Source organism: Pseudomonas sp. IT-P176, from assembly GCF_949767245.1.
GTDB lineage: Bacteria > Pseudomonadota > Gammaproteobacteria > Pseudomonadales > Pseudomonadaceae > Aquipseudomonas.
This window is the reverse complement of the sequence record NZ_CATKPN010000046.1, coordinates 224,866-334,141: the sequence shown is the minus strand read 5'-3', so window position 1 is coordinate 334,141 and position 109,276 is coordinate 224,866. Positions and strand designations below refer to the sequence as shown.

Annotated in this window: 110 protein-coding genes, 4 tRNA genes and 1 pseudogene (1 of these 115 cut by a window edge); 91 read left to right on the top strand and 24 right to left on the bottom strand. The window is 57.5% G+C overall.

The window, feature by feature from the left end; all coding sequences use genetic code 11:
- The first annotated feature begins 73 nt into the window (after positions 1-73).
- From birA to bfr, 50 genes are all read left to right on the top strand, one after another.
- On the top strand, positions 74-1,033 hold the full coding sequence (gene birA / locus ACM6IP_RS14230) for a bifunctional biotin--[acetyl-CoA-carboxylase] ligase/biotin operon repressor BirA (protein ID WP_095166153.1): 960 nt from the start codon (positions 74-76) through the stop codon (positions 1,031-1,033).
- A complete protein-coding gene (locus tag ACM6IP_RS14225; protein ID WP_159998191.1) occupies positions 1,023-1,772 on the top strand; it encodes a pantothenate kinase in 750 nt (249 codons plus the stop codon). Before birA ends, ACM6IP_RS14225 begins: the two co-directional genes overlap by 11 nt.
- 7 nt (positions 1,773-1,779) lie before the next feature.
- A complete protein-coding gene (locus ACM6IP_RS14220) occupies positions 1,780-2,226 on the top strand; it encodes a hypothetical protein (protein WP_095166156.1) in 447 nt (148 codons plus the stop codon).
- 142 nt (positions 2,227-2,368) lie between these two features.
- Positions 2,369-2,453 (top strand) — tRNA-Tyr (locus ACM6IP_RS14215).
- 25 nt (positions 2,454-2,478) lie between these two features.
- Positions 2,479-2,552, top strand: a tRNA-Gly gene (locus ACM6IP_RS14210).
- Between the two features lie 26 nt (positions 2,553-2,578).
- A tRNA-Thr gene (locus ACM6IP_RS14205) sits at positions 2,579-2,654 on the top strand.
- Between the two features lie 85 nt (positions 2,655-2,739).
- Positions 2,740-3,933 (top strand): elongation factor Tu, encoded by a 1,194-nt coding sequence (gene tuf, locus ACM6IP_RS14200; RefSeq protein WP_010467251.1) that lies wholly within the window; start codon positions 2,740-2,742, stop codon positions 3,931-3,933.
- A 53-nt stretch (positions 3,934-3,986) separates the two neighbouring features.
- Positions 3,987-4,062 (top strand) — tRNA-Trp (locus ACM6IP_RS14195).
- 45 nt (positions 4,063-4,107) lie between these two features.
- Positions 4,108-4,476, top strand: a complete 369-nt coding sequence (gene secE / locus ACM6IP_RS14190; RefSeq protein ID WP_095166158.1) for a preprotein translocase subunit SecE — start codon at positions 4,108-4,110, stop codon at positions 4,474-4,476.
- A gap of 9 nt (positions 4,477-4,485) precedes the next feature.
- The gene (gene nusG / locus ACM6IP_RS14185; protein ID WP_003186097.1) at positions 4,486-5,019 is read left to right on the top strand and encodes a transcription termination/antitermination protein NusG; all 534 of its coding nucleotides are present in this window, start codon (positions 4,486-4,488) and stop codon (positions 5,017-5,019) included.
- 117 nt (positions 5,020-5,136) lie between these two features.
- The gene (gene rplK / locus ACM6IP_RS14180; RefSeq protein WP_007933726.1) at positions 5,137-5,568 is read left to right on the top strand and encodes a 50S ribosomal protein L11; all 432 of its coding nucleotides are present in this window, start codon (positions 5,137-5,139) and stop codon (positions 5,566-5,568) included.
- Positions 5,568-6,263 carry a 50S ribosomal protein L1 gene (rplA, locus tag ACM6IP_RS14175; RefSeq protein WP_003176434.1) on the top strand — a complete coding sequence of 232 codons (696 nt, stop codon included), beginning with the start codon at positions 5,568-5,570 and terminating at the stop codon, positions 6,261-6,263. Before rplK ends, rplA begins: the two co-directional genes overlap by 1 nt.
- Positions 6,264-6,462: 199 nt before the next feature.
- On the top strand, positions 6,463-6,963 hold the full coding sequence (gene rplJ / locus ACM6IP_RS14170; protein WP_003176433.1) for a 50S ribosomal protein L10: 501 nt from the start codon (positions 6,463-6,465) through the stop codon (positions 6,961-6,963).
- A 78-nt stretch (positions 6,964-7,041) separates the two neighbouring features.
- Positions 7,042-7,407, top strand: coding sequence for a 50S ribosomal protein L7/L12 (gene rplL, locus ACM6IP_RS14165; RefSeq protein WP_025215758.1), 366 nt, complete (start codon positions 7,042-7,044; stop codon positions 7,405-7,407).
- Between the two features lie 220 nt (positions 7,408-7,627).
- On the top strand, positions 7,628-11,701 hold the full coding sequence (rpoB, locus tag ACM6IP_RS14160) for a DNA-directed RNA polymerase subunit beta (RefSeq protein ID WP_095166162.1): 4,074 nt from the start codon (positions 7,628-7,630) through the stop codon (positions 11,699-11,701).
- A 64-nt stretch (positions 11,702-11,765) separates the two neighbouring features.
- Positions 11,766-15,965, top strand: coding sequence for a DNA-directed RNA polymerase subunit beta' (gene rpoC / locus ACM6IP_RS14155; protein WP_095166164.1), 4,200 nt, complete (start codon positions 11,766-11,768; stop codon positions 15,963-15,965).
- Positions 15,966-16,181: 216 nt separating this feature from the next.
- On the top strand, positions 16,182-16,553 hold the full coding sequence (gene rpsL, locus ACM6IP_RS14150; protein ID WP_002555494.1) for a 30S ribosomal protein S12: 372 nt from the start codon (positions 16,182-16,184) through the stop codon (positions 16,551-16,553).
- Positions 16,554-16,672: 119 nt separating this feature from the next.
- Positions 16,673-17,143, top strand: a complete 471-nt coding sequence (rpsG, locus tag ACM6IP_RS14145; RefSeq protein WP_002555493.1) for a 30S ribosomal protein S7 — start codon at positions 16,673-16,675, stop codon at positions 17,141-17,143.
- 30 nt (positions 17,144-17,173) lie between these two features.
- A complete protein-coding gene (gene fusA / locus ACM6IP_RS14140; RefSeq protein ID WP_095166166.1) occupies positions 17,174-19,279 on the top strand; it encodes an elongation factor G in 2,106 nt (701 codons plus the stop codon).
- Positions 19,280-19,309: 30 nt separating this feature from the next.
- On the top strand, positions 19,310-20,503 hold the full coding sequence (tuf, locus tag ACM6IP_RS14135; protein WP_008145495.1) for an elongation factor Tu: 1,194 nt from the start codon (positions 19,310-19,312) through the stop codon (positions 20,501-20,503).
- 144 nt (positions 20,504-20,647) lie between these two features.
- Positions 20,648-20,959 (top strand): 30S ribosomal protein S10, encoded by a 312-nt coding sequence (gene rpsJ, locus ACM6IP_RS14130; protein ID WP_003186070.1) that lies wholly within the window; start codon positions 20,648-20,650, stop codon positions 20,957-20,959.
- Positions 20,960-21,039: 80 nt separating this feature from the next.
- A complete protein-coding gene (gene rplC / locus ACM6IP_RS14125; RefSeq protein ID WP_003186059.1) occupies positions 21,040-21,675 on the top strand; it encodes a 50S ribosomal protein L3 in 636 nt (211 codons plus the stop codon).
- Between the two features lie 12 nt (positions 21,676-21,687).
- Entirely contained in the window at positions 21,688-22,290 is a 603-nt protein-coding gene (rplD, locus tag ACM6IP_RS14120; RefSeq protein ID WP_003228735.1) for a 50S ribosomal protein L4, read from the top strand.
- Positions 22,287-22,586 (top strand): 50S ribosomal protein L23, encoded by a 300-nt coding sequence (rplW, locus tag ACM6IP_RS14115; protein ID WP_002555488.1) that lies wholly within the window; start codon positions 22,287-22,289, stop codon positions 22,584-22,586. The genes rplD and rplW overlap by 4 nt, the downstream gene beginning before the upstream one ends.
- Before the next feature lie 14 nt (positions 22,587-22,600).
- Positions 22,601-23,425 (top strand): 50S ribosomal protein L2, encoded by an 825-nt coding sequence (gene rplB, locus ACM6IP_RS14110; RefSeq protein WP_003228734.1) that lies wholly within the window; start codon positions 22,601-22,603, stop codon positions 23,423-23,425.
- A gap of 16 nt (positions 23,426-23,441) precedes the next feature.
- Positions 23,442-23,717: a 30S ribosomal protein S19 gene (gene rpsS, locus ACM6IP_RS14105; protein ID WP_002555486.1), complete on the top strand. Its 276-nt coding sequence runs from the start codon at positions 23,442-23,444 to the stop codon at positions 23,715-23,717.
- Between the two features lie 11 nt (positions 23,718-23,728).
- On the top strand, positions 23,729-24,061 hold the full coding sequence (gene rplV / locus ACM6IP_RS14100; RefSeq protein ID WP_003103908.1) for a 50S ribosomal protein L22: 333 nt from the start codon (positions 23,729-23,731) through the stop codon (positions 24,059-24,061).
- 13 nt (positions 24,062-24,074) lie between these two features.
- On the top strand, positions 24,075-24,761 hold the full coding sequence (gene rpsC, locus ACM6IP_RS14095) for a 30S ribosomal protein S3 (protein ID WP_003176422.1): 687 nt from the start codon (positions 24,075-24,077) through the stop codon (positions 24,759-24,761).
- Between the two features lie 12 nt (positions 24,762-24,773).
- Complete coding sequence (gene rplP / locus ACM6IP_RS14090; RefSeq protein ID WP_027898303.1) at positions 24,774-25,187, top strand: 50S ribosomal protein L16; 414 nt, start codon at positions 24,774-24,776, stop codon at positions 25,185-25,187.
- The gene (gene rpmC, locus ACM6IP_RS14085) at positions 25,187-25,378 is read left to right on the top strand and encodes a 50S ribosomal protein L29 (RefSeq protein WP_002555481.1); all 192 of its coding nucleotides are present in this window, start codon (positions 25,187-25,189) and stop codon (positions 25,376-25,378) included. The genes rplP and rpmC overlap by 1 nt, the downstream gene beginning before the upstream one ends.
- Positions 25,379-25,380: 2 nt before the next feature.
- Positions 25,381-25,647, top strand: a complete 267-nt coding sequence (rpsQ, locus tag ACM6IP_RS14080; RefSeq protein ID WP_003176419.1) for a 30S ribosomal protein S17 — start codon at positions 25,381-25,383, stop codon at positions 25,645-25,647.
- Positions 25,648-25,670: 23 nt separating this feature from the next.
- Positions 25,671-26,039: a 50S ribosomal protein L14 gene (gene rplN / locus ACM6IP_RS14075; RefSeq protein WP_002555479.1), complete on the top strand. Its 369-nt coding sequence runs from the start codon at positions 25,671-25,673 to the stop codon at positions 26,037-26,039.
- Between the two features lie 11 nt (positions 26,040-26,050).
- A complete protein-coding gene (gene rplX, locus ACM6IP_RS14070; protein ID WP_003176416.1) occupies positions 26,051-26,365 on the top strand; it encodes a 50S ribosomal protein L24 in 315 nt (104 codons plus the stop codon).
- 22 nt (positions 26,366-26,387) lie between these two features.
- Positions 26,388-26,927 carry a 50S ribosomal protein L5 gene (gene rplE, locus ACM6IP_RS14065; protein ID WP_003210069.1) on the top strand — a complete coding sequence of 180 codons (540 nt, stop codon included), beginning with the start codon at positions 26,388-26,390 and terminating at the stop codon, positions 26,925-26,927.
- 13 nt (positions 26,928-26,940) lie between these two features.
- Positions 26,941-27,246: a 30S ribosomal protein S14 gene (gene rpsN, locus ACM6IP_RS14060; RefSeq protein ID WP_007918460.1), complete on the top strand. Its 306-nt coding sequence runs from the start codon at positions 26,941-26,943 to the stop codon at positions 27,244-27,246.
- A 209-nt stretch (positions 27,247-27,455) separates the two neighbouring features.
- Positions 27,456-27,848 (top strand): 30S ribosomal protein S8, encoded by a 393-nt coding sequence (gene rpsH, locus ACM6IP_RS14055; RefSeq protein ID WP_003186040.1) that lies wholly within the window; start codon positions 27,456-27,458, stop codon positions 27,846-27,848.
- Positions 27,849-27,860: 12 nt separating this feature from the next.
- Positions 27,861-28,394 (top strand): 50S ribosomal protein L6, encoded by a 534-nt coding sequence (gene rplF / locus ACM6IP_RS14050; RefSeq protein ID WP_003176412.1) that lies wholly within the window; start codon positions 27,861-27,863, stop codon positions 28,392-28,394.
- Positions 28,395-28,404: 10 nt separating this feature from the next.
- Positions 28,405-28,755: a 50S ribosomal protein L18 gene (gene rplR, locus ACM6IP_RS14045; RefSeq protein WP_003186037.1), complete on the top strand. Its 351-nt coding sequence runs from the start codon at positions 28,405-28,407 to the stop codon at positions 28,753-28,755.
- A gap of 3 nt (positions 28,756-28,758) precedes the next feature.
- On the top strand, positions 28,759-29,259 hold the full coding sequence (gene rpsE / locus ACM6IP_RS14040; RefSeq protein ID WP_003186035.1) for a 30S ribosomal protein S5: 501 nt from the start codon (positions 28,759-28,761) through the stop codon (positions 29,257-29,259).
- A gap of 2 nt (positions 29,260-29,261) precedes the next feature.
- Complete coding sequence (rpmD, locus tag ACM6IP_RS14035) at positions 29,262-29,438, top strand: 50S ribosomal protein L30 (RefSeq protein WP_003186033.1); 177 nt, start codon at positions 29,262-29,264, stop codon at positions 29,436-29,438.
- 3 nt (positions 29,439-29,441) lie between these two features.
- Positions 29,442-29,879, top strand: a complete 438-nt coding sequence (gene rplO / locus ACM6IP_RS14030; protein ID WP_003228720.1) for a 50S ribosomal protein L15 — start codon at positions 29,442-29,444, stop codon at positions 29,877-29,879.
- A complete protein-coding gene (gene secY, locus ACM6IP_RS14025; RefSeq protein WP_095166168.1) occupies positions 29,880-31,208 on the top strand; it encodes a preprotein translocase subunit SecY in 1,329 nt (442 codons plus the stop codon).
- A 24-nt stretch (positions 31,209-31,232) separates the two neighbouring features.
- Positions 31,233-31,349, top strand: coding sequence for a 50S ribosomal protein L36 (rpmJ, locus tag ACM6IP_RS14020; RefSeq protein ID WP_002555468.1), 117 nt, complete (start codon positions 31,233-31,235; stop codon positions 31,347-31,349).
- Between the two features lie 130 nt (positions 31,350-31,479).
- A complete protein-coding gene (gene rpsM / locus ACM6IP_RS14015; RefSeq protein WP_003186020.1) occupies positions 31,480-31,836 on the top strand; it encodes a 30S ribosomal protein S13 in 357 nt (118 codons plus the stop codon).
- Positions 31,837-31,866: 30 nt separating this feature from the next.
- A complete protein-coding gene (rpsK, locus tag ACM6IP_RS14010) occupies positions 31,867-32,256 on the top strand; it encodes a 30S ribosomal protein S11 (RefSeq protein ID WP_002555466.1) in 390 nt (129 codons plus the stop codon).
- An 18-nt stretch (positions 32,257-32,274) separates the two neighbouring features.
- Entirely contained in the window at positions 32,275-32,895 is a 621-nt protein-coding gene (gene rpsD, locus ACM6IP_RS14005) for a 30S ribosomal protein S4 (RefSeq protein ID WP_003210056.1), read from the top strand.
- A gap of 22 nt (positions 32,896-32,917) precedes the next feature.
- Complete coding sequence (locus ACM6IP_RS14000) at positions 32,918-33,919, top strand: DNA-directed RNA polymerase subunit alpha (RefSeq protein WP_007924176.1); 1,002 nt, start codon at positions 32,918-32,920, stop codon at positions 33,917-33,919.
- A 42-nt stretch (positions 33,920-33,961) separates the two neighbouring features.
- Complete coding sequence (gene rplQ, locus ACM6IP_RS13995; RefSeq protein ID WP_017135967.1) at positions 33,962-34,348, top strand: 50S ribosomal protein L17; 387 nt, start codon at positions 33,962-33,964, stop codon at positions 34,346-34,348.
- Positions 34,349-34,577: 229 nt separating this feature from the next.
- Entirely contained in the window at positions 34,578-36,032 is a 1,455-nt protein-coding gene (locus tag ACM6IP_RS13990) for a catalase (protein WP_414861698.1), read from the top strand.
- Between the two features lie 149 nt (positions 36,033-36,181).
- The gene (bfr, locus tag ACM6IP_RS13985; protein WP_095166171.1) at positions 36,182-36,646 is read left to right on the top strand and encodes a bacterioferritin; all 465 of its coding nucleotides are present in this window, start codon (positions 36,182-36,184) and stop codon (positions 36,644-36,646) included.
- 140 nt (positions 36,647-36,786) lie between these two features.
- Here the strand turns inward: bfr and uvrA are convergent, their stop codons facing one another.
- A complete protein-coding gene (gene uvrA / locus ACM6IP_RS13980; RefSeq protein WP_095166173.1) occupies positions 36,787-39,621 on the bottom strand; it encodes an excinuclease ABC subunit UvrA in 2,835 nt (944 codons plus the stop codon).
- Between the two features lie 188 nt (positions 39,622-39,809).
- Between uvrA and ACM6IP_RS13975 the strand changes: the two genes are divergently transcribed.
- The 8 genes from ACM6IP_RS13975 (at position 39,810) to ACM6IP_RS13940 (ending at position 48,416) form a co-directional block, all read left to right on the top strand.
- Complete coding sequence (locus ACM6IP_RS13975) at positions 39,810-41,207, top strand: MFS transporter (protein ID WP_095166174.1); 1,398 nt, start codon at positions 39,810-39,812, stop codon at positions 41,205-41,207.
- A 9-nt stretch (positions 41,208-41,216) separates the two neighbouring features.
- On the top strand, positions 41,217-41,747 hold the full coding sequence (locus tag ACM6IP_RS13970; protein ID WP_095166176.1) for a single-stranded DNA-binding protein: 531 nt from the start codon (positions 41,217-41,219) through the stop codon (positions 41,745-41,747).
- A 159-nt stretch (positions 41,748-41,906) separates the two neighbouring features.
- Positions 41,907-43,151, top strand: coding sequence for a tyrosine-type recombinase/integrase (locus ACM6IP_RS13965; RefSeq protein WP_414861697.1), 1,245 nt, complete (start codon positions 41,907-41,909; stop codon positions 43,149-43,151).
- Positions 43,152-43,161: 10 nt separating this feature from the next.
- The gene (locus ACM6IP_RS13960; RefSeq protein WP_414861696.1) at positions 43,162-44,688 is read left to right on the top strand and encodes a site-specific integrase; all 1,527 of its coding nucleotides are present in this window, start codon (positions 43,162-43,164) and stop codon (positions 44,686-44,688) included.
- Entirely contained in the window at positions 44,681-46,732 is a 2,052-nt protein-coding gene (locus tag ACM6IP_RS13955) for an integrase (RefSeq protein WP_414861695.1), read from the top strand. Before ACM6IP_RS13960 ends, ACM6IP_RS13955 begins: the two co-directional genes overlap by 8 nt.
- Positions 46,713-47,120, top strand: a complete 408-nt coding sequence (locus ACM6IP_RS13950) for a hypothetical protein (protein ID WP_414861694.1) — start codon at positions 46,713-46,715, stop codon at positions 47,118-47,120. Before ACM6IP_RS13955 ends, ACM6IP_RS13950 begins: the two co-directional genes overlap by 20 nt.
- 306 nt (positions 47,121-47,426) lie before the next feature.
- On the top strand, positions 47,427-47,930 hold the full coding sequence (locus ACM6IP_RS13945; protein WP_414861693.1) for a hypothetical protein: 504 nt from the start codon (positions 47,427-47,429) through the stop codon (positions 47,928-47,930).
- 192 nt (positions 47,931-48,122) lie between these two features.
- Positions 48,123-48,416 carry a helix-turn-helix domain-containing protein gene (locus ACM6IP_RS13940; RefSeq protein WP_414861692.1) on the top strand — a complete coding sequence of 98 codons (294 nt, stop codon included), beginning with the start codon at positions 48,123-48,125 and terminating at the stop codon, positions 48,414-48,416.
- Between the two features lie 214 nt (positions 48,417-48,630).
- Here ACM6IP_RS13940 and ACM6IP_RS13935 read toward each other — a convergent pair whose 3' ends face one another.
- Positions 48,631-49,413: an SIR2 family NAD-dependent protein deacylase gene (locus tag ACM6IP_RS13935; RefSeq protein WP_414861701.1), complete on the bottom strand. Its 783-nt coding sequence runs from the start codon at positions 49,411-49,413 to the stop codon at positions 48,631-48,633.
- Positions 49,414-50,094: 681 nt separating this feature from the next.
- On the opposite strand from ACM6IP_RS13935, the pseudogene ACM6IP_RS13930 reads away from it, so the two are divergent.
- The 4 genes and pseudogenes from ACM6IP_RS13930 to ACM6IP_RS13915 form a co-directional block, all read left to right on the top strand.
- A pseudogene (locus ACM6IP_RS13930) lies at positions 50,095-50,337 on the top strand (transposase); the annotation flags it as partial.
- Between the two features lie 155 nt (positions 50,338-50,492).
- Complete coding sequence (locus ACM6IP_RS13925; protein ID WP_414861691.1) at positions 50,493-51,458, top strand: ABC-three component system protein; 966 nt, start codon at positions 50,493-50,495, stop codon at positions 51,456-51,458.
- The gene (locus ACM6IP_RS13920) at positions 51,445-51,672 is read left to right on the top strand and encodes an ABC-three component system middle component 6 (protein WP_414861690.1); all 228 of its coding nucleotides are present in this window, start codon (positions 51,445-51,447) and stop codon (positions 51,670-51,672) included. The genes ACM6IP_RS13925 and ACM6IP_RS13920 overlap by 14 nt, the downstream gene beginning before the upstream one ends.
- Complete coding sequence (locus ACM6IP_RS13915; protein ID WP_414861689.1) at positions 51,663-53,384, top strand: DUF2326 domain-containing protein; 1,722 nt, start codon at positions 51,663-51,665, stop codon at positions 53,382-53,384. Before ACM6IP_RS13920 ends, ACM6IP_RS13915 begins: the two co-directional genes overlap by 10 nt.
- Positions 53,385-53,715: 331 nt before the next feature.
- Here ACM6IP_RS13915 and ACM6IP_RS13910 read toward each other — a convergent pair whose 3' ends face one another.
- The 5 genes from ACM6IP_RS13910 to ACM6IP_RS13890 form a co-directional block, all read right to left on the bottom strand.
- Positions 53,716-54,648 (bottom strand): hypothetical protein, encoded by a 933-nt coding sequence (locus tag ACM6IP_RS13910; RefSeq protein WP_414861688.1) that lies wholly within the window; start codon positions 54,646-54,648, stop codon positions 53,716-53,718.
- A 370-nt stretch (positions 54,649-55,018) separates the two neighbouring features.
- Positions 55,019-55,195, bottom strand: a complete 177-nt coding sequence (locus ACM6IP_RS13905) for a hypothetical protein (RefSeq protein ID WP_223588973.1) — start codon at positions 55,193-55,195, stop codon at positions 55,019-55,021.
- 16 nt (positions 55,196-55,211) lie between these two features.
- Positions 55,212-56,810, bottom strand: a complete 1,599-nt coding sequence (locus tag ACM6IP_RS13900; RefSeq protein ID WP_414861687.1) for an anti-phage dCTP deaminase — start codon at positions 56,808-56,810, stop codon at positions 55,212-55,214.
- A gap of 385 nt (positions 56,811-57,195) precedes the next feature.
- Entirely contained in the window at positions 57,196-60,819 is a 3,624-nt protein-coding gene (locus ACM6IP_RS13895) for a response regulator (protein ID WP_414861686.1), read from the bottom strand.
- Between the two features lie 103 nt (positions 60,820-60,922).
- On the bottom strand, positions 60,923-62,149 hold the full coding sequence (locus ACM6IP_RS13890) for an EAL domain-containing protein (protein WP_414861685.1): 1,227 nt from the start codon (positions 62,147-62,149) through the stop codon (positions 60,923-60,925).
- Positions 62,150-62,354: 205 nt separating this feature from the next.
- On the opposite strand from ACM6IP_RS13890, the gene ACM6IP_RS13885 reads away from it, so the two are divergent.
- The 10 genes from ACM6IP_RS13885 to ACM6IP_RS13840 all read left to right on the top strand — a co-directional run bounded on the left by ACM6IP_RS13885 (position 62,355) and on the right by ACM6IP_RS13840 (position 70,999).
- Positions 62,355-62,981 carry a response regulator gene (locus ACM6IP_RS13885; protein ID WP_414861684.1) on the top strand — a complete coding sequence of 209 codons (627 nt, stop codon included), beginning with the start codon at positions 62,355-62,357 and terminating at the stop codon, positions 62,979-62,981.
- Positions 62,982-63,151: 170 nt separating this feature from the next.
- Positions 63,152-63,703, top strand: coding sequence for a fimbrial protein (locus ACM6IP_RS13880; RefSeq protein ID WP_414861683.1), 552 nt, complete (start codon positions 63,152-63,154; stop codon positions 63,701-63,703).
- A gap of 548 nt (positions 63,704-64,251) precedes the next feature.
- Positions 64,252-66,807 carry an outer membrane usher protein gene (locus ACM6IP_RS13875; protein ID WP_414861682.1) on the top strand — a complete coding sequence of 852 codons (2,556 nt, stop codon included), beginning with the start codon at positions 64,252-64,254 and terminating at the stop codon, positions 66,805-66,807.
- A gap of 110 nt (positions 66,808-66,917) precedes the next feature.
- Positions 66,918-67,670, top strand: coding sequence for a fimbria/pilus periplasmic chaperone (locus ACM6IP_RS13870; protein ID WP_414861700.1), 753 nt, complete (start codon positions 66,918-66,920; stop codon positions 67,668-67,670).
- 42 nt (positions 67,671-67,712) lie between these two features.
- Positions 67,713-68,006, top strand: coding sequence for a hypothetical protein (locus ACM6IP_RS13865; RefSeq protein ID WP_414861681.1), 294 nt, complete (start codon positions 67,713-67,715; stop codon positions 68,004-68,006).
- Positions 67,999-68,526 (top strand): fimbrial protein, encoded by a 528-nt coding sequence (locus ACM6IP_RS13860; RefSeq protein WP_414861680.1) that lies wholly within the window; start codon positions 67,999-68,001, stop codon positions 68,524-68,526. Before ACM6IP_RS13865 ends, ACM6IP_RS13860 begins: the two co-directional genes overlap by 8 nt.
- Before the next feature lie 26 nt (positions 68,527-68,552).
- Positions 68,553-69,023 (top strand): fimbrial protein, encoded by a 471-nt coding sequence (locus ACM6IP_RS13855; protein WP_414861679.1) that lies wholly within the window; start codon positions 68,553-68,555, stop codon positions 69,021-69,023.
- A 32-nt stretch (positions 69,024-69,055) separates the two neighbouring features.
- Positions 69,056-69,523, top strand: a complete 468-nt coding sequence (locus ACM6IP_RS13850) for a fimbrial protein (protein ID WP_414861678.1) — start codon at positions 69,056-69,058, stop codon at positions 69,521-69,523.
- Positions 69,520-70,047, top strand: coding sequence for a fimbrial protein (locus tag ACM6IP_RS13845; protein ID WP_414861677.1), 528 nt, complete (start codon positions 69,520-69,522; stop codon positions 70,045-70,047). Before ACM6IP_RS13850 ends, ACM6IP_RS13845 begins: the two co-directional genes overlap by 4 nt.
- Positions 70,040-70,999, top strand: coding sequence for a reverse transcriptase domain-containing protein (locus ACM6IP_RS13840; protein ID WP_414861676.1), 960 nt, complete (start codon positions 70,040-70,042; stop codon positions 70,997-70,999). The genes ACM6IP_RS13845 and ACM6IP_RS13840 overlap by 8 nt, the downstream gene beginning before the upstream one ends.
- A gap of 1,639 nt (positions 71,000-72,638) precedes the next feature.
- Here the strand turns inward: ACM6IP_RS13840 and ACM6IP_RS13835 are convergent.
- Both ACM6IP_RS13835 and ACM6IP_RS13830 read right to left on the bottom strand, forming a co-directional pair.
- Positions 72,639-73,463 (bottom strand): alpha/beta fold hydrolase, encoded by an 825-nt coding sequence (locus ACM6IP_RS13835; protein ID WP_414861675.1) that lies wholly within the window; start codon positions 73,461-73,463, stop codon positions 72,639-72,641.
- Positions 73,464-73,499: 36 nt separating this feature from the next.
- Entirely contained in the window at positions 73,500-74,054 is a 555-nt protein-coding gene (locus ACM6IP_RS13830) for a cysteine hydrolase family protein (protein ID WP_414861674.1), read from the bottom strand.
- Positions 74,055-74,150: 96 nt separating this feature from the next.
- Between ACM6IP_RS13830 and ACM6IP_RS13825 the strand changes: the two genes are divergently transcribed.
- The 3 genes from ACM6IP_RS13825 (at position 74,151) to ACM6IP_RS13815 (ending at position 77,189) form a co-directional block, all read left to right on the top strand.
- On the top strand, positions 74,151-75,146 hold the full coding sequence (locus ACM6IP_RS13825; RefSeq protein WP_414861673.1) for a GlxA family transcriptional regulator: 996 nt from the start codon (positions 74,151-74,153) through the stop codon (positions 75,144-75,146).
- Positions 75,147-75,331: 185 nt separating this feature from the next.
- Positions 75,332-76,441, top strand: coding sequence for a DUF3182 family protein (locus ACM6IP_RS13820; RefSeq protein ID WP_414861672.1), 1,110 nt, complete (start codon positions 75,332-75,334; stop codon positions 76,439-76,441).
- Entirely contained in the window at positions 76,431-77,189 is a 759-nt protein-coding gene (locus ACM6IP_RS13815; protein WP_320333117.1) for an alpha/beta hydrolase family protein, read from the top strand. Before ACM6IP_RS13820 ends, ACM6IP_RS13815 begins: the two co-directional genes overlap by 11 nt.
- A gap of 140 nt (positions 77,190-77,329) precedes the next feature.
- Here ACM6IP_RS13815 and ACM6IP_RS13810 read toward each other — a convergent pair whose 3' ends face one another.
- From ACM6IP_RS13810 to ACM6IP_RS13800, 3 genes are read right to left on the bottom strand one after another with little or no spacing between them, the layout of a single operon-like run.
- The gene (locus tag ACM6IP_RS13810; protein WP_414861671.1) at positions 77,330-78,316 is read right to left on the bottom strand and encodes a lysylphosphatidylglycerol synthase domain-containing protein; all 987 of its coding nucleotides are present in this window, start codon (positions 78,314-78,316) and stop codon (positions 77,330-77,332) included.
- Positions 78,303-79,610: a cardiolipin synthase ClsB gene (gene clsB / locus ACM6IP_RS13805; RefSeq protein WP_414861670.1), complete on the bottom strand. Its 1,308-nt coding sequence runs from the start codon at positions 79,608-79,610 to the stop codon at positions 78,303-78,305. Before clsB ends, ACM6IP_RS13810 begins: the two co-directional genes overlap by 14 nt.
- Positions 79,607-80,416, bottom strand: a complete 810-nt coding sequence (locus ACM6IP_RS13800) for an endonuclease/exonuclease/phosphatase family protein (protein ID WP_095166195.1) — start codon at positions 80,414-80,416, stop codon at positions 79,607-79,609. The genes clsB and ACM6IP_RS13800 overlap by 4 nt, the downstream gene beginning before the upstream one ends.
- 203 nt (positions 80,417-80,619) lie before the next feature.
- Between ACM6IP_RS13800 and ACM6IP_RS13795 the strand changes: the two genes are divergently transcribed.
- The gene (locus ACM6IP_RS13795; RefSeq protein ID WP_159998173.1) at positions 80,620-82,764 is read left to right on the top strand and encodes a mechanosensitive ion channel family protein; all 2,145 of its coding nucleotides are present in this window, start codon (positions 80,620-80,622) and stop codon (positions 82,762-82,764) included.
- On the opposite strand, the gene ACM6IP_RS13790 is transcribed toward ACM6IP_RS13795, so the two are convergent.
- Complete coding sequence (locus tag ACM6IP_RS13790; protein ID WP_414861669.1) at positions 82,761-87,107, bottom strand: DEAD/DEAH box helicase; 4,347 nt, start codon at positions 87,105-87,107, stop codon at positions 82,761-82,763. The genes ACM6IP_RS13795 and ACM6IP_RS13790 overlap by 4 nt on opposite strands.
- A 221-nt stretch (positions 87,108-87,328) precedes the next feature.
- Here ACM6IP_RS13790 and ACM6IP_RS13785 point away from each other — a divergent pair, with 221 nt between their 5' ends.
- Both ACM6IP_RS13785 and ACM6IP_RS13780 read left to right on the top strand, forming a co-directional pair.
- The gene (locus tag ACM6IP_RS13785) at positions 87,329-88,213 is read left to right on the top strand and encodes a sugar nucleotide-binding protein (RefSeq protein ID WP_095166201.1); all 885 of its coding nucleotides are present in this window, start codon (positions 87,329-87,331) and stop codon (positions 88,211-88,213) included.
- Positions 88,206-89,135, top strand: a complete 930-nt coding sequence (locus ACM6IP_RS13780) for an NAD-dependent epimerase/dehydratase family protein (protein ID WP_414861668.1) — start codon at positions 88,206-88,208, stop codon at positions 89,133-89,135. The genes ACM6IP_RS13785 and ACM6IP_RS13780 overlap by 8 nt, the downstream gene beginning before the upstream one ends.
- A 60-nt stretch (positions 89,136-89,195) precedes the next feature.
- On the opposite strand, the gene ACM6IP_RS13775 is transcribed toward ACM6IP_RS13780, so the two are convergent.
- From ACM6IP_RS13775 to ACM6IP_RS13755, 5 genes are all read right to left on the bottom strand, one after another.
- Positions 89,196-89,894: an OmpW/AlkL family protein gene (locus tag ACM6IP_RS13775; RefSeq protein ID WP_095166205.1), complete on the bottom strand. Its 699-nt coding sequence runs from the start codon at positions 89,892-89,894 to the stop codon at positions 89,196-89,198.
- A gap of 184 nt (positions 89,895-90,078) precedes the next feature.
- Positions 90,079-90,597: a DUF3299 domain-containing protein gene (locus tag ACM6IP_RS13770; RefSeq protein ID WP_095166207.1), complete on the bottom strand. Its 519-nt coding sequence runs from the start codon at positions 90,595-90,597 to the stop codon at positions 90,079-90,081.
- 9 nt (positions 90,598-90,606) lie between these two features.
- The gene (locus tag ACM6IP_RS13765) at positions 90,607-91,872 is read right to left on the bottom strand and encodes an ABC transporter permease (protein ID WP_095166209.1); all 1,266 of its coding nucleotides are present in this window, start codon (positions 91,870-91,872) and stop codon (positions 90,607-90,609) included.
- A 1-nt stretch (position 91,873) separates the two neighbouring features.
- Positions 91,874-92,584, bottom strand: coding sequence for an ABC transporter ATP-binding protein (locus tag ACM6IP_RS13760; protein ID WP_414861667.1), 711 nt, complete (start codon positions 92,582-92,584; stop codon positions 91,874-91,876).
- Between the two features lie 130 nt (positions 92,585-92,714).
- The gene (locus ACM6IP_RS13755; RefSeq protein WP_414861666.1) at positions 92,715-93,314 is read right to left on the bottom strand and encodes a DUF2796 domain-containing protein; all 600 of its coding nucleotides are present in this window, start codon (positions 93,312-93,314) and stop codon (positions 92,715-92,717) included.
- A 133-nt stretch (positions 93,315-93,447) separates the two neighbouring features.
- On the opposite strand from ACM6IP_RS13755, the gene ACM6IP_RS13750 reads away from it, so the two are divergent.
- Positions 93,448-93,807, top strand: coding sequence for a hypothetical protein (locus ACM6IP_RS13750; protein WP_414861665.1), 360 nt, complete (start codon positions 93,448-93,450; stop codon positions 93,805-93,807).
- 55 nt (positions 93,808-93,862) lie between these two features.
- Here ACM6IP_RS13750 and trxA read toward each other — a convergent pair whose 3' ends face one another.
- The 3 genes from trxA to ACM6IP_RS13735 form a co-directional block, all read right to left on the bottom strand.
- Positions 93,863-94,735: a thioredoxin gene (trxA, locus tag ACM6IP_RS13745; RefSeq protein ID WP_414861664.1), complete on the bottom strand. Its 873-nt coding sequence runs from the start codon at positions 94,733-94,735 to the stop codon at positions 93,863-93,865.
- A gap of 74 nt (positions 94,736-94,809) precedes the next feature.
- A complete protein-coding gene (locus ACM6IP_RS13740; RefSeq protein WP_159998157.1) occupies positions 94,810-95,475 on the bottom strand; it encodes a class I SAM-dependent methyltransferase in 666 nt (221 codons plus the stop codon).
- Complete coding sequence (locus tag ACM6IP_RS13735) at positions 95,472-95,936, bottom strand: YbaY family lipoprotein (RefSeq protein WP_095166615.1); 465 nt, start codon at positions 95,934-95,936, stop codon at positions 95,472-95,474. The genes ACM6IP_RS13740 and ACM6IP_RS13735 overlap by 4 nt, the downstream gene beginning before the upstream one ends.
- Positions 95,937-96,064: 128 nt before the next feature.
- Between ACM6IP_RS13735 and nrdR the strand changes: the two genes are divergently transcribed.
- From nrdR to ACM6IP_RS13675, 12 genes are all read left to right on the top strand, one after another.
- Positions 96,065-96,529 (top strand): transcriptional regulator NrdR, encoded by a 465-nt coding sequence (gene nrdR / locus ACM6IP_RS13730; RefSeq protein WP_162530215.1) that lies wholly within the window; start codon positions 96,065-96,067, stop codon positions 96,527-96,529.
- A complete protein-coding gene (gene ribD / locus ACM6IP_RS13725; protein ID WP_159998155.1) occupies positions 96,526-97,659 on the top strand; it encodes a bifunctional diaminohydroxyphosphoribosylaminopyrimidine deaminase/5-amino-6-(5-phosphoribosylamino)uracil reductase RibD in 1,134 nt (377 codons plus the stop codon). Before nrdR ends, ribD begins: the two co-directional genes overlap by 4 nt.
- A gap of 44 nt (positions 97,660-97,703) precedes the next feature.
- A complete protein-coding gene (locus ACM6IP_RS13720; protein ID WP_414861663.1) occupies positions 97,704-98,369 on the top strand; it encodes a riboflavin synthase in 666 nt (221 codons plus the stop codon).
- A gap of 31 nt (positions 98,370-98,400) precedes the next feature.
- Entirely contained in the window at positions 98,401-99,492 is a 1,092-nt protein-coding gene (ribBA, locus tag ACM6IP_RS13715) for a bifunctional 3,4-dihydroxy-2-butanone-4-phosphate synthase/GTP cyclohydrolase II (RefSeq protein WP_095166224.1), read from the top strand.
- A 91-nt stretch (positions 99,493-99,583) separates the two neighbouring features.
- Positions 99,584-100,060, top strand: a complete 477-nt coding sequence (ribE, locus tag ACM6IP_RS13710; protein WP_003228649.1) for a 6,7-dimethyl-8-ribityllumazine synthase — start codon at positions 99,584-99,586, stop codon at positions 100,058-100,060.
- Positions 100,057-100,557: a transcription antitermination factor NusB gene (gene nusB, locus ACM6IP_RS13705; protein ID WP_056728930.1), complete on the top strand. Its 501-nt coding sequence runs from the start codon at positions 100,057-100,059 to the stop codon at positions 100,555-100,557. The genes ribE and nusB overlap by 4 nt, the downstream gene beginning before the upstream one ends.
- Positions 100,558-100,581: 24 nt before the next feature.
- Positions 100,582-101,547 carry a thiamine-phosphate kinase gene (gene thiL / locus ACM6IP_RS13700; RefSeq protein ID WP_095166226.1) on the top strand — a complete coding sequence of 322 codons (966 nt, stop codon included), beginning with the start codon at positions 100,582-100,584 and terminating at the stop codon, positions 101,545-101,547.
- Positions 101,544-102,047: a phosphatidylglycerophosphatase A gene (locus ACM6IP_RS13695; protein ID WP_095166229.1), complete on the top strand. Its 504-nt coding sequence runs from the start codon at positions 101,544-101,546 to the stop codon at positions 102,045-102,047. Before thiL ends, ACM6IP_RS13695 begins: the two co-directional genes overlap by 4 nt.
- A 23-nt stretch (positions 102,048-102,070) precedes the next feature.
- Positions 102,071-102,826: a substrate-binding periplasmic protein gene (locus ACM6IP_RS13690; RefSeq protein ID WP_095166231.1), complete on the top strand. Its 756-nt coding sequence runs from the start codon at positions 102,071-102,073 to the stop codon at positions 102,824-102,826.
- 109 nt (positions 102,827-102,935) lie between these two features.
- Complete coding sequence (gene ribA, locus ACM6IP_RS13685) at positions 102,936-103,553, top strand: GTP cyclohydrolase II (protein WP_027617724.1); 618 nt, start codon at positions 102,936-102,938, stop codon at positions 103,551-103,553.
- A complete protein-coding gene (locus ACM6IP_RS13680; protein WP_159998151.1) occupies positions 103,550-103,969 on the top strand; it encodes an MFS transporter in 420 nt (139 codons plus the stop codon). The genes ribA and ACM6IP_RS13680 overlap by 4 nt, the downstream gene beginning before the upstream one ends.
- The gene (locus ACM6IP_RS13675) at positions 103,969-104,763 is read left to right on the top strand and encodes a cobalamin-binding protein (RefSeq protein ID WP_414861662.1); all 795 of its coding nucleotides are present in this window, start codon (positions 103,969-103,971) and stop codon (positions 104,761-104,763) included. The genes ACM6IP_RS13680 and ACM6IP_RS13675 overlap by 1 nt, the downstream gene beginning before the upstream one ends.
- A gap of 51 nt (positions 104,764-104,814) precedes the next feature.
- Here ACM6IP_RS13675 and ACM6IP_RS13670 read toward each other — a convergent pair whose 3' ends face one another.
- From ACM6IP_RS13670 to ispA, 3 genes are all read right to left on the bottom strand, one after another.
- Positions 104,815-106,713 carry a TonB-dependent receptor domain-containing protein gene (locus tag ACM6IP_RS13670; RefSeq protein ID WP_414861661.1) on the bottom strand — a complete coding sequence of 633 codons (1,899 nt, stop codon included), beginning with the start codon at positions 106,711-106,713 and terminating at the stop codon, positions 104,815-104,817.
- A 159-nt stretch (positions 106,714-106,872) separates the two neighbouring features.
- Positions 106,873-108,771 (bottom strand): 1-deoxy-D-xylulose-5-phosphate synthase, encoded by a 1,899-nt coding sequence (gene dxs / locus ACM6IP_RS13665; RefSeq protein ID WP_414861660.1) that lies wholly within the window; start codon positions 108,769-108,771, stop codon positions 106,873-106,875.
- Between the two features lie 99 nt (positions 108,772-108,870).
- Positions 108,871-109,276: the 3' end of a (2E,6E)-farnesyl diphosphate synthase gene (ispA, locus tag ACM6IP_RS13660; protein ID WP_414861659.1), read on the bottom strand. Its footprint extends 482 nt past the window's final position; 406 of the gene's 888 nt are visible here — the last part of the coding sequence; the start codon falls outside the window, past its right edge; it ends in the stop codon at positions 108,871-108,873.

Genomic DNA, 109,276 nt, shown 5'->3' with positions numbered 1-109,276 from the left:
TGGCGTATAGGGTTTCTATGCAACAGCGCGGGGCATGGCTATCATGCGGGCCTCATTGTGAGGCGATACTTGCATGCTGACGTTGTTAAAACTCTTGAAAGATGGTCGTTTCCATTCCGGGCAAGCGCTTGGCGTTGCTCTGGGGATCAGCCGGAGTGCTGTTTGGAAGCAACTCCAGCATCTCGAGGCGGAGTTGGGTCTCACTATTCATAAGGTGCGTGGTCGCGGCTATCAGTTGCGCGCGCCCCTGACGCTGCTCGATCCGGCCGGGATCGCTGAGCATTCGCCGTCCAGTCAATGGCCGGTGCTGGTCTTTGACTCGCTTGATTCAACCAATGCCGAAGCCCTGCGTTCAATCGAGCGGGGGATGGCGGCGCCGTTCCTGGTGCTTGCGGAGCGGCAAACGGCCGGTCGTGGTCGCCGGGGTCGCAAGTGGGTCAGTCCCTTTGCCGAAAACCTTTACTACAGCCTAGTGCTGCGTATCGATGGTGGTATGCGCCAGTTGGAGGGCTTGAGCCTGGTGGTAGGCCTTGCCGTGATGCAGACTTTGAGAGACCTGGGCATTGCTGGGGCGGGGTTGAAGTGGCCCAATGATGTACTGGTTGGCGAGAAAAAGATCGCCGGCATATTGTTGGAGTTGGTCGGAGATCCTGCTGATGTGTGCCACGTTGTCCTGGGTGTGGGGATCAACGTGAATATGCAGGAGGCTGATGAGGTCGATCAGCAGTGGACCTCCATGTACTTGGAGGCGGGCAAGGGGTTTGATCGTAATCTGCTGGTGGCACACCTCGGTGGTGTGCTCCAGGAACACCTTAATCGTCACCAGTCTGCAGGTTTTTCGGTGCTGCAGGCGCAGTGGGAGCAAGGTCACCTCTGGCAAGGGCGTGCGGTATCGCTGATTGCCGGGGTGAACCGGATTGATGGTGTGGTGATGGGTATCGACGGGCAAGGTGCGCTGCGCTTGAAAGTCGACGGCGTGGAAAAGGTTTTTAGTGGTGGCGAGCTAAGTTTGAGGCTGCGCGATGATTCTTGAGCTCGACTGTGGGAATAGCTTTATCAAGTGGCGCGTGCTGCATGCAGACGCCACGCATCTGTTTGCCGAGGGTGTGGTGGACTCGGACCTGGCCCTGCTGGAAGGTCTGCGCGGCTGTGTGGGGCTGGATCTCAAGTACTGTCGCCTGGTCAGTGTGCGCACCAATGATGAAACGGCAGCGTTGGTGACGGCATTGGCCGATGCATTTGGTGTTTTCGCGCTGTGTGCGGCGCCGTCCAGGTCGATGTCCGGGGTTGAGAATGGTTACGAGGATTTTCAGCGACTCGGCCTCGATCGCTGGTTGGCCATGCTCGGCGCCTATCACCTGGCCGCAGGGGCCTGTCTGGTACTGGATTTCGGTACGGCACTGACAGCCGACTTCATTGCTGCTGATGGCAAACACCTGGGGGGCTTCATTTGCCCGGGTATGCCGCTGATGCGTCATCAATTACGCACGCACACCCGGCGCATTCGTTATGACGACATCGCGGCCTCTCGGGCGCTGGAAAGTTTCGCGCCGGGTCGTAATACGGTTGAGGCGGTCGAGCGTGGCTGTTCATTGATGCTGCGTGGGTTTGTCCTGACTCAGCTGGAACTGGCGCGTGAGTACTGGGGCGAAGATTTCAGCGTGTTTCTCACCGGCGGCGACGCGGACCTGGTGTCCGGCGTCGTCCCGCAAGCGCGGGTAGTGCCGGATCTTGTATTCGTGGGTCTGGCCATGGCCTGTCCATTGTCCTGAGGTTCTTATGCGTTGGTTGTTTCTGCTGTTGTTGGTTCTTAACGTCTTCTATTACGTCTGGCATCAGCAGGAGGTGCCCTTGCGTGCCAAGGACGTTACTCCGCTAAGTTTGTATAAGGGGTCGCAGCAGGATATCCGGCTGTTGAGTGAAACCAGGAGCTCCGCAGTGGCGCGCGACACGTCCAGGGCTGAGTCGGCGGATGAGAGCTGCCTGTACCTGGGCGGATTTGCTCGCCAGGAGACGGCCAGGGCATTCGAGGGGCGGCTGGCTGCGCTCGATATCAAGGTGCAACAGCTGGCAACTTCGCTGCCAGATTCAGCCGGCTTCTGGATGCGCGTATCCCCGCAAACCCGGCATTTGGCCGATGACGCTGCCTTGCAGAAGCTTGTTAATGAATTCAATGAGTTAAAACATAAAATAATGCGGTGCGAGGGGGTTGCAACTGCTCAATAGGTTGCATAGAATGGCGCCCGCTACGCAGTGAAGGCCTTTAACGGCAAACATCGCGAAGCACGGTCAACGCAGCTAACCTCAGGTTTTTAATGAGAAAATGCTTGACAGAAGGCTGGCATGATGTAGAATGCCGGCTCGCTTAGGAGGGGTTCCCGAGCGGCCAAAGGGATCAGACTGTAAATCTGACGTCTACGACTTCGAAGGTTCGAATCCTTCCCCCTCCACCATTTTTAGCGTGAGCTGCAAGCTTACGCGGGTATAGTTTAGTGGTAGAACCTCAGCCTTCCAAGCTGATGATGCGGGTTCGATTCCCGCTACCCGCTCCAAGTTTGCAGGTTGTGCAAAGTGTTTCGCTCTTGTAGCTCAGTTGGTAGAGCACACCCTTGGTAAGGGTGAGGTCAGCGGTTCAAATCCGCTCAAGAGCTCCATATAACAAGGCAGATATGAAAATATCTGCCTTTGTTTTAATGGCTAGTGTGACTTGTTTAATTCTTCTCTGTAGGGGTGAATTCGATGGCTAAGGAAAAGTTCGAACGTAATAAGCCGCACGTCAACGTAGGCACTATTGGTCACGTCGACCACGGCAAAACTACTCTGACTGCTGCTCTGACTCGCGTCTGCTCCGAAGTGTTCGGTTCGGCGAAGGTCGACTTCGACAAGATCGATAGCGCCCCTGAAGAAAAAGCTCGTGGCATTACCATTAACACCGCTCACGTTGAGTACGATTCGGCCGTGCGTCACTACGCACACGTTGACTGCCCAGGTCACGCCGACTACGTAAAAAACATGATTACCGGTGCTGCTCAGATGGATGGCGCAATTCTGGTTTGCTCGGCCGCTGATGGTCCGATGCCGCAAACCCGTGAGCACATCCTGTTGTCCCGCCAGGTAGGCGTTCCGTACATCGTGGTCTTCCTGAACAAGGCTGACATGGTTGACGACGCTGAGCTGCTGGAGCTGGTTGAGATGGAGGTGCGTGACTTGCTCAGCACCTACGATTTCCCGGGTGACGACACTCCGATCATCATTGGTTCGGCGCTGATGGCGCTGAATGGTCAAGACGACAACGAGATGGGCACTACTGCCGTCAAGAAGTTGGTCGAGACTCTGGATACTTATATTCCGCAGCCTGAGCGTGCTATCGACAAGCCGTTCCTGATGCCAATTGAAGACGTATTCTCGATCTCTGGTCGTGGTACGGTTGTGACTGGTCGTGTAGAGCGTGGCATTGTTCGCATCCAGGAAGAAGTTGAGATCGTTGGTCTTCGTGACACGGTCAAGACAACTTGCACGGGTGTTGAGATGTTCCGCAAGTTGCTGGACGAAGGTCGTGCTGGTGAGAACTGTGGCGTATTGCTGCGTGGCACCAAGCGTGATGACGTTGAGCGTGGTCAGGTCCTGGTCAAGCCGGGTACTGTCAAGCCGCACACCAAGTTTACTGCAGAGGTTTACGTTCTGAGCAAGGAAGAGGGTGGTCGTCATACGCCATTCTTCAAAGGCTACCGTCCACAGTTCTACTTCCGGACCACTGATGTGACCGGTAACTGCGAACTGCCGGAAGGCGTCGAAATGGTAATGCCAGGTGACAACATCCAGATGACTGTCACTCTGATCAAAACCATCGCGATGGAAGATGGTCTGCGTTTCGCTATCCGTGAAGGCGGTCGTACCGTCGGCGCTGGCGTCGTAGCCAAAGTAATCGAGTAAGTTGTTGTAATGTCTTTTTCAGGCCGGCATAATGGTCGGCCTGATTTTGTTTTAGGTCAGTAGCTCAATTGGCAGAGCGACGGTCTCCAAAACCGTAGGTTGGGGGTTCGATTCCCTCCTGACCTGCCAGATTCACTCAGTGTGTCTGGCTTTCTTTTCACAGGATCTTCATAGATGACTCCTAAGGCTGAAGCTCAAGGCTCTCGCTTCGATCTGCTTAAGTGGCTAGTAGTAGCTGCTTTGGTGGTTGTTGGCGTTGTTGGCAATCAGTATTACTCTGCTTCGCCGATCCTGTACCGTGTACTCGCTTTGCTTGCTATTGCTGCTGCAGCTGCCTTTGTAGGCCTGCAAACAGCGAAGGGCAAGTCTTTCTTTGTACTGGTTAAGGAAGCTCGCACCGAGATTCGTAAAGTCGTGTGGCCAACTCGCCAAGAAACCACGCAGACCACCCTGATTGTGGTGGCTGTTGTTCTGGTTATGGCGTTGCTGTTGTGGGGGCTTGATTCCCTGCTCGGTTGGCTTGTTTCCTTGATTGTTGGCTAAGGGTGTCCCGTGGCTAAGCGTTGGTACGTTGTGCATGCTTACTCGGGTTACGAGAAGCATGTCATGCGCTCGTTGGTAGAGCGCGTAAAGCTGGCTGGCATGGAAGATGGCTTCGGCGAAATTCTGGTTCCCACTGAAGAAGTGGTTGAAATGCGTAATGGCCAGAAACGCAAAAGCGAGCGCAAATTCTTCCCTGGTTATGTGCTGGTCCAGATGGATATGAACGAGGGTACTTGGCACTTGGTCAAGGACACTCCTCGGGTGATGGGTTTCATCGGCGGTACCGCTGATAAACCTGCACCGATCACTGATAAAGAGGCAGAAGCGATTCTGCGTCGTGTTGCTGATGGTAGCGACAAGCCGAAGCCGAAGACGTTGTTCGAGCCGGGCGAAGTGGTTCGTGTCACCGACGGTCCGTTTGCCGATTTCAATGGCACGGTCGAAGAAGTTAACTACGAAAAGAGCCGGATCCAAGTGGCAGTGCTCATTTTCGGTCGCTCTACTCCGGTAGAGCTAGAGTTCAGCCAGGTCGAAAAGGTCTAGCCGAACAAGCATCCCAACCCCGCAGCCCTAGGCTGTGGGGTTTTGTCGTCACTGGGATAAACGCGCAAGTAACCGGGGAGCCTTTCGAGGCGTTTGAACCCGTAATTGGAGTGCCTCATGGCCAAGAAGATTACCGCTTACATCAAGCTGCAAGTGAAGGCCGCTCAGGCTAACCCAAGCCCACCTGTTGGTCCGGCCCTGGGTCAGCACGGCGTGAACATCATGGAATTCTGCAAGGCTTTCAACGCCCGTACTCAGGGTCTTGAGCCAGGTCTGCCGACTCCAGTGATCATCACTGTCTACAGCGACCGTAGCTTCACGTTCGAAACCAAGTCGACCCCTGCTTCGGTTCTGCTGAAGAAGGCTGCTGGTCTGACTAGCGGTTCCGCTCGTCCTAACACCGTTAAGGTTGGCACCGTAACTCGTGCTCAGCTGGAAGAAATCGCGAAAACCAAAAACGCGGATCTGACTGCAGCTGATATGGAAGCAGCCGTGCGTACTATCGCCGGTTCTGCTCGTAGCATGGGCCTTAACGTGGAGGGTGTGTAATGGCTAAGCTGACCAAGCGCCAAAAGGCTATCGCCGGCAAAATCGAAGCGGGCAAGTCCTACAACTTTGTAGACGCTGCTGCCCTGCTGACCGAGCTGTCGACTGTCAAGTTCAGCGAGTCCGTTGACGTTGCTGTAAACCTGGGCGTTGACCCACGTAAATCCGACCAGGTCGTTCGTAGCGCTACTGTGCTGCCACACGGTACTGGCAAGACTGTACGTGTTGCTGTCTTCACCCAAGGCCCGGCAGCTGAAGCTGCTCTGGCCGCTGGCGCCGATCGCGTTGGCATGGACGACCTGGCTGCCGAAATGAAAGGCGGCGACCTGAACTATGACGTCGTTATTGCTTCCCCGGATGCAATGCGCGTTGTAGGTCAGTTGGGTCAGATCCTCGGTCCACGTGGTCTGATGCCTAACCCTAAAGTCGGCACCGTAACTCCAGACGTAGCTACCGCGGTTAAAAACGCCAAGGCTGGTCAGGTTCGTTATCGCACCGACAAAAACGGCATCATCCACACTTCCGTTGGCAAAGTCGGTTTCGACGCCGTCAAGCTGAAGGAAAACGTTGAAGCCCTGATCGCTGATCTGAAGCGTATCAAGCCAGCTTCCTCGAAAGGTATCTACGTCAAGCGCGTTACCCTGAGCACCACTATGGGCCCAGGTCTGGTCATCGACCAAGGCTCGCTGGACGTATAAGCAATACATTGGCGTGAGAAATCACGCCAATTGAAAAAATTGGGGTCCCTGCCTGGCGGGGGCTATCCAAGACCGTAGGCGACGTAAGTCTTAAACCACAAGCCTACGCAGATGGTGCTCCCGGTTCCTTACCGAATCAGACACCAAAACGACATCCGGCTCCGGCCAGATGAAACGGTAACAAGCAGGAGTTAAACCCGTGGCAATTAATCTCGAAGACAAGAAGGCCATCGTCGCTGAAGTCAACGAGGCTGCCAAAGCTGCTCTGTCCGCTGTCGTGGCTGATGCCCGTGGTGTGACAGTAGGCGCTATGACCGGACTCCGTAAAGAGGCTCGTGAAGCTGGCGTATACGTACGTGTTGTACGTAACACCCTGCTCAAGCGCGCTGTTGCTGACACTGAATACAGTGTCCTCAACGACGTGTTCACCGGCCCGACTCTGATCGCGTTCTCCAAAGATCACCCAGGCGCTGCTGCCCGTTTGTTCAAGGAATTCGCCAAGAGTCAGGATAAGTTCGAGATCAAGGCAGCTGCGTTCGAGGGCAAGTTCCTCGCAGCTAACCAAATCGACGTACTGGCAACACTGCCGACCCGTAACGAAGCTATTTCTCAGCTGATGAGCGTGATTCAAGGCGCTACCAGCAAGTTGGCTCGTACTCTGGCTGCAGTTCGCGAGCAAAAAGAAGCTGCCGCAGCCTAAGGCTGAGCACTTTCTCTCGCGTATTTTTGTTTATTTCGATGGCCGCGTAGGCCGTCCCCCAATTCAGGAAATACAGCAATGTCTATCTCCCAAGACGATATCCTCAACGCCGTAGCTGAAATGTCGGTTCTGCAGGTTGTTGAGCTGATCAAAGCTTTCGAAGAAAAATTCGGCGTTTCCGCTGCTGCTGCATCGGCTGGTCCAGCTGCTGCTGCCGCCGTTGTTGAAGAGCAAACCGAATTCAACGTCATGCTGACCGAAGCTGGCGAGAAGAAAGTAAACGTGATCAAGGCAGTACGTGAACTGACCGGTCTGGGCCTGAAAGAAGCCAAGGCTGTAGTTGACGGCGCTCCTGCCATGGTTCTGGAAGCTGTTTCGAAAGACGCAGCTGACAAAGCCAAAGCAACTCTGGAAGAAGCAGGCGCTAAAGTCGAGCTGAAGTAAGCTTCGACTTTGCGTCTCCAGCCCGAGCGTTAAGCGAAAGGCTGATGGCTGGTGGCTCTTGCCACCGGCCTTTTTCCGTTATTGGCAGCCGATTGGGTCGGTGTCGATAACGTGCTGTAACCACCCGATGCGGTGGCGCAAACCATGGGGTTTGCACGATTTTCTGGCTGCTCCCGTCGGGAGGGGCCAAACAAGCAGGTGACCAAGCTGGGGAACGCTGATGGCTTACTCATATACTGAGAAAAAACGTATCCGCAAGGACTTTAGCAAGTTGCCGGACGTCATGGATGTGCCTTACCTCCTGGCCATCCAGCTGGATTCGTATCGTGAATTCTTGCAAGCGGGAGCGACTAAAGATCAGTTCCGCGACGTGGGCCTGCATGCGGCCTTCAAATCCGTTTTCCCGATCATCAGCTACTCCGGCAATGCTGCGCTGGAGTACGTCGGTTATCGCCTGGGCGAACCGGCATTTGATGTCAAAGAATGCGTATTGCGCGGTGTAACTTACGCCGTACCTTTGCGGGTAAAAGTGCGCCTGATCATTTTCGACAAAGAATCGTCGAACAAAGCGATCAAGGACATCAAAGAGCAAGAAGTCTACATGGGTGAAATCCCCCTGATGACTGAGAACGGTACCTTCGTAATCAACGGTACCGAGCGTGTAATCGTTTCCCAGCTGCACCGTTCCCCGGGCGTGTTCTTCGACCACGACCGTGGCAAGACGCACAGCTCTGGCAAACTGCTGTACTCGGCGCGGATCATTCCTTACCGCGGTTCGTGGCTGGACTTCGAGTTCGACCCGAAAGACTGCGTATTCGTGCGTATCGACCGTCGTCGCAAGCTGCCTGCATCGGTACTGCTGCGCGCGCTGGGCTATACCACTGAAGAAGTGCTGGACGCGTTCTACACCACCAACGTTTTCCACCTGAGCGGCGAAACCCTCAGTCTGGAACTGATTGCTTCGCGTCTGCGTGGTGAAATCGCTGTTCTTGATATTCAGGACGAGAAGGGCAAGGTCATCGTTGAGGCTGGTCGCCGTATTACTGCGCGCCACATCAACCAGATCGAAAAAGCCGGCCTCAAGACCCTGGAAGTGCCTCTGGACTACGTCCTGGGCCGCACTACCGCCAAGGCCATCGTGCACCCGGCAACCGGCGAAATCCTGGCAGAGTGCAACACCGAGCTGAACACCGAAATCCTGGCGAAAATCGCCAAGGCCCAGGTTGTTCGCGTCGAGACTCTGTACACCAACGATATCGACTGCGGTCCGTTCGTCTCCGACACCCTGAAGATCGACTCCACCAGCAACCAATTGGAAGCGCTGGTCGAGATCTATCGCATGATGCGTCCAGGCGAGCCGCCAACCAAAGACGCTGCCGAGACCCTGTTCAACAACCTGTTCTTCAGCCCTGAGCGCTATGACCTGTCTGCGGTCGGCCGGATGAAGTTCAACCGTCGTATCGGTCGTACCGAGATCGAAGGTTCGGGCGTGCTGTGCAAGGAAGACATCGTCGCGGTACTGAAGACCCTGGTCGACATCCGTAACGGTAAAGGCATCGTCGATGACATCGACCACCTGGGTAACCGTCGTGTTCGCTGCGTAGGCGAAATGGCCGAGAACCAGTTCCGCGTTGGCCTGGTACGTGTTGAGCGTGCGGTCAAAGAGCGTCTGTCGATGGCTGAAAGCGAAGGCCTGATGCCGCAAGACCTGATCAACGCCAAGCCAGTTGCTGCGGCGGTGAAAGAGTTCTTCGGTTCCAGCCAGCTGTCCCAGTTCATGGACCAGAACAACCCGCTGTCCGAGATCACCCACAAGCGTCGTGTCTCTGCACTCGGCCCGGGCGGTTTGACTCGTGAGCGTGCTGGCTTTGAAGTCCGTGACGTACACCCGACTCACTACGGTCGTGTCTGCCCGATTGAAACGCCGGAAGGTCCGAACATCGGTCTGATCAACTCCCTGGCGGCCTATGCGCGCACCAACCAGTACGGCTTCCTCGAGAGCCCGTACCGTGTGGTGAAAGACGCCCTGGTTACCGACGAGATCGTGTTCCTGTCCGCCATCGAAGAAGCTGATCACGTGATCGCTCAGGCTTCGGCCACGATGAACGACAAGAAAGTCCTGATCGACGAGCTGGTAGCTGTTCGTCACCTGAACGAGTTCACCGTCAAGGCGCCGGAAGACGTCACCCTGATGGACGTATCACCGAAGCAGGTAGTTTCGGTTGCAGCGTCGCTGATCCCGTTCCTCGAGCACGATGACGCCAACCGTGCGTTGATGGGTTCGAACATGCAGCGTCAAGCTGTACCCACCCTGCGCGCTGACAAGCCGCTGGTCGGTACCGGCATGGAGCGTAACGTAGCTCGTGACTCCGGCGTTTGCGTCGTGGCTCGTCGTGGCGGCGTTATCGATTCCGTGGACGCCAGCCGTATCGTGGTTCGTGTTGCTGATGACGAAGTTGAAACCGGCGAAGCTGGTGTCGACATCTACAACCTGACCAAGTACACCCGCTCCAACCAGAACACCTGCATCAACCAGCGTCCGCTGGTGCGTAAAGGTGATCGGGTTCAGCGTAGCGATATCATGGCCGACGGCCCGTCCACCGACATGGGTGAACTGGCGCTGGGTCAGAACATGCGCATCGCCTTCATGGCATGGAACGGCTTCAACTTCGAAGACTCCATCTGCCTGTCGGAACGTGTAGTTCAGGAAGATCGCTTCACCACGATCCACATCCAGGAACTGACCTGTGTGGCACGTGACACCAAGCTTGGGCCAGAGGAAATCACTGCCGACATCCCGAACGTGGGTGAAGCGGCACTGAACAAGCTGGACGAAGCCGGTATCGTTTACGTAGGTGCTGAAGTAGGCGCAGGCGACATCCTGGTGGGTAAGGTCACTCCGAAAGGCGAGACCCAGCTGACTCCGGAAGAAAAACTGCTGCGTGCGATCTTCGGTGAAAAAGCCAGCGACGTTAAAGACACATCCCTGCGTGTACCAACCGGTACCAAGGGCACTGTCATCGACGTACAGGTCTTCACCCGTGACGGCGTTGAGCGTGATGCTCGTGCTCTGTCCATCGAGAAGACTCAGCTCGACGAGATCCGCAAGGATCTGAACGAAGAGTTCCGTATCGTTGAAGGCGCGACTTTCGAACGTCTGCGTTCCGCTCTGGTCGGCCACAAAGCCGAAGGCGGCGCCGGCCTGAAGAAAGGTCAGGAGATCACCGACGAAGTACTCGACGGTCTTGAGCACGGCCAGTGGTTCAAACTGCGCATGGCTGAAGATGCTCTGAACGAGCAGCTCGAGAAGGCCCAGGCCTACATCGTTGATCGCCGCCGTCTGCTGGACGACAAGTTCGAAGACAAGAAGCGCAAACTGCAGCAGGGCGATGACCTGGCTCCAGGCGTGCTGAAAATCGTCAAGGTTTACCTGGCAATCCGTCGCCGCATCCAGCCGGGCGACAAGATGGCCGGTCGTCACGGTAACAAAGGTGTGGTCTCCGTGATCATGCCGGTTGAAGACATGCCGCACGATGCCAATGGCACTCCGGTCGACGTGGTCCTCAACCCACTGGGCGTACCTTCGCGTATGAACGTTGGTCAGATTCTTGAAACCCACCTGGGCCTCGCGGCCAAGGGTCTGGGCGAGAAGATCAACCGCATGATCGAAGAGCAGCGTAAAGTTGCCGAGCTGCGCAAGTTCCTGCACGAGATCTACAACGAGATCGGCGGGCGCCAGGAAAGTCTCGATGACTTCTCCGACCAGGAAATCCTGGATCTGGCGAAAAACCTGCGTGGCGGCGTACCAATGGCCACTCCAGTGTTCGACGGTGCCAAGGAAAGCGAAATCAAGGCCATGCTGAAACTGGCAGACCTGCCAGAAAGCGGCCAGATGCAGCTGACCGACGGCCGTACCGGCAACAAGTTCGAGCGCCCGGTTACCGTTGGCTACATGTACATGCTGAAGCTGAACCACTTGGTAGACGACAAGATGCACGCTCGTTCTACCGGTTCGTACAGCCTGGTTACCCAGCAGCCGCTGGGTGGTAAGGCGCAGTTCGGTGGTCAGCGTTTCGGGGAGATGGAGGTCTGGGCACTGGAAGCATACGGTGCTGCATACACTCTGCAAGAAATGCTCACAGTGAAGTCGGACGATGTGAACGGCCGGACCAAGATGTACAAAAACATCGTGGACGGCGATCACCGTATGGAGCCGGGCATGCCCGAGTCCTTCAACGTGTTGATCAAAGAAATTCGTTCCCTCGGCATCGATATCGATCTGGAAACCGAATAACACGTGACGTGAATCGAGAGCGGGGCGCGATTGCCCGCTCTCTGCTCCGCCAGGAGGAAAGGCCTTGAAAGACCTACTGAATTTGCTGAAAAACCAGGGTCAAGTCGAAGAGTTCGACGCCATCCGTATCGGATTGGCATCGCCTGAGATGATCCGTTCGTGGTCGTTCGGTGAAGTTAAAAAGCCGGAAACCATCAACTACCGTACGTTCAAACCTGAGCGTGACGGCCTGTTCTGCGCCAAGATCTTTGGCCCGGTAAAGGATTACGAGTGCCTGTGCGGTAAGTACAAGCGCTTGAAGCACCGTGGTGTGATCTGCGAGAAGTGCGGCGTTGAAGTTGCACTGGCAAAAGTTCGTCGTGAGCGCATGGCGCACATCGAACTGGCCTCGCCAGTTGCCCACATCTGGTTCCTGAAATCGCTGCCGTCGCGTATCGGCTTGCTGATGGACATGACCCTGCGTGATATCGAACGCGTTCTCTACTTCGAGAGCTACGTCGTTATCGATCCAGGCATGACCACCCTTGAAAAAGGTCAGCTGCTCAACGACGAGCAGTACTTCGAAGCGCTGGAAGAGTTCGGCGACGACTTTGATGCCCGCATGGGTGCCGAAGCTGTCCGCGAACTGCTGCACGCTATCGACCTGGAGCACGAGATTGGCCGCCTGCGTGAAGAAATTCCGCAAACCAACTCGGAAACCAAGATCAAGAAGCTGTCCAAGCGTCTGAAGTTGATGGAAGCCTTCCAGGGTTCCGGCAACCTTCCAGAATGGATGGTGCTGACCGTTCTGCCGGTTCTGCCGCCAGACCTGCGTCCACTGGTCCCGCTGGATGGCGGTCGCTTCGCGACTTCCGACCTCAACGATCTGTATCGTCGAGTGATCAACCGTAACAACCGTTTGAAGCGCCTGCTTGATCTGTCCGCTCCGGACATCATCGTGCGCAACGAAAAGCGTATGTTGCAGGAAGCTGTCGATGCACTGCTCGACAACGGTCGTCGTGGCCGCGCTATCACCGGTTCCAACAAGCGTCCTCTGAAATCCCTGGCTGACATGATCAAGGGTAAGCAGGGTCGTTTCCGTCAGAACTTGCTCGGTAAGCGTGTTGACTACTCCGGTCGTTCGGTAATTACCGTAGGCCCGACCCTGCGTCTGCACCAGTGCGGTCTGCCGAAGAAAATGGCTCTCGAGCTGTTCAAGCCGTTCATTTTCGGCAAGCTGGAAATGCGTGGTCTCGCAACCACCATCAAAGCGGCCAAGAAAATGGTCGAGCGCGAGCTGCCAGAGGTTTGGGACGTTCTCGCTGAAGTGATCCGTGAACACCCGGTTCTCCTCAACCGTGCACCGACCCTTCACCGTCTGGGTATCCAGGCGTTTGAACCGGTACTGATCGAAGGTAAGGCTATCCAGCTGCACCCTCTGGTCTGTGCTGCGTACAACGCCGACTTCGACGGCGACCAAATGGCCGTGCACGTACCGCTGACACTGGAAGCCCAGTTGGAAGCGCGTGCGTTGATGATGTCGACCAACAACATCCTGTCGCCAGCCAACGGTGAGCCAATCATCGTTCCGTCGCAGGACGTTGTATTGGGTCTGTACTACATGACTCGTGAAGCGATCAACGCCAAGGGCGAAGGTCGTGTGTTCGCGGATCTGCAAGAAGTTGACCGTGTGTTCCGTGCCGGCGAAGCCGCACTGCACGCCAAGGTCAAAGTGCGCATCCACGAAACCGTCAACGACCGTGATGGCGGCAGCGTGAGCAACGTTCGTATCGTCGACACCACTGTCGGCCGTGCCTTGTTGTACCAGGTTGTGCCGAAAGGTCTGTCGTACGATGTCGTCAACCTGCCGATGAAGAAAAAGGCGATCTCCAAGCTGATCAACCAGTGCTACCGCGTGGTTGGTTTGAAAGAGACCGTGATCTTCGCTGACCAGCTGATGTACACCGGTTTTGCCTATTCGACCATTTCCGGCGTTTCCATCGGTGTTAACGACTTCGTTATCCCGGATGAAAAAGCCCGCATCATCAGTGCAGCCACCGATGAAGTGAAAGAGATCGAAAGTCAGTACGCCTCCGGCCTGGTAACCCAGGGCGAGAAGTACAACAAAGTGATCGACCTTTGGTCCAAGGCGAACGACGAAGTTTCCAAGGCGATGATGGCCAACCTCTCGAAAGAGAAAGTCATCGACCGTCATGGCGTCGAAGTCGAGCAAGAGTCCTTCAACTCGATGTACATGATGGCCGACTCGGGCGCACGGGGTTCTGCTGCGCAGATCCGTCAGCTCGCCGGTATGCGTGGCCTGATGGCCAAGCCGGACGGTTCCATCATTGAAACGCCGATCACTGCGAACTTCCGTGAAGGTTTGAGCGTACTCCAGTACTTCATCTCCACTCACGGTGCTCGTAAAGGTCTGGCGGATACCGCGTTGAAAACCGCTAACTCCGGTTACCTGACTCGTCGTCTGGTAGACGTGGCACAAGATCTGGTTGTAACCGAGATCGACTGCGGTACCGAGCACGGCCTGCTGATGACTCCGCACATTGAAGGCGGTGACGTTGTAGAGCCGCTGGGTGAGCGCGTATTGGGTCGTGTTATTGCCCGTGACGTGTTCAAACCAGGTACCGAGGACGTCATCGTTCCTGCTGGCACCCTGGTTGACGAGAAGTGGGTCGAGTTCATCGAGCTGAACAGCATCGACGAAGTGATCGTGCGTTCGCCGATCAGCTGCGAAACCCGCTACGGCATCTGCGCCAAGTGCTACGGCCGTGATCTGGCTCGTGGTCACCAGGTGAACATCGGTGAAGCGGTCGGCGTAATCGCTGCCCAGTCCATCGGTGAGCCGGGTACCCAGCTGACCATGCGTACGTTCCACATCGGTGGTGCGGCAAGCCGGACCTCCGCAGCCGACAGCGTTCAGGTGAAGAATGGCGGTACCGTCCGTCTGCATAACCTGAAGCACGTTGAGCGAGTGGATGGTTGCCTGGTTGCTGTGTCCCGTTCCGGTGAGCTGGCGATCGCTGATGACTACGGTCGTGAGCGTGAGCGCTACAAGCTGCCGTACGGTGCTGTGATTTCGGTTAAAGAGGGTGACAAGGTCGACGCTGGCGCAATCGTGGCCAAGTGGGATCCGCACACTCACCCAATCGTTACCGAAATGAAAGGTACCGTGACCTACGTGGGCATGGAAGAAGGCATCACGATCAAGCGTCAGACTGACGAATTGACCGGTATGACCAACATTGAAGTACTCGACGCCAAAGATCGTCCAGCTGCCGGTAAAGACATCCGTCCTGCCGTGAAGATGGTCGACGACAACGGCAAGGATCTGTTGCTGCCAGGCACTGACGTAATTGCTCAGTACTTCCTGCCAGCCAACGCCCTGGTCGGTGTAGCGGATGGTGCGAAAATCGCGATCGGTGATGTTATCGCGCGTATTCCACAAGAGACTTCGAAGACCCGTGACATCACCGGTGGTCTGCCGCGTGTTGCCGACTTGTTCGAAGCTCGTCGTCCGAAAGAAGCCTCGATTCTGGCTGAAGTCAGCGGCACCATCGCGTTCGGTAAAGAGACCAAAGGCAAGCGCCGTCTGGTTATCACTCCGAACGACGGTACCGATCCGTACGAAGAGCTGATTCCGAAGTGGCGTCACCTGAACGTCTTCGAAGGCGAACAGGTAAACCGCGGCGAAGTTATCTCCGACGGCCCGAGCGATCCACACGACATCCTGCGTCTGCTGGGTGTAAGTGCGCTGGCCAAGTACATCGTCAACGAGATCCAGGACGTTTACCGTCTGCAAGGCGTGAAGATCAACGATAAGCACATCGAGACCATCCTGCGTCAGATGCTGCGTAAAGTTGAAATCGCTGAATCCGGCGATTCCACTTTCATCAAGGGCGACCAGATGGAATTGACTCACGTGCTGGTCGAGAACGAGCGTTTGGCTGGCGACGACAAGTTCGTCTCCAAGTTCACTCGCGTTCTGCTGGGTATCACCAAGGCGTCGTTGTCCACCGAATCGTTCATCTCGGCGGCCTCTTTCCAAGAGACCACTCGTGTACTGACCGAAGCGGCGGTAACCGGCAAGCGCGACTACCTGCGCGGCCTGAAAGAAAACGTGGTCGTGGGTCGTCTGATCCCGGCTGGTACCGGTCTGGCTTATCACAGCGAGCGCAAGCGTCGCCGTGATGCTGACAAACCGTTGCGCGTAAGCGCCAGTGAAGTGGAAGCTGCACTGACCGAAGCGCTGAACTCGAGCGGTAACTGAGTTCTGCGATAAATGAGCGTAAGGCCCTGACCGCTCCGTTCGTCGAATCCTGACAATTTGTCGAGGTTCGATGGGTGGGGAGGTTGGGGCCTTGCCTTGACTGGGGGCAAGATCCTCTTTAGACTCTTGTACCCCTAAATTTGGCGGGAATTCGTTCCTGCCATTTTGCTTTTCTTGCAAGACAATAGCGTCGCAAGACAACAGTGGAGCTAGTAGATGGCAACTATCAACCAGCTGGTACGTCAGCCGCGTAAGCGTATCGTCGAGAAATCCGACGTGCCTGCGCTGCAGAACTGCCCGCAACGTCGTGGCGTATGCACCCGTGTGTATACCACCACGCCGAAAAAACCTAACTCGGCACTGCGTAAAGTATGCCGTGTGCGTCTGACCAACGGTTTCGAGGTTTCCTCGTACATCGGCGGTGAAGGCCACAACCTGCAAGAGCACAGCGTGGTACTGATCCGCGGCGGTCGTGTAAAAGACTTGCCAGGTGTTCGTTACCACACCGTACGCGGCTCCTTGGATACTTCCGGCGTTAAAGGTCGTAACCAGGGTCGTTCGAAGTACGGTACCAAGAAGCCTAAGTAGTAGCGGCTTTTTGTAAAAACTGAATCATCTTATTTTCTGAGTCGATAAGAGTAAGGTCGGAGGCGTCCCGCAAGGGCACCGATTCCGAGCGAACCTGAAGACCGTTTGAGGGCTTATCCATGCCAAGAAGACGCGTAGCAGCCAAGCGCGAAGTGCTTGACGATCCAAAATACGGAAGCCAAATCCTGGCCAAGTTCATGAACCACGTGATGGAAAGCGGCAAGAAAGCCGTTGCCGAGCGTATCGTTTATGGCGCGCTGGAAAAGGTTAAAGAACGCAAGAACAGCGATCCCCTGGAAATCTTCGAGAAAGCTCTCGACGCCATCGCTCCGCTGGTCGAAGTGAAGTCGCGCCGTGTAGGCGGTGCTACTTACCAGGTTCCGGTCGAAGTTCGCCCGTCCCGTCGTAACGCCCTGGCAATGCGCTGGTTGGTAGACTTCGCCCGTAAGCGCGGCGAGAAGTCTATGGCTCTGCGTTTGGCCGGCGAACTGTTGGACGCTGCTGAAGGTAAAGGTGCTGCTGTTAAGAAGCGTGAAGACGTGCACCGTATGGCCGAAGCTAACAAAGCTTTCTCGCACTACCGCTTCTAATTTTAGCTTCACTAATTTTGCGAGGGCTTTATGGCTCGTACTACTCCGATTAGTCGCTACCGTAACATCGGTATCGTCGCTCACGTGGATGCTGGTAAAACCACCACCACCGAGCGCGTCCTTTTTTACACTGGCAAAAGTCACAAGATGGGCGAGGTGCATGACGGCGCCGCGACCACAGACTGGATGGTGCAGGAGCAGGAGCGTGGTATTACCATTACTTCTGCTGCGATCACCGCCTTCTGGAAAGGTTCTGCCAAGCAGTACAAAGACGAGCATCGCTTCAACGTAATCGATACCCCGGGCCACGTAGACTTCACTATTGAAGTTGAACGTTCCCTGCGCGTACTCGACGGCGCTGTCGTTGTGTTCTGCGGTACTTCGGGTGTTGAGCCACAGTCGGAAACCGTATGGCGTCAAGCCAACAAATACGGCGTTCCACGTCTTGTTTACGTCAACAAGATGGACCGTGCTGGTGCGAACTTCCTGCGCGTGATCGCTCAGATCAAGCAGCGTCTGGGTCACACTCCGGTGCCAATCCAGTTGGCCATTGGTTCGGAAGACAACTTCCAGGGGCAGATCGATCTGCTCAACATGGAAGCCGTCTACTGGAACGATGCTGACAAAGGCATGACTCCACGTCGTGAAGCTATCCCTGCTGAACTGCAGGAACTGGCTGACGAATGGCGCAACAACATGGTTGAGGCTGCTGCCGAAGCCAACGAAGAGCTGATGAACAAGTACCTCGAAGGTGAAGAACTCACCAACGAGGAAATCAAGGCCGCTCTGCGTCAGCGTACTATCGCTGGTGAGATCGTCTTGGCTGTTTGCGGTTCTTCCTTCAAGAACAAGGGTGTTCCCCTGGTTCTCGACGCCGTTATCGACTACCTGCCTGCACCTACCGATATTCCTGCCATCAAGGGTACTGACCCGGATGACGAGACTATCGAGCTGGAGCGTCATGCAGACGATGCGGAGCCGTTCTCGGCTCTGGCGTTCAAGATCGCTACCGACCCATTCGTGGGTACTTTGACCTTCGTCCGCGTTTACTCGGGCGTGTTGAGCTCCGGCGACGGCGTGATCAACTCGGTTAAAGGCAAGAAAGAGCGCGTGGGTCGTATGGTGCAAATGCACGCAAACGCCCGTGAAGAGATCAAGGAAGTACGCGCTGGTGACATCGCGGCCCTGATCGGCATGAAGGACGTCACCACTGGTGAAACCCTCTGCAACGCTGACAAGCCAATCATCCTGGTTCGCATGGACTTCCCGGAGCCGGTTATTTCGGTTGCCGTAGAGCCTAAGACCAAGGATGACCAGGAAAAAATGGGTATCGCTCTGGGCAAACTTGCTCAGGAAGATCCATCTTTCCGCGTTAAAACCGATGAAGAGACTGGTCAAACGATCATCTCCGGCATGGGCGAGCTGCACTTGGACATCCTGGTTGACCGGATGCGCCGTGAGTTCAACGTCGAAGCCAACATCGGCAAGCCTCAGGTTTCCTATCGTGAGCGCATCACGAAGAACTGCGAAATCGAAGGCAAGTTCGTTCGTCAGTCCGGCGGTCGTGGCCAGTTCGGTCACTGCTGGATTCGTTTTGCTCCTGCTGACGAAGGTCAGGAAGGTCTGCAATTCCTGAACGAAGTAGTGGGTGGTGTGGTTCCTAAGGAATACATCCCGGCTATCCAGAAGGGTATCGAAGAGCAGATGAAGAACGGCGTTGTTGCCGGCTATCCGCTGATCGGCCTGAAGGCTACCGTGTTCGATGGTTCTTACCACGACGTCGACTCCAACGAGATGGCGTTCAAGGTGGCTGCTTCCATGGCGACCAAGCAACTGGCCCAGAAGGGCGGTGGTGAGTTGCTCGAGCCGATCATGGCAGTAGAAGTTGTTACGCCTGAAGACTACATGGGTGACGTGATGGGCGACCTTAACCGTCGTCGCGGCATGATCCTGGGTATGGAAGACACGGTTTCCGGCAAGGTAATTCGTGCTGAAGTGCCGTTGGGTGAAATGTTCGGTTATGCAACCGACGTTCGTTCCATGTCCCAAGGTCGCGCAAGCTACTCCATGGAATTCAAAAAATACAATCCAGCTCCGACGCACATCGTCGAAACTGTAACCAAAAAACAAGGCTGATTCAGCCCTTTAGGCAAGGAGTTAATTGTCGTGGCTAAAGAAAAATTTGACCGTACCCTCCCGCACGTCAACGTTGGCACCATCGGTCACGTCGACCACGGTAAAACCACGCTGACCGCTGCTCTGACTCGCGTCTGCTCCGAAGTTTTCGGTTCGGCTGTTGTTGCTTTCGATAAAATCGACAGCGCTCCAGAAGAAAAGGCTCGTGGTATCACCATCAACACCGCGCACGTTGAATACAACTCGCTGATCCGTCACTACGCTCACGTCGACTGCCCAGGTCACGCTGACTACGTGAAGAACATGATCACCGGTGCTGCTCAGATGGACGGCGCTATCCTGGTTTGCTCGGCCGCTGATGGTCCGATGCCACAAACCCGTGAGCACATCCTGCTGTCCCGTCAGGTTGGCGTTCCGTACATCGTTGTCTTCCTGAACAAGGCTGACATGGTAGACGACGCTGAGCTGCTGGAACTGGTTGAGATGGAAGTGCGCGATCTGCTGAGCACTTACGACTTCCCAGGTGACGACACTCCGATCATCATCGGTTCGGCTCTGATGGCTCTGAACGGCCAAGATGACAACGAAATGGGCACCACTGCCGTTCGTAAACTGGTTGAGACTCTGGACAGCTACATTCCAGATCCAGTCCGTGTTATCGACAAGCCGTTCCTGATGCCAATCGAAGACGTATTCTCGATCTCGGGTCGCGGTACTGTTGTAACTGGTCGTATCGAGCGCGGTATCGTCAAGGTTCAGGATCCACTGGAAATCGTTGGTCTGCGTGACACTACCGTCACCACCTGCACCGGTGTTGAAATGTTCCGTAAGCTGCTCGACGAAGGTCGTGCTGGCGAGAACTGCGGCGTGCTGCTGCGCGGCACCAAGCGTGACGACGTTGAGCGTGGCCAGGTTCTGGTCAAGCCAGGTTCGGTTAAGCCGCACACTACCTTCGAAGCTGAAGTGTACGTGTTGAGCAAAGAAGAAGGCGGTCGTCACACTCCGTTCTTCAAAGGCTACCGTCCACAGTTCTACTTCCGGACCACTGACGTGACCGGTAACTGCGAACTGCCGGAAGGCGTTGAAATGGTAATGCCAGGCGACAACATCAAAATGGTTGTCACCCTGATCAAAACCATCGCAATGGAAGATGGTCTGCGTTTCGCTATCCGTGAAGGCGGTCGTACCGTCGGCGCTGGCGTCGTAGCCAAAATCATCGCTTAAGTAAGTGATGACTTGAAAAAAGCCCCCGCTCAGCGGGGGCTTTTTTTATTGAGTTGACACTGCGATAGCCCGTCTATAGAATTGCGCCTCCTTTTAACGGGCGTATTGCGCTCGCTGGGAATAGCAGCCGGAGTCTGAAATCCAATGCAAAATCAGCAAATCCGTATCAGGTTGAAGGCTTTTGACCATCGCCTGATCGACCAATCCACCCAGGAAATCGTGGAAACCGCGAAACGTACTGGTGCTCAAGTGCGTGGTCCAATTCCACTGCCTACCCGTAAAGAGCGGTTCACCGTTCTGGTCTCCCCGCACGTCAACAAAGACGCGCGTGACCAGTACGAGATCCGTACTCATAAGCGCGTTCTGGACATCGTCCAGCCAACGGATAAAACCGTTGATGCACTTATGAAGCTTGATCTTGCGGCCGGTGTGGAAGTGCAGATCAGCCTCGGCTAAGACTCGGTCTTAGTCGTGTAACGCTCTGAAATGGGCGGCCATAGCGGGTGAAAGCCCCGTACACTCATGAGGTTTACAACATGACTATTGGTGTAGTCGGTCGTAAATGCGGTATGACCCGTATTTTCACCGAAGAAGGTGTCTCCATTCCGGTCACGGTCATTGAGATCGAGCCGAATCGCGTCACCCAGTTCAAAACTGAAGAAACCGATGGCTATCGTGCAGTGCAAGTCACTGTCGGCGAGCGTCGTGCTTCGCGTGTTACAGCAGCTCAAGCTGGCCACTTCGCTAAAGCGAACGTTGCCGCTGGTCGTACCGTAATGGAATTCCGCCTTGAAGAAGGCGAGTACCAGGCCGGCGATCTGATCAACGCTGAAATCTTCGCCGCTGGTCAACTGGTTGATGTAACCGGTCAGTCCAAGGGTAAAGGCTTCCAGGGTACGATCAAGCGTTGGAACTTCCGCGGGCAAGATAATACCCACGGTAACTCCGTGTCCCACCGCGTTCCAGGCTCTATCGGCCAGTGCCAGACTCCTGGTCGTGTATTCAAGGGCAAAAAAATGTCCGGTCATATGGGCGCTGAGCGCGTGACCGTGCAGTCCCTCGAAGTAGTGCGCGTGGACGCTGAACGCAATCTGTTGTTGGTCAAGGGCGCTGTTCCTGGCGCTACTGGCGGCAACTTGGTTGTACGTCCAGCAGCCAAGGCTCGCGGTTAAGGGGAAGCTGACATGCAATTAAATGTAAATGACGCTCAAGCGATCGAAGTTTCCGAACTGACATTTGGCGGCGAGTTCAACGAGACGCTGGTTCACCAAGCAGTCGTGGCCTACATGGCCGGCGGCCGTCAAGGTAGCAAGCAGCAAAAGACCCGTTCCGACGTTCGTGGTGGCGGTAAGCGCCCATGGCGTCAGAAAGGTACTGGCCGTGCTCGTGCCGGTACTATCCGTAGCCCAATCTGGCGCGGCGGCGGTACCACTTTCGCAGCTCGTCCACAGGATCACTCCCAGAAGCTGAACAAGAAGATGTATCGCGCAGCAATGCGTTCCATCCTTGCTGAGCTGGTGCGTACTGATCGTCTGGTCGTGGTTCAGGATTTCGCCGTTGAAACGCCGAAAACCAAAGACCTGCTGGGCAAACTGAACAACATGAGCCTGACCGACGTTCTGATCGTGTCCGACGCTGTTGATCAGAACCTGTACCTGGCTGCTCGTAACCTGCCACACGTTGATGTACGTGACGTGCAAGGTTCCGATCCAGTTAGTCTGATCGCATACGACAAGGTGTTGATCACCGTGTCGGCCGTGAAGAAATTCGAGGAGCTGCTGGGATGAACCAGGAACGCGTATTTAAAGTTCTGCTTGGCCCGCACGTTTCCGAGAAGGCTACGGTTCTGGCAGACAAGAAAGGCCAGTTCGTTTTCAAGGTTGCTACTGATGCAACCAAGCTGGAAATCAAGAAGGCCGTCGAAAGCCTGTTCAGCGTGAAAGTAGAGCGTGTTACTACCCTGAATGTTCTGGGTAAGAGCAAGCGCACTGCTCGCGGTCTGGGCAAGCGTAATGACTGGAAGAAGGCAGTTATCTCCCTTCAGCCAGGCCAAGATCTCGATTTCAGCAGCAGTGCTGAGTAAGGAAGGGGTGCATCATGGCAATCGTTAAATGCAAACCGACTTCCCCTGGCCGCCGTTTTGTGGTCAAGGTGGTCAACCAGGAGCTGCATAAAGGCGCTCCTCACGCACCGCTGCTCGAGAAAAAATCGAAGACTGGTGGTCGTAACAACAATGGCCGTATTACTACCCGTCATATCGGTGGTGGTCATAAGCAGCATTACCGTATGGTCGATTTCCGTCGCAACGACAAAGATGGCATCGTCGCCACTGTCGAGCGTATCGAATACGATCCAAACCGTACTGCTCACATCGCACTGCTGTGCTACGCAGACGGCGAGCGCCGCTACATCATCGCCCCTAAAGGCGTGAGTGCTGGCGACCAGCTGATCGCAGGCGCACTGGCTCCAATCAAGCCAGGCAACGCTCTGCAACTGCGCAACATTCCAGTCGGTTCCACCGTACACGGCATCGAACTGAAGCCGGGTAAAGGCGCTCAGATCGCTCGTTCCGCTGGTGCTTCGGCTCAGCTGATCGCTCGTGAAGGCGTATACGTGACCCTGCGTCTGCGTTCCGGTGAAATGCGTAAAGTCCTGGCTGAATGCCGTGCGACCCTGGGCGAAGTCTCGAACTCCGAGCACAGCCTGCGTTCGCTGGGTAAAGCTGGTGCCAAACGCTGGCGTGGCGTTCGCCCAACCGTTCGTGGTGTTGCCATGAACCCGGTTGACCACCCACACGGTGGTGGTGAAGGTCGTACCTCTGGTGGTCGTCATCCGGTATCGCCATGGGGCTTCCCGACTAAGGGCGCGAAGACTCGTGGTAATAAGCGTACCGACAAAATGATCGTCCGTCGTCGCAAGTAAATAGAGGGATACGACAGTGCCACGTTCTCTGAAAAAAGGTCCTTTTATCGATCTTCACCTACTGAAGAAGATCGAAGTGGCGGCGGAAAAGAATGATCGCAAACCGGTGAAAACCTGGTCGCGTCGTTCGATGATCCTGCCACAAATGGTCGGTCTGACCATCGCAGTACACAACGGTCGTCAACACGTCCCAGTTCTCGTTAACGAAGACATGGTCGGCCACAAACTGGGCGAGTTCGCCGGTACCCGCACTTATCGTGGGCACGTGGCAGACAAGAAAGCCAAGCGTTAAGGGGTTAGGAAATGGAAGTAGCCGCTAAGTTGTCGGGCGCTCGAATCTCCGCCCAGAAAGCCCGCTTGGTCGCCGACCAGATCCGCGGGAAGAAGGTGGGCGAAGCGCTCAACCTGTTGGCTTTCAGCAGTAAGAAAGCCGCCGAGATCATGAAGAAAGTGCTGGAGTCGGCCGTAGCCAACGCCGAGCATAACGAAGGCGCAGACGTTGATGACCTGAAGGTCAGCACCGTTTTCGTCAACGAAGGGCGTTCGCTGAAGCGCATCATGCCACGTGCCAAAGGCCGTGCTGATCGCATCGTCAAGCGGTCTTGCCATATCACTGTCAAGGTTGCTGACAAGTAACGGAGTCGAAGAGATGGGTCAGAAAGTACATCCCATTGGCATTCGCCTGGGAATCGTCAAGGAGCACACCTCCGTCTGGTACGCAGACGGTCGGACTTATGCGGACTACTTGTTCGCTGATCTGAAGGTGCGTGAGTATCTCCAAGACAAACTAAAAAGCGCGTCCGTAAGCCGTATCGATATCCATCGTCCGGCCCAAACTGCACGTATCACCATCCACACCGCTCGCCCAGGTATTGTTATCGGGAAGAAAGGTGAAGATGTTGAGAAACTGCGCCAGGACCTGACCAAGCAAATGGGTGTGCCTGTGCACATCAATATCGAAGAGATCCGCAAGCCGGAACTCGACGGTATGCTGGTTGCGCAGAGCGTAGCTCAGCAGCTGGAGCGTCGCGTAATGTTCCGTCGCGCTATGAAGCGCGCTGTTCAGAACGCCATGCGCATTGGTGCCAAAGGCATCAAAATCCAAGTGAGCGGTCGTCTCGGCGGTGCTGAAATCGCACGTACTGAATGGTATCGCGAAGGTCGTGTGCCACTGCACACCCTGCGTGCCGACATCGACTATGCCAACTACGAAGCTCACACCACCTACGGTGTGATCGGTGTAAAGGTTTGGATCTTCAAAGGCGAAGTAATTGGTGGTCGCCAAGAAGAGCTGAAACCACAAGCACCAGCGCCTCGTAAAAAAGCTGCTAAGTAAGGGGTACGCCAAATGTTGCAACCAAAGCGTACGAAGTTCCGCAAGCAAATGACTGGCCACAACCGTGGTCTGGCATTGCGCGGTAGCAAAGTCAGCTTCGGCGAGTATGCGCTGAAGTCTGTAGCTCGTGGTCGTCTCACCGCTCGTCAGATCGAGTCAGCGCGTCGTGCTCTGACCCGTCACGTAAAACGTGGCGGCAAGATCTGGATCCGTGTGTTCCCGGACAAGCCTGTAACCAAAAAGCCACTCGAAGTTCGGATGGGTAAAGGTAAGGGTAACGTGGAATACTGGGTTGCCCAGATTCAGCCAGGCAAAGTCCTGTATGAAATCGAGGGTGTTTCTGAAGAGTTGGCGCGTGAGGCGTTCGCCCTGGCTGCTGCAAAGCTGCCACTCGCCACCTCCTTTGTTAAGCGGACGGTGATGTGATGAAAGCGAATGAACTTCGTGAAAAATCAGCACAGCAGCTGAACGAGCAACTGCTCGGCCTGCTGCGCGACCAGTTCAATCTGCGTATGCAGAAAGCAACTGGCCAGTTGGGGCAGTCTCATCTGCTCTCGCAAGTTAAACGTGACATCGCTCGCGTGAAGACTGTGCTCAACCAGCAGGCAGGTAAGTAATCATGGCTGAAGCCGAAAAAACTGTCCGTACGCTGACTGGCCGTGTTGTCAGCGACAAGATGGACAAGACCATCACCGTTCTGATCGAGCGCCGCGTTAAGCACCCGATCTACGGTAAATACGTTAAGCGTTCGACTAAGCTGCACGCGCACGACGAAACCAATCAGTGCCACATCGGCGACAAAGTCACTATTCGTGAAACTCGTCCGCTGGCCAAGACCAAGTCTTGGGCACTGGTTGATGTTCTCGAACGCGCTGTGGAAGTCTAAGGACTAGGGGTCGGAGAAATTATATGATTCAGACTCAATCCATGCTCGATGTGGCCGATAACAGCGGCGCACGCCGCGTTATGTGCATCAAGGTGCTGGGTGGCTCCCATCGTCGTTACGCTGGTATCGGTGACATCATCAAAGTTACCGTGAAGGAAGCAATTCCTCGCGGTAAAGTGAAAAAAGGCCAAGTGATGACTGCTGTTGTAGTCCGCACTCGCCACGGTGTTCGCCGTGCTGATGGCTCCATTATCCGCTTTGATGGCAACGCTGCTGTTCTGTTGAACAACAAGCAAGAGCCGATCGGCACCCGTATCTTTGGGCCAGTGACCCGTGAACTTCGTACTGAGAAGTTCATGAAGATCGTCTCGCTCGCCCCAGAAGTGCTGTAAGGAGATCCGACATGCAAAAGATTCGTCGTGACGACGAGATCATCGTGATCGCCGGCAAAGACAAAGGTAAGCGCGGTAAGGTGCTTAAGGTTCTCGCTAACAACCGTCTGGTTATTGGTGGTCTGAACCTGGTCAAGCGTCATACCAAGCCAAACCCGATGTCGGGCGTGCAGGGCGGTATCGTCGAAAAAGAAGCTCCACTGGACGCTTCTAACGTCGCCATTTTCAACGGCGAAACCAACAAGGCTGACCGCGTTGGTTTCAAAGTAGAAGACGGCAAGAAAATTCGTGTCTTCAAGTCGACCCAAAAAGCGGTTGATGCTTGAACACTGCTAGGTAGATGAGACCATGGCACGACTAAAAGAGATTTACCGGAAGGAAATTGCTCCGAAACTTAAGGAAGAACTTAAGCTTTCGAACGTGATGGAAGTTCCGCGCGTTACCAAAATCACCCTGAACATGGGTCTGGGCGAAGCGATCGGCGACAAAAAAGTCATCGAGCACGCTGTTGCTGACCTGGAAAAGATCACCGGTCAAAAAGTCGTTGTGACTTACGCTCGGAAATCCATCGCTGGCTTTAAAGTCCGTGAAGGTTGGCCGATCGGCGTCAAAGTGACTCTGCGCCGTGAGCGTATGTACGAGTTCCTGGATCGTCTGCTGTCGATCTCCCTGCCTCGGGTTCGCGACTTCCGCGGCCTGAATGCCAAGTCCTTCGATGGTCGTGGTAACTACAGCATGGGCGTGAAAGAGCAGATCATTTTCCCGGAAATCGATTACGACAAGATCGACGCTCTCCGCGGTCTGGACATTACCCTGACCACCACTGCCAAGAACGATGATGAAGGCCGCGCTCTGCTGCGTGCTTTCAAATTCCCGTTCCGCAACTGATTGGAGTAGGAAAATGGCCAAGAAGAGCATGAAAAACCGTGAGCTGAAGCGTCAGCTCACCGTTGCCAAGTACGCCACCAAGCGTGCAGCGCTGAAAGCTATCATCGTTGATCTGAACGCAAGTCCAGAAGCGCGTTGGGAAGCTACAGTAGCTCTGCAGAAGCAGCCACGTGACGCAAGCGCTGCGCGCATGCGTAACCGCTGCCGCCTGACTGGTCGTCCGCACGGCGTTTACCGCAAGTTCGGCCTTGGCCGTAACAAGCTGCGTGAAGCTGCAATGCGTGGTGACGTACCAGGTCTGGTTAAAGCCAGCTGGTAAGTGCTGTCAAAGTCTCGATGGTCGGGATCGCATGATCCCGACCATCGGTGGCCTTGAATCTGAATCAAGCCCCTTTTGGGGCTTGTTTCATTTCCGGAGTGTGTCTAGAATATCCGGCTCGCCTGAGCCCGTGTTTTTTATGCTCGGAGATTCTCGGCGACACGTAGTAGCCGCAAGGCTAATTTTTCTGTATTAGGAGCGTCTAGCCCATGAGTATGCAGGACCCGTTAGCGGACATGCTAACTCGAATCCGTAATGCCCAGATGGCTGAAAAGTCCGTCGTAAGCATGCCGTCTTCCACGTTGAAGGTGGCTGTAGCTAAAGTCCTGAAGGACGAAGGTTACATCGCGGGTTATCAGATCAGCAGCGAAATCAAACCACTGCTGTCTATCGAGCTGAAATATTTCGAAGGCCGTCCGGTCATCGAAGAAGTGAAGCGCGTTAGCCGTCCAGGCCTGCGTCAGTACAAGTCCGTCGATGATCTGCCAAAAGTTCGTGGCGGTCTCGGTGTGTCTATCGTCTCCACCAACAAAGGTGTGATGACGGATCGTGCTGCGCGCGCTGCCGGTGTCGGCGGCGAAGTTCTTTGCACTGTGTTCTAAGGGGGGATAAGCATGTCTCGCGTCGCTAAGAACCCCGTTAAGCTGCCAGCCGGTGTCGAAGTAAAATTCGCAGGCCAACAGCTTTCGGTGAAGGGTGCCAAGGGTACTCTTGAACTGAACATCCATTCGTCCGTTGAGATCGTTGAAGAAGCCGGTGAGCTGCGTTTTGCTGCTCGCAATGGCGATCAACAGACTCGCGCAATGGCTGGTACCACTCGTGCGTTGGTAAACAACATGGTCCAAGGCGTAAGCCAAGGCTTCGAGCGCAAGCTCCAGCTGGTCGGTGTTGGTTACAAAGCGCAAGCAAAAGGCACAGTGCTGAACCTGGCTCTCGGCTTCTCGCACCCAGTGGATTACGAACTGCCGGAAGGCATCACCGCTGAGACTCCTAGCCAGACCGATATCCTGATCAAGGGCATCGACAAGCAGCTGGTAGGTCAAGTGGCCGCCGAGATCCGCGACTTCCGTCCACCAGAGCCGTACAAAGGCAAAGGTGTGCGCTACGCGGACGAAGTCGTCCGTCGTAAAGAAGCCAAGAAGAAGTAGGGCATAGCAAATGACCGACAAAAAAGTTACTCGACTGCGTCGCGCTCGCAAAGCACGCCTGAAAATGCACGAACTAGAAGTCGTGCGTCTCTGCGTGTTCCGCTCTTCGCAGCACATCTACGCCCAGGTCATTTCGGCCGACGGCAACAAAGTTCTGGCATCTGCCTCGACTTTGGACAAAGAACTGCGTGATGGTGCCACTGGCAACATTGACGCGGCCACAAAGGTTGGCCAGCTGGTCGCTACGCGTGCTAAGGCCGCTGGCGTCTCGCAAGTGGCTTTCGACCGCTCTGGCTTCAAGTACCACGGCCGCGTTAAAGCGCTGGCTGATGCTGCTCGTGAAGCTGGGCTGGAGTTCTAAGTTATGTCAAATAACGACCAAAAGCGCGACGAAGGCTACATCGAGAAGCTGGTTCAAGTTAACCGCGTAGCCAAAACCGTTAAAGGCGGCCGTATCTTCACCTTCACCGCGTTGACCGTGGTTGGTGATGGTAAGGGCCGTGTTGGCTTCGGCCGTGGCAAGTCGCGTGAAGTGCCTGCTGCAATCCAGAAGGCAATGGAAGCTGCTCGTCGCAACATGATCCAAGTGGACCTGAACGGCACCACTCTGCAGTACGCAATGAAATCCGCCCATGGCGCTTCCAAGGTGTACATGCAGCCTGCTTCTGAAGGTACCGGTATCATCGCTGGCGGCGCTATGCGTGCTGTCCTCGAGGTTGCTGGCGTTCAGAACGTTCTGGCCAAGTGCTACGGCTCGACTAACCCGGTAAACGTGGTTCACGCCACTTTCAAAGGTTTGAAAGCTATGCAATCTCCTGAATCCATTGCCGCCAAGCGTGGCAAAAGCGTCAAGGAGATCTTCTGATCATGGCTACCGTTAAAGTAACGCTGATCAAAAGCATGACCGGCCGCATCCCTAACCACAAACTGTGCGTTAAGGGTCTGGGTCTGCGTCGCATCGGTCACACTGTAGAAGTACTGGATACTCCCGAGAATCGCGGGATGATCAACAAGGCTTACTACATGCTGCGTGTCGAGGGTTAATCGATGAAACTCAATGATCTGAGTCCAGCGCCGGGTTCCCGTCGCGAAAAGCATCGTCCGGGCCGTGGTATCGGTAGCGGTTTGGGTAAGACTGGTGGCCGTGGCCACAAAGGTCAAACCTCCCGCTCCGGTGGCACCATTGCTCCAGGCTTTGAAGGCGGTCAACAGCCGCTGCATCGTCGCCTGCCTAAGTTCGGTTTCGTTTCCCTGAAAGCCATGGACCGCGCAGAAGTGCGTCTGTCCGAGCTGGCTAAAGTGGAAGGCGACATCGTCACTGTGCAGTCCCTGAAAGATGCCAACGTGATCAACGTCAACGTACAGCGTGTGAAAATCATGCTGTCCGGTGAAGTGACTCGCGCTGTCACTATCGGCAAGGGAATCGGCGCCACCAAAGGTGCGCGTGCGGCTATCGAAGCAGCTGGCGGCAAGTTCGAGGAATAAATGGCTAAGCAAGGTGCTCTCTCTGCGCTCGGCAAAGGCGGTATGTCTGAACTCTGGGCTCGTCTGCGTTTTCTGTTCCTGGCGATTATCGTCTACCGAATAGGCGCACACATCCCGGTTCCAGGTATCAACCCGGACCGACTCGCGGACCTGTTTCGACAGAATGAGGGGACCATTCTTAGCTTGTTCAACATGTTTTCCGGCGGCGCGCTGGAGCGGATGAGCATCTTTGCACTGGGGATCATGCCGTACATCTCGGCATCGATCATCATGCAACTGATGACAGCCGTCAGCCCGCAGTTGGAGCAGTTGAAGAAGGAAGGTGAAGCTGGGCGTCGCAAGATCGCTCAGTACACCCGCTACGGCACTGTCGTCCTCGCTCTCGTCCAGGCAATTGGCATGTCCATTGGTCTGGCGGGGCAGGGCGTTGCGTTCACTGGTGACTTTGGCTTCCATTTCGTTGCGGTAACCACTTTTGTGGCGGGCGCAATGTTCATGATGTGGCTGGGTGAGCAGATTACTGAGCGTGGTGTTGGCAACGGTATCTCGATGTTGATATTCGCAGGTATCGTCGCCGGTCTTCCGAGAGCGATCGGGCAGTCTTTCGAGTCTGCGCGTCAGGGTGATATCAACATTTTTGCCCTGGTTGCCATCGGTTTGCTGGCAGTAGCGATTATCGGTTTTGTGGTGTTCATTGAGCGTGGCCAGCGTCGTATTGCTGTTCACTACGCCAAGCGTCAGCAGGGCCGTAAGGTTTTTGCTGCGCAGACCAGCCACCTGCCGCTGAAGGTGAACATGGCCGGTGTTATTCCGGCTATTTTCGCGAGCAGCATCTTGCTGTTCCCGGCTTCGTTGGGTACCTGGTTTGGTCAGTCTGAAGGTCTGGGCTGGCTGCAGGACATCTCGCAGTCGATCGCTCCTGGTCAGCCGTTGAATATTCTGCTGTTTAGTGCAGGGATTATTTTCTTCTGCTTCTTCTATACGGCGTTGATGTTCAATCCGAAAGACGTAGCGGAAAACCTGAAGAAGTCCGGTGCCTTTATTCCGGGCATCCGTCCAGGTGAGCAGTCTGCGCGCTACATTGATGGCGTTCTGACTCGTTTGACCCTGTTCGGTGCTCTCTATATGACGGCCGTGTGTCTGTTGCCCCAGTTCCTGGTGGTTGCGGCAAACGTTCCGTTCTACCTTGGCGGGACCTCGTTGCTGATCGTCGTCGTGGTTGTGATGGACTTCATGTCCCAAGTACAATCGCACCTCGTTTCGCACCAGTACGAATCCCTGATGAAGAAAGCCAACCTGAAGGGTTACGGCAGCGGCATGCTGCGCTGACCCATAAGGTTCGAGGAGTTGGTGATGAAAGTTCGTGCATCGGTGAAAAAGCTGTGCCGTAACTGCAAGATTATTCGCCGCGAAGGTGTTGTTCGAGTAATTTGCAGCGCGGAACCGCGTCACAAACAGCGCCAAGGCTGAGTGTGATTGTGCTTCAAGCCCGGCAGCTAGTGCGCTGCCGGGTTGATTATTTGTTATTACAGCGATATTATCTCGCGCCCTATTTCTTGGCTTCCGGGGCGTAGGTAGCTGTCAATTGGAGTCCCACTGAATGGCCCGTATTGCAGGCGTCAACATTCCAGATAACAAGCATACTGTTATCTCGCTGACCTACATCTATGGTGTTGGTCGCACTACTGCGCAGAAGATCTGTGCAGTGACTGGGGTAAACCCAGCAGCAAAGATCAAAGATCTGAGCGACGAGCAAATTGAACAGCTGCGTGGCGAAGTGGCGAAGTTCACCACTGAAGGTGATCTGCGTCGCGAAATCAACATGAAAATCAAGCGCTTGATGGACCTCGGTTGCTATCGCGGTCTGCGTCATCGTCGTGGTCTGCCAGTACGCGGTCAGCGTACCAAGACCAACGCGCGTACCCGTAAAGGTCCGCGTAAGCCGATCCGCAAGTAATCGCCCCAGCGAATCGACAGGAAAATTATCATGGCAAAACCTGCTGCTCGTCCTCGTAAAAAAGTTAAAAAGACAGTGGTTGATGGCATCGCCCACATCCATGCATCTTTTAACAACACAATCGTGACCATCACCGACCGTCAAGGTAACGCGCTTTCTTGGGCTACCTCCGGTGGTTCGGGTTTCCGCGGTTCCCGCAAGTCCACCCCGTTCGCTGCTCAAGTAGCTGCTGAACGTGCTGGTCAAGCTGCGCTGGAATATGGCCTGAAAAACCTCGACGTTAACGTCAAGGGTCCAGGTCCAGGTCGTGAGTCCGCTGTCCGTGCTTTGAACGGCTGTGGCTATAAGATCGCCAGCATCACCGACGTGACGCCAATCCCGCACAACGGGTGCCGTCCGCCGAAGAAGCGCCGCGTGTAATCCAGGAGATTGTAAAGAATGGCTCGTTACATTGGTCCAAAATGCAAACTCGCTCGTCGCGAAGGCACCGATCTCTTCCTGAAGAGCGGCGTGCGCGCGATCGAATCGAAGTGCAACATTGAAGCAGCACCTGGTATCCACGGCCAACGCCGCGGTCGCCAGTCCGACTACGGCACCCAACTGCGTGAAAAGCAGAAGGTCCGTCGTATCTACGGCGTTCTCGAGCGTCAGTTCAGCGGCTACTACAAAGAAGCTGCTGGCAAGAAAGGTGCAACCGGTGAAAACCTGCTGCAACTGCTCGAATGCCGTCTGGACAACGTTGTATACCGTATGGGCTTTGGTTCGACTCGTGCCGAATCCCGTCAGCTGGTATCGCACAAATCCGTAAGCGTTAACGGTCAGACCGTAAACGTGCCGTCGTACCAGGTTCGTGCTGGTGACGTGGTCGCGATTCGCGAGAAAGCAAAGAACCAACTTCGCATTGTCCAAGCTCTCGATCTGTGTGCCCAACGTGGCCGCGTAGAATGGGTAGAAGTAGACACTGAGAAGAAGTCGGGCGTTTTCAAGAACGTTCCAGCTCGCAGTGATCTGTCCGCCGACATCAACGAAAGCCTGATTGTCGAGCTCTACTCCAAGTAAGGGCTAGAAAATAGGTGCATCCATGCAGATTTCGGTAAATGAGTTCCTGACACCCCGCCATATTGATGTGCAGGTTGTCAGTCCAACCCGCGCCAAGATCACTCTCGAGCCTCTCGAGCGTGGTTTTGGCCACACCCTGGGCAACGCGCTGCGCCGCATCCTGTTGTCCTCAATGCCCGGCTGTGCAGTAGTCGAGGCCGAGATTGACGGTGTGCTCCACGAGTACAGCGCCATCGAAGGTGTACAGGAAGACGTAATTGAAATCCTGTTGAACCTTAAAGGTCTGGCTATCAAGCTGCACGGCCGTGACGAAGTTACGCTGACCTTGTCGAAGAAGGGTTCGGGGGTGGTTACCGCTGCCGATATTCAGCTGGATCATGATGTCGAGATCGTTAATCCCGATCACGTAATCGCTAACCTGGCGTCTAACGGCGCCCTGAACATGAAGCTAGTAGTAGCTCGTGGTCGTGGTTATGAACCGGCCGACTCGCGTCAGAGCGATGAAGACGAAAGCCGCAGCATTGGTCGCTTGCAGCTTGACTCTTCGTTCAGCCCGGTTCGCCGTATCGCATACGTGGTGGAAAACGCCCGTGTCGAGCAGCGTACTAACCTGGACAAGCTGGTTATTGATCTGGAAACCAACGGTACTCTGGACCCTGAAGAGGCTATCCGTCGCGCTGCAACCATCCTGCAACAGCAGTTGGCTGCGTTCGTGGACCTCAAAGGCGACAGCGAGCCAGTGGTAATCGAGCAAGAAGACGAGATCGATCCGATCCTGCTTCGCCCGGTTGACGATCTGGAACTGACTGTACGTTCGGCTAACTGCCTTAAGGCGGAAAACATCTACTACATCGGTGACCTGATTCAGCGTACCGAAGTAGAGCTGTTGAAGACTCCGAACCTGGGCAAGAAATCCTTGACTGAAATCAAGGACGTTCTGGCCTCCCGCGGTCTGTCCCTCGGCATGCGCCTCGACAACTGGCCGCCTGCAAGTCTTAAGAAGGACGACAAGGCGACTGCCTGATCGTCGTAATCACCGAACGTTGTGTTTGGTAAGGAATGAACCATGCGTCATCGTAAAAGTGGTCGTCACCTGAGCCGCACCAGCTCGCACCGCAAGGCCATGTTTCAAAACATGGCGGTGTCGCTGTTCGAGCACGAGCTGATCAAAACTACACTGCCAAAAGCCAAAGAACTGCGTCGCGTTGCTGAGCCGCTGATCACTTTGGCCAAGACAGACAGCCTGGCTAACCGCCGTTTGGTTTTCGACCGTACTCGTTCGAAAGCTATCGTTGGTAAGCTCTTCAACGACCTGGGCAAGCGTTACGCTACCCGTGAGGGTGGCTACCTGCGCATCCTCAAGTGCGGCTTCCGCACTGGCGACAACGCGCCTATGGCGTACGTCGAGTTGGTTGATCGTGCTACTGCCGGCGAAGCTGTAAGCGCCGAGTAAGACGACAAGCTGTAACGAAGAACCGGGCCTAGTGCCCGGTTTTTTGTGCGCGCTGGAAAAGTACCGTCGCGACGGACGGCGTTATCTCCGTCTATCCAGGGCTGCTTTCAATTAGTTAATTTCTATTGATGCTGATCAATTAATGAATTTGATGGTGTCATGTTCCTGGTCAATACTCCTTCTCAGCCGATTAGCCGGCAGTTTCCAAGACTGAAGAGGAAGATTGTGCATGAGCCAGAATAAAACGCTGACTACCGCCAGTGGCGCTCCCGTCGCAGATAACCAGAATTCCCGTTCCGCCGGTCCACGCGGCCCGCTGCTGCTCGACGATTTTCACCTGATCGAGAAGCTCGCCCACTTCAACCGCGAAAATATCCCTGAGCGCCGCGTGCATGCCAAGGGCTCGGGTGCTTACGGTACCTTCACCGTCACTCGCGATATCACCCAGTACACCAGCGCCAAGCTGTTTTCCGAGGTTGGTAAACAAACCCCTACGTTCCTGCGGTTCTCCACTGTCGGTGGTGAGCGCGGCTCGGCGGACACCGAACGCGATCCTCGTGGATTCGCTTTGAAGTTCTACACCGAAGAAGGCAACTGGGACATCGTCGGCAATAACACGCCGGTGTTCTTCATTCGTGATCCGCTGAAGTTTCCGGATTTCATCCACACCCAAAAACGTCTGCCGCAAAGCAATCTGAAAAGCGCGCAGATGATGTGGGATTTCTGGTCGCACTCCCCTGAGGCGCTGCACCAGGTCACTATCCTGTTCTCCGACCGTGGGATTCCTGATGGCTACCGTCACATGCACGGCTTTGGTAGCCATACCTACAGCCTGATCAGCGCCAGCGGCGAGCGGCATTGGGTGAAATGGCACTACAAGACCCTGCAGGGCATCAAGAACCTGGCGCCGGCCGAAGCTGCGCGTCTGGCCGGGACTGACCCGGACTACGCCCAGCGCGACCTGTTCGGCGCCATCGAGCGCGGTGACTTCCCGAAATGGCGCGTGTGCATCCAGATCATGAGCGAAGCCCAGGCAGCGGCGCATTACGAGAACCCGTTCGACGTGACCAAGACCTGGTCGCAGAAAGAGTTTCCGTTGATTGAAGTCGGCGAGTTGGAACTCAACCGTAACCCGCTGAACTACTTCGCCGAAGTCGAGCAGGCTGCGTTTGGCCCGAGCAACATGGTTCCGGGTGTCGGCCTGTCGCCGGACCGCATGCTGCAGGGCCGGGTGTTCGCCTACGCCGATGCGCACCGCTACCGTGTGGGCACCAATCACCAGCAACTGCCGGTGAACGCACCACGCAGCCCGGTCAACAGCTATCAGCGCGATGGTTCCATGGCATTTGGCAGCAATGGCGGTGCGGCGCCCAACTACGAGCCGAACAGCTACGTGGAGTCGCCAAAGCAGGCCCCGCACTTCGCTGAGCCGCCACTGGCGTTGAGTGGAGCGGCTGATCGTTACGATCATCGCGAAGATACCGACTACTACAGCCATGCTGGTGCGCTGTTTCGCTTGATGAGCGCTGAACAGAAAGCCCTGTTGGTCAGCAACATTGCTGGCGCCATGGCCGGGGTTTCCGGTGATGTGGTCGACCGTCAACTGCAGCACTTCTTCAAGGCCGATCCGGCGTACGGAGAAGCAATTGCAACGGCGTTGGGTGTACAGCTTAACGAAGTCTAAACGAGAAGCAGAACCGCCCTCAATTGGGCGGTTTTTGCGTTATTTAAACCACTTTTCTCAGAATATCTTCGCTTTTATCTCGCGAATCGAGTGACCAAACGGGCGCCTTGGTTCAAACTACAGACTTTCAAGCAGGGAGATGTAGGGCGATGCAAGGTCACCCGGACGTAATCGATTACCTCAACACGTTGCTCACGGGCGAACTGGCAGCGCGTGATCAATATTTCATCCATTCGCGGATGTATGAGGACTGGGGCTTTACCGAGCTCTACGAGCGCATCAATCACGAGATGGAAGAAGAAGCCGGGCACGCCGATGCGCTGATGCGCCGGATCCTGATGCTGGAAGGTACGCCGCGCATGCGCCCGGACGACCTCGACGTCGGGACTACCGTGCCGGACATGCTCGCCGCCGACCTGCGCCTGGAGTACAAGGTGCGTGCCGCGCTGTGCAAAGGCATTGAGCTGTGTGAGCAACACAAGGACTACATCAGTCGCGACATGCTGCGTATCCAGTTGGCCGATACCGAAGAAGATCACACCTACTGGCTGGAGAAACAGCTGGGCCTGATCAAGTTGATCGGTCTGGAAAACTACCTGCAATCGCAGTTCTGATTCTGCTTTGTAGGCGCACGGCTTACCGGCGATGGCGTCCTCGAAATCGCCATCGCGAGCACGCTTCGCTCCTACAGACGCAAGACACAAAAAAGCCCCTGTCACCGATAACGTGACAGGGGCTTTTTCATGGGCCGGTGTCAGGCCCGGTCGCGTTCCAGCAGTGGCTTGAGGTAGAAGCCAGTGTGCGACTGCTTCATCTCGGCGACTTCCTCAGGCGTACCCACGGCGATGATCTGACCGCCCTTGGAGCCGCCTTCCGGCCCCAGGTCCACCAGCCAATCGGCGGTCTTGATCACGTCCAGATTGTGCTCGATTACCACTACGGTGTTGCCGTGGTCGCGCAGGCGGTGCAACACGTCGAGCAATTGCTGGATGTCCGCGAAGTGCAGGCCGGTGGTCGGCTCATCGAGGATATACAGGGTCTTGCCGGTATCACGCTTGGACAACTCGCGGGACAACTTGACCCGCTGTGCTTCACCGCCCGACAGGGTGGTCGCCGATTGCCCGAGCTTGATGTACGACAGGCCGACATCCATCAGCGTCTGCAGCTTGCGCGCCAGGGCCGGTACCGCGTCGAAGAACACCCGGGCTTCCTCGATGGTCATTTCCAAGGTTTCGTGGATGCTCTTGCCCTTGTACTTGATCTCCAGGGTCTCGCGGTTGTAACGCTTGCTCTTGCACACGTCGCACGGGACATAGATGTCCGGCAGGAAGTGCATCTCGACCTTGATCAGGCCGTCGCCCTGGCAGGCTTCACAGCGTCCACCCTTGACGTTGAACGAGAAACGACCCGGGCCATAGCCCCGTGAGCGCGACTCCGGGACGCCTGCGAACAGCTCACGAATCGGCGTGAACAGCCCGGTGTAGGTCGCCGGGTTGGAGCGCGGCGTACGACCGATCGGGCTCTGGTCGATGTCGACCACCTTGTCCAACAGCTCAAGGCCCTTGATGCTGTCGTGGGCTGCGGCTTCCAGGGTCGTCGCACCATTGAGCGCGGTGGCGCTCAGGGGGAACAGGGTGTTGTTGATCAGTGTCGACTTGCCCGAGCCGGACACGCCGGTCACACAGGTCAGCAGGCCCAGGGGGATTTCCAGGTCGACATTGCGCAAGTTGTTGCCGCGGGCACCTTTGAGGTGCAGTGCCAGCTTCTTGTTGCGCGGCGTGCGTTTGGCGGGCACGGCGATCTTCACCCGGCCCGACAGGTATTTGCCGGTCAGCGAGTCCGGGTGGGCCATGACTTCGGCCGGTGTGCCTTCGGCGACGATATGCCCGCCATGCACGCCAGCGCCGGGGCCGATGTCTACCACGTAGTCGGCGAGGCGAATGGCGTCCTCGTCGTGCTCGACCACGATCACCGTGTTGCCGATGTCGCGCAAATGCTTGAGGGTGCCCAGCAGTCGGTCGTTGTCCCGCTGGTGCAGGCCAATGGACGGCTCGTCGAGGATGTACAGCACGCCCACGAGGCCGGCGCCGATCTGGCTGGCCAGGCGAATGCGCTGCGCCTCACCGCCGGACAGGGTGTCGGCACTGCGGTCCAGGGACAGGTAGTCGAGGCCGACGTTGACCAGGAACTGCAGGCGTTCGCGGATTTCCTTGAGGATCTTGTCGGCGATTTCGCCGCGCCGCCCCGTCAGTTTCAGGGTGCCGAAGTAGTCGCACGCATCGCCGATCGGCAGGTTGGTCACCGCCGGCAGGGTTTTCTCGCCGACCCACACGTGCCGCGCTTCACGGCGCAGGCGGGTGCCGCGGCAATCCGGGCAGGGCTGGGTGCTGAGGAACTTGGCCAGCTCTTCGCGCACCGAAGCAGACTCGGTTTCGCGGTAGCGGCGATCGAGGTTCGGCACGATGCCTTCGAACGGGTGCGAACGCTTGACGATGTCGCCCCGGTCGTTGAGGTATTTGAAATCGACGTTCTGGCTGCCGCTACCGTGCAGGATGACTTTCTGCTGGTCGGCTGGCAGCTGGTTGAACGGCACTTCCAGGCTAAACCCATAATGGGCGGCCAGCGAGCCGAGCATCTGGAAGTAATAGACGTTGCGCCGGTCCCAGCCGCGAATCGCGCCCTCGGCCAGGGTCAGTTCGCCGTTGACCAGGCGCTTGATGTCGAAGAACTGTTTGACTCCCAGGCCGTCGCAGGTCGGGCAAGCGCCCGCCGGGTTGTTGAAGGAGAACAGCTTGGGTTCCAGTTCACTGATGGCGTGGCCGCAGATCGGGCAGGCAAAACGTGCGGAGAAAATCATCTCCTCACCCGGCTCATCGTCCATCGGTGCGACCAGCGCGATGCCGTCGGCCAGCTTCAGGGCGGTCTCGAACGACTCGGCCAGGCGCTGCTGCAGGTCCTCGCGAACCTTGAAGCGGTCGACCACCACATCGATCGAGTGCTTTTTCTGTTTATCCAGCTTCGGCAGCTCATCCAGCTCGCACAGCTTGCCGTTGACCCGGGCACGGACGAAACCCTGGGCCCGCAGTTCTTCGAAGACCGACAGGTGTTCGCCCTTGCGCTCACGGATCACCGGGGCCAGCAGCATCAGCTTGCTGCCCTCAGGCTGGGCCAGCACCAGGTCGACCATCTGGCTGACGGTCTGGGCTTCCAGGGGGATGTCGTGATCCGGGCAGCGCGGAATACCTACGCGAGCGTAAAGCAGGCGCAGGTAGTCGTAGATTTCGGTAATGGTGCCAACCGTCGAGCGCGGGTTGTGGGAGGTCGACTTCTGCTCGATGGAGATGGCCGGTGACAGGCCTTCAATCGTGTCGACGTCGGGCTTTTCCATCATCGACAGGAACTGCCGGGCATAGGCCGACAGCGACTCGACATAACGCCGCTGACCCTCGGCATACAAGGTGTCAAAGGCCAGGGACGACTTGCCGGACCCGGACAAGCCGGTGATGACGATCAGTTTGTCCCGTGGCAGGGTCAGGTCGATATTCTTCAGGTTGTGGGTTCGAGCCCCACGAATCAGGATCTTGTCCAAGGTGGCCTCGCTCGGCGGGCGTAAACGTAGGAGTATAAGGCCAAATACTGGATGGATGCACACTATCAAATGTGCACGATGGTGCCTTACATGAAGACTCTGTCATCCGTGCGCGGCAAAGCGTCGCCCTATACCCCGTCAACCGATGGGACTGATAGAATCGCCGCCGGTTCACATGAGGTAATTCCATGCACGATCCCCACAGCGAACGCATGAGTGGTAGCGAGACCCGCGCAGCGAGCGGTCTGGCCCTGGTGTTCGCGTTCCGTATGCTTGGCATGTTCATGGTGTTGCCGGTACTGGCGACCTACGGCATGGACCTGGCAGGCGCGACCCCGGCCCTGATCGGCCTGGCGATTGGCGCCTACGGCCTGACCCAGGCGGTGTTCCAGATTCCCTTCGGGATCATTTCCGACCGTATCGGGCGGCGCCCGGTGATTTACCTGGGTTTGATCGTCTTTGCCCTGGGCAGCGTGCTGGCGGCCAACGCCGATTCGATCTGGGGCGTGATCGCCGGACGCATCCTGCAGGGCGCCGGGGCGATTTCCGCAGCGGTCATGGCCTTGTTGTCCGACCTGACCCGCGAACAGCACCGCACCAAGGCCATGGCCATGATCGGCATGACCATCGGCCTGTCGTTCGCCGTGGCCATGGTCGTCGGGCCACTGCTGACCCGTGCCTTCGGCCTGTCCGGGTTGTTCCTGGCGACCGGCGGCATGGCATTGCTGGGGATCGTCATCGTGATGTTCATGGTGCCGCGCTCCACGGGCCCCTTGCAGCACCGTGAGTCCGGGGTCGCCCGCCAGGCCTTGTTGCCGACCCTCAAGCACCCGGACCTGCTGCGCCTGGACCTGGGGATTTTTGTGTTGCACGCGATGTTGATGTCGAGCTTCGTCGCCTTGCCGCTGGCGCTGGTGGAAAAAGCCGGGCTGCCCAAGGAACAGCATTGGTGGGTGTACCTGACCGCGCTACTGATTTCGTTCTTCGCCATGATTCCGTTCATCATCTACGGCGAGAAGAAACGCAAAATGAAACGAGTTTTACTCGGTGCCGTCGCGACGCTGATGCTCACTGAGCTATTCTTCTGGCAGTTCGGCGACAGCTTGCGGGCCCTGGTGATTGGTACGGTGGTGTTCTTCACCGCGTTCAATCTGCTGGAAGCCTCCTTGCCGTCGTTGATCAGCAAGGTTTCACCGGCAGGCGGCAAGGGCACGGCCATGGGGGTCTACTCCACCAGCCAGTTCCTCGGCTCGGCACTGGGCGGCATCATGGGTGGCTGGATGTACCAGCATGGCGGTCTGTCGGTTGTGTTCCTCGGATGCGCAGGTCTGGCTGCCCTCTGGTTGGCCTTTGCTGTTACCATGCGCGAACCTCCCTATGTGACGAGCCTGCGCTTGCCGTTATCGCCCGAAGCGATCCGCGAAGCCGGTCTGGTTGAGCGCCTGCTGGCCGTCGTTGGGGTAACCGATGCCATCGTGGTGGCTGATGAAGCCGCCATTTACATCAAATTGGACACCGAACTATTGGATCGCACCACCCTCGAGCGCCTGGTCAACAACCCGGCGCCGACAGCGTGCGAAGCCTAGGAGAACGTTATGGCCCGTGGGGTTAACAAAGTCATATTGGTCGGCACTTGCGGCCAGGATCCCGAAGTTCGCTACTTGCCTAACGGTAACGCCGTGACCAACCTGAGTCTGGCGACCAGCGAACAATGGACCGACAAGCAAACTGGCCAGAAAGTCGAAAAGACCGAATGGCACCGTGTATCGATGTTCGGCAAGGTTGCAGAGATCGCCGGCGAATACCTGCGTAAAGGTTCGCAGGTCTACATCGAAGGCAAGCTGCAGACCCGCGAGTGGGAAAAAGACGGCATCAAGCGTTACACCACCGAAATCGTGGTCGACATGCAAGGCACCATGCAACTGCTGGGCGGCCGTCCACAGGGCGACCAGCAAGGCCAGGGCGGCGGCGGTAACAACTACCAGCAAGCCGCTCCACGCCAGCAGGCACCGCGTCCGGCTCCGTCGCAACAGCCACAGCGTGAGTCGCGTCCAGCGCCACAGCAACAGGCCGCACCGCAGCCGGCTGCAGACTTCGACAGCTTTGATGACGATATTCCGTTCTGAGAATTACCTGAGGCCTTTTTGTAAAATTTCAGCCTGAAAGCCCCGTCCTAGGGGCTTTTTTCATGCTTTTACACTGTAAAGTTTTTCGTCCCGATTTGCCGAATTTCTAGATTGTGCACTACCTTGAGAAATGTAAAGTTTTCATGGGGGGCGATCCTGATGCGTTTATTGGCGATCAGACACGTTCAATTCCGCGAGGGCGAGCGACACAAGTTGTTGGTTGATGCGCAGACCGGCATCCCCTTGTATTACCCTTCTTTGTTTATCACCACCCAAGTCCGTGCCGGCGGTTTGTCCGTTTCGACGGTGCAGGCGTCGCTGACGGCCCTCAAAGTTCTGTATGCGTGGCAGACGGAGCGAGGCATCAACCTCGAAGCGTTGTTTTCGACCGGTACACTACTTCGACTTGAAGACATCACATCACTGGTGGGTTTCACTGCGCACCCCCTAAACGAGGCGCGCCCACGCAAGACTTTTAAGGTGGTCAGGCTCAGGCTCAGGGCAGGGCGGGCGGTGACACCCAGCGTTGTACATGTCGCTGCGCAAACCCAATTTACTCGGCTCAGCACCATCGCCCACTATTTGGGCTTCCTGGCCGAGACCATGCGCGCTGGAAGGACGTGCGGTCTTGCTGACAGCGCGGTGGGCGAGATGGTCGCGCGGATCAATGCCTACAGGCCGAAATTATCCCAGTTGACGTCAGTGGATCGAGATGAAAAGGGCCTGGACCTGAGGGTCGTTGATGAGGTGTTGGAATACCTGCGACCCGGCCACCCGCAGAATCCTTTTGCGGATAAGCAGGTGCAACATCGTAATCATCTGATCATGGTGTTACTGCGTTATCTCGGCATCAGGCGGGGTGAGCTGCTGAATTTGCGGGTGGAGGACGTGGATTTCGCAAAATCCACGCTCAGCATTGTCCGACGCCCGGACAGCCCACTCGACAGCCGCCGGTACCAACCCTTGGTCAAGACCAAACCCCGGCATATTCCGATCAACGACGCGCTGCAAAAAGCATTGAGTGACTATATTTTACGATTCAGGGCGAGTTTTCGTCAGGCGAGAAAGCACCCCTATTTACTGGTAACCCACAAAGCCGGTCCAACTCAGGGCAGTCCGATGTCGAACAGCAGTTTTGGCAAGTTGATGACCACCGTTCAAGGCATTGCCCACGAATTTGCAGGCATTCATGCCCATGCGTTTCGGCATACATGGAACTATGACTTCTCGTGTATCACGGACGCGGCAGGCACTATGACGCCGGAACAGGAGCAGAAGGCGCGGGCTTATCTGATGGGCTGGTCTGAAACCTCCGGCACCGCTGTTACGTACAATAAACGGCATACCAAAGAAAAGGCCGCAAAAGCAGCATTGGAGTTTCAACGGACGCTGAAACGTCGGTAGGAGTTTTCTAATGATCTACGCTGATATAGACATGAATAATCAAACCGTATCGCGGTCCCGTGATGGATGGGCGTTTTCTAAGTCTGAACGTACTTGGCACCTTAATAAAAATATCATCATAGAGTTGGATTGGGTTGACGATTTGACCGATGAATTAAAAGATTCGTTTCTGAATACCTTGCATTATTATGCCGTCAATAGTTCAGCGTCACACACTCAAAATATGATGCATCGCGCAAAGTCATTTTTTTTATTTTCCGATGGTCGGTTGGATACAAAGTCATTGTTGGCATTTCGCGCAAAGCTCAGTTCGTCTACAGAGCATCATTTAGGTTCTCTGAGGGGGTTTTTAGTTGCCTGGTACAGGCAAGGTCATCCGGGAATAAATGAGGAGTTCATTAGAACGTTACAGGGGTGGGTATTAAAAGGGAATGAAATCGGGCGTGCAGTGCTGCAGATGGACAGTCAGAAGGGGCCTTTGACGGACGTTGAAATGCAAGGTGTGCTGGATGGTGTGATCACTTGTTATTCAAAACATCGTTTGAGGGTGGAAACGGTGGCCTTGATCCTCACGTTACTTTACACAGGGCGGCGCTCGGTTCAAATTGTTTCACTGAAGATCAAAGATGTGCGGGCAACCAAGAACAACGGCACTGCAGGCTATGAAATCAATTTTCCACGCGCGAAGCAGCGACATGCGTTGTGGCGTTCCACCTTCAACACCTATGCCATCGACGAAGATCTATGGCTGATATTGCAATTGCAGGTAGCCGAAACTGTAGATAGGTTGCAGTCCCTTGTTGATTTTCGACTTTCCGATGCGCTTATCCAAGAGCTTCCGCTTTTTCCTGATTTTGTAGACATTTCGTCTCGCACGACAGAGAGGGAGTTGTCGGAGCTTTTGCAGTTCGATTATCTCCATGCGCCGGCAAACATATGTAATAGCGCGTTGACTCGGTTTTCGGAAGAACACCGGGTATTTTCCGAAAGGACGGGTCAGCCTTTAAATCTAACCTCACGCCGTTTTAGGTATACGCTCGGGACTAACCTGGCTCATCAAGGCTACGGCATTGCTATTGTAGCGGAGGCACTGGACCACTCTACAATGCAAAGTACGAGTTGTTACATAAAAAGTCTGTCGGACATTGTTGGCCGTATCGACAAAGCGGTGGCACAAAGGCTGGCGCCTTTGGCTCAGGCGTTTCAGGGGGTGCTGGTGACCTCGGAGCGGGAGGCTGTTCGAGGCGGCGATCCGAGCAGCCGCATAACCAATGGGCGGGTGAATATCGGCACGTGTGGTAGTTATGGCTTTTGTGGAGCGTTAGCGCCCCTGGCCTGTTACACCTGCACGCACTTTCAGCCATGGCTGGACGGCCCCCATGAAGAGGTGCTGAGTGAGCTACTTGCCAGCAGTGATCGAGTGTGGACCGTCACGCAGGACACTAAAGTCGCCTCAGCCAATGACCGATTGATTCTGGCGGTCACAGACGTGGTCCAGCGCTGCGCCCAAGCGAAGAAGGCGACCTCGAATGGCTAAGATCTTCACATTCACTCCCGGTGCCAATTCCAACGCCAAGGCGAATGTCCGAGAATTTATCCATCGTTGCCGGGAAGATCTCGACGTACTGGGGCCAAAAGTTGATTGGGACAGCAATTTTTGGACCGGGGAGGTGGGCTTCACCAAAGCGGGTGTCAACCCACGGAAAGTGACCGCTGCAGACTTGCTGAGTCCAGACATCATTCCTTTCGCAAAAGCCTATATTGCATACCGAAAAGCACATAGCCCGAGCGCGCGGGATGCTGCCAGGAGTATTGTCCCTATTCGCTGTGTCGAGCCGGCGTTACTGGCGATAAAAAAAGTCGCGGATATCTCGCTCGTTGACCCTGTTGTGTTGGATCATGCGGTTGCCGTGGCGCGTGAGCACTATCAGTTCAGCGGCAATATGGCCAGTTCCGAGTTAAATCGGTTCGTTAAATTCTTGCTCGAACATAAGTTGGTGGAAAGGGCGTTTCATTGGAAGTGCTCAATTCCAGGACCCAAAGGAAACGGCAGAACGGATCGCGAAGGCAAGAAAGCCAGTCAAGATAAAATGCCGCCTGATCATGTGCTTAATTACATGGCAGAGATGTTTGCCAACAATCCGCAAAACCCCGCGGATAAGTATGTGGTGTCGCTCTTTGCACTGTTGATGAGCGCGCCGGCCCGTATCTCAGAGGTTCACGATCTGCCGCTGGACTGCTTGCACAGTGAAATTGATGCCCAAGGCGCGAAAAAGTTGGGTCTGAGGTTTTATTCAGGCAAGGGGTTTGGACCTAATATTAAGTGGGTTCCAGCCGTGTTCAATGATGTCGCAGTCAACGCTGTTGAGCGCCTCACCGAACTTACCAATGAAGGTCGGCGCATGGCTAGATGGTATGAAAATCATCCTGAGCTGTTCTATCGGCACGCGGCGTGTCCAGCGGTGGATGATAGTACGCCCTTGAGTGTTACGCAGATCTGTGATGCGTTGAGTGTCAAGTATCGTGGGCTGCCCTGCTATGCACGAGCATTTCTCAAGAACTTAGCCAATCCTATAGCAAGTTTTCTTTACGAGCATAATATCGCCTTGGAACAAGTTACCTTGGCTGTTCTCAATAAATACGCGCGCTCGCGTTTGCCCAAGGATTTTCCCTGGAAAAATAAACAGCTGCAGCTCAAGTGGTCCGACAGTCTATTCTGTATGCGGGTCAATGAACTGCACCATCAACGAGGTGTATCGCCGATTATCATCTGGGGGCCCGGCAGCAGTAGCATCAGCAGTGCGTTGTCCATCACCAGTGGCACTCGAGAGATGCAAACCGTCTGGGATCGAAATGGGTGTAAAAACCCGGATGGCAGTCGCATCAGTCTGACGACTCACCAGGTACGCCATTTTCTCAATACCACCGCGCAACGCGGTGACTTGGGGCAGTTCGACATTGCGCGCTGGTCAGGGCGCGCCAATGTTTCTCAGAACAACACCTACAACCACATGACTGATGAAGAACATCTGGAAAAAATAGGTAGCTTTCCAGCACTCAGTGCGTTGTCGGGACCCTTAGAAAAAATCGCAGCCCATGCACCGGTGACGTTAGCGGACCTGGGCGCCATCGGCGATGTCATGGCGCATGTCACCGAGCTTGGGTTCTGCGTGCATGATTACTCAATGCTGCCGTGCCAGAAACACCGGGACTGCTTGAACTGCAACGAGCATGTCTGTGTGAAAGGTGATGATCAAAAGCTGGCACGATTAATACTCCAGCGCGATGCGATTGCACTACAACTCGCCCAGGCGCAGCAGGCACTGGGCGAGGGCTACTATGGCGCAGACCGTTGGACCGTTCATCAGCAAACAACGCTGGAGCGAGCGAACCAGCTGATCTCGCTGCTGCAAGCGGATGAGGTTGAGAGAGGGGCGGTCGTGCGTTTAAGTAATGATCAAGAGTTCAGTCCGCTGAAACGTGAGCTTGCAGCGAGAAGCCCGCAGCCTAAGCTTCCTGAGAGTGTAATGTTTGAAACTCAGGATTTGTTCAAGGAGCGAGATGGCAAAGCATCTGACTAACTTTGATCTAGAACAGATCGTTCGCACTCTGGATGGCTGGGAAGGCCGGCTCACGTGGGACGCTTTATGCGACTCGTTAGCCCCGCTGATAGGCACGCGACCTACACGTCAAACATTGAGTGCTTACATACAGATTCGAGAAGCCTTTCAGCATAAGAAAGGTCGAATTGACCTTAAAAACGACAACGCCAAAATTCCTCCCTCCATTACCGTGGCCGCACAACGTATACGGCGTCTTGAGGAAGAAAATGCCCGTTTAAAAAATGAAAATGAAAGCTTGTTGGAACAGTTTGTTATCTGGCAATACAACGCCTACTGTCATGGCCTCACGGAGCAACAGCTGGCGGCCCCTCTCCCCAAAGCGAGGAGGGGTTCTTCAGAGAGCTAGCCGTCGATGTGCGTGCATTGACTCGCATTAGGGTGGCTAGGTAGCGGAGATTACCGCCGATGTCTTTACCCGGTCCCTCACTTGCCACAGGCATACCCCGAAAACATCCTCATCGCGTAAGCCCTCAATTTTCTTGCTGGATGTATTACGACGGAGCAAGCATATTTTTCTCACTGTAAGGCTGAGTTGAAGACTCAACTCCGATCGCATTCATATGCGCTATAGCGTATATTTGAGCGCTTTCGCGGCTAGACAATACCTGGCATTTGCGCGGCAAAAATTGGGCAAAATTACCGGAGTGAAAGTATGTTCTTCGCGTTTGATCCAGACCAACAAACGATTCGATCCTGGGGACATTTCGAATTTGAGCAACCCTGTTTCATCCTCACGATTTCTCCAATCGATGAACCCACCTTGCGTCGGGCCGCCGTACTGTCCAATCCTTATGACCTCAAACGCTACCTGGCCACAGTTGATGCGGTAGTCGTCCACAATGTGCAACTGCTGAGCCCTGGTGAGCTGAATGGTACTGGAGCTTGGTGCTTGGACAACTTGGTGGAATTGACTCACCTCACCGATCCCAAAAGCTCTGCAGAAGGCATGCTCTACAAGACCGAGGCGCGGATTGATAGCGATGTCGACGCCGCCAAATTAGCGGCATGGGATCACCGAGTGCTTTTCACGAAACAAATCCGTCCACTGAAGCTGTTCGGATCTGAAGCGTTGTCACCTTTCAGCTCCATTCGGGACACCTTAGAACAAGTCCTATCGAGAGCATCTGCAACTCAAATAGCTCGCGCCGAGGAATGAACCTGCCTAACTGCAAATCCCCGCCGGCGATCCGGTTAACGCCTAGCCGAAGTAAATCGACGTAATTCATAGCATTGACTACAAAAGGTCCGCCAAAAAGTGGAAAGATCCTAAACGAAACCCAACTATCGCTATAGCGTATAGCCATTTTTGCCATAGACCGGCTTTATCGTTCCTTTTGCGAGCAAGCAAATGGAACTCAGAGACGCGTTCGGCACGACCATCCGAAAAATTAGGCTTTCCCGAGGTTTGGCGCAAGATGCCATCGGCCCTAGTCAGGCCTATATCAGCGAAGTTGAGCGCGCCATCAAAAGTCCGACGCTCGATAAAATGCAAGAGTTAGCCGAGGCTTTGGACGTGCACTTGGTAACGATCTTGGTTGGCGCTTTTGCTGAATCCGGTCAATCAGCCACAGAGCTGTTGGCCTTGGTAAAGAAGCAATTGCGTGCCCAAGGGCTTGGGGATCTCGAGTCGGATAAGAAGTAATTCCGTTGCGCTGAGCGTTAACAGCCAGCTTCGAGAAACCATGGCAGTCTTAGGTCAATAGCGTTCCCGCACCTAATTTGAAGCTAGATCACCACATAACGAAGACTATTACAGCTCTCTCCGAAGTACTCTTGGAAGCGTAAGCGTCCGATAGACGCGCCTTTCTAGCGCCTGTAATGGCCTAACGGGTAGATTGTGTGCTCGAAAAGCAGCTTCAAAGCTCAAGTCCCTTGGACTTACCCGCCGCTAACCCTTCTAGCAACATTGGTAGTACCTCGACGGCCGACCCTACCAACATGAACTCCTTCTGTTCGCCCATTGCAACGTCAACTTTGTTCACATGAATGACCGAAGCTCCAGACGACAACGCGAGGTCTGGAAGGCCAGCGGCGGGCATGACGATCCCTGAGGTGCCCACTGATATTAGAAGATCGCAATTCTTCACCAGGCGCACTGCGGCCTTCCATGCCTGGGGTGGCAAATCCTCTCCGTACCAGACCACCGCAGGACGCATCTTGCCATTACAACGCGGACATCTAGGAGGCTCGATCAACGCGCCCTCATCCGGTATTGCTGGTTGATCTGGCGATACAACCGCAGGCCGATGGCAAGTGAAGCATTTGGGCATTGCCAAATTGCCATGTAAATGCACCACGTTTAATGAGCCTGCTCGCTCATGAAGGTCGTCAATATTCTGGGTGATGACAGATACCTGCGGCAGTGAGTTAGCCATGCAAGCTATTATATGATGTGCGGCATTTGGCTCTGCTTGAGCAACTCGGAGCCGCCGCCACAGATACCATCCCCATATCAATGGGGGGTTCTTGCGAAAGGCCTTAGCCGTTTCTAAATCCCTCGGATCGTATCCTGCCCAAATTCCAGAAAGTTTTTCGCGGTACGTAGGGATGCCGCTATCGGCGGAAATACCAGCGCCAGTGAAAAAAACCACCTTCTTGGCTCTGTGAAGTGCGTCTACGGCTTGCTCTATGACAGACATAGCAATCATCTCCTACCTTCCTGCTTCGCGTGTAAGGAGCTGTCGCTGAGCGTATTTCTCTACTCCAGCTTTTCGTCGGTACCCTATCTCAGTAAGTGTCCGCCCGACACCCTCTTGCTGATCAGACTGTCGCCCGCTTCAACCATTGATCGAACTACTCGCATCCAAACTGCGTCGGCCTTAAATTTACTGCCGTCGATAAGAAGCAAATTTTTTCCAAGTGATCTCAGCTCCTGACAGAGCATTACGAATTTAGATTTCAGCCCCAGCTCCGGCCCCGCCCCGGAGCACGGTTCGCTGCGCTCGAATAATGAGTCGAGCAGGGATGGCATGTAATGGAGGGGCGCGAGTGAGTGACTGCTATTGCCGATTTTCTGCCTGTAACGAGTGGCAGCTAACGGCCCAGAGTGTGTAAAAACGCGCTTATGCACTGTCGGCGCGCAGCGCCGACGGTTGTTGGCTGAGTAATTGCTCGCAACAAGTCCTGCGGATCATCACTAGGGCCTGGGAGCCCCCAGCGCCGCTTCTACCTTGCTGGGTGGCCAAAATACAGACCTCTTCAGGCCGACAGCGCCTTCATTAAACTGCTGGTACCGAGAATTTTCATCACACGCTTCAAGTTGTGGGCGAGGACGTTCAAACTCATCTCCGCACTTACTCCGTTCAGCTTTCTTGTCAGGAAAACCTAAAGAGTTACCCCAATTCAAGTGGGTCAATACCGTACTCGGCAACCTCAAAACGAGCTTGAGCGGGAGTCACCATGCATCCAACTTCAGTAAATATGCAGCCCGATATCTGGGGCATTTGCGTACCGGTTTAACCGATGCTACGACCTGAGTACATCGCATGCGCTTACTCGTCTTCGCGACTACCTGCGCTCCACAACCCTTGCGGGTGGTTCGAATGGCTGAGCATTATTGCTAATCAGGTATTTTTATGGCGTTATGCTATCGTTGCAAGCGTTGACCCCAGCTTTTTGACACGGTGAATAGCACGTATAGTAGAGATAGGGTCAGTGCGTACATGGATGTCTTCTAACCGGAAGTCGCCCCTACCTGAATGGACATACTGGAATACCGGTGAATAGATCTTTATATTTCAATCTTTGTGAAGAAAGGCTTTCCATACTTTGCACGAGGGTGGAGCTTAGAGGCAAGCTAAATATTCTGGATTTTCATTTGCATTCAGAAGACTTCTATGTTGGTTTCTTGAATTTGTTATTTGGTTATGCGTTGAAAAATATCAATGCTTCCGCTCAGAATATTGAGGGTATTGATCTAGTTGATGTGGCCGGAAAACTGGTTTTGCAAGTTTCTTCTACTTCAACAAAAGTAAAAATTGAATCAGCCCTAGGCAAGGACTTATCGGCCTATAAGGGGCATAGCTTTAAGTTCATGTCTATATCGAAAGATGCAAAGCACCTAAGAAGCGGCACTTATGCTAACCCCCACGGGTTAATATTTTTGCCTGCGCAGGATGTGTATGATGTGTCCTCAGTACTGAATGAAATACTTCATCTTGATATTGCAAGGCAACAAAAGATATATGATTTTTTAAAGCGTGAATTAAAGGCTGACACCGAAAAGCCGCTTGCAGAGACAAATCTCGCGTCAATTATTAATATAATATCTGAGAAAGACCTGTCCGCAGTTGCGAGCTCCGCGTCGGTGGATGCGTACAATCTAGATGACAAGATTGAGCTTAATAAGCTTGAAGTGGCTGCGGAAATTATAGAGGACTACAAGGTTTATCATCCTCGCATTGAGCAGGTTTATGGTGTGTTTGATGCGGCGGGTAAAAGTAAAAGTAAATCGGTTCTGGATTCGCTTCGTCATACTTACCTTAAGCTTAGTATGACGTTTGGTGGCGATGAGTTATTTTTTAAGATAGTTGAGGCCGTGGTTGAAAGAGTTCAAAGCAGTGGCAATTATGTCGTCATGCCTTTGGACGAATTGGAGCGGAATGTAAATATTTTGCTCGTCGATGCATTTATCAGGTGCAAGGTGTTCAAAGAGCCTAAAGGTGCAAAGAATGTTGCTGCCTGAAAATATTCATCCAAATAATAGCTTGTATCTTGCTGGTGGATTCGTTTTGAAGGCTTTAGAGCCTTTCGAAGAGGCTAAGCTTATGGATTTATATGTTGAGTCCCGTAAGTATCATGATATTCCTATGCCCCTGTTTGTGCTCGCGTTAGACTGGCTGTTTTTAGCAGGCTTAATTTCTCATAATGCTGACGGGAGCATAATTTCATGTTTTTGAAGTCGCTTCATATTGCAAATGACTTTGGTGTCATCAGGAATATCAAATTTCACGCCGGCATGAATCTGATTGTTGACGAGACACCGTCGGACGAAACCCTCATTACCGGCAATAACGTTGGAAAGACAACGGTACTGATGCTTATTGATTTTTGTCTCGGGAGTAGCGCTAAGGGTATATATACTGATCCGGAGAACAAGAAAAACGAAAATGCTGTGGTTAAGCACTTTCTAGTCAATACCAAGGCCTTGGTTACCTTGACGCTCACGCAAGATTTGAATTCCGTTTCCTCAGCGGAGCTTGTAATTGAGAGAAACTTTCTACCTCGAAAACAATTGATAAGAAGGATTAATGGAGCGCAAAAGACCGAGGAAGAATTTGAAGAGTTTTTGACCGAGTATCTGTTTCCTGGTCATTATGGAAAAAAGCCTACGTTTCCGCAGATCATTTCTCATAATATTCGATATAAGGAGCTGAGTGTAACTAATACGCTTAGGACTCTGAATCAATACACGAGAGATGATGAGTATGAATCGCTTTATTTGTTCTTGCTAGGGTGCGATTTTGATCGTGGTGATGCTAGGCAGCGGTTGTTGACTCAGGTCAGAACAGAGTCAGCTTTTAAGTCAAGGCTCGAAGGTACGCAGACTCGTTCTGCTTATGAAGCTTCGCTGTCTTTGATTTTGCTTGATATTGAACAATTAGATCAAAAGAAAGTAACTTTAAAAATCAACAAAAATTTCGAAAATGATCTAAGTCGGCTTGATGAGGTGAAGTTTGAGATCAATCAGAAAACCAGCCTGTTAAGTCGCCTCAAAATGCGCAAGAGCTTAACGGAAGAAGCCGTACTGGAAGTGTCTTCTAGTCATGCAGGAATAGATACTCAACAACTTAAAGATCTTTACAAAGATGTTACTGAGAGAGTCTCTGGGGTGCAAAAAACCTTTGAGGATCTTGTTGTTTTTCATAATGCGATGGTGGAGGAGAAAGCACGATTTATATCTAAGGACATACCGCAGCTGAATGCGAGTATTGCTCAATATGAAAGCGAGATAGCCGCCCTGTTGCTGGAGGAATTAAAGCTTACCCAGGCGGTGTCGAAGAGTGGATCTTTTGCAGAACTAGAGAAAGTGATAGTAGAGAACAACGAGAAATATCGCCAGCGAGGTGAGTTTGAAACGATCATCACTCAGATATCCGAAGTGGAAGGTGTAATAGAAGGATTGAATAAGAGTTTAGCTGGTATAGATGATGAACTGTTTTCTGGCGAATTTGAGGCGGCAATTCAAGCGCAGCTCAATAAGTTTAATAGGCATTTCTCAACGATATCGCAGGAGCTCTATGGTGAACAATACGCATTGAAAGTTGATCGGGTTACTGCTCGTAGCGGTCAGCGCGTGTATAAGTTCAGCTCTTTTAACACGAATTTCAGCTCTGGAAAGAAGCAGGGTGAAATATCTTGCTTTGATATAGCTTATAATCTGTTTGCGGATGAAGAGGGGATTCCATGTCTTCACTTCTTGTTGAACGACAAGAAGGAGTTGATGCATGACAATCAACTTACTAATATTGCGAATCTTGTAGGGCGGCAGAACAAGCATGTCCAGTTTGTGGCTTCTATTCTGAGGGATAAACTCCCAGCAGAACTAAACCAAGAGAAATATTTTGTTGTTAAGCTATCTCAGGATAACAAGCTTTTTAAGATTGAATAAAGCAGTGAGTGATGGCGTAACATATTAAATATTTCTTAGATAAAAAATTTTGCCGTCATCCCCATTAAGTGCGGATGACGGGACAGATATAGAAAAAGAAGAAAGATTTATTTTCCTTGCTGTAAATGGCCTCTCTTGGCCGGCTGTTGCCTCTCGCGACAGGCTGAAAACGGCCAGAAGCGGACTGTCCTCAGCGGCTTAGTAGGCCTCGACTAAGGCTTTAAGGTAGCTACTAGAGGGGATTCATCAAGCGGAGAGGATGCTGAAAGCGCAGCCCACCCGAGGTGGTGATCAGAGCTGCTCAAGGCAAAACACTTTCAGGAGTAGGGGATTAAGGTTTGGGTTCAAGTATCTCGGCTGAAATACCCATATCGCCTAAAGTGCTAATTAGTAGCTCGCGCTTCCTTTTCGCGATTTCTGCCGAAACCTCAGGTGGAATTTCGTAATTTAGACTTAGCCATAATGATTGGAGCACTTTAAGTCCCTCGAATAGTGCCGGCTGGCCATCCTGGATCTTCCTGTGAACCGCTCTAATGATATTTAGCTCTTGGTATTCGCCGCCCACGCTGGGAGATTTTTCGGCTAAGTCAGCAAGGGTTCTATTGGCGTACAAGCGCTTCTGAACTTTGAATGCTCTGTCGATGATAGTTCGCGGCTCCATCGCTTTGCGATATGCATCTTCGCCCCCGATAGAGCCGTCTTGAAGGCCGAACTGGACTTCGAAAAATGACAACATCCCGCTGATGCAGATTGACACTCGCTCGTTCGCTGGTGGGTATTTTGGCGAGGAGATATTGAAATAAGTACAGGACAGAGTGGCCAAGGCCGAGGCCAGCGCATCAAGGCGGCTTCCAGCATTTTTTGCGCCCGGAAGGTCGCCGAAACGCAGCAGCGTCTTGTTGCCAATGGTCATAACAACCATAGCTAGCTTCGTGCCGAAATAGTCCGCCCACATCTCTAGAGCTCGTGACTCTAAGGCTGACTCGTCGCGGTGCTCGTTATGACGATGAAGATAGTGGGCTGTTTCATGCCCTAGTATCAATAAAAGAAGTGCCAGATCATCGAAGGAGTCGACCGCTTTCTCCAGCATTTCCACGGGTAGCTGGATGCGTGCAGTTGGGCCAGATCCTTTGCACGTTGGAGCGAAGCCAGATGTCTCCACACGTAGTTCAAAATGATGTCCAGCCTCAAAGAAATCCTCGATGTCGGCCTTGAACGCATCAATTACATCTTGCCCAGTCAGGGTAGACTCTAAATCGCTCATGGGGAAACTTATGTCCGGTAAATAGGACCAGCTTAACGTTTGTAAATGAAAGTTGTCTTGACAAAACAAATGTCCATTTCTGACCGATTTCTGCCTGTCGCGAAGGGCAGAAATCGGCCAGAAGCGGACATACTCAGTCAATGGTAACAGAGAACTGTTGACTATGCCCTATGGGGCGCAATATCGGGAAACATGCCGGGGCTAATTAGGGGGTGCTGCATTGGATGTATAGAACATCGAAAGAACTTCACCCCAATATCTAGCACACTACCTGTTTAATCACTATCTAAACGTAACAAGTTAATAAAAGGTCGCTAGCAATAAAACAGCGGCCGTTATATTAACCCGAGATTCTTAAATATTTAAGGGATCACCGGGTGTTACGACTTTTCGTGCCTGATGCAGGCTCTTGTTTCTCATTAGAGTCACGAACAATAAAACTGACGGAACTTTCAAGTCTCAGCCCAGATCTAATTGACTCAGGCCATTCTTGCATGGCTTGTTGAGCTTTGATGACCTGCTGCGCCAATACACTTGACTTTTTCATGTTCCCCGCTCCGTATTCAGTCTGCTGAGAGTTTAACATCCAGTTTCGCAAGAAGGTTTGGAATTTCACGACCGACTATCAGTTGTTCAAGCTGAAGGTAGGTGTCGATATACCGAACGATACGGGGCTGATGACCCATTTCCCGCCAGTCTACGGCCCTCCCATCGTCATCTTTACGCGGCCGACTCGGCTCAAAAATTTCTTGATACTGACGTGGGGCGATGCCTTGGAACGGCTCAAAATTCACCTGGGTTCTCGATGCGGTCGGGGCATCAATGCTAATCGAGTCCTGATGTAACTGCTTGGCTTTGCTCTTCGGATACGGCTCGATATAAACGACACGCTTGATACCACTCGCCACAATATGCCGAGCACACATATGGCAGGGAAATGTCGTGCAGTACAGCGTCGCTCCAGCGACGGACACCCCTAGGCGCGCCGCTGACATCAGCGCAGCCATTTCAGCGTGAACGCTCCTGCCGAACTCTAGAATATTCATGATCCTACTGTTTTTAAGTATTTTTTTGTCTGTCCCAGAAATCAAATTTTGTACCAGTGAGCTAATATCTTTTTCTGTTGCCTTGGCGGAAAGTAAGCCATTTGTATTTAGGCGCTCGAGCATTTCTCCCAAAACCTGTACCCGCTCGTCTGCCATTGAGTCGACACCTTTTTGGAAATCACGAGCGTCATCTTTATCCCCCGGCCAATACAAATCGCCTCCGGACTTAGGGACGTCGTTGCATCCTACTGCGATAATATCTCCCTCTGGTTTCAAGATAGCAGCACCAACTTGTCGGTTAAGATCTGCTGACCGCAGCGCGGCAGATCTAGCGTGATATATGCCATGCTCGTCGCGTGAGGGTGTGAGGAAGGAATTCCCAAATATGAGTTGTAGAAAACGACCTATCTGAAAATCTACGGTTGATTTGTACCTCCCGTCAACAAAAAGGTCAGCTAAGGGAAAAGCATCTTTTACATCTTGGCCGAGAGGGATGCTTTCTTCCTGTTCATCCTTTTGAACTAATGCCTCGGCAATGGCACGTGGGTTAGTTCCCACTCCAAACTGGGATCTGCTTATTTTTTCAGATAAGGCGTTTACGCGGACATCGCGAGGTGAGTAGACCGAAATAAGAAAAAATCCTTTTCCATACACGGCCCGGAGCATTTCAACTTCTTTAGGATGCTTCAATGACCTCAAAATAAACGCGTGTCTTGAGGGCTTCCCACCGCTGTGGTCATCTCGAAGTTGGCGGATTGCTGCTAATCCCAGCATCGCTACTGCGGCGCCCTCGTTACCCTCAACCCTGAGTCTCGTTCCCGCGTCCATGAGCGCAGTTATGCGTTCAGCTTCAGGCTTCGAGTTGTGAGAAATATCAAAAAAGCTTTCTATCTGTTCGCTGAGCCTCACGACATGAGGAGTGTACTCGAGGCCATTAAGCTGGCTTTTCAATACCGCGATAACGGGGTCAAGGTTTACGCCAATCGGCCCTACTAACCCAAAGACCAGTTCGGGGTCTTTCTTGGGAGTTAAAGAGGAGACCTCCACTTCGGCGGGCGAGCCCTGATCAAGTTTTCGCCGATTTCGGCTTCTGCCTTCTGTGGATTTTTCGGCCATCACATCACCAAATTTTTGGTTTTATCGGTCTGAAGGATGCGTCAAAGGAGAGCAGGATGACTTATCGGTTTACGGCGCCTGTGTCTCCAACCTTTACCTTAGCTAGTTTTTCTCACATATCCTGTTGCCGGAAGGCGAATTACCATCGGCTGAGAGATTCTTTCGCTTCGGTGCTTCCAAACCTCGAAAGCACTCAGTCATGAACGGCTGCTACCGGCCCGAAGAGGCCGTTCAGGTTACTCACCCTAGACCCTATGAGACCGAGCAACTTCAATTCGTGGTCAGCCACATCGAGTTGTGAGCTTGATCCGCACTGCCTGGGGAAGGCGACACAGAAACTAGCTATGGTCTCCATTGGTGAGAGTGAATCTAACCAAAAGACGTGTTATCTCCTGAGACTGAGCAGGGCTTGTTCTAGTGTCCCGATGCCCGCCTCGACTTGAGCGACTGACTCCTTGATCCGGTCCAAGGACACGTGCGGGTCAAGGCACGCCGCTTCTAGGCTGCGACAGCATTGAACCAGATGCTCGCCCTTGACCACTCGCGCCGCGCCTTTAATGCGATGTGCTAATTCCGCAAGCTTGTCGATCTCGCCCTCCAGCAGTAACGCAGACATCAGCTGAGAGTCTTCGCGATTGCTCCTGATCAGTTCATCAAGGATCTGTCGAATCTTCATCGGTTCGCTGCTGATGAGGTGTTCCAGCGGACCAAGGTCAACCAATTGCACCGAGTCGGGAACCATGACCAATTGTTCCGTTGAGGGTTGTTCGGTTTCGTCGACCTGGTGATGTCCCAACAGGTGCGCGTCCAGTTCATCCACGCTGATCGGCTTAATCAAACAATCGTTCATCCCTGCAAGAATGCACATCTCCAGTTCTTCAGGTTGGGCATCGGCAGTCAAACCGATGATCACGGTCGGTTCGAGCGCGTTTTCCCGTTCTTCTCGTCGAATGGCGCGCGTCAGTTCGGCGCCATTCATGATGGGCATGTGGCAATCGGTGATGATTACGTCGAACGCATTGATGTTCCAGGACTCATAGGCCTGTTGGCCATTCTCGGCCTCGGTGACATCGTGCCCCAGGTACTTTAATTGTTGAGACAGTACCTGACGATTGACCTGATGGTCGTCCACGACCAACACCTGCAAGCGATAACGCTGTCTGGGTTGTGGTGGGGCCAGCAGTGGGGCGAGTCTGATACGTTCCAACACCTGAACGCGTAACTCAATGTTGACCTGTGTGCCCCGGCCCAGCGCGCTGCTCATGCTCAACTGGCCGCCCATCATTTCGCAGAGTGAGCGGCATATCACCAGGCCCAGGCCGGCCCCTTCGGTGTGTTGCACATTGCGCTGTACCTGGGCGAAGGGGCGAAACAGCCGTTGCTGGTCAACGGAACTGATTCCGACGCCGGTGTCTTCAACGCTGAGACTGACATGGAGTTGGTTGTTGTCGATCAAAGCACCGACGATGCTGAGCTTGACCGTGCCTTCCTCAGTAAACTTGATCGCGTTGCTAATCAGGTTGGAGAGGATCTGTTTGAAGCGCAGGGCATCAACCAGCACATCGCAGTTGATGTTGGAGTCGATTTCCAGCATCAGGCGCAAGCGTTTCTGTCGAGCCAATCCTTCGAAGACGCGGGCCACCGACTCGACTAGCTCGCGCAGGTTGGCGCGATTGGGCGTGAGGCTCAAACGCCCTGATTCTATACGAGCAATGTCGAGAATATCGCCAATCAGCTCCAGCAGGCTTTTCGCCGAGGTATGGGCAATTTCAATGCTGGCACGATCAATGGGCTCGTGCGTGGCGCGCTTGAGCGCCAACTCCAGAATGCCGATCACAGCGTTCATGGGCGTGCGGATTTCATGACTCATGGTCGCCAGGAAACTGGTCTTGGCTCGGCTGGCGCTGTCCGCCTGACTCTTGGCTTCTTGCAGTTGATGCACCAGTTGGCGGTGTTCGCTGATGTCCAGCCAGCCGCAGATAACGCCCTTGATGATGCCCTGGCAGTCGTGGAACGGTTGCACCCAATGGCTGATCGACACGGCTTTGCCTTGCAGTTCAATGATCTGCACCGACTCGTGGATCTGACCGTCGCTCAAGGCGTTGTGGTAATCGTGATCAAATTCGGGCGGGCTCTTGAAGTGCTCTGAGGGTAAGTCCTTCACGGCCTTGTTCAGTACCTGCTCTTTGCTCAAGCCAACGCTTGCGAGGAAGCGACGATTGCACGACAGGATAAGACCATTGGCATCGCAAACGTACAGCGGGGGCGGCATGCAGTCAGTCAAGGTTTCGACAAATTGCAGTTGATCGTTGAGCATGTGCTCGGCCTTAAGCCGGGCATTGATCTGTCGGCGCAGATAGAGCACCCAGGCCAGCACCAGCAACAATAGCAACCCCGCAATGATGACAATCTGGCGGATCATGCGCTCGTAGTCGACCCACGTTTGTCCGCTCATGCCTGGGGGGGAGCGCCAGCGGTTGGCAATCGCGCTGAGCTCATCCGGGCCCAGGGTCTGTAATACCTTATCGATGATGGACTGTAGCTCTGCATCACTGCGGCGCAATGCAAAATTGACCGTGCTGGGGCCCAGATCCAGTACATGGTTAATGACCAATTTGTCGCGAAACAGACGCTCGGTATAGTACCGCGCCGCAGGCAATGCAATCACTGCCGCATCGGCCTTGTTTTCATAGAGCAGGTTCATCGAGTCCAGCGTGCCGCCCGCTTCGATCACGATGGCTTCAGGGTAACGCTTGCGCAGTTGCGGTATCGCCACGTGGCCACTGGGAATGGCCACGCGCTTGCCGACCAGACTGTCCAGGTTGCCTCGTTGATCTGCGTTGCTGAGTAACACGAAGGGGCCGTCGATGACCGGCCTGGAAAAGCGCAAGGACTCTTCACGTTCAGGGCTGGGGGTCATCAGGGCCAGCTCGGCTTCGTCCTTGAGCAAGGTGTTGATGATTTGCGGGTAACCGCCGCTGCGCGAGATCACCTGAAAATGCAGCCCGGTGCTCAGGGTAATGACCTCAAGAAGATCGGCCACGCTACCGGAAAAAATCCCGTTGGCATCGAAAAATGCACCGGGGGCCATGTCGTCATTGATCACCAGTCGAGCCACCGGATGGCGCTCGATCCAAAGCATCTGTTGCGAGGTGAGGTCGATGGGCTCTTCGTCGGGAATGTAGCTGTTGCCGACCCAACGCTTGGCCATGTTGATCAGTTGGTTGTCGCCGATGGACACAATGGCGACGTTGACCAATTGCTGCAAGCGCGTGTTATCTGCGCGCAAGGCGTAGCTATAACCGCTGATGGGCAGATCACTGAAGCGTTCGAAACGCATATAGCCGTAGAACGAGCGGTTAATTTGGTAATAGGCGCTGTACAAATCGTCGACGTACACATCTGCCTGACCAAAGGCGGCGGCTGCTATGGCCTGATCATGGCTGCCATAGACCTTCAGATCAGACCGTGGATAGCGTTGTTGTAACTCCTGCAGATGGTCGCCGGTGACTGCTACCCGCAAGCCCGCCAGGTCGGTGGGCGAGTCGCGGTGTTCAGTGCTGCGCTTGAACACCGCCAACCGATCACGGGCGTAGGGGATGCTGGAAATCAGACCTTGGCTCGCCTCGTAGCTGCCATGGCGGGTGATGACATCGATGGTGCCCGCTTGCAGGGACTGCTCAGCGGCCAGGGAGGTGGCAAATGGCACGATTTTGATTTTTAGGACCAGCATTTGAGCCACGAGGGCCGTTACATCTGCGCTGATACCTTCGTACTGATTGCTCTGTGCATTGACTGAGAACGGTGCCGACTCGTCAGGTGATACGCCAACCCTGAGTTCGGCCTTTTGGCGCAGCCACTGCCAGTCCTCTTCAGAAATCCCGATGTCCTGTCGCTGGATGTGTAGCTGGCTGGAAAGCGTCTGCGGCGCCAAAGACGGCGTTGCGGCCTCCGCCAGGGAATTGAATGACAGCGTGCACAAGACCAGCCAGAAAAGGCGTAAATACATCGGGAAGGGACCGAATGAGTCTGAGAGGGCTGGAGCCAGTCGCGTGCAGGAGGGCCATCCAGGGAGGCAACGGGATGTACCAGAGTTGTCGTGGCTGGCGCGATTATAGTTCAAAGCCATTGCCTTTAGTCTTCGGTCCTACTCTTGAGACCAGCTTGGTCCTACAGTAGTCGATAAAATGGCTTTCCGGCATGGGCCGGGCGAACAGGTAGCCTTGGGCAATCGTGCAGCCCAGCTCGATCAGGCGGCGTTGTTGTTCGGCGGTTTCTACCCCCTCGATGACTAACGAGATGTTCAGCGCCTGCGCCAGTGCCACCGAACAACTGATGATCGCATCACTTCTGGGGTGGCTTTGCATTTTGTGGACAAACGCCCGATCCAGTTTGATCTCGCTGAATGGCAATTCGCTGAGTCGATCCAATGAGGAGTAACCGGCGCCAAAATCATCCATCGCCAGACCGCAACCGAGAATGCGCAGTCGCACCAGATTCTCAAGGCTACTGGCCGGTGCGCTGAGCAGGCCCGACTCGGTGATCTCAAAGATCACGCAGGTCGCAGGCACTTGCGCGCGCTTGAGCATCACCGGAATGCGTTCAGTCAAAGCACTGCAAGCCAGCTGAGACGGGTGCAGGTTGAACGCAAGGTTGATCGTCAAGCCCTGCGCGGCCAGACGCCGGTGCAGAGCCAGCCCTTGTTCAAACAGATGCCAGAACATTCTGTCGATCAGGTTGTGCTGCTCCATCACGGGTAAAAAGTGTGCAGGGGCCAGGACTCCCCACTGCGGGTGCACCCAGCGTGCGAGGACTTCGGCACCGACCAGCGTTTGCCCTTGCAGGTTGATTTTGGGTTGGTAGTAGGCCTCGAACGCGCCGTTGTCCAAGCCTTGCAGCACGTCGTTCAATGTTGGCATTTCAGCCGGTAACAGCGATCGTGGCGCGGCGTTGCAGTGTGTCCTGTACCGCTTGACCAGTTGTTTGAACCCGTCAATGTTGAACGGTTTGCCCAAATCACCGAGAAAGGTCAGGCCAAGGCAGTGGATCATCAACACAGTGGCCTGACGCAAGATGGGGTCCAGTCCGCTGCACAGCACAACGGCACGCACTTTGCCGCTGCTGGTGGCATGGCGCAGGAAGGCCAGGCCATCCATGCCGGCCATTTTCAGGTCGCACAAAAGAATATCCACATGCGCGCAGCCCGCCAGGGCCAAGACGGCCTCATTGCCGTCGGCTGCTTGCAGAACCGTCCCGAGCATCAGCTTTTCGAGCGCGGTCACAGTGACCAGTCGCTGGAAGGGCTCATCCTCCAGCACCAAAACTGTCAAGGTTTGCATCGCTCATCTACACCTAAAGGAGGGAGGTCAGTGTGGGAGTGGTTTTTTGGCACCTAAATGGGAAATGTCCGACATGGCCTGGGAAATTTCCGAAGCTATGCTTCGTGAAGTCTTACGCTCCGCTCGACTTGGCTAATAGTGTTAGCCTTGACCGCTTCAAGCTGTACCGTTCAGTAGCAAGTGCGTTCAAGAGGTTAAAGACACCATGCATAGCGTTCTCATTGTTGACGATCACCCGGTGATTTTACTTGCGGTAAGCGTTCTGCTGGAAAAAAACGGCATGCGCGTGGTGGGTGAGGCGAGCAATGGCCTTGATGCTGTTCGGTTGGTGCGTGAGCTGACCCCGCAGGTGGTGGTGCTCGACATTGGTATTCCAAAACTCGATGGCTTTAGTGTGATTACCCGCATCAAGGCCCTGAATGTTCGCACTGAGATTTTGATCCTGACCTCACAGCCGGCAGACTCGGTATGCCGACGTTGTATCCAGTTGGGTGCCCGCGGTTTTATCAATAAAGAAGAAGGTCTGGACAAGCTGATCACTGCTATTAAAGCCGTAGACGCTGGTTATACTTTTTTTCCTTCGCTGGCCTCGGACAGTGTCAGTTCGGCAGATCAACTGACCGAACTCAAGCAAATTCAATCGTTGACGGATCGGGAATTGACGGTATTGCAGTACCTGGCCCATGGCTTTTCAAATAAGCAGATTAGCGAAAAGTTATTCCTTAGCAATAAGACCATCAGCACCTATAAGACCCGTCTATTGCAAAAGATCGGTGTTGCTTCGTTGGTGGATCTGGCTGAGTTCGCCAAGCGCAATTCGCTGACTGTCTGATCGTGCCTGAAATCATGTAGGAAATTTCCTAGCCGGTCTTCGGTAACGTCCTACGTACTTCGACATTCCTAACTCGTATGCTGGCCCTGGCTCGATGATTACGCGATATCTGAGCTTCGAGAGCTTCACTGAGCTCCCGATAGGACAGAACACCAACTTAGGAATGTAAAATGAAATTCGCAAAACTGGCTATCGTTACTGCGTTGATGTTAGGTGTTGCCTGTGGCGTACAGGCTGAAGATGAAGACCCCGTCCAGAATGTTGATCAGGGCCACGGTAAAATTACCTTTACCGGCGCTGTTATTGACGCTCCTTGTTCTATTGATCCGAACTCTGCCGATCAAACCGTTGAGTTGGGTTCGATATCTAACGTGTCTCTGGCAAGCAGCGGTAACTCTGAGCCGAAACCTTTTGAAATCCGCCTGGAAAAGTGCAGCCTGACGACCGCTAAAACGGTCAAGACAACGTTCGATGGTCCGGCCGGTTCAGGTGGGTTGCTAGGTATCACCGGCGATGCTAGCGGTGCTGGCATTGCAATTACTGATGGTAACGGTGCGCAGATTGTTCTGGGGACCGCGACAGCCGGCCAACTCGTTAGCGTAGGTGCTACTAACGCAACTCTGGCGTTCAGTGCTTATCTCAAAGGTAACGGTGGCGCTGCAGACACAATCATTCCTGGTGAGTTCAGCAGCGTGGCTAACTTCATGCTGTCCTACAACTAAATAGATGGTTTATGCATGTGGGAAGTCTTTCCACATGCATTTTTATCTGTTTTAGGATTAGTCGTCTGATCGCTTGCGGCCTTCTAGGGTTGTGCTGATAAGTGATAGTCCGATATTTGCATTCTGTGAGCTGATTAACTGCTCGGCAGTGAGAATGCGCGCGTTGAGTTATTTCTATTATGAATGGTGATCGTAAATCAACGTTGGGTGTTCGAATGTTAAATAGACAGGTGTCTTCTTAAAGATGATATTTGATAGTCGGATAGAAATAGAGCTTCACAGAATTTATGTGTATGCACATGTTTATGTGCTGCAGTTGGCACGCAGTGGCCAAATTGTTACAGCTTCGGGAAGCATTTCGCAGTTATAGGCTTGGTCAAGGTCAGTGGTGCTTGAACGGCCCATGGTCTGGTGCTGACGGGCAGCTCGTCGTCGGCCAGGGTGTTTTGTGTTCGTTTTGGGCCTTTTGGTCTGCGGTGGAGTGTGGCCAGGCACAACTATTTTTTTTGAAAATAGTTGGCGTGTGTGCGGCGCGAACAAAAATTTAATTGGATAAGTTAAGTATGAGGGCGCCAAACTGGACGCTGTTACCTTTTTGCTCGCGCGTACTTGGCACTTTTATAGTCTGCGCATTTAGCGGTGTCGGGTTTTATGCGGTCGCGGAAGAAATACAGTTCAATACTGATGTTCTAGATGTTAAAGATCGCGAGAATATTGATTTGAGCCAGTTTTCCCGTGGCGCGTATATTATGCCGGGCGATTACACGATGCTTGTGCGTATTAACAGGCAGGAACAGCCTGAGCAGTCTGTGGTTTTTTACCCCTCAGAGCAGGATGCCAGCGACAGTGTGGCGTGTCTCAGTCCGACGCTGGTCGATCAGTTCGGTTTGAAGCCGCAGATCACTAAAAAACTCATGTGGTGGCATCAGGGACAATGCCTGCTGCTTGAAAGTCTTCCAGGGGCGACAGCACGTGCTGAACTAGCAACTTCCAGCCTCATAGTGAGCGTACCGCAGGCCTATCTGGAATACGCCATAGACAGCTGGGATCCGCCCTCGCGTTGGGACGAAGGAATCCCCGGCCTGTTCGTCGACTATTACATGAACGGCCAAAGCCAGCGCGAGGAGCATGGTGGTGGTACCTCCTACGGCCTGAGCGGCAATGGCACGGTGGGCGCCAACATGGGCGCTTGGCGCTTGCGTGCCGACTGGCAAACGCGGCTGGATCATCGGAGCAATGGCCAGGGCTCGAGCAATAGCTGGGACTGGAGCCGTTACTACGCATACAAGGCTATTCCAGCCCTCGGGGCGCAGGTTTCGCTGGGTGAGAACTTCCTGTATTCCGATATTTTTGACAGCTTTCGTTTTACCGGTGTCAGCCTGATCACCGATGACAGCATGTTGCCGCCTAACCTGCGCGGTTATGCCCCGGAAGTTGCAGGCGTTGCTCGTACCAACGCTAAAGTGGTGATCAGCCAGCAGGGCCGGGTTTTATATGAAACTCAAGTTGCCTCGGGGCCGTTTCGTATTCAAGACATTAATGATGCCGTTTCTGGGCAATTGGATGTGCGGATAGAGGAGCAAGACGGCAGCGTACAGTCGTTCACTGTCGAAACCGCCAGTGTTCCTTACCTGACAAGGCCAGGCGCCGTGCGTTACAAGGTCAGTAGCGGCCAACCCTCAGACTTCAGCCATAGTACCGAAGGGCAACTGTTCATCGCTGGAGAGGCTTCGTGGGGGGTGAGTAATGGGTGGTCGCTTTACGGAGGAGGTGTAGACGGCGGTGATTACAAAGCCCTGGCTTTAGGCATGGGACGTGACTTGATGACATTTGGGGCATTGTCGTTTGACATTACCCAGTCGCGGGCCCGACTGCCTCAAACGGAGCAAAACACATTGAGCGGCGCCTCTTATCGGCTGCGCTATTCGAAGAACTTCGACAAGTACGACAGTCAAGTGACCTTTGCCGGGTATCGTTTCTCGGAGGAAGACTACATGTCCATGACCGATTATCTGGATGCCCGTAACTTTGGCACACGTAATGAAAACAGCAAAGAGCTATATAACGTCAGTTTCAGGCAGAACTTTCGCGACAGCGGGTTGAGTACCTACCTCAACTATGATCACCAGACTTATTGGAATACCAAGGCCAACGATCGATACACCTTTACCTTGTCCAAGAACTTCAGCTTTGGTCAGTTCAGGGCACTAAACCTGTCGATGACGGCGTACCGCAACAAGTACAACGGTTCCAATGATGACGGCATGTACCTCTCGCTCTCAATACCACTGGGTGGAGGTAACAGTTCTGTCAGCTACAGCGGCAGCTACGATCGTGATGCAAACAGTCATCAGGTGGGCTACTACGATCGTCTCGAAAATGGCGACAGTTATCAGCTTAATGGCGGCAGAAACAGTAACGGTTCCACCGCCAGTGGCTTCTACAGCCATGACGGCACTCTGGCCCGGGTCAATGCCAATAGCAGCTATCAGGAGGGCCGTTATGCGTCGGTCGGTATGTCGCTGCAGGGCGGGGCTACCGCGTCCGCGAAGGGGGCCGCGTTGCACCGCTCGAACATGATTGGCGGTACTCGAATCCTGGTCGACACCGATGGCGTCGCAGACATTCCGATCTCGGGGTATGGCGCCTCCGTTCGCACTAACCGATTTGGTAAAGCCGTGGTCACCGACGTCAACAGTTATCACCGCAACCAGGTCAGCATTGACCTTAACAAATTGCCGGAAAACGCCGAAGTGGCGCGCTCGGTGACACAAGCCACTCTGACTGAAGGGGCTATTGGCTATCGCCGGTTTGAGGTAGTGGCCGGTGAGAAAGCAATGGTGGTCATCCAGCTGAGCGATGGTTCCACCGCACCTTTTGGTGCCACGGTGAAAAACTCCAAGGGCCAGAAAGTGGGCCTTGTGAGCGACGATGGCAGCGTCTACCTCAGCGGCATTCAACCCGGTGGGGAAATGAGCGTGTATTGGAATGGTGAAGCGCAGTGTGCGCTGCAGATGCCAGCCCAGATTTCCGAGGGCGACATGGCAGATCTGGTATTGCCTTGCACACGGATATCTGCCAGCGATTCGCCAATAAAAAGCTGAGTGGGCGCCGTACTGCAAGACACCTGCCGCATGTTCGGCAGGCTAGCGTGACGTTCCTTTTGGCGGATTTTCTTTTTTTTTACAGTGACGCAAACGGTGGGCAACTAAAGATGAACATACAGAGTAATCCTCTCTTGAGCGTGGTTGGCGGCCTGCTGTTGAGCATGCTGGGCCTGCAACAGGTGCAAGCTGCCGTGTCGCTGGATCGGACCCGGGCGGTGCTTAACGGTGGAGACAAGTCCATCAGCCTCAGTATCAGCAATGAAAACAAAACGCTTCCTTATCTGGCGCAAGGCTGGGTGGAAGATGAGCAGGGCAATAAGATCACCAGCCCCTTGACCGCACTTCCGCCTCTGCAGCGCCTGGAGCCTGGGGCCAAAAGCCAGATCAAGGTACAGGCCATGCCGGCCGCCAATCTGTTAGTGCAGGACCGCGAGACGCTGTTCTATTTCAACCTGCGTGAAATCCCGCCCAAGAGCGATAAACCCAACACGTTGCAGTTGGCATTGCAGACACGCATCAAGCTGTTTTATCGGCCCAAAGCCCTGGGCGCAACCATGGGGATGGTGCCCTGGCAGGAACAACTGACGCTGAAGAAGCAGGGTGACAAATACCAGGTGAATAACCCGACGCCGTATTACGTGACGATAGTCGACGCTGACAGCAAACCCGGCAGCACCGGCGCGGAGGGGTTCGAACCGATCATGTTGGCGCCAAAGAGTAACGAAACGCTGAACCTGAGCGTTTCCGTGCTGGGCCCGACTCCGGTACTGACCTATGTCAATGACTATGGCGGTCGCCCGCAACTGCAGTTCACCTGCATGGGTGAGGACTGCAAGGCCAAGCCCGTCAAGCCAAATTGATGACCGGTGCTGGGGTGTCATGAAGCAATGAAGGAGCCAAACATGCAACAGCGAAAAAAAGCCGACACCGCTTTGTCTCTCCACGAGTGGCAATCCCTGTGGGTAAAGCCGGCGGTGGTGCGAGTGGCACCGCTACAGCCGGTTGCCCCAGCTGAAGATAACGCCTATGTGGACATTGTTAAGGGTGTGTTGCGTGTGCATGACGCGTTCACGGGAAGTGCCTGTCGGCTGGAAATGCCCTCGACGCAATGGGCTATGGGGCAGGGAGATATGGGTCGCAACCGATTGGCGCAGGCCTGTTCAGCCCAACCGTGTTTGCGAACTGACTATGAGTAACGTGAGCAGTGTGGCCAATGAAACTGTACACCGGTATGTGCGCCGTGCCTTGTGCGTTGCTTTGGTTGCGCTGGTAGCTGCAGTTCAGTCGGTCATGGCGTCCTCATCCAGCACCATCGATGTGACGGTGATCCTCACGGCGCCGCCGTGCACGGTTAACAACAATGGCATTGTGATAGTCGACTTCGGCAGCGATGTGCAGACCACCCTGGTAGACGGCAGCTATAAAGTGATGCAAGTGCCTTACTCACTGCAGTGCCCGGCGGGGGGGGGCAAGGCGATGGGTATCCGGATAGAAGGAACGGGGGCCGCGTTTGATCGCAATGTGTTGGGGACCAATATCAGCAATTTTGGCATTGCAATATTGAATGGTGGTACTCGGCTGCCTATCAACAGCTCGAAGGAATTCACCTATCCGAACTGGCCGAAACTTTACGCGGTGCCGGTCAAACGTAACGGTGCCACGCTGAGTGGTGGTGTCTTCTCTGCGATAGCGACCATTAGGGTGGAATACCAGTGAACAGGTATAACGTGACGAAATTTTATATGGGCATGCTGCTGTTTCTGGTGAGTGGCATCTTGAGTGCAGCAGATTGGGAGGTTGATAACCTGAGATTCCGCGGCACCCTGATTGAGTCAATACCGTGCAAGGTGAGTAGCAATAACATTATTGTCGTTGACTTCGGCAGCGACGTGCAGACCACCCTGGTGGACGGCACCTATAAAAAAATGCAAGTTCCGTACTCCGTGCAATGCCCGGCGGGAGCCCCCACTGCGATGAGTATCCGGATAGAAGGCTCGGGCGCCGCGTTTGACAGTAAGGTGTTGCTCACCAATATCACTGACTTCGGCATTGCAATATTAAATGATGACACTCGACTACCTATTAACAGCTCCAAGGAATTCACCTACCCGAACTGGCCGAAACTTTACGCAGTGCCGGTCAAACGTAACGGCGCCACGCTGAGTGGCGGTGTCTTCTCTTCGATCGCGACCATGAGGGTGGAGTACCGGTGACCGGGTCTAAGGTGTCGAAACGGTATGCAGGCATGTTGCTTTTTCTGGTCAGTGGCATCTTGAGCGCCGCCGACTGGGAGACAGATAACGTGAGGTTGCGCGGCACGTTGATTGAGTCACCGCCGTGCACCATCAACCAAGACGGCAAGGTGGATGTGAATTTTGGTACTCGGGTAGGCGTGAAAAAAGTGGATGGCGTGAACTACAAGCAAGTGATGAATTACGAAATCACCTGCGATCCGAGTTCCATTGCCAGCGACATGACGCTGGAAATCATGGGTATACCGGCGGATTACGATCCTGCGGCAGTGACCAGCAACGTGAATGATTTGGCGATCCAGATCCAGCAAAACGGCGTTCCTTTTGAGTTGAACAAGCCGATTCCCATCAGTCAGACCAGTCCGCCGAAGCTGTACGCCGTACCAGTCAAACGGGCGGGCGCAGTCTTGGTAGAGGGACCATTCGAGGCCACGGCGACCCTGCGGGCGGTGTACCAATGAGCCGGAGCAAGAGGCATCTCTATGCACTGCCGCTGGTGTTGATGCTTAACCAGACGGCGCAGGCCGAGAATGTTCGGCTACACGGCGCCTTGGTGGCAGAACCTTGTGTGATTGCGCCTGGAAGCGAGAGCGTGACACTGGACTTTGGCACGGTGACAGACAAGTACCTGTATACCAACCAGCGAACTCGCGGCCAGACGTTTGACATTCGCCTGACGGAATGCGACGCGAGTCTGGGTAAAACCGTGAAGGTGGCCTTCAGCGGTATTGAAAACCCAAATCTGGACGGGTTACTGGCGGTTGCGGGTGGCAGCCAGGCCAACGGTATTGCTATCGGAATGGAAACCCTCGCCGGCCAGAAACTGCCGCTGAATAAGCCCGGTGAAGGCTTCCGGCTGGTCAACGGCAGCAACACCCTGACGATGTTGGCCTTTGTGCAGGGCGAACCGCAGGCGATAGCCAGCAAGAGCATCGAGCGTGGACCTTTCAGTGCTATCGCCACCTTTAGCCTGGAATATGAGTAAGGCCGAGAGTGACTGGTTGGTGGCGTATGTCTGGCTGGGCAAACGACGCCGACATGCTCCTCCAAATGCGGATGTTTGGCACCTGCGTTTCCATTGGCCACAACAAGGTGAGGCGTTGTATCGGCAAGTGCGTGGCGGTAATTATCGCCTGCAACCGATGCAGGTATATCGGGGCCATGACCGCAGTTGGGTACAGTGGTGCGCACAAGACGCCCTGGTGCTGAAATGGGTTGCACTGCAGGTGGAAAATCGGTTGCCGATGCATGAACGCTGCGCCCATATCAAAGGGCGGGGCGGGGGAAGGCAGTCGGTGAATGAAGTTTGGCGGGCACTAGCCTCGGGGGACTTTCCATTCGTCTATCGCACGGATATTCGCGGTTATTACCGTCATATCCGCAAGGAGCAATTGCTGAGTCTTGTGCGCCAGCACGTTGATGATCCAGCGCTTACTGACCTTGTCGAGCAGTATCTGTATTACAGCGTCGAGGACGGCGGGGATATTTTTACGCCTGAGAAAGGGATATGTCGGGGTTGTGCGCTCAGTCCGCTCATGGGGGCTGCGCTGCTGTACCACGTGGATGGCCATTTTGCTGCCGTGAGGGGCATCTTTTATGCGCGCTATATGGACGATTTTGTGCTGCTAACCCGCACGCGTTGGCAACTGCGACGCTGTGTAAAACACCTGCATGAGTTTTTTAACCAGGGTGGTTTTGAAACGCATCCGGACAAAACCCAACTGGGAAGGATAGAACATGGATTTGACTGGCTGGGCGTATGGTTCACCCCCACGGGGACCTCCATTGCGCCTCGCGCGTTAGAAAACCATCGTGCACAACGGTTGCGGCTTTACGAGCAAGCCCGACGGAGGGGACTGTCAGCGACAGACGCCGACGCGCGGGTGCAAGCGTATTTGACACGGTGGAACATATGGGCAATGCAGATGTTGGGATGATCGATCCTTCTCTCATCCGCTCGGCCCAAGCCGCATGGTCCGTGTGGGCTGACTCGCGGACATGAGACCAGCCCGCCGACGAGGCTCTCGGACTCCACCCATGAGACCCACGGGGCCTGTCGAAAGACCCCAGAGAGGTACCAACATGCAACGGCCACACAAGTTTCTCCTCCTCGCCCTCGCCCTGGTGATCACAACACCCCCGGTCCAGTCCGCCCAGATGCATGTGAAGGCGGTGAAACAACAATCGCCCTACGAATACGGATGGGAGATCACGTCCGCGCAAATCAGCCCCAACGAGATTCGGCGGGCCTGGATCGGGTACCACATCTACGGACCCGAGCTACGGATGCTCTTCACCGCCTGGTCCGGGCGGTGCACATCTGAGTCCCCCACCCCCCCGGACTGTCTGCATGGCCTGATGCCAACCGGTGGGAATTGCTCGACCGCAGACCAGGCGATGCAAGTGTTCCAACAAATAGTAGGGCGCGGGATCAGAACCTATATGCCAAGTCCTCCCACCTCCGCCTCCCTCTCTTGTGGTGAACCCCCATACAATAATTACTATGGATGGGTCCTTCAGGCCAACCTCATCGCGACACCAATACCGACCTCGTGCACTACCTCCGACGCACAACTTACGATCCGCGGACGTGTTGGTGAACGTGCGAAAGCGTCAACGAACTTGAACATTCAATGTGACTCGCCTGCGACACTCCGCCTAACCCTAACTGAGGGGGGGCTGGTCAACATAGGGGGGGAGGGCGAGGTGCGACTGTTATTCGGAAAAAACGGCAGGGACGTCCTAGACGTAAGCGGGACCGCCCCCCTCGTGGAAATAGAAGGGGAGCTAATCAAGTCTCCAACCACCGCGGGTACATATCGGGGATCTTCTGTGCTACGCCTTGACATTTTGTAGATCCACAGGTCACAAACCGCCCATACGGCATTGCGATCTATTGGGGTGTATGGGGGAGACACCGACGCCTACGAGTTGGCGAGGCTCCGAACTACTCGACATGCCCCGCTCGGCTAGGACAGCCTTGACATCCGCCCAACCGTGGCCACCGAGAACTTGCGGCGAAGTTAGCCCTAGCGCTTCTATCTTTATCCAACTCTCAGGAACATCCTTGGAGAACAAACGCTACAGGAGGGGAATATCTGATTTTCGTTTGCCCACAAACCCAGAGTGGTCGTGATTTAAAGGTTTGATGATGTCGGTTCCTTAGATTATGCGCGCGGCTCATCTGAATCGCTCTTAGTGGTATCGACCGCCGTCTGCTCGTTGTAGCCAACGAACATCGATTTGTTGGGCTAGGCACAAAACAAGAAAAGACTGACGGAGGCTTTTAAGTGCCTTAAAAATATAAAAGCATGTTTGTAACCTTTGAAGTCTTGGCTCAATAAAAACTTTACAAAATAATTACCTTTTATTGGGTGTTTTAGTTGTTGAAGATTTCAATCAACTGAAATTAAACGTTTTCTTTATAGTTGTTATTCGCACGGCAATGAAGAGGTGTTTACAACGTATGTAAGGCAGCAACACGCTTCAAGCCACAAGCTGGAAGTTAAAAAAACCGCGCTTCGGTCCACGAAGCGCGGTTTTTTTTGTTTTCGCTGGTAGCTAAAGGCTTGACGCTTAACGCTGGGCAAATCGCAACATATCCGCATTCACCTGCGCTTTATGCGTATCCGTCAGCCCATGGGGAGCCCCTGGGTAGACGATCAGTTCGGCGTGTTCGATCAAGCGTTTGCTCTCAAGCCCCGCGGCCTGGATCGGCACGATCTGGTCGTCGTCGCCATGGATGATCAGGGTAGGGATGTCGAATTTCTTCAGGTCCTGGCGAAAGTCGGTTTCCGAGAAGGCCTTGATGCTGTCGAGGGTGTTTTTATGGCCGCCCATCATGCCTTGCATCCAGAATGTGTCGATCAGCCCCTGGGACGGTGTGGCGCCGGGGCGGTTGAAGCCGAAGAATGGGCCGCCGGCAACGTCCTTGTAGAGTTGCGAGCGGTCGGCGATGGAGCCGGCACGGATGCCGTCAAAGACTTCGATTGGCAGGCCCTTGGGGTTGGTCTCGGTTTTCAGCATCAGCGGCGGCACCGCTGAAATCAGCCCGGCCTTGGCCAGTCGTTGAGTGCCGTGCCGGCCGATATAGCGGGCGACTTCACCGCCGCCGGTGGAGAAGCCGAAGAGAATCACGTTGTTCAGGTCCAGCTGTTCGATCAGTTCGGCGAGGTCGTCGGCGTAGTGATCCATGTCATTGCCGTCCCACGGCTGGCTGGAGCGTCCGTGCCCACGTCGATCGTGGGCGATGGCGCGAAAGCCATTGTCGGCAAAGTGCAGCATCTGTGATTCCCAGCTGTCACTGGAGAGCGGCCAGCCATGGCTGAAAACTACCGGTTGCCCACTGCCCCAGTCCTTGTAGTACAGGGTGTTGCCTTCGCGAGTCGTGAGAGTAGCCATGTCGATCGTCTCCAATGAATGCTCAGGGAATGAGGCTTAGGGCTGTGCCGCCAGGAACTCTGCGGTGGACACCACGCTGGCGTAGGCAAAACCCAGGGCCGACATGAAGGCGGCGTGCACCTGGGCGGCGGGTACCACCTGGCCGTTGAATTCCAGGTCGCGGGACGCGCAGGCGTCGTGGATCACCGTGACGTTGTAGCCAAGGTCCGCCGCAGCGCGCGTGATGCCGTCGATGCACATGTGGCTCATGCTGCCGACCACCACCAGGCTATCGATGCCTTGCTGGTCGAGGATTGACTGTAGTTCGGTTTCGCGGAACGAGTTGACGAAGTGCTTGAGCACCACCGGCTCGTCGCTGCGATTCAGCACCTTGGGGTGCAACTTGGCGCCATCGGAGCCGGGGGTGAAGAACGGGGCGTCACTGGAAGTGAACTCGTGGCGGATGTGCACCACCGGGTGGCCGGCTTCGCGGAACGCCTGGAGCAGTCTTACCGCGTTGTCGGCAGCGGCATCGGCGCCGACCAACGGCCATTTACCCTGGGGGAAGTAGTCATTCTGGATATCGACTACGATGAGTGCTTGCTTGGCCATGGGTGTTTCCTCTGGAGTGGGTGTGGGCGCCAGTATTGCCGCGCACGGACGCTACGAGGATTGGCCGCACCGACAATAGAAGGGGGAAAACTGACAATGGGTGTAGAACGCGCAGTCGCCGAGTTGGGCGTGCTGATCTATCCCGGTGCGCAGATGGCGGCAGTACACGGCTTGACCGATCTGTTTGGCGTCGCCAATCGCATTGCCGCCGAGCACCAGAGCGCGCAGTTGCCGTGGTTGCGGGTCAGCCACTGGCAGGCAGAGCCCGGACACGCTCCGCAGCGTGTCTACGACAGCCATCCTGGCCCCGAAGCGGGCTTGGTGGCGCTGCTGATACCGCCGTCGATCGGCGGTTTTTGCGAAGGGCAGGCGTCAGCGCCGCTGATCGGTTGGTTGCGCCAGCAGCACGCAAGCGGGGCAACCTTGGGTGGGGTCTGCGTGGGGTCGATTCTGCTGGCTGAAAGCGGTCTGCTCGATGGCCGTAGCGCTACCACTCACTGGACCTCGGCCAAGCAGTTCGCCGAGCGTTATCCCCAGGTCAAGCTCAACGCCGACACCCCCATCGTCGATGATGGCGATTTGATCACCACCGCCGGCCTGATGGCCTGGTCCGAACTGGGCCTGCGCCTGGTAGACCGTTTGCTCGGGCCGAGCATTGCCACCGGCACGGCGCGGTTCCTGGTGGTCGAACACAGTGACAGCGCGAGCCAGTGCGGCAGCAACTTCGCGCCGATCCTCAGCCATGGCGACGCGGCGATCCTCAAGGTCCAGCACTGGCTGCAAGCCAACGGCGCGGTGGAAGTCTCGTTGAGCGTGATGGCCCAGCAGGCGGGCCTGGAGGAACGCACTTTCCTGCGCCGCTTCCGCACGTCTACCGGCTTGAAACCCACTGAGTACTGCCAGCACCTGCGGGTGGGCAAGGCTCGGGAAATGCTCGAGTTCACCAACGGCACCATCGACCATATCGCCTGGACCGTCGGCTACACGGACCCCAGCGCGTTTCGCGCGACCTTCAGGAAAATCACCGGGCTGGCGCCCAGCGATTACCGCAGCAAATTCGGGGTGTCGCCAACGGCGGTACTGGCGCGGTAACAGCGTGGATCGATCGTGCAAAATGCCGGAGCGTTGGCGCTGGTCGTGCAGAATAAGACAAGCCAGTTGCCAGCCGTGCCCCCCACAGCACGCGAATCGACCGCGCATCCGCCAATATCCAGGGTTGGCCTGATCCCTGCACCGCCCTGAGCTACATTCATCAAGCGCAGATGGCAGGGGGACGCATGACCCCGACTAATCGCAACAAACTGGTGGTGGCCCATTCCGTGCGGCCCCAGGCGCCGCAGCACGAGGTCGAGACCAACCGGGCGCTGGCGCAGTGGCTGGCGCAGATTCTCGGCTGGCCATATGGCGGCAGTTACCACGCGGACACCCATGCCGGGCGCGACCTGTACCTGCTGCCCACCCAGACCCTGGTCGGTGGTGGGGCGGCCCGTCAGTTGGGAGTCAAAGGGCCGGACGATCTGTGGGGCGGCTACGTCGACCACTCGTTCATCTGCACCAAAGCCATCACCCATGGTCTATTGAACAGGCAGGCCAAGGCGCCCGAAGGCTGGGCCCCCTTGTTTGCGGAGCGAGTGCGCCAGGTGGTGCTGGAGGGCATCAGTGTGTTTTCCCTCGAGGACGCCCTGCCAGCGGCCGAGCAACTGCTCGAGCGTGGCCCGCTGCGGCTGAAACCGATACACGCGTGTGCCGGACGCGGCCAGGAAGTGATCAGCGGCCTCGCAGCGTTCCGGCAGGTCCTCGGCCGGCCCGACGCTGCCGACTTGTTCGCCAGTGGCGTGGTGCTGGAGCAGGACCTCAAGGAGGTCATCACCCACAGCGTCGGCCAGAGTTTCATTGCTGACACCGTACTCAGTTACTGCGGCGAGCAATACCTGACCGAAGACGGTCTAGGCGAAAAAGTCTATGGCGGTTCGGACTTGCTGGTGGTCCAGGGCTATTACGCCGACCTGCTCAAGTTGCCATTGGCCGACGACGTGCGCCTGGCCATTGAACAGGCTCAGGTGTTCGACGTCGCGGCGGACGAGGCTTACCCGGGCTTTTATGCCTCGCGGCGCAACTACGACATCGCCCAGGGCCTCGATGCCCGGGGGCAGCGTTGCAGCGGCGTGCTTGAGCAGTCGTGGCGCATGGGCGGGGCCAGCAGTGCGGAAGTGGCGGCGTTGCAGAGTTTCCTCAACCAGCCGGGGTTGTCGGCGATTCGCGTGTCGTCGGTGGAGACTTACCAGGACCAGCCCTTGCCGGCCGGGGCCATCGAGGTGTACCGCGGCCCGGCAGAAAACAGTGATTTTCTCCTCAAGTATGTGACGGTCAAACCCTATGACGGCTAGAAGCGAAACCATTGAAATCGAGATCGACGACGAACACATGAGCGCGACCTTCCTGAGTCCCAAATCCAAGGTCCCGGGGGTGTTGTTTGTGCACGGCTGGGGCGGCAGCCAGGAGCGCGACCTGGAGCGGGCCAAGGGCATTGCCGGCCTGGGCTGCGTGTGCCTGACCTTCGACTTGCGTGGACACACCGGCGGTACGGGCATCCCACTGACCCGGGTGACCCGCGAAGATAACCTCAAGGACCTCTTGGCCGCTTATGACCGCCTGCTCGCCCACCCGGCCATCGATACTTCAGCGGTGGCGGTAGTGGGCACCAGTTACGGTGGCTACCTGGCGGCGATCCTCACCACCTTGCGCCCGGTGCGCTGGCTGGCATTGCGGGTGCCGGCGCTGTACCGCGACGAGCTATGGCACACCCCCAAGCGCGACCTCGACAAGCAAGACCTGCTTGATTACCGCAGCACCCTGGTGCATGCCGACAGCAATCGGGCCCTGTATGCCTGCGCGCAATTTACCGGCGATGTGTTGCTGGTGGAGTCGCAAACCGATGATTACGTACCCCATGCCACCATCATGAGTTACCGCGCGGCGTGCCAGCAGACCCACTCCCTGACCCACCGCATCATCGATGGCGCCGATCACGCCCTCAGCGAGCCCGTGGCGCAACAGGCCTACACCTCGATCCTGGTGGGCTGGATTACCGAGATGGTGGTGGGTGAGCGGTTGAGCATCATCCAGTCCACCTGACAGGCGTTTTTGAGGTGGGAGCGAGCCTGCTCGCGATGCCCGCAAGGACACCGCGGGGAATCAGGCTTGGCACTTCATTGTTGGCGACCATCGCGAGCAGGCCGCAAGCGGGCGCTCGCTCCTACAGTGAAAGTGGGCGTTCAGGAGGGTTTTTTCTCGATCCGCAGCGCCTTGGCCTTGGCTTCCACCACCAGGTACATGGCCACGGTGATCAACAGCGGCAACAGGAAGTAGATCGCCCGATAGGCCAGCAATCCGGCGACCAGGCTGCCGCGAGAGGCCTGGTGTTGCAGCAGGGCGACAAACACCGCCTCCAGTACCCCAAGCCCGGCCGGAATATGGGTGATTACCCCGGCGATGGCACTGATCAACAGCACCCCAAGCACCAGCGGATAGTCGAGTTTGCTCGGCAGCAAAGTAAAAATCACCGCCGCCATCAGCGACCAGTTCAATGCTCCCAGAGCCAGTTGCAGCATCGCCATGCGCAGTGACGGCAGGTTGATCTCAACCCCACGAATCGACCATTCACGACGGCTGGAAAAGCGGCACGCCGCCAGGTAGCCGGCACTCACCAGCAGCAACAGCAGGCCCACGCCCTGCAAGGCCGCGCTGCTGAGCTTCCAGCCCGGTGGCATGTGCACCAGGCCACTGCTGAAGATCGCCCCGGCCACCAGCATGTAGCCAAACCAATTGGTGGCCAGGCTCAGGCCGAGGATCTTGGCGATGTTGCCCTTGCTGACCCCCAGTCGCGAATACAGGCGATAACGCATGGCGATACCGCCGACCCAGGCACTCAGGTTGAGGTTGAACGCGTAGCTGATCACCCCCACCGGCAGGATTTGTCGCCATGTCAGGTTTTGCCCGATGTAGGTGCGGCCGATCAGGTCGAAGCAGGCATAGGTGAGAAAACTCAGCACGGTAATCGTCGAGGCGATGATCAGGGTCCGCACCTTGAAGTCCTGCAGGGTGTCGAACACTTCGCTCCAATCGATGCGGTGGGCGAGCAGGGAGAACAACACAATCAGCAGCAGGAAAAACAGCGCCGTCAGCGGCTTTTTCAGGCGCCGCCAACGGGACGGCGGATGCTCGGCAACGGCGGGGGCGTCTTGGCTTTCAGCGCGATTCATGGGCGTCATCCTGCACCTGAGCTGCTGGCGTGAAAGGCTGCAGGCGCGGTTTGTGCGCCGGCAGCCAACCGGCCCAGGCGGGGAAGTGCCGCAGGCAGTGGAACACCAGGAAGCCAATGGTCATGCGCCACAGCAATCCCCGGGGGCGCTGGTTGGCCGGCATGACCTTACAGTGATGGTCGCTCAGTTCGTCGAGGCGCTCGCACAGCTCGCGGTTGAATGCCCGGTCGCGAATCAGCACGTTGGCTTCCAGGTTCAACGACAGGCTCAAGGGGTCGAGGTTGCTCGAGCCGACCGTGCTCCAGTCCTCATCCACCAGGGCGACTTTGCCGTGCAGTGGGCGGTCGCAGTATTCATAGATCTTCACCCCCGATTGCTGCAGGTAGTCATAGGTCAGGCGGGCCGCCAGCTTGGCCACCAACATGTCCGGTTGCCCCTGCAGGATCAGCCGCACCTCGACCCCTCGGCGGGCGGCGTTGCGAATTTCGCGCAGCAGGCGGTAGCCGGGGAAAAAGTAGGCGTTGGCGATGATCACCCGGCGTTGGGCGCTGCGCAGCACCTGCAGGTACACGTCTTCGATGTCCCGGGGGTGGTCGCGGTTGTCGCGGTAGACCAGGCGCACCTGGCCATCGTGATCGCTGAACGCCAGCTCGCTGCGCCGGTGCTTGCGCCGCAGCCAGCCAGAGCGCGCCCGGGCATGGCGGCCGCTTTGCAGCAGGGCGAAGTGATGGATGTCGACCACCGCCGGCCCCTCTACCTGCACCGCATAATCCTGCTTGGCCTGGGGGCCGAAGTCGGCCAGGTGATCGGCGCTGAAGTTGATGCCGCCGACAAAGGCGATGCTGCCGTCCACCACCACGATCTTGCGATGCAGGCGGCGGAACCAGTTGGTACGGATGCCCAGGCGCCGTGGGGCCGGGTCGAACATCTGCAAGTGCACGCCGGCATCACACATCGCCAGGAGGAATTCGCTGGCCAGTTCACCGCAACCAAAACCATCGAGGCTGACGGTGACCCGCACGCCACGTTGCGCCGCCTCGATCAGAATTTGCTGCAGCTCGCTGCCGACCTTGTCCTCGAACAGAATGAAGGTCTCCAGCAGAATTTCGCTCTTGGCCTGGCGCAGAGCCTCGAACACCTTGGGAAAGTAGGCCTCGCCATTTTCCAGCAAGACCACGCAGTTGTTGCCGTGCCAGCCATAATCGAGGTCGACGAGCGCGCGTCTGGCCGTGGTCGATTCGGCGGCGGAGGCCTGGGGTTCGAGCAGGTTTTTTTCCAGCGGGGCGCTGCTCATAGCTCAATCTCCACCGACAGCGGAACGTGATCGGAAAGGTGCGACCAGGGCCGCGCCGCCAGCACCTGCGGGCGATGGGCCTTGAGGTTGCGCACGTAGATGCGGTCCAGGCGCAGGAGGGGCAGGCGGGCCGGGAAACTGCGCGCCGGCTGGCCATGGTGCTCGCGGAACACCTCGCGCAGGCCCAACGGATTGAGCAGATCGTCGGCGCGCTGGCGCCAGTCATTGAAGTCGCCGGCGACTATCACCCTGGCGTCGGCTGGTAACTCTTGCAGGCGCTTGATCAGCAGTTGCAGTTGTTCATCGCGATGGGCCTGATGCAAGCCCAGGTGCACGCACATGGCATGCACCTGCTGGCCGTCACCGGGCAGGCGTAACACGCAATGCAGCACGCCACGGCTTTCATGGCCGCTGATGGAGACGTCGAGGTTGTCGTGACGGATGATCTGGAATTTCGACAGCAGCGCGTTACCGTGGTCGCCTGCCGGATACACCGCGTTGCGCCCATAGGCGAATTGCGGCCAGAGGCTGTCGGCGAGGAATTCGTACTGGGGCATGCTGGGCCAGTTGCTGTAGCGCCGGGGATGGTGCTCATGGGCGCCGTGCACTTCCTGCAGGAACACCACGTCGGCGCCGACACTGCGCACCGCTTCACGCAGTTCGGGCAGGATGAAGCGCCGATTGAGGGCGGCGAAGCCCTTGTGGGTATTGACCGTGAGCACGGTAAAACGGCGTACCGCGGTGCGGCTTGCACTCGCTGCATCGGGTTGCTCGGCCTGCTCGCCGCTGGTGTCAAACGCCGCCATGTGTGATCCCGCCTGATGATCGTCGGGCTGCCCCCTGTTTGTTGATGACTGTGGGCCAGGGCGGAAAGTTTCGACGGCGTTACAGGCGGTCAAACGCCTGGGCAGTGAAACCTTCATGGGGTTTTGCCGATCTACGCTTGTAGCGATCGCTCAAGGCTGCGATCTTCTGCACACATCACCTGGTCAAAAAGGAGCACCGCGTTTTGTCTCCAATCAAAACCGCGATCTGGCTCGCGCTACTGTTGTGTTGCGCCAGTCCTGCCTTGCAGGCGAATGCGCTACCGGCCATTGCGGCGGTTACCGGTAAAGAGCCGGCCGCAGCGTCCAAACCCGAACCGCTGGTGCAGGGCGGCCTGCTGGGCGCCATCAGTTCGAGCATCGATGACGTCCAGGAAAAGCTCGATCTTAACGAGCACCTGGTACAAGCCTGGCGCCTGCGCGCGGACCGCGCGGTGGACGAGGTGGACCAACTGGTCAATCAGCCTTCGCCGCGTTCGAGTTGGAGCGTGGTCGGCGATTTCCTCCTGCTGAGCGTGGTATGGGGCGGGGTGTTTGCGCTGCTCTGGTTACTCGGTGGCCTGCTGGCCCGACGCCTGGCACGGCATCGCCTGTTGCTCACCCGTGAGCGTGGTCAGGCGTTGCTCGGTTACCTGCTGCCCTACACGCTGCCCGCTTTGATCAGCTTGCCCCTGACCCTCTACCTCAGTCATTTCCTGCCCGCATCGGCAGGCCGCGCACTGGCCTTGAGCCTGGCCTACGCCACCAGCGCCGGGATCTTTGTCGCCTCGCTGTTGCTGTCGCTGGTGGTGCTGTTCAACGTCGGGCACAAGCGCCAGGCAGTGCGCATCCTGCTGCAGAACAGCCCGCGGCCGTTGTTCGCCATGGGTTTTCTGGTGGCCCTGAGCGACGCCTTGACCAGCTCGCAGATCGCCAATCGCCTGGGGGACAACCTGACCAGCAGTATCGCGGTGTTCACCGGCATGTCGGCGTCGATCATCTTCGGCCTGCTGGTGATTCGCCTGCGCAGGCCGGTGGGTCAGTTGATCCGCATCCTGCCGCTGGCCCAGCGCCAGAAACAACCGGCATTGCGCGAGACCCTGCGGATCTTTTCCGGGGTCTGGTACTGGCCGATCCTGTTGATGGTGCTGGTGTCGCTGATCAACCTGATCGGCATCGGCGATGACAATCAGAAGGTCCTGCGCTGTGCCTTGTTCACCACCTTGCTGCTGATTGCCACGGTGTTTATCAGCACCATGCTGCAACACCTGTTCAAGTCCCGCAGCGCGCTGGCGGTGCAGCGCAGCGGTGCCTACAAGGAGCGTTTCCTGAGCCTGTCCCACGCCTTGCTGCGGATTGTCATGGCCATCGCCTTCATCGACATCCTGGGGCGGATCTGGGGCGTATCGTTGTTCGAGTTCGCGGTCAGCAACGCGATTGGCCGGGCGATCAGCGATTCGTTGAGCCGCATCGGCCTGATCTTCCTGGTGACCTGGCTGGTGTGGGTGGTACTCGACACGGCCATTCAGGAAGCCTTGAAGCCGCCGGTCAACAAGCGCAATGCGCGCCAGCCCAGTACCCGGATCAAAACCATCCTGCCGTTGCTGCGCAACGCGATGAAAATCATCCTGGTGGTGATCTGCGCAATCACCACCATGGCCAACCTTGGGATCAACGTCGCACCGTTCCTGGCCGGTGCCGGGGTGGTGGGGCTGGCGATCGGTTTTGGTTCGCAGCAACTGGTGCAGGATGTGATCACCGGGCTGTTCATCATCATCGAAGACACCCTGTCGATCGGCGACTGGGTGGTGCTCGACTCGGGGCATGCCGGCACGGTGGAGGGCCTGACCATCCGGACCCTGCGCCTGCGCGACGGCAAGGGCTTCGTGCATTCGGTGCCATTCGGCCAGATCAAGGCGGTCACCAACCAGTCGCGGCAATTCGCCTTTGCGTTTTTCTCGGTGCAGTTCACCTACGACACCGACGTCGACCAGGCCATCGCGCTGATCCGTGACGCGGGCCGTTCGATCAGCGAAGACCCGTTCCTCAAGTACAACCTGCAAGGCCCGCTGGAAGTGTTCGGGGTCGACAAGATGGACCTCAACGGGGTGATCCTGACGGCGCAGTTCCGCACGGTCTCCGGCGGCCAATATGCGGTGAACCGGGCGTTCAACCTGCGCTTGAAAAAGCTTGTGGATAACAGCCCATGGGTGCATTTCGCGCAGACTTATCCACAGCAGGTGCTGCTGCATGAGCGACACCTGGACCGACCCGAAGACAAGCATGAGGAGGCGGTCGCCGCCAAGGACAACTCAGCGCTGCTGATGCCCAATCCGAGCCACAGTTCTTAAGCGCTCGGCAGACCAGGGTCGGCGACTGGCGCGAGCCGGTACTGGGTCAGCTTCTGCTGCAGCGCGCTGCGTTGTTGCGGGTCCAGTTGCAGCCAGAAATGCTGTACGCCGGCGATCTCGGCCGCCGCCGGCAAGCCGTCGCGGTACACCAGTCGATTGCTGGCCAGGGCCGGGACTTTCTGCCCCGGCAGCAAGGTGCCGACCAGGTTCAGCGGATCAACCCCACAGACGCTGACCAGGCTGCCGTCATGGGGGCGGCGGCGCACTTCGCGCAACAGCGGGATGGCTTCGGGCAGGGCGAACTGCTCGCCGGCCAGGCCACTGACAAAACGTCCGCCGCGGATCTCCCCGCGTGCCTCCAGGCGATGAAAGGTGCGCAGCAATTCCCGCCAACTGGGCAGCCAGTCCGCTTCGCGCTCCAGCAAGCGCCAGAACACCACGCCGTAGCGGCGCAGCAAGGTCATGGCGATGTGTTCAAGGGTGCCTGCGGGTGTGCCGCGCGGGGCATCGCTGACGGGGGCGGCTGTGCGACGCAGCAGGGCCCAGCGTCCGGCATCGTCCATCCCACCGACCAGGGGCCCGCGCCCGCGTCGGCTGCTGCGGGCCTGGCGTTTGCTCGCCGGGGTGATCAGTGCGCGCAGGCCGGCAAAGCTGTCGGCATTCACCAGGCCGGCGCCGACCAACTCCTGCAAGGCGATCTCCAGTTCACTGCGCAGCAGGTGCGCCTCGTGCAGCAACTCATCAAAAAACAGCGCGCCGTGTTGGCTCAGGGCCTGATGGACTTTCTGGGTCTTGGGCGACAAATCCTCGACCTGTGCCTGTTCGGTCAAGCTGCTCCAGAGTGCCGCTTGCGCCCTGGGCAACAACACGATCGGCGTGCTGCGCAGGGCCACGCTGGCGGTCTTGTGGCGCGCACTCAAGCGCGTCCAGACCAGCTTGCCGCTGCGGCACAGTTCATCCAGCCAGGTGGCCGAGTAGCCTTTGAGTCGCGCCGGCAACAGATCACTGTCCCAGGCCGAAGCCGCCGCCGGGTAGCCTTCGAACTGCGCGACGATCACCGACAACATGGCGTTGCCCTGGCCTTGGGTTGTCGCGGACAGGTGCTGCCAGTCAAACAGAAATCGCATGAAGTCCTGCAGGGCCACCGGTTCGATTTCCCGGCGCAGGCGCTTGACCGTGTAGCGATGGATCCGCGCCAGTAAATGCCGCTCGCACCACTGTTCCTGCGTCGCGCCTGGGCTGAAGCGCCCACGCAATACGTAACCGTCGCGCTCCAGTTGGGCCAGGCCTTGCTCGACCAACAGCGGCATCAGCCCCAGGGCGGCGGCAATCTCACTCAGGGGCAGTGGGCCGAAGGCGCTGAGCCGGGCGCGGAGCAGCTCCACCAGCGCCTCATCAGGTGCCCACAGCTGGTCAAAGCCTGGTAGCGGATGGAGCGGCGGTTGCAGCAGCGCCTGTGGATAAACTCCTTGCAGGCAGCTCAGGCGCTCCAGCGCCAGCCACAGGCCATGTTCGGCATCGATGGCCAGGCGGCTGGCGCGGCCTTGCTCGGCCAGCTCCCGTAGCCACGGCAGCCATCGATCGTTCTGCTGCACCTCGTTGTCGGTGATGGCTCCCAGGCTCATCAGCGCTTCATGCATTTCATCGACGCTGGCGGGTTGCGGCCAGGCCTCTTCGCGCACCGACTCGATCGCCTGCGGGTCCAGGGCGCCGAGGTCATCGGTCGCCTGCGGATCGCTCCAGCGACGGCTGAGCACCGCTTGCGTGCGACGTTCCTCCAGAGGCGCATCGTCAAGAAAGGTGTAGGGCCGGGCGTTGAGTATTTCCGCCGCCAGGGGCGAAGGGGCGGGTAGGTCGCGACTGATCAACCGCAGTTCGCCCTGCTCCATGCGCCGCAACAAGGCCAGCCAGCCGTTGCAGTCCATGGCTTCGTGCAGGCAGTCGTCGAGGGTTTGCTCAACCAGTGGGTGATCGGGAATTTCCCGTTCACCGGCGAGGTTTTCCAGGCAGGCGATCTGGTCGGGAAACACGCTGGCGATCAAGTCTTCACTTTTCATCCGCTGGATCTGCGGCGCCACCTTGCGGCCACCGCTGTAGCGCGGCAGCGCCAGGGCCACGCCGGCATTCCAGCGCCAGCGCACGCCGAACAGCGGGGCGTCGAGCACTGCCTGGACGAGGATCTGCTCGGCGCTGTTGCTGTGCAGGTAACGCCAGACGTCCTGCAGTTCAAAACTGTGGCTGGTGGACAGCGACAGGACGATGGCGTCCTCGCTGGCGGCGGCCTGCAATTCGAAGTTGAAGGTGCGGCAGAAGCGCTTGCGCAAGGCCAGGCCCCAGGCGCGGTTGATGCGGCTGCCGAAGGGCGTGTGGATGATCAGTTGGGTGCCGCCGGACTCATCGAAAAAGCGCTCCATCAGCAGCGTGTCCTGGGACGGCAGGGCGCCGAGGGCCAGGCGCGCGGGGGCCAGGTAGTCCACCAGTTGTTCGGCGCAGGCCAGGTTCAGGCCAAGGGTCGCGGTCAGCCAGGCCAGGCTCGGTTGCAAGTCGCCGGGCGTGGCGCCCAGCAGTTGGTCGAGCTGGGCGTGCAGGCGCGCCACGGCGTAGGACAACTCGGCGCTGCGCCCCGGTGCTTCGCCCAGCCAGAACGGGATGGTGGGCGGTTGGCCCTGGGCGTCCTCGACCCGCACCTTGCCGGTTTCGACCCGCAGGATCCGGTAGGAGCTGTTGCCCAATTGGAAGACATCGCCGGCGATACTCTCCACCGCGAAGTCTTCGTTGACGCTGCCGATGTTCAGCCCCTGGGGCTCCAGCAACACGCTGTAGTCGGCGTTGTCGGGAATCGTCCCGCCGCTGGTCACGGCGGTCAGCCGGGCCCCGCGGCGGCCGCGCAAGGAACCGCTGACGGCGTCGCGGTGCAAGTACGCACTGCGGATGCCTTGGCGACCGTTGTAGCCTTCGGCAAGCATCTTCAGCACGGCCTGGTAATGGGCCTGGTCCAGCGCGGCGTAGGGTGAGGCGCGGCGCAGGGTGTCGAACAGCGCCTGCTCCGGCCATTCCTGGCAACTGACTTCGGCGATGATCTGCTGGGCGAGTACGTCCAGCGGCGCGACGGGGATCAGCAGGCTATCGAGCTCGCCCCGGCGCACGCAGTCGAGCAGGGCGGCGCATTCGATCAGGTCGTCGCGGGTGGTGGCGAACAGGCGCCCCTTGGGCGTGCCGCCAACCTGGTGCCCGGAGCGGCCGACCCGTTGCAGGAACCCGGCAATCGAGCGCGGCGAGGCGATCTGGCAGACCAGTTCGACGTCGCCGATGTCGATCCCCAGTTCCAGCGACGCAGTGGCGATCAGCACCTGCAGCTCGCCGCGCTTGAGTCGTTGCTCGGCATCCAGGCGAAACTCCTTGGCCAGGCTGCCGTGGTGCGCGGCCACCGCGTGCTTGCCCAGGCGTTCGCTGAGGTGGCGGCTCAAGCGTTCGGCCAGGCGCCGGGTGTTGACGAAGACCAGGGTGGTGCGGTGCTCGCGGGCGAGGGTGGCGATGCGCTCATAGACCAGCTCCCAGACATCGTTGGCCATCACTGCCGACAACGGCACGGGCGGCACTTCGATGTCCAGGTCCCGGGGGCGGGCGTGGCCGATGTCGACGATGTCACAGGGGCGTCCAGTGCCCACCAGGAACCGCGACACCGCGTCGATGGGCTTTTGCGTGGCAGACAGGCCGATGCGCAGCAGCGGCTCGCGGCACAACGCCTGCAAGCGCTCCAGGCTCAGGGCCAGGTGGCTGCCGCGCTTGCTGGCGGCCATGGCGTGGATTTCATCGACGATCACCGTGCGGGTGCTGGCGAGCATTCGTCGGCCCGAGTCGGAGCCGAGCAGCACGTAGAGCGATTCCGGGGTGGTCACCAGAATGTGCGGCGCGCTTTTACGCATCGCCGTGCGCTCCTTTTGCGGGGTATCGCCGGTGCGCACCGCGGTACTGATCTGCAATTCAGGCAGTCCCTGCTGTTGCAGTTGCGCAGTGATGCCGGCCAGCGGGGTCTGCAGGTTGAGCTGGATGTCGTTGGACAGCGCCTTGAGGGGCGAGACGTAGACCACCCGGGTTTCGTCAGGCAACTCGCCGCCCAGGGCCAGGCCTTGCCGGACCAGGTCGTCGATGACTGCCAGAAACGCGGTGAGGGTCTTGCCGGAGCCGGTGGGCGCGGCAATCAGGGTCGAGCGGCGCTGGCGGATCAAGGGCCACGCGCGCGCCTGGGCGGCAGTGACCGTCGCGAAGGTGCTGCTGAACCAGGCGCTGACGGCGGGGTGAAAGCCGTCGAGGACGCTGTCGGCGGACTCGGGGAGATTCATGGGCTCAGTTATGCGACGGCCCGGCCCAAGTTGCAAGTGCGCGCGCAGTGCGGCCCAGCGCTGCCCCTGGCTGCGACTGCAAAGGCTGCGGTTGGCAGTTTATAAGTGACGGTTGCGTATTAAACCCGCAAAATGTAACGATTCCGGCAACTCTCAACGACAACGCCTGCGGGCGCTGTCGCTACACTCATCGTTTCAAACAGACTGGGCCTGCTGACTCTATGCGAATGCGCCTTATGTTACTGGGTGGCGGAAATGCCCTTGGGCAGGCGCTGATTCGCCTCGGTGCGGAGGAAGACATCGGTTTCCTCGCCCCCCGTCCACCGCAAGACGGCTGGGATGCCGCGAGCCTGACCCAACTGCTCGACGACACTCGCCCGGACGCGCTGATCAACCTCGCCTACTACTTCGACTGGTTCCAGGCCGAGCAGGTGCCCGAGGCGCGCCTGGCCGGGCAGGAGCGTGCGGTCGAGCGCCTGGCGGAATTGTGCCAGCACCACAACATCGTCCTGCTCCAGCCTTCCAGCTATCGAGTGTTCGATGGCTCGCGGGCCACTGCCTACAGTGAAAAGGACGAACCGGTGCCACTGGGCCTGCGTGGCCAGGCGTTGTGGCGCATCGAGCAGAGCGTGCGCGCAACCTGCCCGCAACACGTGATGCTGCGGTTCGGCTGGTTACTCGATGACAGTGCCGATGGCGCACTGGGACGCTTCCTGGCACGTGCCGAACAGCCTGAAGAGCTGCTGATGGCCGATGACCGACGGGGCAACCCAACCCCGGTGGACGACGCCGCACGGGTGATCATTTCGGTGCTCAAGCAACTCGATTGCGCGGCGCCGCTGTGGGGCACCTATCACTACGCCGGACACGAGGCGACCACGCCGCTGGCGCTGGGCCAGGCCATTTTGACCGAGGCCCGCAGCCTGCATCCGCTGGCCATCGAAGCACCGACCGCGCAGGCCCATGCCGCGCGTCCGGATGCCGCCGAAGAACCGCAACACGCGGTCCTGGCCTGCAAGAAAATTCTGCACACCTTCGGGATCAAGCCGCGCGCCTGGCGTGCCGCGCTCCCGGGCTTACTGGATAGGTTTTATCGTCATGGCTGAAGGCCCTGTATTAATCACCGGCGGTGCCGGTTTCATTGGCTCGCACCTCGCCGACGCCTTGCTTGCCAAGGGTTACTCGGTGCGTGTGCTCGATGACCTGTCCACCGGCAAGCGCAGCAACCTGCAACTGGACGATCCACGTATCGAGTTGATCGAAGGCGACGTCGCCGATGCTGCCCTGGTGGCCAAGGTGATGGTCGGTTGTTGTGCCGTGGCGCACCTGGCTGCCGTGGCTTCCGTGCAGGCCTCGGTGGACGATCCGGTGCGTACGCACCAGAGCAATTTCATTGGCACCCTGAACGTCTGTGAAGCCATGCGCCAGGCTGGGGTCAAGCGTGTGCTGTTTGCCTCGAGCGCGGCGATCTATGGCAACAATGGCGAAGGTCAGTCGATCGACGAAGACACCGCCAAGGCGCCGCTCACGCCCTACGCTTCGGACAAGCTGGCGGGTGAGTACTACCTCGATTTCTACCGCCGCCAGCATGGCCTGGAGCCCGCGGTGTTTCGCTTCTTCAACATCTTCGGCCCGCGCCAGGATCCGTCGTCGCCGTACTCCGGGGTGATCAGCATTTTCAGCGAGCGCGCGGTCAAGGGGCTGCCGATCACCGTGTTCGGCGATGGCGAGCAGACTCGTGATTTTGTCTATGTCGAAGACTTGGTAGACCTGCTGGTGCAGGCTATCGAAGCGCCTACGCTGGAAGTCGGTGCGGTCAACGTCGGCTGGAACCAGGCCACCACCCTCAAGCAAATGCTCCAGGCGTTGCGCGAAGTGGTCGGCGACTTGCCGCCGATCACCTACGGCCCGGCCCGTTCGGGCGATATCCGCCATTCGCGGGCGAACAACCAGCGCCTGCTGCAGCGCTTCACCTTCCCCGAGCAAACGCCAATGAGCGTCGGTCTGGCCCGCCTGCTGGGTCGCTAGGGGTTTTACGAGAACAAAAAAGGCGCCTGATTAGAGGCGCCTTTTTTTTGCGGGTGTGGCTTAGAACTTGTAGCCCAGGCCAACCATGTAGACCCATGGGTCCACATCGATGTCGACCTTGGCGCGGGTGCCTGGGGCGACAGCGTTGTTATCCACATAACCGGTGGTGTCGATGTCGATGTAGCGCACCTGGCCGTTGATCATGATGTTGTCGGTCAGCATGTAGTCGGCACCGACCTGCCATGCCACGCCCCAGGTGTTTTTCGCCCGGAAGTTGTCGAAGCCGTTGGCGCTGGCCTGGCTGCCGACGTGCTCGTCATAGATCCAGGTGTAGTTGATGCCCGCGCCCACGTAGGGTTGGAACACCGATTTGTGATCCAGCGGGTAGTACACCAGGCTCAGGGTCGGCGGCAGGTGCTTCAAGGAGCCGAGCTTGCCGTTGGCCGCAGGGAGTGCGGTGCCTTTGAGTTTGACGTCATGCTCGAACGGCGTTGCCGCCAGCAGCTCGATCCCCAGGTTGTTGGTGATCATGTACGCGAAGTTCAGGCCCAATTGCGTGTCGCTGCTCATTGTCGCCTTGCCGCCCAGATCGGTACCCGCCAGCGGGCCGCGATCGACCTTGACGCTGGAGCTGTCGGCCTTCGGATTAACGGTGATGGCACCGGCCCGGACGATGATGTCGCCGGCTTCGTGGGCTTGGGCGGACGGGGCTGCAAGCGCGAATGCAATGAGGGAAGCGCTAAGCAATGACTTGTGCATGGGGGCTCCAAGGGACAATTTGAATTCTATATCCCATTTTATGGAGGGATCCGACCTGGGACGTTGACGCAGCTCAATGAAAGCGTGATGGCGCATTAAGATCGTTGCTCGGATGAGCGGTCGTCGTCAGCGCCGGCTTGAGCGTAGACGCAAGTTCAGGTCAGTCCATGAAAACTTCGCAGTTTCACTCCTGCAATTCGTACACGTAGATCTTCTGGGCATCCATCTGGTATCCGGCATCCGCCAGTTCGCTGGTGGAGGCTTTGACCTGCATTGCGCCTTCAATCCAGTACGGCTGGTACAACTCTTCGAGCTTGACCCCGATCTCGCTCCTGACATGCACGATCTGGTTCGACGGCGGTGGGGGCACGTGGATGCAGGCGCCGAAATACGGCACCAGCAAAAACTCGGTGGTGCGCCCTGCCTCATTGACCTCAAGCGGCACGATGTAGCCGGGCAACCGAATGGCCTGGCCGTCGAGGGTCTGTACCACTGGTGCGTTGGGCAGGTCCTGCCGGGCGGCGGGCGCCGACTCGGCTGACAAGGCGTCGCTCATCTGCGACAGGTCGTGCAGCGGTTTCATGTTCGGCACTTCGGCGGGCGCGTCCGGCGGAATCATCTCCGACCAGGTCAGGTCCCTGGGTTCGGCCGCCCACAGTGGCAGGGCGACCAGCATCAACAGCGCAAGCAGAGCGCGGGGCATTTTACGTCCTCATAAACGGATCGACAGACCGTCGGCCAGCGATTGCCGGTAGGCCCGCCAGGCAGGCACGCTGCCCATCAGCAGCGCGGCAAGCAGGATGCCACCGAGCAGCGTCCATTCATACTCGCTTGGCCAGGACAACGGCAGAAACAGGCCGTAGTTGGACTGCACGTAACCTTGCGCCAGGGCGATGCACAGGTACAGCAGGCCGAGGCCGGCGATCACCCCCGACAGCGCCAGCGCAAAGGCCTCCAGCACCAGCAGCGTGGCGATATGCCAGGGCCTGGCGCCGACCGAACGCAGGATCGCCATTTCCCGTCGGCGTTCGTTGAGGCTGGTGAGGATCGCCGTGAGCATGCCGATCAAGCCGGTCAGCACTACGAACAGGGACACCACGAACAGCGCTTTTTCAGCGGTGCCCATCAGGCTCCAGAGTTCCTGCAAGGCCACGCCCGGCAGGATCGCCAGCATCGGTTCGCCACGAAATTCATTGATCTCGCGTTGCAGGGAGAAGGTCGCGATCTTGCTGTTGAGGCCGAGCATGAACGCAGTGATGGCCTGGGGCGTGAGGTCCATGTTGCGCGCCTGGTCGGCGCTGATCCGGCCATCGCCACGCGCCGGCACGCCGTTGTGCCAATCGACATGGATCGCCTCCATGCCCCCGAGGCTGATGTGCAGCGTGCGGTCCACCGGGGTGCCAGTGCGCTTGAGGATGCCGACCACGGTGAAGGGCTTGTCGTCATGCTTGACCAGGCTGATCACCGCCACGCCGTGGGCCAGTACCAGTTGGTCGCCGAGTTTGTAGTGCAGCGCGTCGGCCACTTCCGCGCCGAGTACCACCTCGAACGGATCCGTGGCAAAGGCCCGGCCGCTGGCCAGTTGCAGGTGTTGCTGGCGCCCGTATTGGTAATGCTGGAAGTAGGCGTCAGTGGTGCCCATCACCCGATAGCCGCGATGGGAGTCGCCAAGGGAAATCGGGATTGCCCATTTCACCTTGGGGTTGTTGGCGAAGTGCTCGAAGCTGTCCCAGCGGATGTTGTTGGTGGCATTGCCGATACGAAACACCGAGTACAGCAGCAGATTCACCGAACCGGAGCGGGCGCCGACGATCAGGTCCGTGCCGCTGATGGTGCTGGCGAAACTGGCGCGGGCTTCGGTGCGCACGCGTTCCACGGCCAGCAGCAGGCAGACCGACAGGGCGATGGCGAGGGCCGTGAGGATGGCGGTGAAGCGGCGGTTAGCCAGGCTGGCCATGGCTAGACGGAACAGATACATCTCAGACCTCTGCGGGCGTGGCGGCGCGATTGAGTTCGGCCAGCGACAGGTGACGATCGAACAGCGGCGCCAGGCTCTGGTCGTGGCTGACGAACAACAGGCTGGAACCGGCTTCCCGGCATTCGGCGAACAGCAGGCGGATGAAGGCCTCGCGGGCGTCGTAGTCGAGGGCCGAGGTCGGCTCGTCGGCGATCACCAATTCCGGCTGGCCGATCAGTGCGCGGGCAGCGGCGACGCGTTGCTGTTGGCCAATCGACAGGGAGTCGGCCCGTCGACCAAGCAGGCCTGGATCCTTGAGCCCCAGGTGCGCGAGCAGCGTCGAGGCGGCGCTGTCGACGCTGCCATGACGCTGGATCGCGCGGTTGGCACGCACGCTGGAGAAGTGGCAGGGCAACTCGACGTTTTCGCGCACCGAGAGAAACGGCAGCAGGTTGAACTGCTGGAAAATGTAGCCCGTGTGGTCGACCCGAAAACGATCCCGGGCACCGGCCGAGAGGTCCGTCAGTTCTTGCCCGAGCAAACGGATGCTGCCGCGATTGGGCTTCTGCACGCCGCCGAGCAGGCCCAGCAGGGTGGTCTTGCCGCTGCCGCTGGGGCCTTTGAGAAACAGGGTTTCACCGGCCTCCAGGCGAAACGCCGGGATGTCCAGCAAGGGCGGGTGACCGGGCCAATGGAAGCCCAGGTCGGTCAGTTCGATGAGTGCTTGGGTCATGTGAAACCGGTCTGGTTGGTGGTGAACCCCTGTAGGAGCGAGCCTGCTCGCGATGGTGTATCAGTCGATACCAAAGTATCTGACACTCCATCGCGAGCAGGCTCGCTCCTACAGGGGATCTTTGGTGGATTCAGAATTTAAGCGCAGCCGCCTTGGCAGTCACCTCGACCCCTTGCTGGCCGTTGGGGCTGATGAGTTGTACCTGAATTTTCTGGGTGGCGGGGAAGGTCTTGAACACCTGGGCCAGGTCCAGGCTCTTCAGCGCATCCGGTTGGCTGCAGGTGAACTGGTAATGCGCGTGGATTTCGCTGTGGTCATGGTGGTGTTCATGACCCTCGGCGTCCTTGGCGTCTGCGTGGTCGTGGTCATCGTCGGCGTCCGGTTTGTCACCGAACAGCGGGCTGTTCAGCTCCTGCTGGCTGAGCACGCAGTTGGCGGCCTGCGGCAGGCTGAACAGCACCAGCGGCTGCTCCAGTTGTGCCCGTACCGCGGCAACCTTGGCCTTGTCTGCCGGCGTGCTGGCGGCGTGTTCGAAGCCCACCAGGTTCATCGCCGGGCTGTCCAGTTCCAGTTCCAGGGTTTGGCCATCCAGCGCCGCGTTCAAGCGCCCGACGCCATGTTCGTGGGCACCGAGGCTGGCGTGTTGATGATCATGATCATGTTCGTCGGCCGCTTGGGCGATGGCCAGCGGCAACAGGGCAAACGGCAAAGCGAGGAGCAGACGGCGCATGGAAAGTCTCCGGGGCGAAAGTTAACTATTTTGTTATGTAATCTTATAACAATATCGGCGGGAGTTTGACTGCATGCTTGGCGTTGCGCAAGACGCGTGGGAGCATGTTCGTCATAAACCTGAGGAAAGCCCAATGTTGCGCATACGTGGAAGCATCGGCGACTGGCCGGTGGACTTGACCCTGGAGCTCGATGATGACGATTGGGCGAAACTTGGCGCGCAGTTGCAGGTGAGTAAGGTCGACGGTGTAGAGCCCGCCGCCAGCGTTGCGGCGAAACCGGCCAATCCGGACGACGCCCAGTGGCAGTTGGCCAAGGCGTTACTGCGCAAGTCCGGGCAACTGAGTGGGCCGGATCTGCTCGATCAATTGGAAGGACTGACCGGCAGCGCAGTAGCTGGCAAGCGCCTATTGGTGCGCCTGCGCCACTGCGCCGAGGTCAAGGTGCTGAGCGGCGGCGATACACCGCTCTATAGCTGGATAGAACCGTCGTAGGCGCATGTTTTCCACGCGGCCAAGCTCGCTCCTACAGGGTTGCGCTTGATGCGGATCAGTACAGCGCAGCGAACAACTTGCGGCGGTAGGTGGTGACCAGCGGGTGATCGTTGCCCAGCAGCTCAAACACCTGCAGCAGGGTCTTGTGCGGCAAGCCTTCGCTGTAGCTGCGGTTGCGGATGAACAGCTTGAGCAGCGAGTCCAGCGCGGGGTCGTATTGCTGGCGGGCCAGTTGCTGGATTGCCAATTGATAGACCGCTTCGTCGTCCTGTGGATTCTGTGCCAGGCGCGCTTTCAGGTCGGCCACATCCGGCAGGTCCGTCGCCTGGCCGAGGAACTGGATCTGCGCCTTGGCGCCCGCCAGTGCGGCCTTGTGCTCATCGCTCTTGACCGCATCCAGCACGGCTTGGGCTTCGCCAAGCTCGCCGCGTTCGGTCAGGCAGCGGGCATACAGGATCAGTGCGCCGGCGTGGCTGTTGTCTTCCCCCAGCAGCACTTTGAGCGCGGCCTCGGCCTCGGCAAAGCGGCCTTCGTCGAACAACCCCTGGGCCTGTTCGAACGGATCGGCCGCGGGTGGCGGTGGCATCTGTACATGGGGTTCGAGCAGTGCGCGCACCGCGGATTCCGGTTGCGCGCCGGCAAAGCCGTCCACCGGCTGGCCGTCCTTGAACAGCACCACGGTCGGCAGGCTGCGAATGCCGAAGCGTGCCACGACGTCTGGCTCGGCATCACAATTGACCTTGGCCAGCAGCAACTCGCCCTGGTAACTCTCGGCGATGGTTTGCAGCATCGGCATCAGCGCCTTGCACGGTGCACACCATTCAGCCCAGAAATCCACCAGCACGGGCTTGTGGAACGAGTTCTCGATCACCGACTGCTCGAAATCAGCGGTGGTGGCGTCGAAGATGTACGGCGTGTCTTGACTCATGGGGTATCTCGAAAAAACGTGGATGGGGCAACTATAAAGCTTGGTGGGGTTGGCCGAAAGTGCAGGCAGCCGGGTCAATCCGTAACGCAGCGGGCAGCATGGTACAGGCTCACATGGCGAAACTCTTCAGGCTCGGCCAGGTCGGGCAAGGTCATGGCCTCGAGCATCTCCAGCCGCCGGTAGAGCGGATGCGAGAAGTCGCGCACCCGTGAGTCGGCGACCAGGGCTTCGCGGCCTCGGCTGAGGAATGCGTCGAGCAGCGGCAGGTTGGCGCGGTCATACAGCACGTCAGCCACCAGGATCAGGTCGAAACGATCGGCCTCGGCGAAAAAGTCCGTTGAATAGCTGAGTTCAACCCCATTGAGCCGGGCATTGGCCCGGCAGGCGGCGAGTGCCAGGGGATCGAGGTCGCAGGCCACCACTTCGAGGGCACCGGCCTTGACCGCCGCAATCCCCGCCACCCCGGAACCGGCACCGAAATCCAGCACCCGCTTGCCAGCGACCCACTGTGGGTGGGCGGCCAGGTAACGCGCCACTGCCAGGCCGCTGGCCCAGCAGAAACTCCAGTACGGCGGTTCGTGCAGGATCCGTCGGGTTTCTTCCGGGCTGAAGGCACGGTCCATGTTGTCGCCGTCGATCAGCCACAGTTGCAGCTCGGTATCCGGCAGCGGGCAGGGCACCAGTTGCGCATCGCCGAGCAGTTCACTCAGGGCGTGTTGCAGGTCGAGCGGTGCCGTCATGGTGCTTTGACGAATTGCAATTGCCCCAGAGCCTGGGAAGTCGGCTGGAAAATTCGTTGCGAGGGCAGGTGCAGGATCAGTTGTCCGGATTGGCTGGCGCGCCCGCGCAGCTCGACCCGCGCGCCGGCGGGAAAGGCTTCGGGGTTGAAGCGCAGGTGAAACGGCAGGGCCTGGTTGTTGCCGACCAGGTTGGCGCTGGCCAGCAACTGCTGCGGCCGCGAACGCTCGTCGACCACCAGCAGCGCCAGTTCGACTTCGGCCCCCGCTGGCACACCCTGCAACGAACCGCTCAGTTCGCGCTGGTAAGCCGGCAGCGGACCCTGGTCGGCGGACGCCTGGGCCTTCTTCTGGGCCATCTGCGGCGCGGGGCCGGATGCCGGCTCTGCGGGCTTGGGCGCATCACTGCTACAGGCCACCAGCAGGCTGACGAAACTGAGTAAAACAAGCGGTCGTAGCGGCATTTGCGGCTCCAGCGAGGTGAAATCCATGGATCAAGCACTATAGCCCGTCTGTATACCGTAAACCCTATGGCTTGTCTTGCCACCGGGATGCGCTACCATGGCCCTCCCTTTTTTTGTTGCCTGCCACCATGCACTGTCCCTTCTGCGGTGCCAACGACACCAAGGTCATCGACTCCCGTCTGGTCGCCGAGGGCGAACAGGTGCGCCGCCGGCGTGAATGCCTGGCCTGCGGCGAACGTTTCACGACGTTCGAGACCGCCGAACTGGTGTTGCCGCGCCTGATCAAAACCGACGGCAGCCGCCAGCCGTTCGACGAAGAAAAGCTTCGCGCCGGCATGCAGCGCGCCCTGGAAAAACGTCCAGTGAGCGTCGAGCGCCTGGAATCCTCCCTGGTGCACATCAAGCACAAACTGCGGGCAACCGGCGAGCGCGAAGTCAAATCGCTGGTGGTCGGTGAGCTGGTGATGGCCGAGCTGCAGAAGCTTGATGAAGTCGCCTACATTCGTTTCGCTTCGGTGTATCGCCGCTTCCAGGACCTCAACGAGTTCCGCGAAGAGATCGATCGCCTGGCCCGAGAACCGGTCAAACCATGACGATGTCCACTGAGCAAGCGATCCTCGACGCCCACTACATGGCGCGCGCGCTGGAACTGGCACGCAAGGGCCACTACAGCACCCACCCCAATCCGCGGGTCGGTTGCGTGATCGTGCGTGACGGGCAGGTCGTCGGCGAAGGCTGGCATGTGCGCACCGGCGAGCCGCATGCCGAAGTCCACGCCTTGCGCGCCGCCGGCGAGCAGGCGCGGGGCGCGACCGCCTACGTCACGCTCGAACCCTGCAGCCATCACGGCCGCACGCCACCGTGCGCCGATGGGTTGGTCACGGCGGGGGTAGCGCGCGTCGTTGCCGCCATGCAGGACCCCAACCCGGAAGTGGCCGGGCGTGGCCTGCAGCGCCTGGAACAGGCCGGCATCGCCACCACCTGCGGCGTGCTCGAAGGCGAGGCGCGCCAGCTCAACCTGGGTTTCCTCAAGCGCATGGAGCACGGCTTGCCGTTCGTGCGGGTCAAGTTGGCCATGAGCCTGGATGGGCGCACCGCCATGGCCAGCGGCGAAAGCCAATGGATTACCGGCCCGGCGGCGCGCTCCGCGGTCCAACGCCTGCGGGCGCAGGCCAGCGTGGTTTTGACGGGGGCCGACACGGTGCTGGCGGACGACGCGCGCCTGACTGTGCGCGCCGACGAGTTGGGGCTGGACGCCGAACAAAGCGCCCTGGCCATGAGCCGTCCACCGTTGCGGGTATTGATCGATGGTCGCCTGCGGGTGCCGCTCGATGCCCCGTTCTTCAAGGCCGGCCCGGCCCTGGTCGCCACCTGCGTGGCCGTGGAAGAGCAGTACGCCAACGGCCCCGAGTGCCTGATCGTGCCGGGTGAAGAGGGTCAGGTCGACCTGCGCAAGCTATTGCTCGAACTGGCCGCCCGCGGCGTCAACGAGGTGCTGGTGGAAGCCGGCCCAAGGCTGGCGGGCGCCTTTGCCCAGCAAGGCCTGGTGGACGAGTACCAGATCTTTGTCGCCGGAAAATTCCTCGGCTCCACGGCGCGGCCATTGCTCGACTGGCCACTGACGCAAATGAAGGATGCGCCGGCACTGAAAATCACTGACATTCGTGCGGTTGGCGATGACTGGCGAGTCACCGCCATTCCCGTGCCGGCCGCGAGCGTATAATTCCCGGCTGCGGCCAAGAAGGTTTTGTTCTCGAGGAGGACTTCATGTTTACCGGCATCATCGAATCCATCGGCAGTATTCGTGCATTGACCCCAAAAGGCGGAGATGTACGGGTTCACGTAGCCACCGGCAAGCTCGACCTGAGCGATGTCAAACTGGGCGACAGCATTGCGGTCAACGGCGTCTGCCTGACGGCCGTCGAGCTGCCAGGCGACGGTTTTGCAGCGGACGTCAGTCGCGAAACCCTCGACTGCACCGCCATGAATGACCTCAAGAGCGGCAGCCCGGTCAACCTGGAAAAAGCCCTGACTCCGACCACCCGCCTGGGTGGCCACCTGGTCAGCGGGCATGTCGACGGCGTTGGCGAAGTGGTCGCCCGCACCGAAAACGCCCGGGCCGTGGAGTTCCGCATCCGTGCCCCGAAGGAACTGGCCAAGTACATCGCCCATAAAGGCTCGATCACCGTCGACGGCACCAGCCTGACGGTGAACGCGGTCGATGGCGCCGAATTTCTGCTGACGATCATTCCGCACACCTTGAGCGAAACCATCATGGCCGCATATCAGCCGGGTCGCCGGGTGAACCTGGAAGTGGACCTGCTGGCCCGTTACCTGGAGCGCCTGCTGCTGGGCGACAAGGCCGCGGAGTCGATTGCCGGCGGCACCATCACTGAAAGCTTTCTGGCCGCCAACGGCTACCTCAAATCCTGAAGCTCAAATTTCGAAAGAAGGGGGGTGCCGCGTGGCGCTCAATAGCATCGAAGAACTGGTTGAAGACATCCGCCAAGGCAAGATGGTCATCCTTATGGATGACGAAGACCGCGAGAACGAAGGCGACCTGATCATGGCCGCCGAGTGCTGCCAGGCTGAGCACATCAACTTCATGGCCAAGCACGCCCGTGGCCTGATCTGCATGCCGATGAGTCGCGAGCGCTGCGAACTGCTGAAGCTGCCCCTGATGGCGCCGCGCAACGGTTCCGGCTTTGGCACCAAGTTCACTGTGTCGATCGAAGCCGCCGAAGGCGTGACCACCGGCATCTCCGCCGCCGACCGTGCGCGTACCGTGCAGGCCGCTGCCGCCAAGGACGCCAAGGCTGAAGATATCGTCAGCCCGGGGCACATCTTCCCGCTGATGGCCCAGGCCGGTGGCACCCTGGCCCGTGCCGGCCACACTGAAGCCGCCTGCGACCTGGCGCGCATGGCCGGGTTCGAGCCGAGCGGGGTGATCTGCGAGGTGATGAACGACGACGGCACCATGTCCCGTCGTACCGAACTGGAAGCCTTTGCCGCTGAACACAACATCAAGATCGGCACCATCGCCGACCTGATCCACTACCGGATGATCCACGAACGTACCGTTCAGCGGATTGCCGAGCAGCCACTGGACAGCGAACTGGGCCAATTCAACCTGGTGACCTATCGTGATTCGGTGGAAGGCGACGTGCACATGGCCCTGACCCTGGGCACCGTGTGCGCCGAAGAACCGACCCTGGTGCGGGTGCACAACATGGACCCGCTGCGCGACCTGTTGATGGTCAAGCAGCCGGGCCGCTGGAGCCTGCGCGCCGCCATGGCCGCGGTTGCCGAGGCGGGTAGCGGGGTGGTGCTGTTGCTCGGTCACCCGCTCGATGGCGACGTGTTGCTGGCGCATATCCGCGAAACCGCTGACCAGGCGGCGGTGAAAAAACCGACCACCTACAGCATCGTCGGTGCCGGTTCGCAGATCCTGCGCGACCTTGGCGTACGCAAAATGCGCCTGATGTCGGCGCCAATGAAATTTAATGCGATATCCGGTTTCGATCTGGAAGTTGTAGAATACGTGCCCTCCGAATAAAGGCCGGTGTTTTTCCACCCCTTGTTCGCGGTTCAAATATCACTGAGGGACGCGTACTGAACGCGTCCCGGCTCTTTAAGAGATTTGTCGAATGACCCTGAAGACCATCGAAGGTACCTTCATCGCCCCCAAAGGCCGCTACGCCCTGGTTGTTGGCCGTTTCAACAGCTTTGTTGTCGAAAGCCTGGTAAGCGGTGCGGTTGATGCCCTGGTTCGCCATGGCGTGAGCGAAAGCGACATCACCATCATCCGTGCCCCTGGCGCCTTCGAAATCCCGCTGGTTGCGCAGAAAGTCGCCCAGAAAGGCGAGTTCGCGGCAATCATCGCCCTGGGCGCGGTCATTCGTGGCGGTACTCCGCACTTCGAATACGTGGCAGGTGAATGCACCAAGGGCCTGGCCCAGGTGTCCATGGAGTTCGGCGTTCCAGTCGCTTTCGGCGTGCTGACCGTTGATTCCATCGAGCAAGCCATCGAACGTTCCGGCACCAAAGCCGGTAACAAAGGTGCCGAAGCTGCCCTGTCCGCTCTGGAAATGGTCAGCCTGCTGGCGCAGTTGGAGGCCAAGTGATTAGCGACGAAAGCGATCGTTTCAACCCGCGCGATCCAAAGCCTGCGGATGCTGGTAAACCATCGAAGAGCGTCAAGCGCCGCGAAGCCCGTCAGCTCGCGACCCAGGCTCTGTATCAATGGCACATGGCCAAGCAGTCTTTGAACGAGATCGAAGCGCAGTTCCGGGTCGATAATGATTTCAGTGATGTCGATGGCGCCTACTTCCGCGAAATCCTCCACGGGGTTCCGCAGTTCAAGACCGAAATCGACACCGCTCTCACGCCTTGCCTGGACCTGACCATCGACGAGCTCGACCCGGTTGAACTGGCGGTATTGCGCCTGTCCACCTGGGAACTGCTCAAGCGCGTCGACGTGCCGTACCGCGTGGTGATCAACGAAGGCATCGAGCTGGCTAAAGTCTTCGGTTCCACCGATGGCCACAAGTTCGTCAACGGTGTCCTCGACAAGCTGGCCCCGCGCCTGCGTGAAGCTGAAGTGAAGGCGTTCAAGCGCTGATACGCGCTTGAGACAGGATACCTGATGGGCGAGTTTGAGCTGATCCGCAACTACTTCGCCGCTGCGCCCTGTGCGCAGGCGGGCGATGGCGTTGCGCTGGGGATCGGCGACGACTGCGCCTTGCTCGCTGTTCCCGCAGGGGAACAGCTGGCGATCTCCACCGACACGCTGGTGACCGGTGTGCATTTCGCAGATCCCTGCGACCCGTTTTTGCTCGGTCAGCGTTCGCTGGCGGTGGCCGTCAGTGACCTGGCTGCCATGGGCGCCACCCCCGTAGCCTTTACCCTTGCCCTGACCTTGCCGACGGTAACCGCCGATTGGCTGGATGCCTATGCCCGTGGTTTGAACCAGATGGCGCAGAGCTGCGGCGTGCGGCTGGTGGGTGGCGATACCACGCGCGGCCCGCTGAGCCTGACCATGACCGTGTTCGGCCGCGTCCCGGCCGGCCAGGCCCTGACCCGCAGCGGTGCGCAGGTCGGCGACCTGCTGTGTGTTGGCGGCGAGCTGGGCAACGCCGCCGGGGCCTTGCCCCTGGTGCTCGGCCAGCGTACGGCGCCGGCCGCTATCGCCGAACCGTTGCTGGCGCACTACTGGTCGCCACAGCCGCAGCTGGCGTTGGGCCAGGCGTTGCGCGGCAAGGCCAGCGCGGCGCTGGATATCTCCGATGGCTTGCTCGCCGACTGCGGGCATATTGCCAAGGCGTCGGCTGTCGGCTTGCTGGTGGAGAATCAGAAACTGCCGCTGTCGGCGGCACTGCTGGGGTTTCTCGGCGAGAATGCGGCCCGGGTGGCAGCGGTCAGCGGCGGTGACGACTACGTACTGGCGTTTACCTTGCCGCCGGCTCATCTGCCGACCCTGTTGGCCGAGGGCTGGCCGATCCACGTGGTCGGCCGGGTCGTGGCCGGGCAGGGCGTAACGCTGCTGGACGCCAATGGGCAGGACATCACCCCGAACATCCGGGGTTATCAACATTTCCAGGAGACACCGTGACAGATCATCCCAAACAGGTTCCGGCAGAGTTTGTGCCGCCATCGGTCTGGCGCAATCCCTGGCATTTCCTGGCCTTCGGCTTTGGCTCGGGCACCTTGCCCAAGGCACCCGGCACCTGGGGCTCGTTAGTTGCGCTACCCTTCATCCCGCTGTGGCAGATGCTGCCCGACTGGGGCTACTGGCTGATGCTGGGCATCACCATGCTGTTCGGCTTCTGGCTCTGCGGCAAGGTTGCCGACGACTTGCGCGTGCACGACCACGAAGGCATTGTCTGGGACGAAATGGTCGGGATGTGGATCACCCTGTGGCTGGTGCCGGAGGGATGGTACTGGTTGTTGGCGGGGTTCCTGATGTTCCGCTTTTTCGACATCCTCAAGCCATGGCCGATTCGCTGGATCGACCGGCATGTGCACGGCGGCATCGGGATCATGCTCGATGACGTGCTGGCGGGGGTCTTTGCCTGGCTGGGGATGCAGGGGCTGGTCTGGTATTTCACCTGAGGGACTGTTCGAGGGGCTAGGGAATGGTGCGGCGCGGTTGCTGGATCCTGCTGTTGGCTATGGTCTGCTCGGTCGCCCGTGCGGTGGAAGTGCCCGCTGTACCTGCGGTAATCCATCTGGCGAGCGAAGACTGGGAAGACTACACCGCTGCCGACGGGCACGGCCTGGCCTGGGACATCTTGCGTGAGGTGTTCGAGCCGGCCGGGGTCAAGCTGGATATCCGCACGGTGCCCTACACCCGCTCGATCGGCCTGGTCCAACTCAAGGAGGTCGATGCCCTGGTCGGGTCCTACCGGGACGAGGCCAAGGGCGTGCTGTACCCGCACTGGAATTTTGACTCCGACCACATCTATGCCCTCGGCCTGGCGAGCAGTCCGGCACCGACCCAGGCCACGCTGGGCAAGTACCGCCTGGCCTGGGTTCGCGGCTATCGCTACGAAAACTACCTGCCCAATGTGCGCCGCTATAACCAGATCGAGCGCCGCACCGGCATTCTGCCGATGCTCCAGCAGGGTCGTGCGGACTATTACATCGACGCCCAGACCGAGGTCGAGGCGGTGCTCAAAGGCGCCGTCGATTCGCAGCAGTTTCGCTATACCCACCTGGCCGAACTGCCGCTGTTCCTCGGTTTTGCCGATACCTCCCAGGCCAGGTCGCTGATGAAGCTGTATGATCAGCGCATGACCCTGCTGGTCGGCAATGGCGGGCTGAAACCGATTTTCGAACGCTGGAAACAACCGTATCCGTTTGAGGGTAACCTGATGCCCGCCGGCCAGTGATCAAACTATTTGATCGTTATGGCCGATAATTCAGCCTAAGCGTGGTTCGGAACCTGCTGTTACAATGCCGCCTCTGCGAATCTCCAGTACATAGATCAGGAGCACACCGGTGCCTGTCGTTTTTGTTGCCGCTTCCAAGCTGCCAACGCCTTTTGCGCAATTCACCATGCATGGCTTTCTCGATGAGTCCACTGGCCGCGAGCACGTCGTGTTGAGCTTGGGTGATGTGGCCGATGGTGCCCCGGTACTCGGCCGGCTGCACTCCGAGTGCCTGACCGGCGATGCCTTGTTCAGCCAGCGTTGCGACTGCGGCTCACAATTGGAAGCCGCCTTGCAGGCCATCGCCCGCGAAGGCCGTGGCGTGTTGCTGTACTTGCGCCAGGAAGGCCGGGGTATTGGCCTGCTGAACAAAATCCGCGCCTATGAGTTGCAAGATGGCGGTGCCGATACCGTTGAAGCCAACGAGCGCCTGGGTTTTGCCGCTGACCAGCGTGACTACGCCATGTGCCTGCCGATGCTCGAGCACCTGGGCGTCAAATCCCTGCGTCTGATGACCAACAACCCGCGCAAGGTCAAGGCATTGACCGACATGGGCATCGTGGTTGCCGAGCGCGTGCCGTTGCACACCGGCCACAATCCGCACAACAAACTCTACCTGGCGACCAAGGCCAGCAAGCTCGACCACATGATGGGCAACGAGCATCAGGGCGAGGCAGACCGGGCGTGACCCGCGGCCAGGTTCGGCGGCGCCTGTCCGTCAATTGGTGGCAATACTTCGCGCTGGCCCTGCTGCCGTTGCTGGTGATCAATGGCCTGTTTGGCGAGGGTGAAGCCCTGGCTCCGATCCTGGCGATGCCGTTCTTCATCGCCGGCATGGCCTCGATGTTCGTCAGCCTGAAGTTTTTCGGTGCCTACAAGCACGGCTTGATCGCCACCCAAAAAGCCCTGGACACCGCCGATGAACCGGCGGCCTGGATCGCCCTGGCCGCTCAGCGCCGCAGCGCCATGCTGGTGGCCTCCCTGCCGGCCTGGATCGGCGCGCTGGCGGTGTTCGTCGGCCTGGAGGCGGTGCCTCTGGTGCTGCTGGGGTTGGCCACTGGCGTGCTGTTCTACCTCTACCGTATTCCGCGTCAACTCGGCTGATGGGGCGCTGGCTGGCGCTGCTGTTGGTCCTCAGTGGCCCAGCGGCCGCCGTGGAGCGAGTAGTCAGCCTGGCACCGTCCCTGTCGGAAATCGTTGTCGAGCTGGACTCGGCCGACCTGCTGGTCGGCGTGCTCGATGCCGGCGAGCGTCCGCCAGCCCTTGAGTCCGTGCCATCGGTGGGCCGTTATGGCCAGTTGGACATGGAACGCCTGCTCAGCCTCAAGCCCGATCTGTTGCTGCTCTGGCCCGGTAGTGTCGGCCCGGCACAGCGCGAACAACTGAGCCGGCTGGGCATTCCCACCTACGTCGCCGAACCCCACAGCCTCAACCAATTGACTACCCAGATCGAAGACATTGCCCGGCAACTGGGACGAGCCGAACGTGGGCAAGCACTGGCGACCGACCTGCGTCGGCAATTGGATGGCTTGCGCCAGCGCTACCGGCGCGAGGTGCCGCTGCGGGTGTTCTATCAGGTCTGGGACCAGCCGCTATACACCGTGGGCGGCGGGCAGATCATCAGCGACGCGCTAGAGGTGTGTGGTGCGCGGAATGTGTTCGCCGACCTGCGCCTGCCGGCGCCGCAGGTCAGCATCGAGTCGGTACTGGCGCGTAATCCGCAGGTGATCCTCGCCAGCAGCCAGGCTCAGCTCGATGCCTGGAAAGCTTGGCCACAGGTCACGGCGGTGAGTAGTGGGCAATTACTGCGGGTGACCGACAAAGGCCTGGAGCGGCCGAGCGGGCAGATGATCGAAGCGACGGCGGCGTTGTGCCGGTTGATTGCGCCTGGTCGGTAAGACCGAGGTGCGGCTATCGCGAGCACACGGAGCACCGCCGCTGATCTCAGTTCAGAGCTGCGGCATCCACGTCACTGCGAACATCAACGCCCGGCCTTCCTCGCGATAACCGTACTGCTCGCCTTGGTACTGGTACAGCGCGCGGCTGTAGTCCTTGTCCAGCAGGTTGTCGATTTTCATCTGCAGGGTGACTTCGTGGTTCACCGCCCAACTGCTGCGCAGGCTCAGCAGGCCATAGCCGCCCAGGGGCTGGAGGTTCTTCTCGTCGTCGTAGCTGCTGCTCACCGCTTGCCAGGTCGCCCCCAGTCCGAGCTGGTCGAACTGCCGGTCCAGGTCCAGGTTCAAGGTGCGGCGGGCACGGCGGGCGAGGGTGTGGCCGCTGTCGCGGTCCCGTGGGTCGATGATCGAGACGCCCAGGTTGCTCTGCCAGCCGAACAGCTCCTGCTTGAGGGCGGCCTCGAAGCCGTTGATCCGCGCCGAGGCGACGTTTTCCGGGCGGCTGCCATAGATGATCGCGTCTTCGAGGTCGGTGCGGTAGAGCGAGGCTTCCAGTCGGCTGCTGTCAGTCAGTTGGCTGCGCCATTGCAGTTCGTAGCTCTTTGAGGTTTCAGGCTTCAGGCCCGGGTTGTTGTAGTCCGGGTAGTAAAGGTCGTTGAAGGTCGGCGCCCGGAAACCTTCGCTGTAAGTCAGCAGTAAGTCATTGTCGGTGTTCAGCGGCAGGGTGAAGGTGCCGCTCCAGCTGTTCTGGCTGCCGAACTGTTGATTGTCGTCGCGGCGCAGGCCCAGCTCGGTGGAGAAGTGCTCGGCAGTGAAATGATGCTGAATGAACGCGGCGCGGTTCCAGCGGCTGTCTTCACCTAAAGCGGCGCGCGCCCCGTAGTAGTCAAAGTCGCTGTTGACCCGATCTTCGTACCAGTCACCCCCCAGGATCAGGCTGTTCTGCTCGTTGAGGGTCAGGTCGTTCTGCCAGTTCACGGAGTCGCGGTAGGTGTTGAACACCGAGTCTTCAGTGCTGAGCTTGTCGCGGGTTTGTTCGCGGTTCTCGCTGTGGCCCAGTTCGACGCGCGTCTTCCAGGCCTGGTTGACGCGGGCATCGAAATAGCCGCTGACGCTACTGACGTTGAAATCGCTGTAGGGCTTTTGTTGGTAGCTTTGCCCCGTGCTTGAGTCGTAGCGACCGAACGGGCTATCGAACTCGCTCTTGCCGCGGTTATCCAGCACGTTGAAACCGACTTCCAGGTCGTCACTGAAGCCATGGCTCAGGCTCAGGCTCAGCGCCTGGTTGCGGTAGGCGTCGTGATCGCCATCGCTGGGGTAGGACTGGTGGGTGCGGTCGATCCCGGCAGTTTCATCCAGGCTGGCGCCGAGGTTGAAGCGAGTGTTGGCATCGCCACCGGACAGGCCGAGGCTACGCTCCCAGGTCTGGTTGCTGCCCAACCCCATGTGCAGGCGTGGCTGCAGGCCGGGCTCGGCGCTGCGCCGGGTGAAGATCTGAATCACCCCGCCAATCGCATCGCTGCCATAAATCACCGAGCGTGAGCCGCGCAACACTTCCACGCGCTCGACCTGTTCGATGTTGATGTGCTGCAGGTTGCTGTCGCCCGAGGTCGAATTGCCAATGCGCTGGCCGTCTACCAGCACCAGGCTTTGCGCGGACTTGGTGCCACGAATGGAAATCCCCGGCAGGCTGCCGCGCCCGCCCGCCTGGGTGACTTGCACCCCCGGCACCCGGCTCAGCAGGTCGGTGACGCTGGAGGGTTGCAGGCGGTCGATATCCTCGCGGGTGAACACCGTGTTGGCTGCACTGCTGTCATTGCGGGCTTCGACCTGGCGATTGGCGCTGATCAGGACTTCGGGCAGCTTCAGTGCCTGGTCGCGTTCGAAGGTGTCGGCCAGCAGTGGGCCGGCCGGCAGCAGGGTCAGCGTCATGGCAAGGCGGGAGAGTTTCATTGGCAGTCCATCGGCTTTGGAGCGAGTATAGTTTTGAAAAGCATGAAACCAATGTGGGAGCGAGCTTGCTCGCGATGACGGTCTGTCAGTCAACGAATATGTCGACTGTCAGACCGTCATCGCGAGCAAGCTCGCTCCCACAGGGTTTTGTATGTGTCTTTAGATGTTCAGCAGCTGCAAGCGCTCGCGAATCGACGCTTCGATTCCCGCCTCATCCAGCCCGCACTCGGCCAGCATTTGCGCCGGTTTGGCGTGTTCGACGTAGCTGTCCGGCAAGCCCAGGTGCAGCATCGACTTGAGGATGTTCTCGCGGGCGAGGAATTCGCTGACCGCACCACCGGCGCCGCCCATGATTGCGTTTTCTTCGATGGTCACCAGCAGCTCGTGGCTGGCGGCAATCTCACGCACCAGCGCTTCATCCAGTGGCTTGACGAAGCGCATGTCGACCACGGTCGCATCCAGGGTCTCGGCGACTTTCAGCGCTTCGGCCAGTTGCACGCCGAACACCAGCAGGGCGACGGTGCTGCCTTGGCGGCGCACCACGCCCTTGCCGATCTCGATCGGCTCCAGGTCTTTGTCGATCGTCGCGTTCGGGCCGTTGCCGCGTGGATACCGGACTGCCGCCGGGCCGTTGTACAGGTGGCCGGTGGTGAGCATCTTGCGCAGTTCGTTCTCGTCGCTTGGGGTCATCACCAGCATCCCGGGGATGCAGCGCAGGAACGACAAGTCGAAGCTGCCGGCGTGGGTCGGACCGTCTTCGCCCACCAGGCCGGCGCGGTCGATGGCGAACAGCACATCGAGGTTCTGCACCGCCACATCGTGCACCAGTTGGTCGTAGCCACGCTGCAGGAAGGTCGAGTAGATCGCCACCACCGGTTTTGCGCCTTCGCAGGCCATGCCGGCGGCAAGGGTTACCGCGTGTTGCTCGGCGATCGCCACGTCGAAATAGCGCAGCGGGAAACGTTCGCTGAACGCCACCAGGTCGGAGCCTTCCTTCATCGCCGGGGTAATCCCCACCAGGCGCGGGTCGGCAGCGGCCATGTCGCACAGCCATTCGCCAAACACTCCGGAATACTTCGGCCCGCTGGCTTTCTTCGGCGCGGCGGCCGGGGCATCCAGGGGTTCGAGCTTGGTGATGGCGTGGTAGCCGATCGGATCGACTTCCGCCGGGGCGAAACCTTTGCCTTTTTTGGTCACCACATGCAGGAACTGCGGCCCCTTGAGGTCACGCATGTTGCGCAGCGTGGCGATCAGGGTCGGCAGGTCGTGGCCGTCGATCGGCCCGATGTAGTTCCAGCCCAGCTCTTCGAACAGGGTGCCGGGGACCAGCATGCCCTTGGCGTACTCTTCGGTGCGGCGGGCGATTTCCCAGGCGCCAGGCAGGCGCGACAGGACCTTTTTGCTGCCCTCGCGCATGCTCGCGTAAGTGCGGCTGGAAAGGATCTTGGCCAGGTAATTGGACAGCCCGCCAACATTGCGCGAGATCGACATGTCGTTGTCGTTGAGGATCACCAGCATGTTGGCATCGACTTCGGGCGCATGGTTCAGCGCCTCGAAGGCCATGCCAGCGGTCAGGGCGCCGTCGCCGATCACCGCGATGGCCTTGCGATCACTGTTCTGCAGGCGGGCGGCAATAGCCATGCCCAGCGCTGCGCTGATCGAGGTGCTGGAGTGGCCGACGCCAAAGGTGTCGTATTCGCTCTCGGAGCGGCGCGGGAAGGCGGCGATCCCGTCTTTCTGGCGCAGGGTGCCCATGCGCTCACGACGACCGGTGAGAATCTTGTGCGGATAAGCCTGATGACCCACGTCCCACACCAGCCGGTCGTCCGGGGTGTCGAACACGTAATGCAGCGCGATGGTCAGCTCGATCACGCCCAGGCCAGCACCAAAATGCCCACCGGTCTGACCGACCGTGTAGAGCAATTCCAGGCGCAACTCATCGGCCAGGGTTTCCAGCTCGGCTTCGCCTAACCGGCGCAAGCCGTCCGGCGTGTTGGCACGGTCGAGCAGGGGCGTGGTCGGGCGCTTGCGGGGAATCTCATGAAACGTCGTGGGCATCAGGCGAATCGTTATAGGTATAAAAGATGCGGCAGTTTACCTGATGCAGCGCACGCTGCCCACGCAGAGCGCGGAACTTGCTGGGCAGCGTGCGCCGGATCAGTTGCGGCGGTCGACGATATAGCGGGCCAGATCGCGCAGCGGCTCGGCCGACGCGTCAAACGGTCGCAGCGCGTGCAGGGCCTGATCGCGCAGTTCCAGGGCATAGGCCTTGGCTGCTTCGAGGCCGAGCAGGGCCGGGTAGGTCGGTTTGTCCCGGGCAATATCGGCGCCCTGGCGTTTGCCCAGGGTCTGGGTATCGCTTTCGACGTCGAGAATGTCGTCCTGCACCTGGAACGCCAGGCCGATGGCCTGGGCATAGGTCTGCAGCGCCTTGAGCTCGCTCTTCTCGGCCCGACCACTGGCCAGGGCACCGAGCTTGACGCTGGCCTCGATCAGCGCGCCGGTCTTGTGCCGATGCATGTATTCCAGGGCTTGCTGGTCGAGCTTGATGCCGACCGAACCG

Excerpts from the sequence above, each read along its gene's own strand:
- ACM6IP_RS13780 (WP_414861668.1), top strand. The coding sequence starts at position 88,206 with ATGGCTGAAGGCCCTGTATTAATCACCGGCGGTGCCGGTTTCATTGGC.
- ACM6IP_RS13920 (WP_414861690.1), top strand. The coding sequence starts at position 51,445 with ATGTTGCTGCCTGAAAATATTCATCCAAATAATAGCTTGTATCTTGCT.
- ACM6IP_RS13770 (WP_095166207.1), bottom strand. The coding sequence starts at position 90,597 with ATGCCCCGCGCTCTGCTTGCGCTGTTGATGCTGGTCGCCCTGCCACTG.
- rpoB (WP_095166162.1), top strand. The coding sequence starts at position 7,628 with ATGGCTTACTCATATACTGAGAAAAAACGTATCCGCAAGGACTTTAGC.
- ACM6IP_RS13935 (WP_414861701.1), bottom strand. The coding sequence starts at position 49,413 with ATGTCTGTCATAGAGCAAGCCGTAGACGCACTTCACAGAGCCAAGAAG.
- ribD (WP_159998155.1), top strand. The coding sequence starts at position 96,526 with ATGACGATGTCCACTGAGCAAGCGATCCTCGACGCCCACTACATGGCG.
- rpmD (WP_003186033.1), top strand. The coding sequence starts at position 29,262 with ATGGCTACCGTTAAAGTAACGCTGATCAAAAGCATGACCGGCCGCATC.
- rplN (WP_002555479.1), top strand. The coding sequence starts at position 25,671 with ATGATTCAGACTCAATCCATGCTCGATGTGGCCGATAACAGCGGCGCA.
- ribE (WP_003228649.1), top strand. The coding sequence starts at position 99,584 with ATGACCCTGAAGACCATCGAAGGTACCTTCATCGCCCCCAAAGGCCGC.
- nrdR (WP_162530215.1), top strand. The coding sequence starts at position 96,065 with ATGCACTGTCCCTTCTGCGGTGCCAACGACACCAAGGTCATCGACTCC.
- ACM6IP_RS13835 (WP_414861675.1), bottom strand. The coding sequence starts at position 73,463 with ATGGCTACTCTCACGACTCGCGAAGGCAACACCCTGTACTACAAGGAC.
- ACM6IP_RS13950 (WP_414861694.1), top strand. The coding sequence starts at position 46,713 with ATGGCAAAGCATCTGACTAACTTTGATCTAGAACAGATCGTTCGCACT.
- ACM6IP_RS13740 (WP_159998157.1), bottom strand. The coding sequence starts at position 95,475 with ATGACGGCACCGCTCGACCTGCAACACGCCCTGAGTGAACTGCTCGGC.
- ACM6IP_RS13890 (WP_414861685.1), bottom strand. The coding sequence starts at position 62,149 with ATGCAAACCTTGACAGTTTTGGTGCTGGAGGATGAGCCCTTCCAGCGA.
- trxA (WP_414861664.1), bottom strand. The coding sequence starts at position 94,735 with ATGAGTCAAGACACGCCGTACATCTTCGACGCCACCACCGCTGATTTC.
- ACM6IP_RS14225 (WP_159998191.1), top strand. The coding sequence starts at position 1,023 with ATGATTCTTGAGCTCGACTGTGGGAATAGCTTTATCAAGTGGCGCGTG.
- ACM6IP_RS13905 (WP_223588973.1), bottom strand. The coding sequence starts at position 55,195 with ATGAAAAAGTCAAGTGTATTGGCGCAGCAGGTCATCAAAGCTCAACAA.
- ACM6IP_RS13825 (WP_414861673.1), top strand. The coding sequence starts at position 74,151 with ATGGGTGTAGAACGCGCAGTCGCCGAGTTGGGCGTGCTGATCTATCCC.
- clsB (WP_414861670.1), bottom strand. The coding sequence starts at position 79,610 with ATGAGCAGCGCCCCGCTGGAAAAAAACCTGCTCGAACCCCAGGCCTCC.
- ACM6IP_RS13885 (WP_414861684.1), top strand. The coding sequence starts at position 62,355 with ATGCATAGCGTTCTCATTGTTGACGATCACCCGGTGATTTTACTTGCG.
- ACM6IP_RS13960 (WP_414861696.1), top strand. The coding sequence starts at position 43,162 with ATGATCTACGCTGATATAGACATGAATAATCAAACCGTATCGCGGTCC.
- rpmC (WP_002555481.1), top strand. The coding sequence starts at position 25,187 with ATGAAAGCGAATGAACTTCGTGAAAAATCAGCACAGCAGCTGAACGAG.
- ACM6IP_RS13765 (WP_095166209.1), bottom strand. The coding sequence starts at position 91,872 with ATGTATCTGTTCCGTCTAGCCATGGCCAGCCTGGCTAACCGCCGCTTC.
- rpsQ (WP_003176419.1), top strand. The coding sequence starts at position 25,381 with ATGGCTGAAGCCGAAAAAACTGTCCGTACGCTGACTGGCCGTGTTGTC.
- rpsC (WP_003176422.1), top strand. The coding sequence starts at position 24,075 with ATGGGTCAGAAAGTACATCCCATTGGCATTCGCCTGGGAATCGTCAAG.
- ACM6IP_RS13855 (WP_414861679.1), top strand. The coding sequence starts at position 68,553 with ATGGGCATGCTGCTGTTTCTGGTGAGTGGCATCTTGAGTGCAGCAGAT.
- ACM6IP_RS13970 (WP_095166176.1), top strand. The coding sequence starts at position 41,217 with ATGGCCCGTGGGGTTAACAAAGTCATATTGGTCGGCACTTGCGGCCAG.
- ACM6IP_RS13940 (WP_414861692.1), top strand. The coding sequence starts at position 48,123 with ATGGAACTCAGAGACGCGTTCGGCACGACCATCCGAAAAATTAGGCTT.
- fusA (WP_095166166.1), top strand. The coding sequence starts at position 17,174 with ATGGCTCGTACTACTCCGATTAGTCGCTACCGTAACATCGGTATCGTC.
- ACM6IP_RS13860 (WP_414861680.1), top strand. The coding sequence starts at position 67,999 with ATGAGTAACGTGAGCAGTGTGGCCAATGAAACTGTACACCGGTATGTG.
- ACM6IP_RS13955 (WP_414861695.1), top strand. The coding sequence starts at position 44,681 with ATGGCTAAGATCTTCACATTCACTCCCGGTGCCAATTCCAACGCCAAG.
- birA (WP_095166153.1), top strand. The coding sequence starts at position 74 with ATGCTGACGTTGTTAAAACTCTTGAAAGATGGTCGTTTCCATTCCGGG.
- rplR (WP_003186037.1), top strand. The coding sequence starts at position 28,405 with ATGACCGACAAAAAAGTTACTCGACTGCGTCGCGCTCGCAAAGCACGC.
- ACM6IP_RS13850 (WP_414861678.1), top strand. The coding sequence starts at position 69,056 with ATGTTGCTTTTTCTGGTCAGTGGCATCTTGAGCGCCGCCGACTGGGAG.
- rpmJ (WP_002555468.1), top strand. The coding sequence starts at position 31,233 with ATGAAAGTTCGTGCATCGGTGAAAAAGCTGTGCCGTAACTGCAAGATT.
- ACM6IP_RS13760 (WP_414861667.1), bottom strand. The coding sequence starts at position 92,584 with ATGACCCAAGCACTCATCGAACTGACCGACCTGGGCTTCCATTGGCCC.
- ACM6IP_RS13785 (WP_095166201.1), top strand. The coding sequence starts at position 87,329 with ATGCGAATGCGCCTTATGTTACTGGGTGGCGGAAATGCCCTTGGGCAG.
- ACM6IP_RS13845 (WP_414861677.1), top strand. The coding sequence starts at position 69,520 with ATGAGCCGGAGCAAGAGGCATCTCTATGCACTGCCGCTGGTGTTGATG.
- ACM6IP_RS13965 (WP_414861697.1), top strand. The coding sequence starts at position 41,907 with ATGCGTTTATTGGCGATCAGACACGTTCAATTCCGCGAGGGCGAGCGA.
- rplK (WP_007933726.1), top strand. The coding sequence starts at position 5,137 with ATGGCCAAGAAGATTACCGCTTACATCAAGCTGCAAGTGAAGGCCGCT.
- ACM6IP_RS13910 (WP_414861688.1), bottom strand. The coding sequence starts at position 54,648 with ATGAGCGATTTAGAGTCTACCCTGACTGGGCAAGATGTAATTGATGCG.
- rpsK (WP_002555466.1), top strand. The coding sequence starts at position 31,867 with ATGGCAAAACCTGCTGCTCGTCCTCGTAAAAAAGTTAAAAAGACAGTG.
- rplC (WP_003186059.1), top strand. The coding sequence starts at position 21,040 with ATGACTATTGGTGTAGTCGGTCGTAAATGCGGTATGACCCGTATTTTC.
- ACM6IP_RS13815 (WP_320333117.1), top strand. The coding sequence starts at position 76,431 with ATGACGGCTAGAAGCGAAACCATTGAAATCGAGATCGACGACGAACAC.
- rplL (WP_025215758.1), top strand. The coding sequence starts at position 7,042 with ATGTCTATCTCCCAAGACGATATCCTCAACGCCGTAGCTGAAATGTCG.
- rpsN (WP_007918460.1), top strand. The coding sequence starts at position 26,941 with ATGGCCAAGAAGAGCATGAAAAACCGTGAGCTGAAGCGTCAGCTCACC.
- ACM6IP_RS13880 (WP_414861683.1), top strand. The coding sequence starts at position 63,152 with ATGAAATTCGCAAAACTGGCTATCGTTACTGCGTTGATGTTAGGTGTT.
- rpsE (WP_003186035.1), top strand. The coding sequence starts at position 28,759 with ATGTCAAATAACGACCAAAAGCGCGACGAAGGCTACATCGAGAAGCTG.
- rplO (WP_003228720.1), top strand. The coding sequence starts at position 29,442 with ATGAAACTCAATGATCTGAGTCCAGCGCCGGGTTCCCGTCGCGAAAAG.
- rplX (WP_003176416.1), top strand. The coding sequence starts at position 26,051 with ATGCAAAAGATTCGTCGTGACGACGAGATCATCGTGATCGCCGGCAAA.
- rplQ (WP_017135967.1), top strand. The coding sequence starts at position 33,962 with ATGCGTCATCGTAAAAGTGGTCGTCACCTGAGCCGCACCAGCTCGCAC.
- ACM6IP_RS13840 (WP_414861676.1), top strand. The coding sequence starts at position 70,040 with ATGAGTAAGGCCGAGAGTGACTGGTTGGTGGCGTATGTCTGGCTGGGC.
- rpsG (WP_002555493.1), top strand. The coding sequence starts at position 16,673 with ATGCCAAGAAGACGCGTAGCAGCCAAGCGCGAAGTGCTTGACGATCCA.
- rplE (WP_003210069.1), top strand. The coding sequence starts at position 26,388 with ATGGCACGACTAAAAGAGATTTACCGGAAGGAAATTGCTCCGAAACTT.
- thiL (WP_095166226.1), top strand. The coding sequence starts at position 100,582 with ATGGGCGAGTTTGAGCTGATCCGCAACTACTTCGCCGCTGCGCCCTGT.
- rpsM (WP_003186020.1), top strand. The coding sequence starts at position 31,480 with ATGGCCCGTATTGCAGGCGTCAACATTCCAGATAACAAGCATACTGTT.
- ACM6IP_RS13915 (WP_414861689.1), top strand. The coding sequence starts at position 51,663 with ATGTTTTTGAAGTCGCTTCATATTGCAAATGACTTTGGTGTCATCAGG.
- bfr (WP_095166171.1), top strand. The coding sequence starts at position 36,182 with ATGCAAGGTCACCCGGACGTAATCGATTACCTCAACACGTTGCTCACG.
- ACM6IP_RS13755 (WP_414861666.1), bottom strand. The coding sequence starts at position 93,314 with ATGCGCCGTCTGCTCCTCGCTTTGCCGTTTGCCCTGTTGCCGCTGGCC.
- ACM6IP_RS13720 (WP_414861663.1), top strand. The coding sequence starts at position 97,704 with ATGTTTACCGGCATCATCGAATCCATCGGCAGTATTCGTGCATTGACC.
- rpsH (WP_003186040.1), top strand. The coding sequence starts at position 27,456 with ATGAGTATGCAGGACCCGTTAGCGGACATGCTAACTCGAATCCGTAAT.
- secY (WP_095166168.1), top strand. The coding sequence starts at position 29,880 with ATGGCTAAGCAAGGTGCTCTCTCTGCGCTCGGCAAAGGCGGTATGTCT.
- rplB (WP_003228734.1), top strand. The coding sequence starts at position 22,601 with ATGGCAATCGTTAAATGCAAACCGACTTCCCCTGGCCGCCGTTTTGTG.
- ACM6IP_RS13895 (WP_414861686.1), bottom strand. The coding sequence starts at position 60,819 with ATGTATTTACGCCTTTTCTGGCTGGTCTTGTGCACGCTGTCATTCAAT.
- ACM6IP_RS13975 (WP_095166174.1), top strand. The coding sequence starts at position 39,810 with ATGCACGATCCCCACAGCGAACGCATGAGTGGTAGCGAGACCCGCGCA.
- tuf (WP_010467251.1), top strand. The coding sequence starts at position 2,740 with ATGGCTAAGGAAAAGTTCGAACGTAATAAGCCGCACGTCAACGTAGGC.
- ACM6IP_RS13870 (WP_414861700.1), top strand. The coding sequence starts at position 66,918 with ATGAACATACAGAGTAATCCTCTCTTGAGCGTGGTTGGCGGCCTGCTG.
- ACM6IP_RS13810 (WP_414861671.1), bottom strand. The coding sequence starts at position 78,316 with ATGAATCGCGCTGAAAGCCAAGACGCCCCCGCCGTTGCCGAGCATCCG.
- ACM6IP_RS13790 (WP_414861669.1), bottom strand. The coding sequence starts at position 87,107 with ATGAATCTCCCCGAGTCCGCCGACAGCGTCCTCGACGGCTTTCACCCC.
- ACM6IP_RS13830 (WP_414861674.1), bottom strand. The coding sequence starts at position 74,054 with ATGGCCAAGCAAGCACTCATCGTAGTCGATATCCAGAATGACTACTTC.
- rplP (WP_027898303.1), top strand. The coding sequence starts at position 24,774 with ATGTTGCAACCAAAGCGTACGAAGTTCCGCAAGCAAATGACTGGCCAC.
- ACM6IP_RS13945 (WP_414861693.1), top strand. The coding sequence starts at position 47,427 with ATGTTCTTCGCGTTTGATCCAGACCAACAAACGATTCGATCCTGGGGA.
- ACM6IP_RS14220 (WP_095166156.1), top strand. The coding sequence starts at position 1,780 with ATGCGTTGGTTGTTTCTGCTGTTGTTGGTTCTTAACGTCTTCTATTAC.
- ACM6IP_RS13800 (WP_095166195.1), bottom strand. The coding sequence starts at position 80,416 with ATGGCGGCGTTTGACACCAGCGGCGAGCAGGCCGAGCAACCCGATGCA.
- ACM6IP_RS13690 (WP_095166231.1), top strand. The coding sequence starts at position 102,071 with ATGGTGCGGCGCGGTTGCTGGATCCTGCTGTTGGCTATGGTCTGCTCG.
- rplD (WP_003228735.1), top strand. The coding sequence starts at position 21,688 with ATGCAATTAAATGTAAATGACGCTCAAGCGATCGAAGTTTCCGAACTG.
- rplV (WP_003103908.1), top strand. The coding sequence starts at position 23,729 with ATGGAAGTAGCCGCTAAGTTGTCGGGCGCTCGAATCTCCGCCCAGAAA.
- rplF (WP_003176412.1), top strand. The coding sequence starts at position 27,861 with ATGTCTCGCGTCGCTAAGAACCCCGTTAAGCTGCCAGCCGGTGTCGAA.
- ACM6IP_RS13820 (WP_414861672.1), top strand. The coding sequence starts at position 75,332 with ATGACCCCGACTAATCGCAACAAACTGGTGGTGGCCCATTCCGTGCGG.
- ACM6IP_RS13865 (WP_414861681.1), top strand. The coding sequence starts at position 67,713 with ATGCAACAGCGAAAAAAAGCCGACACCGCTTTGTCTCTCCACGAGTGG.
- rplW (WP_002555488.1), top strand. The coding sequence starts at position 22,287 with ATGAACCAGGAACGCGTATTTAAAGTTCTGCTTGGCCCGCACGTTTCC.
- ACM6IP_RS14000 (WP_007924176.1), top strand. The coding sequence starts at position 32,918 with ATGCAGATTTCGGTAAATGAGTTCCTGACACCCCGCCATATTGATGTG.
- ACM6IP_RS13900 (WP_414861687.1), bottom strand. The coding sequence starts at position 56,810 with ATGGCCGAAAAATCCACAGAAGGCAGAAGCCGAAATCGGCGAAAACTT.
- ACM6IP_RS13750 (WP_414861665.1), top strand. The coding sequence starts at position 93,448 with ATGTTGCGCATACGTGGAAGCATCGGCGACTGGCCGGTGGACTTGACC.
- ACM6IP_RS13775 (WP_095166205.1), bottom strand. The coding sequence starts at position 89,894 with ATGCACAAGTCATTGCTTAGCGCTTCCCTCATTGCATTCGCGCTTGCA.
- secE (WP_095166158.1), top strand. The coding sequence starts at position 4,108 with ATGACTCCTAAGGCTGAAGCTCAAGGCTCTCGCTTCGATCTGCTTAAG.
- rplA (WP_003176434.1), top strand. The coding sequence starts at position 5,568 with ATGGCTAAGCTGACCAAGCGCCAAAAGGCTATCGCCGGCAAAATCGAA.
- ACM6IP_RS13735 (WP_095166615.1), bottom strand. The coding sequence starts at position 95,936 with ATGCCGCTACGACCGCTTGTTTTACTCAGTTTCGTCAGCCTGCTGGTG.
- ACM6IP_RS13990 (WP_414861698.1), top strand. The coding sequence starts at position 34,578 with ATGAGCCAGAATAAAACGCTGACTACCGCCAGTGGCGCTCCCGTCGCA.
- rpsJ (WP_003186070.1), top strand. The coding sequence starts at position 20,648 with ATGCAAAATCAGCAAATCCGTATCAGGTTGAAGGCTTTTGACCATCGC.
- ACM6IP_RS13675 (WP_414861662.1), top strand. The coding sequence starts at position 103,969 with ATGGGGCGCTGGCTGGCGCTGCTGTTGGTCCTCAGTGGCCCAGCGGCC.
- rpsL (WP_002555494.1), top strand. The coding sequence starts at position 16,182 with ATGGCAACTATCAACCAGCTGGTACGTCAGCCGCGTAAGCGTATCGTC.
- ACM6IP_RS13670 (WP_414861661.1), bottom strand. The coding sequence starts at position 106,713 with ATGAAACTCTCCCGCCTTGCCATGACGCTGACCCTGCTGCCGGCCGGC.
- dxs (WP_414861660.1), bottom strand. The coding sequence starts at position 108,771 with ATGCCCACGACGTTTCATGAGATTCCCCGCAAGCGCCCGACCACGCCC.
- rpsD (WP_003210056.1), top strand. The coding sequence starts at position 32,275 with ATGGCTCGTTACATTGGTCCAAAATGCAAACTCGCTCGTCGCGAAGGC.